Here is a 115,343-nt window from a genome sequence, read left to right on the forward strand (position 1 = left end):
CGCTGGCCGCGTCCTCGGCGGTCCTGCGGTTGACCTTCTTCAGCAGGTCGGTCTGCTCGTCGGTCGTGGCGGCCTCCTCGGCCTGCTCGACCCACTGGGTGACCTGCTTGTCGTCGTAGCCCCAGTAGAAGTCGGGGTTGCCGTACCAGACCAGGTCGCGGTCGTTGACGTGCTCCTGGAGGGTGGCCGTGAAGTCGCGGTTCTTGTAGACCTTCGTGTACCACTCGTCCGGCGTGATCGTGTTGATCTTGACGGTGATGCCGACCTTGGCGAGCTGGGACTTGATGAAGGTCGCGGCCGTGGGGTGCGGGTCGTAGTTCGGGGTGTCGAGGGTGAAGCTGAAGCCCTTGGCGTAACCGGCCTCGGCGAGCAGCTTCTTCGCCTTGGTGACGTCGTACGCGTTGACGTCGGTGAGGTCCTCGTACCAGGGGTCGGTGGGCGGCACCATCGAGCCGATGAGCTTGCCGTAGCCGCCCCAGACGGATTCGAGGAGCTTCTTGTCGTCGATGGCGGCGGAGACGGCCTGGCGGACCTTGACGTCCGTGAACGGCTTGGCCTTGTCGTTGAAGGCGAGCAGCAGCTTGGTGGTGGAGTCGCCGTCGTTGACCTTGTAGTTCTTGTTGCTCTTGAACTGCTCCAGGGCGTCGGGCGACTGCTCGCTGGTGACCACGTCGACGGCGTTGGTCAGCAGCGCGTTGTTCAGCGCGCTGGCGTCCTTGTAGTAGTGGTAGACGGCCTTCTTGTTGGCGGCGGCGTCGCCCCAGTAGCCGGGGAAGCGGTCGAGGCTCAGGGCGGAGCCGCGGGTCCACTTGGCGAGCTTGTAGGGGCCGGTGCCGTCCTCGGTCGTCTTCAGGTTCTTCGCGTCGGAGTTGATGATCCAGACGTAGGAGAGGTTGTAGACGAAGGAGATCGACTTCTTCGACAGGGTGACCTTGACGGTCTTCGCGTCGGGGGTGGCGATGTCCTTGACGACTTCGAGGTTGCTCTTGCGGGCGGACTGCGAGTCCTTCGCGAGGACCTTCTCCAGGCTGTACTTGACGTCGGCGCTGGTCAGTTCCTTGCCGCTGTGGAACTTCACGCCGTCGCGCAGGGTGAAGGTGTAGGTGAGGCCGTCCTTGCTCACCTCGTGGTCCGCGGCGAGGAGTTTCTCGACCTTGCCGTCGTCGGTGAGCTTGAAGAGACCCTCGTAGACGTTGCCGTTGAGGGCCTCGGTGACGCCCTGGCCGCCGCCCGCGGTGTTGTCGAGGTTCTGCGGCTCGTAGAGGGAGCCGATGTTCACCGTGGCGTTCTTGTCCCAGCTGCCGCCCGAGGCGCTGCTTCCGCCGGAGCCGCCGCAGGCGGTGAGACCGAGGGCGAGGGTGGCCACGGTGGCGGTGCCGTAGAGGGACGCTCTGTTCTTGCTGTTCTTGCTCATGGGTTTCAGGTGCCTTCGCTACGAGGAGCCGCGGGGTGCTGCCCGGTGCTGCGGGATTCGGTGAGGAGGGGGCGATCAGTGCCGGTCCGGGAAGCCGTCGCGGAAGAGGGGAAGCTTCTCGCCGGCCTCGACGGCCAGGTGGAAGCGGTTCTGCCGCGGCGGCATAGGACAGTTGTACTGATCGGAGAATCCGCAGGGCGGCACGAAGGCCCGGTTGAAGTCGAGGACCACCCGGTTGTCGTCCTCGGTACGCCGCACGAACAGGAAACGGCCCGCGGCGTAGGTGCTGTCCCCGTTGGTCGGGTCGCCGAAGACGAGGAGCAGGGTGCCGTCGTCGTCGAAGGCGCTGAGGGCGTACTCGCGGCCGTCGACGGTGAGCGTGATGTCACCCGGAACGACCAGCTCGCGGGTGCCGCCGTTGTCCCTCAGGTGCTCGAAGGGCACACTCCGGGCGCCGGGCACGGGGGTGTAGGTGGCTTCCAGGACCCACGCCGGGTCGTACGGGAAGGTGCCGACCCCCTCGAAGTGACGCACGGCGGGCGCGTCCGCGTCCCAGAGACGCAGGCCGTGCTCGGGTTCACCGGTGACGAGGTCGGAACGCCGGAGAGTGGTGGCCGTCACACTGCCCGGTTGCCCGGCGAGGGCCGCTTCGGCATCGGGCTCCTCACCGGCCGGCAGCCAGCGGGTCTCGACGAGGGCGAGGTTCCCGGTCGGCGAGGTGAGCGAGCGGTGCCGCTCGGCACGCCAGGCGTTCCACTCCTCCCCGGGGTCGACGGAGGCCGGGGCGGCGGTGGACTCGGACACGGCGGACTCATTCGACTAGAGGGGCGAGGCGAACGCGGGTCGCCGAGTACGGGCGAGCACGGATCGTTGATCGTCAGTAGATGGTCAAAGCATGTCCTTTATCGTTCATAAGGTCACCTAATGTCAAACATGCGTCCCGAGGAGTGAGACACCTGGTCTCAAATCCGTACGGCTCCCGGCATGCCGTAGCTGTGCCGTAACTACGCCGTAGCTGTCACTTGAACCTTTCCTTCGCCCTGTCAGTCCCTGGCCTTAGCTTGTCCACGTGACCCAACTCACCCAGTACCACGCCTACTTACCGCCCCCGGCCGTATGCCGGTCGAAGCACCGGACGCCGAAGTACCGGACGGGGACGCACCGGAGGTGGACGCGCGAGGCATGGACGTACCGGATACGGAGCGCGAGAACGATGAGGGCGGCACGATGAAGCTGGTCGAACTGGTGGAGGCCGGCGACATCGGCGGAGTCGTACGGGCACTGGGTGCGCTGGCGCCGGAGCAGCGCGAGGCGTGCGCCGCCGCCTTGACTGCCCACCGCGCGGCGGTCTCCCTGCGTGAGCACACCGCGGAAGCGAGGGCCGCCCTGTTCGCCGCCGAACTGGGCTGCCGGATCACCCCCGAGGCCGCGGCGTCCTGGCTCCTGACGTACCGGTACTTCAAACCGGGCACCTGGACGGTGGACGTCCTGAACCTGCACCCCGTCGCCTGGCGGGCCGAACTGGCCGCACGGCTCGGCGAACGGGTACCGGCCTCGGACACCGTGTACGCGATCACCGAACACCTCGTCCACGACACCGGCTGCCCGCTGCCGACCTCCCACAAGTTCGTCCTGGCCTGGCTGTGCAACCGGGCCGGCGTCCGGGAGCGGCCGGAGCGGCTGCTGGGCGGGACACCGGGGGCAGACCTCCTGGAGCGGCTGCGCGCGGATCCCTTCACCCCGAAGCTCCTCCCTCTGGCCGTGGCCAGACCGGGGCGCCTCGTCCTCGGCCGTGCCCCGTGGCTGCTGGAAGCGCTCATCGGCCTCGCCGCCGAGGGATTCGCCGACCGGGACGAGCTGATCGACAACCTCTTCGCGGACATGGTGAGCGATCCCCCGCGGGGATCCCAGGCGGCCATCATGCTGGAGGCACTGGCGCTCACCCCGGCCGAACACGCCCGGGTGGCCCCCCAGCGTGCCGCGCTGAACGGGCAGCTGCTCGGGCGCCTGCTGGAGGACGGCACGCGTACGGAGACCGAGCCCTTCCTGGTGTTCCTGCGGGCCCTGGCGTCCACACCGGCCGAGAACGCGCTCCTGGCGAGGGACTTCCTGGCCCTGCTCGACCGGTCGCTGCCGGTGGCAGGCCACGCCCAGGAGGTCCTGACCTCGCTGGACGAGGCGGGACTGCTGGAGCCCGGCCTGCTCACCGAGGCGTGCGAGCGGATCCTGCTCCGCCCCGAGAAGAAGCTGGTCCGCGCCCAGCTGACCTGGCTCGACCGTACGATCCGGCGGGACCCGGCGCGCGCGGACCGGTTGCTCGTCGACATGGCCGTCGCCTTCGGGAACCGGGAGCTGGCGTTGCAGGAGCGTGCGCTCGACCTGATCGCCGGCCATCTCACCCGTCACCGCGCCCGTCGTCTCAATGCCGCCGGGGACTCCGTGGTGCCGCTGCCGCTGCCGGAGCTGCGGACGGCCGCCGAACGGCTCAGCCCGGGGCTGGCCGCGCGGGCGGCCGGGCTGTTCGGTACGGGCGATTCGTCGGGCCCAGCCGCTTCAGCGGGCCCGGTCGCTTCGGCGGGCCCGGTCGCTTCGGCGGGCCCGGTCGATGTGTCGGGCCCGGTCGATGTGTCGGGCACTCCTTACGCGGACACGCTGCCGCCTGTTCCGGACCCCAGCCCGGTGCCGGGTCCCGTCACGACGGCCGCCGAGGTCGCGCAGGAGGTCGCGGCGGTCGTCGCGAACGACCAGGACGTGGTGGCGTTCGAGCGCGCCCTGGACGGGCTGGTCCGCCACGCCCACCTGGACCGAACCGCACTGGCAGAGGCGCTGAAGCCGGTCATGCGCAGACGGCCGAAGGACGGCTACGACTGGGTGCAGGCGGACCTCTACGACGTGGCGGCCACGGTGCGGGGCGACGAACCGAGGTCCCGGGTCGCCCTGATGGCCCGGGCGGTCCACCTCGGCCGAACCCGTCCGAGCAGCAGCTTCTCCCTGGCCGGCTCGATGCTCGCCGCGCGGCTCGCCGAGGCGATGGAGGTCATCGAGTCCGGCACCCAGCCGTTCCTGCTGGCCGTGCCGACCCTCTCCACCGGCGCGCTGGACGCCGCCGTACTGCTGGAACGGATCTCCGCGCTCGACGGACTCGGCGTCACCCCGGCGCCGGTCGACCTGGCCCAGGCACTGCTGCGCGTCACCCCGACCGCCGACGAGGAGGTGCTCCGCGCCGCCGACGCGCTGGCCTCCGACGCCGGACGGCGACTGGCGCACTGGCTGCGCGAGGGCGGGCTTCCGCACCAGGACTCGGAGCCGAAGGGCTGGCCCCACTGCAAGCCGCCCAAGCCCGCCTCGCAGGGTTGGTGGACCCCCGCGCGCCCCGGGGCGGCCATCGACCCCGAATTCCCTCTGGCCGCGGCGGCGCTGGTCGGGCCGTACGTCGGCAACAACGGCCTGGCCGACCCGATCCGGCCCTTCTGGGTGGCGCAGTTGCCGCACCACCGCGAGGAGTTGATGGCGCGCGACTACTTCGAGCCGCGCATGTCCCAGAAGGGGTGGCCCCGCGTTCTGCCCCTGGTCGCGGAGTCCGGCGGTCCTGCGGGTTACTCGGTGCACCTGGCGGTGGCCTTCGGACTGTTCTGGCAGCTGGACACCGACGCGGTGGTGGACGCCCTGCTGGTCCTGGCCGCGCGTGGGCAGTTGGACAGCGGGCTGCTAGGGCGGCAGCTGGAGGCGCTGCTGAACGACGAGTGGCCGAGCCCGAGCCGGGCGAGCGAGTCGTTGCGGGCCGCCGCGGAGACGGGTGCGTACGCCACGGTGTGGTCCGTCCTGGCCGCAGCCCTGCCCGGTCTGCTGTCAGTACGGACCACACCGCTCCGGGGCGTGGGCGAACTGCTGGCGCTGGCCGTGGAGTGCGTGGCGCGCTGCGGGGCCAAGGGGGAGATCGCCGAGGTGACGGCGCTGGCCGAGCGGAAGGGTTCGAGCCGGCTGACGAAGAACGCGAGGCTGCTGCGGGACGCGCTGCGCTGAGCCCCGCCCGGCGAGTTGTGGTCCCGCCCGTGCGTGGGCGGGACCACCGTTCGGGGCCGCCTCCGGGGGCGGGGCCCGTTGGCCCCGCCCCCGGACCCCGCCCCGGGCCGTCCGGGCTACCGGGGCGCCGGTGTCCCCTCGCCCGGCCCCGGCGCCGGGGCGTACCCCATGGGCCGGGTGGTGAAAACCCCCCGGCCCTGCGTGCGGCTCCGCAACCGCGTGGCGTACCCGAACAGTTCGGCCAGCGGCACGGTGGCGGTGACGACCGCCGCGCCCGCCCGCGTGGTGGATCCGCTGACCCGGCCGCGCCGTGCCGCCAGGTCACCCAGGACCCCGCCCACGAACTCGTCCGGTGCGGTGACGGTGACCTCGACCACCGGCTCCAGCACCGCCATCGCGCTCGCCCGCAACGCCTCGCGGAGGGCGAGCCGTCCGGCCGTCCGGAACGCCATCTCCGAGGAGTCCTTCGTATGAGTCGCCCCATCCCTCAGGACCACCCGCAGCCCGGTCACGGGATGACCGCCGAGCGGACCTTCGGCCAGCGCGTCCCGGCAACCGGCCTCCACGGCCCGGACGTACTCCTGCGGCACCCGGCCACCGACGACGGCCGACCGGAACTCGAACCCGGTCGCGCTGCCTCCGAGGCCGCTACCGGCACCCTCGGACACGGCGTCCAACGGCTCCACATCCACCACGACATGGGCGAACTGCCCTGCCCCGCCGTCCTGTTTGACATGCCGGTGGACCAGCCCGGCGACCCCGCGTACGACGGTCTCCCGGTACGCCACCCTCGGCCGGCCGACCCGGACGTCCAGCCCCTGGGCGCGGCGGATCTTCTCCACGGCCACCTCCAGATGCAGTTCGCCCATACCGGACAGCACGGTCTGCCCGGTCTCGTCGTCGGTCCGCACGACCAGCGAGGGATCCTCCTCCACGAGCCGTGCCAGCGCCGTCACCAGCCGGTCCGTGTCCGTGCTCGTCCGGGCCTCGACCGCGACCGAGACGACGGGTTCGGCGGTGGCCGGCGCTTCGAGGACGAGCGGAGCGCCAGGTGCGCACAGGGTCGATCCCGCGCGGGCGGACTTCAGTCCGACCACCGCGACGATGTCCCCGGCCACGGCCCGGTCCAACTGGGCGTGCCGGTCGGCCTGGACCCGCAGGATCCGGCCGATCCGCTCGGTACGCGTCGCACTCGCGTCCCACACGGCCACCACTTCTCCCTTCCGGATCGTCCCCGAGTACACCCGCAGACAGGTCAGCCGCCCGGTGGCGGTGGAGTGCACCTTGAACGCCAGTGCCGCGAACGGCGCGTCCGGATCTGCGGCCCGTTCCTGTTCGGCGCCGTCCAGCGTGCCGCGCACGGCGGGCACGTCCGACGGCGAGGGCAGGTACGCGACCACGGCGTCCAGCAGCGGTTCGATCCCCCGGTTGCGGTAGGCGGAGCCGCACAGCACGACGACGCCGTCACCGGTACGTGTCAGGTCGCGCAGCGCGCCCGCGAGCGTCGGCGAGGAGAGGCCGTCCGGCGTGCAAAACTCCTCCAGGGCACCGGGATGAAGCTCCGCGACGGCCTCCTCCAGCACACGCCGCCGCCCCGCCGCCTCTTCCCTCAACTCTTCGGGTACGGGCCCTTCTTCGACCCCGCCGATGCCCTCGGCACCCTCAGCCCACACCAGCGCCCGCATACGCAGCAGGTCGACGACTCCGCGGAACCCGTCCTCCGAGCCGATGGGCAACTGCACGACCAGCGGCGCCGGATGCAGCCGCTCCCGGATGGACGCGACCGCCGAGTCGAGGTCGGCCCCGGCCCGGTCCAGCTTGTTGACGAAGGCGATCCGCGGCACGCCGAACCGGTCGGCCTGCCGCCACACCGACTCGCTCTGCGGTTCGACCCCCGCGACGGCGTCGAACACCGCGACCGCCCCGTCCAGCACGCGCAGCGAACGTACGACCTCGTCGGAGAAGTCGACGTGCCCCGGGGTGTCGATCAGGTTGATCCGATGCCCGTCCCAGTCACAACTGACCGCGGCGGCGAAGATGGTGATCCCGCGATCGCGTTCCTGGGAGTCGAAGTCGGTGACTGTCGTGCCGTCATGGACCTCGCCACGCTTGTGAGTGGTCCCGGTGACATACAGGATCCGCTCGGTGACGGTGGTCTTGCCGGCGTCGACGTGAGCGAGGATGCCTAGATTACGGACGGCGCTCAGTGGGTCGCGGGCGAGGGACGCGGAGCGGTTGTCATGACGGTCGTGAAGGTGCTGGAGGTGGAGTTCGGTACGCACGGCCCAAGGCCTTTCAGAGCTGATCAGAAGCTGATCAGGGATCCGGAGGGGGTCGGCGCGATTCCCGTACGAAGCGACAGGTGACCTGGCGATCTGTACACCTGCGAGCCTGCAGTCGTGCAGTCCCCAAAGGAGGCGTGCGCAGGTCAGACGTTCGAAACGGGCATCCGGTGCGGGCCGCGCAGCCTGCACCGGCTCCACGAAGACACGAGGATCACCTCGAACCGCGACAGAGGAACAACGACAGCGGTGCGGTACCGCATGGCCGAGCTCCCCTCAATGGTCACGGGGCGCGCCGGGGTGGTGTTCGGCGCGCGTTGTGCATGAGTGTAGGGAAGCCGAGGCGGGTGAGCATTGTGTTTTTCCGCGAGCGCTCCTTTGCGCGCGGCCCTTCCCGCACAGGGCAGCCTCCAACCCATGTAGGCGGCATGGACAAGTGGGTGATAAGGCGCCACCATCCATAAGCAGTACGGCATTTGACAGTTCGACTTGCGTGCGGCATGCCCCGACGCAGGATGCGCGGGGCAATTCTCATTCCAGGAGAAACATGCCAGAAGACGAGTACGACTGGTTGCGAACCACCGTGTCGGTCTTCGGCCGTCAGTGCCGCCAGAAACTGTCGGGGGGAGGCGGCCAAGAATCGAACATCCGCAGCCCACTGGAGCAGCTCCTCCAGACTGTCGGGGAGCACCATCAACAGCCCGAGGTCACGTGGCACGATGAATTCCGCATACCCGGCCTCGGCGTTCGCCCCGACTATGCCGTACGCGCAAGTGGCCACCTCACCGGCTATATCGAGTTGAAGAAACCGGGGCTGCCGGTGGACCCCGAAACCTTCGGCAAGGCGAACCGCGAACAATGGGAGAAGCTCCGGGATCTGCCCAACCTGCTCTATTCGAACGGAACTGAGTGGCGGCTGTTCCGCGACGGCGAGCAACTCGGCGCGACGGTGTTCTTCAAAGGGTCCCTCACGGACGCCGGCAACAGGCTCGCACCCACCGACCCGGCCGCCTTCGACGCCCTGCTCAAACAGTTCCTGCTGTGGAAACCTCCACGGCTCTCGCAGGTCTCGCGTCTCGTCCAGCACATCGCTCCGCTGTGCCGTCTGCTGCGTGGTGCCGTCTTGGAGCAGCTGGCTTTCGAGGCCAGATCCACCGCATCCGACGACGACATGCGAGCGAGGCCGTTCACCGGTCTCAAGAACGACTGGCGGCGACTGCTGTTCCCCTCCGCCGATGACGCCACGTTCGCGGACGGCTACGCCCAGACCGTCACCTTCGCCCTGCTGCTGGCCCGTACCGAGGACATCGATCTGGCGCCCGGCTCCTTCCACGCGATCGGCCGTCGTCTCGACACCGACCATGCCCTGATGGGCAAAGCACTCCAGTTGCTCACCGACAACGTCAACGAGCGCTTCACGGTCACCCTGGATCTATTGACCCGCACCATCGGGGAGGTGGACTGGCCGGCCATCCGCTATGGCAACCGCGACGCCTACCTCCACCTGTACGAGCACTTCCTCACGGTCTACGACCCGGCTCTACGCCAGCAGAGCGGCTCGTACTACACGCCCCATGAAATCGTCGAGGAGATGGTCCGCCTCACCGAGGATGTCCTGCGAACCCGTCTCGGCCAAGAGGCCGGCTTCGGGGCGGACGAGGTGCAGATCATCGATCCCGCCATGGGCACCGGCACCTTCCTGCACACCGTCATCGAACGGGTTGCCGAGCAGGCCATCGACCGGCACGGCCCCGCCATGGCCCGCGACGCCATCTCGCGGCTCGCCTCCCGACTCTTCGGCTTCGAGCTGCAGATGGGCTCTTTCGCGGTCGCCGAGCTGCGCGCCTCCGACCTGCTCAAGCGCTACAAGGCGCAACCGCCCCGAGAGGGCTTGAACCTGCTCGTGGTGGACACCCTCGAAAACCCCTACGTGGAGGAGGAGTACCTGGCGTCCACCTACGGAGTCCTTTCCACCTTCCGCAAGCGCGCCAACCGCATCAAGGCGAATGTGCCGGTCACCGCCGTCGTCACCAATCCTCCGTACGACGACAAGGCGGAAGGCCGCGGAGGCTGGGTGGAGAAACGCGTGCCCGGCCACGAACCACCTCCCCTCGACGCGTTCCGACACGAGGGCAACGGCCGCTACGAACACGTCCTCAAGAACATGTACGTGTATTTCTGGCGTTGGGCCACGTGGAAGGTGTTCGACGCCCATCCGGAGGACCGGCACGGAGTGGTCTGCCTGATCACTCCGTCGGGGTGGGCCACAGGGCCCGGCGGGCGTGGCATGCGCAAGTACCTGCGCCGCACCTGCGACGAGGGCTGGATCATCAATCTCTCGCCCGAGGGACAGCGTGCGCCCGTCTCGACGCGCGTCTTTCCGGGAGTCGCCCAACCCCTGGCCATCCACATCTTCGTGCGCAAAGCCGACACCGTCCGTGGGCCGCAGCACCGGGCCCATGTTCACTATCGGTCCGTTACGGGGCGACGGGTGGACAAGTTCCGTCAGATCAAGGAAATCGGTCTGGACGACGAGGGTTGGCAAGACACACATGAGGACGACGTGCTGCCCTTCACACCGGCGAGCCGTTCTGGGTGGTTGGACTACCCCGAACTCATCGATCTCTTTCCATGGGGCAGCCCCGGAACGAAAACGAACCGCTCGTGGGTGACCGCCCCCTCTGCCGAAATCCTTCGCCGCAGGTGGGCCCGGCTGGTCCGGGAGACCGACCTGGCAGAGAAGGCCAAGCTCTTCAAGGAAACCCGGGACCGTGGTCTGACCAACCGGAGCGACCCCTTACCCGGGTGGCCGGGTCACCCACTTCCTCTCTCCCAGGAAACGACCACCACTCCGCCCCTCACACTCATCTCCCTACGCAGCTTCGATCGCCAGTACGCGATAGCAGACAACCGAGTGCTCGACTACGCGCGCCCCGACCTGTGGGCATCCCTCCAGCCCAAGCAGATCTTTCTCAACCAGCAGTCGTCCCACGCGATCGACTCCGGCCCCGCCGTCGTTGCCACGCACCTGCTGCCGGACACCCACCACTTCAACGGCCGCGGCGGCCGGATCATGCCCCTGCTCCATCCCGACGGTTCCCCGAACACTCCGCCGGGCCTCCTTGCCCACCTTGCCCGCCTACTCGGTTTGGAGCGGGTCACGGTGCAGGACCTGGCCGCGTACACACTCGCCGTCACCGGGCACGGGGCGTTCACCGAACAGTTCGCCGACGAGCTCCTGACGCCAGGTGTGCGCCTTCCGCTCACCCGGGACCGTGAACTCTGGCAGACGGGCATCGCGCTGGGCCGCGACGTGTTGTGGGCCTCGACCTATGGCAAGCAAGGCGCGGACCCTTCGGCCGGGCGACCCGCCGACGACGTCCTCTTTTCCCGTGGCGACCCGCGGCAGGTCCAATACCTGACGCACGTCGGCCACACCGTTCCAGAGGCCATGCGCTACGACGCCGAGTCGCAAACGCTACACATCGGCGAGGGCTCATTCGCTCCGGTGCCCGAGCCCGTATGGGCGTACGACGTCGGTGGAATGAACGTCATCGGTAAATGGTTCGGTTACCGCAAGGCCTCCCCCACGAGCAAGAGGACCAGTCCGCTGGACGATATCCATGTCGAGAGCTGGCCCGCGGAGTGGACGAGTGAACTGATCGAGTTGCTTTCGGTGTTGAGACGCCTGGTCGACCTGTCGTCAGCCCAGCAGGAATTGTTGAGCAGCGTGCTGGCAGCCGGAACAGTGACTCAGGCGGATCTGACCGAAGCCCGGATCCTGCCTGTCTCAGCCGGCGCCCGAAAGGCCAAGTACCACCCGCCTGACACTTTGTTCGCGAGCGATCCAGGGGAGGCCTGAGAAGACCAGGAGTCGTACGGCCGGGTCAGTCGGTCTGCTCCAGTTCCTCGGCCGCTTCGTCATACTGCACGCTGCCCTGCGCCAGCCCACGCACGGCACGAATCAAGCGGGGTGGGAGCCCTTCAACCGACTCCGCCAGCCGCACCACCGCAGCCAGTCGTTCCTCGGCGGTTTCGAACGCAGTGCGGTAATGCACCGCCGCTCCGAGATCCGTCACCGACAGCCGCCCGTCCTCTGGGACGAGAAGCTTCAGAAAGACCAGCTCCGGCGCCTCCGCTCGAACCTCATCCGGGTCCAGCCCTCGCGCGAGAAGTCCCTCTTCAGCGACTTCCCCGTCCACAGGGTCCGGTAGAGGACGCAGCAGCGCCTCGGCCAGCAGTTGCTGCTGGTATCTACTGAGAACGAAGTGCGGCAGTGGCATGGGCCATGCCTAGCACACGGCATATCGGCACCTCACACGCACGCGCCCGGCCGTGCCTGGTAGCCGCCCATAGCGATGGTGAGGGTACGCGGGCTGGTACAGGGCACAAGTTCGTCGCTGCCCTCCTTCGAAGCCTTCAGGAGCCTCTGCACGGCCGCGCGCAGCTCGGCATGACCGCGCACGAGTCGGATGACAGCCTTCGGTTTCCTGCCGTCCTCCTCGGTGGAGGCGGGAATCCGTCCCGGCCGATGTCGACCCCGTCCAGCACGAAGCCGATCTCATGGCAGAGCGCTGCCTTCCTGGGCCCCGCTGACCATGCCGACCAGTTCCGCCAGTGCGGCCGTCGCCCGGTCGAGGCCCGGGCCCGCGGGCCCGCCCGGCTCGGTCATGTAGATGTCTCGGCGGAGCTCGATCATCAGGGCGCTGACCCGTCGGTCGGTGCCGTAGTACTTCAGTGGGACGTACGTTCCGGCGAAGGGGCTGTTGATGCCCGTGCCGCCGAAGCCCGCGAACGCCTTCTCGGCGTGGGCGAGCAGGGTGGGCGGGGTGTGGAAGGTGTCGGCCCCGAGGCAGACGGGTGGCCTGGGGCCGTCGCCGTGCAGTTCGTACGGCAGGCGCTGCGTGGGGTAGGAGTGCACGTCGATGATCACGGCTCGCCCGACAGCCTCCAGACGCTGGGTCACAGCCTCGGTCATGGCGGCGGCGTACGGGTGGAAGTAGCTTTCCAGGAGCGGCTGTTCGGCTGCCGCGTCCAGGTGGCCCAGGTGGTCGCCCCGTCGGAGTGGCTCGCCGTGCGTGGTGCGTGTGTAGACGGCTCCCATGCCGACGGCCCGCATCTCCTCCCGTTCGTCCGGGAAGCGTTCGGGGTCGACGACCAGCCGGGACAGTTGGTTGACGAACTGCCAGGGCTTCGGGGCGAGCCGGGCGGCGGCCTCCTCGGCGATGCGGGCGGTGTGCGAGTCGGTGATGTGGTCCAACTCCCGTTCCAGCGCGGTGTGGTCGAGGATGATCCCACCACGGACGCCCTCGGGAACGGTCCGCGAGGAGTGCGGCACGTGGAGGATGACCGGCGACGCGGGGGCACCCGGTACGAGTCGGTAGGGAGCCGAAGGGGCGTTCACTCAGGCGCCTTTCCATCAGGTCGATCGGAGGATCGGATCGATCGGATCGATCAGGGCTCGTTCAGGCGCCCTTGGCGACGGTCACCGTCACGGAGAGGTCGCCCGAGTTGTCGCTGATGCAGCCCTCGTCGCCGTCGTTGATGCGCAGTTCCAGTGTGCCCCCGGCCGCCGCCTCGAAGGTCCACTGCTTCCCCACGATGTGGCTCTCCTCGCCCTCCCCGGCCTCGGTGAAACGTCCGAGCAGCGCGCCGAAGGGGGCCGACCCGTTGACCTTGCAGTCCGCCGCCGCGAAGTCCAGCGACTTGTCGGTCTCGGCGTCGTAGCCTTCCGGCCCTGTCAGCGGCATCTCGGGGTCGTCCACGGTCCACTGCCCCGACGTGAAACGGACGGTGACCGTGTCGCCGGACTGGATGAGCGTGTCGGTGACCCGCTGCCAGCCCTCGGTGCCATGGACCACCGACTCGTTGACGACGGGCGTCGCGGGCAGGGGCGTACCGGCCGGCTGGGAGGTTCCGGCGCCGCTTCCCCGGCCCTTGCTGTCCGACGCCTCGGCTTGCGCGGCCCGGTCGAAGGGCGGGACTCCGGCGAGGAAGAGACCTATACCGGTGCCGGCGAAGACGAGGGCGACCGAGGAGGCCACCAGGCCCAGGACCCGTCTGTCACGCCGTTCCTCGTCCCTTCTCATCAGCGCGGACGCGGTCTCGGCGTCGTACCGCGACGTGGGCGACGCCGGCTCCGTCCAAGGGATGTGCTGACGGGTGCGGGTCTCCGCGTCCGCGAGGGAGACGCCTGCCGGGATCGCGACCCGGACGGTGGCCGACGGCAACGACCTCGGGTCCGCCGCGAGCCCCTCGGCGGCGTGCCGCAAGGCGGTCGTCGCGTCGGGGATGGAGGGCCGTTCCTCGGGCGCCTTGCGCAGCAGTGCCTCGACGGCCGGGAGCAGTGGACCCAACTGCGCCGTCAGATTGGGTTGTTCGTACGCCACGGCGTGCAGAGTGGCCGCGTGCGCGGGGCGGCGGAAGGGCGACGCGCCGGTGGCGGCGGTGACGAGCGTCGCGGCCAGCGACCACAGGTCCGAAGCGGGGCCGACCTCACCGCCGTTGATGCGTTCGGGCGCCATGTACTCGACGGAGCCCGCGAACTCGCCGGAGTTGGTGAACGCCTCACCGTCGTCCAGGACAGCGATGCCGAAGTCGGTCAGGACCGCGCTGCCGTCGCGGCGCAGCAGGACGTTGGCCGGTTTGACGTCCCGGTGCAGGGCTCCGGCGGCGTGCACGGCATCCAGCGCGCCGAGCAGTTGCGCGCCCAGCGCGGCGACCCGCGTGGGCGCCAACGGGCCTTCCTGTGCGATGAGTTGGGCGAGCGAGGGGCCGTCGATGAGCTCCATGACGATCCACAGCCGGTCCTCGTACTCGACGAGGTCGTGGACTCCGACGACGTGCGGGTGCGGCACCCGGGCCACCACCCGCGCCTCCCGCACGGCACGGCGCAGCCACACACGGTGGTCCTCGTCGCCCTGGGTGAAGACGTGCAGCTCCTTGGCCGCGACGTCCCGTGCGAGCAGCTGGTCGTGGGCCCGCCAGACGGTGCCCATGCCGCCTCTGCCGAGCTGGTCGGTCAGCCGGTAACGACCGGCGATCAGACGCCCGGCGCCCCGTGCCGCGTACGCCGCACCCTGCTGATCATCACTGCCGGACAACACGCCCGCCTCACGCCCCTCCCGATGGCTTCCTTGCCACCGGCCCCATGTACCACTCGAACACCGGCGAGCATAGCGGTGGGAACTGACGTCGCGACGACGGCTGAGCGAAGAAGACCGGCCCGGAGCCGGCCCGGAGCCGACCCGGGGCCGGACGGTGGCCGCACCAGGGCCGGACCGGGCGGCGGGGGTCGACAACAGGCCCGGGCGCGGTCCGACCACGGTCCCGGCGCGGTCCGGGTGTACGAAGTCTGCGGGCGGGCCGCCGCAAATCTCTGTCTTCACCCTCGCGACCTGCGGTTTTAAGCCTGCACTGAAACGGTTGCCCGTCCGCCGCACCGCCCGTCAAGCTGGGGGCACGGACCTGGGGCCGACGAGCCGGTCCGGCTGCCGGTGGTCCGCATCAGCGGTGGTGTCGGCGACGAGCGGATTCCGGGGCTTCCGGACTGCCGGGAGCGGCCACTGTTCCACCCGCACGGCGAAGATTCTGCCCGGGCAGCACTGGGGAGTGTCCGGACAGAACTGGACGGTGCACGGCGGCATGTGCCGCGCGCGGGGCCCGGTACGCCGGGCCCCCGCTTCCGTGTGTCCGGCTGCCGCGTGTCCCGCTTCCGTGTGCCCCGCTCAGGTGTGTCGCGTGAATTTCGGATCCCCCTGTAAGAAGTGGGCCTCTGCGCGCATTGCTTGGTGAGAGAGCCGACAAGAGGGGACGGCGCGTGACCCATGCCCAACGCTTCCGGGACATCTACGAGGAGTGCTATCCGCGCGTCCTCGCCTACACCACCAGCTTGGTGGGACGGCAGGTAGGAGAGGACATCACCAGCGAGACGTTCACCGTGGCCTGGCGGCGGGTGCGGGACATACCGCAGCCCGCGCTGCCCTGGCTGCTGGGAGTGGCCCGCAATCTGGTGCGCGAGATGCGTCGCCGGGACAGCCACCAGTACACGCTCGCCGCCGAGGAGGCAGGGCGTATCGGCAGCGGTGCCCGGGCCGATGTCGGCGACGTCGCGGCGGACGTGACCGACCGGGCAGCCGCGTTGCACGCCCTGGCGGGTCTGTCCGACGCCGACCGGGAACTGCTGACGCTGATCGCCTGGCACGGGCTGAGCACCAAACAGGCCGCACGGGTCCTGGGCTGTACCACCGCGACGCTGACCGTCCGGCTGCACCGGGCCCGCCGCCGTCTGGAGAGAGCCCTGGAACCGGCGTACCTGGCAGATGCGGATACGGATACGGCACCTGCACCGGAGGCGGCGCCCGCACCGGCACCCGTGTCCCCGCAGGGCCCGGAGTCCCCGCAAGGCACGGGCACCGCACCCCTCGTACAGGCCCCGCGCCGCACAGATCGCAAAGGAGCACTCACATGAAGAACACCCAGGAACGGTCCGGGCGGCCTGACGTCATGAAGGTGCTCGCGGGCGCCCGGCCCGACGAGCTGGACCCGTCCAGGCTGGCGGGCTCTCCGCGACAGCGCGAGGACCTGGCACTCATCCTGGCCGGAGCGACGGACAGCCGCGCGGGACGCTCGCGGGTACCTGGGCTGTTCCGGCTCCGGGGCGGGATCAGGCCGCTCGGGGCCGTGGTCGCCCTCACCGCGGTGGCGGCGTCCGCGGTGGTCGTGAGCACGCTCGACCGGGACTCTTCGGGCGTGCGCGCGGGCGCGGCCCCGCAGTCCTCGTCCGCTTCCGCCGGGCCGGGTTCGTCGACGTCGGACGGCCAGGGTGATGTCCGCGTCGACGGCCGCCTCGAACTGCTCAGCGTGGCGAAGAAGGCGGAGACGTCGGCCGCCGAGGGTACGTACTGGCAGACCACCACGCGCTCGGAGAACGTGAACGTCGTCAGCGCGGCGGGAGACGCGAAGGACGCGGGAGACGACGGGCAGTTCCTCGCCGTGCGCACCACGTCGACCGACGAGTGGTCGGTGGGTGTGCGTCCGGGCACCCGGAGTCTGATGGTCTCCGGCCTGGAAGGCGTGACCGAGCCCCGGAGCAAGGCGGACGAGGCACGCTGGCGGGCCGCCGGCTCACCCAGGACGATGCAGGCCGAGGTCCCGGGCAACGAGGAGGGCGGCACGCTGGGTTACACGATGGGAACCCGGCAGCCGATGGTCATGCGGACGGACGCCGACGACAAGATCTACGCCATCGGCCCGCGGAACGTCACGTACCAGGACCTGCGTGAACTGCCCTCCGACAGTGGGGAGTTGCGTCGGGAGCTGGAGCGGCTGTACGCGCAGGACAGCGGCGCCGACACCGGCGTCGGCCGCACGGCGTACGTACTGCGGCAGGCGGCCGGCCTGATCACGATGCCGGTCGAACCCGCCGTCCGGGCGGCCGCGTACCGGGTGATGGCGGAACTGCCCGGCGTCCGGGGTCTGGGGCGTGTCACCGATCCGCTGGGTCGCGAGGGCGTCGGTTTCACCTTCCCCGGCACGGCACGGACAGCGCTGGGCGGCGTCGAGGAACGGCTGGTCGTCGACGAGTCCACCGGCGAGATGCTCTGCGAGCAACTCCTGCTGGTCGAACCGTCTGCCAGGGCTGAGGAAGCGGGTCTCGACGCGGGCACGACGGTGAACTACTCGGCGACGACCCGGATGGGCTGGGGCGAGCACCAGATCACGGTGCCGGAGAACGCTCAGCGCTGAGCACGTGCGATGCGGTGACGCGGTGCCGTGGAAGGCCCTCCGGCTGCCGCGGAACAGCCTCCACCCAGGACACAGGATCCAGTAGGAGCACAGGAGAAGATGACAACACCAGTACCCCGTGGCGTGCGGCGGTTCGCGTTACCCGCCGCCAGCGTGGCCACCGCCCGCGTGGCCACCGCCCTCACGGCCTGCGCCATCGCGCTCGCGCCGTACGCCGCACAAGCACAGCCTCAGACACCGGCACCGGCACCGGCACCGGCAGCCGCACCCGCACCCGCACCTTCCGGGCAGCAGGCCTCCCTCTCGAAGACCCCCTGGAAACTGGCACTGCCGCTGTCCGGGGCCGAGTCGACCGACTTCTACGACGTCACCGCGACGGGTCGGACCGACGCGTGGGCGGTCGGACGGAAGACGGACGAGTCCTGGGTCACGGATCCGGTGGCCAAGCACTGGGACGGCACCCGGTGGAGCGATGTCCGACCGGCGGGGACCGGGGGCAGACCCGCGCAGTTGGAGGCAGTGGCCGCCTCGGGTCCGGACGACGTCTGGGCTGCCGGAACGTACACCGACGTCGAAGTCGGCGCGGTCGCCTCAGCCATCGCCCGGGTGCCGGAGGCCCGCAGAACGGGCCGTCTGCCGGGCTCGCTCCTGGCCCGGCTGCCGGACAGTCTGGCCGACCGGCTCCGCGAGGGCTCCGCGCTGCCCGAGGCCGCCGACCCGATCGTGCTCCAGCACTGGGACGGCACCCGCTGGAAGCCGGTGCCGCGTCCGGCACCCGCCGACGGCGCGATCCGTTTCGTCCTGGAACTGAAGTCGGTGAGCGCGGACTCCGTGTGGCTGACCACCCTGGACTGGAATCCGGCGGCGGACCCCGACGACCCGGACAAGGCGTACGCCGGGCACCTGGAGCACTGGGACGGCCGCAGGTGGAGCCGTACGGCACTGCCGCAGGCGCCGGACGGCGGGGCGGTGCAGCCCTTCAGCATCACCGGCACCGGCCCCGACGACATCTGGGTCAGCGCCCTGACCGAGGCGGACGGCGTCGCCACGCCCCTGCTGTACCACTTCGACGGCCGACACTGGACGGTGGACGCCGTCCCCGTCCCCTACGAGTACGGCCCCGGCTGGGTGGCCAACCACATCGTGTCGACCGGGCGCGGGACGGTTCACGTGCTCGGCAAGACCAACGATCCGCAGGTCCCGAGCGGACTGCTCTCCACGCGCTGGGACGGCCGTACCTGGCGGCAGATTCCCGCCCCCGGCATCGACGAGGTGAACGCCGCGGGTTCGGACGGCTCGGGGGGTGTGTGGGTCGCGGGCTGGCGCCCGCAGGGCAGTGCTCACACGGTGTTCTCCCGCTGGGACGGCGCCACCTGGACCGACGAGGAGCTTCCGGCGGAACTCACCTCGACGAGCGAGGGCAGCACGGTCTTCGACATCGAGGGCGTTCCCGGCTCCCGCGCGGTACTGGCCGCGGGCAACGCCGCGTGCGACAGCCCGGCGGGCGCGTGCGGCCTGCTGGCCTGGCGCGGCATCCGCTGACGCACGAGTCCTGACGCACGAGACGCACGAGTCCTGACGCACGTGTCAGGACTGGCAAGTCCGGACACCCCTGTCCGGACACGCGTGTCCGGACAGGGGTGTCGGTGGGAGTGCCGTGCGACCCCGAAAACAGCTTGTGCGGGCCGAGACCAGGCTCGACCCGCACAATTTGCGGTGCTTTTTCCACTCTGTGTCCGAGGGGGGACTTGAACCCCCACGCCCGATAAAGGGCACTAGCACCTCAAGCTAGCGCGTCTGCCATTCCGCCACCCGGACTAGGTGTCTGCCGCCTGGACGGGGGTGTTCCCCGCGGCGACATGGACAACAATACCAAGCTTTCGGAGTGGCTTTCACCTGCGTTTCCGCGCCCCGGCGGGGTACCGCACGGGGCGCGGACGACGCTCCACGGCGTCACGCGAGGTGACCGGAAAACTACGCGGCGGTGGACCCGGTCACGGCATCAGGTGGTACTCCGGGAAGTTCCCCGGCAGCCGCTCCCCCGCCGGCCCGTGCGTGACCGCGCGCACCAGCAGTTCGCCGCCCACGAACGCGCCGCGCCAGGACGCGCCGAAGCCGCCGAACAGTTCGTCGCGGTCGCCCCGGGAGCGGGGTTTTCCGTGGCCGACCTTGAAGGCGCGGATCTGCGGGGCCAGGCGGTTGTACGTGGCCTCGTCGTCCGTGGACAGGGTCGCGACCAGCGCGCCGTTCGACGCGTTCATCGCGGCCAGCAGTTCCGCCTCCGTGTCGACCAGGACGATGGTGTCGACCGGGCCGAAGGGTTCCGCGTGGTGCAGCGGGGAGGACGGGGGCGGGTTCAGGATCGTGACCGGCTGGACGTACGCCGAGGTGTCCTGGCCCGGCAGGAAGCGGGCGTCGGCGAGCTTGCCGCGGTGCAGCGGGACGGCGCCGCGGTCGATCGCCTCGGCGACCTGGTCGTGCAGTTCCTTCGCCTTGGCCGCGTTGATCACCGGCCCGAAGTCCAGCTTCGGAAACAGGTCGTCGGGGTGCTCGACGGCCAGCGGGTGGCCGACGCGGAGGGTGTCGACCGCCGGGAGGTACGCGGCGAGGAACTCGTCGAACAGCTCACGCTGGACGACGAAGCGCGGGTAGGCCGTGCAGCGCTGCTTGCCGTAGTCGAAGAGTTTCGGGATGACGGCCGTCAGCGCGTCCCAGTCGGTGTGGTTCCAGATGCCCCAGGTGTTCAGTCCCTCCTGTTCCAGTACGTGTCGCTTGCCGAGGTCGGCGACGGCCGTGGCCACCGCGGCGCCCGTGTCGCGGCCGCCGACGAAGGAGACGCAGCCGATCTCGGGCGCGCGCACGAGCGCCTCGGACAGTTCGCCGCCGCTGCCGCTGACGAGGGTGACGGGTATCCCCTCGCGGGCGGCGAGTGCGCAGGCCAGGGTGAGGCATGCGACGCCGCCGTCGGTCGGGGTCTTGGCGATGACCGCGTTGCCTACCAGTGCCTGTACCAGCATTGCGTGAACGAGCACGCTCATCGGGTAGTTCCAGCTCGCGATGTTGGACACGGGTCCGTCCAGCGGGGTCCGGTCCGCGAGCATGGGTTCGATTCCGTCGACGTACCAGCGCACGCCGTCGATGGCGCGGTCGACGTCGGCCTGCGCGAGCCGCCAGGGCTTGCCGATCTCCCAGACGAGGAGTAGCGCGAGCAGTTCCCGGTGTTGGGTGAGGGCGTCGAGGGTGGCCGCGACGCGGGCCCGGCGTTCTTCGAGGGGTACGTGCCGCCAGGCGCGGTGGTGGTCGAGGGCGGCGCGGACGGCCTGGTGGGCCGTGGCGCCGTCCAGTCGCGGCGGGCCCGCGATGGGGCTGCCGTCGACGGGGCTGGTGGCGGGCAGCGCCCGGCCGTCGGCCCGCCAGGCGGCGCCCCAGAGGTTGAGGACGCGGTCCTCCCGGAAGGCCTCGGGGGCCACGGCGAGACAGCGCTGCCAGGCGTCGGTCCACGAGGTGTGGGCCTTGAGGGTGAGGGTGGATGTGAGGGTGGGTGCCATTCGGTTGCTCCGCTCTCGGTGCACAGTCGGGGGCGGTCGTTCATGGCTGGTCCCGCGTACGCGGGCGCTGAAGGTGCGCGCCCGGCACCGGGACCTCGTACCGGTGCCGGGCACCGGGACGTCGTACCGGCGACGCTAGCGACGCGCCGCGGCATCCGTAAGTGACGTCATGTCAACTATGAGTGACATCACGTTCCGTTTCGAGCCGGGCCAGCACCAGCCGGGCCGTCTCGGTCGGGGTGCCGCCCACCTGAACGCCGGCCGCCTCCAGGGCTTCCTTCTTGGCCTGGGCGGTGCCGGACGAGCCGGAGACGATGGCACCGGCGTGGCCCATCGTCTTGCCCTCGGGGGCGGTGAATCCTGCGATGTATCCGATGACGGGTTTGGTGACGTGGTCGCGGACGTACGCGGCCGCGCGTTCCTCGGCGTCGCCGCCGATCTCCCCTATGAGGACGATGAGTTCGGTGTCGGGGTCGTCCTGGAAGGCGGCCAGGCAGTCGATGTGGGTGGTGCCGACGACGGGGTCACCGCCGATGCCGACGCAGGTCGAGAAGCCTATGTCCCGCAGCTCGTACATGAGTTGGTAGGTGAGCGTGCCCGACTTGGAGACCAGGCCGATACGGCCGGGCTTGGTGATGTCGGCGGGGATGATGCCCGCGTTGGACTGGCCGGGGGTGATCAGGCCCGGGCAGTTGGGGCCGACGATCCGGGTGCCCTTGGCCTTCGCGTACGTGGTGAAGGCGACCGAGTCGTGGACCGGGATGCCCTCCGTGATGACCACCGCGAGGCCGATACCGGCGTCGGCGGCTTCGACAACCGCCGCCTTGGCGAAGGCCGGTGGGACGAACACGACACTGACGTCGGCGCCGGTCGCCTCGATGCCTTCGCGTACGGAGCCGAAGACGGGGACGGCGCGGTCGTCGAAGTCGACGCTCCGGCCCGCCTTGCGCGGGTTGACGCCGCCGACGACGTCGGTGCCCGCGGCGAGCATGCGCCGGGTGTGCTTCATGCCCTCGCCGCCGGTCATGCCCTGGACGAGGACCTTGCTCTCCTTGGTGAGGTAGATGGCCATGTCCTTCTCCTTCAGCCGGCGTTGGCGAACTGGGCGGCACGACGCGCCGCACCGTCCATGGTGGTGGACTGCTGGACCATGGGGTGCGCGCGGTCGTCGAGAATCGCGCGGCCGCGTACGGCGCTGTTGCCGTCGAGGCGTACGACCAGTGGTTTGGTCAACTGGACCGCGTCCAGGGCCTGCACGATGCCGTCGGCGACCGCGTCGCAGGCGGTGATGCCGCCGAAGACGTTGACGAAGACCGACTTGACGGCCGGGTCGGAGAGGATGACGGAGAGGCCGTCGGCCATGATCTGGGCGGAGGCGCCGCCGCCGATGTCGAGGAAGTTGGCGGGGCGCGCGCCGCAGCCGGCGACCACGTCGAGGGTCGACATGACGAGGCCGGCGCCGTTGCCGATGATGCCGACCTCGCCTTCCAGCTTCACGTAGTTGAGGCCCTTGGCCGCGGCGGCCGCCTCCAGCGGTTCGTCGTGCGCCGTCTCCTGCCTGCCCCAACGCGCCTGCCGGAAGCGGGCGTTGTCGTCGAGGGTGACCTTGCCGTCGAGTGCGAGGATCTGCCCCTGCGCCGTACGGACGAGGGGGTTGACCTCGACGAGTACGGCGTCCTCGCGGACGAGTACGTCCCAGAGCCTGACGAGGACGTCGACGGTCTGCGGGGGCAGCCCCGCGGCTTCGGCGATCTCGGCGGCCTTCGCCGAGGTGACACCTTCCGCCGGGTCGATGTGGATCCGGGCCACCGCGTCCGGGCGGGTGGCGGCGACCTCCTCGATGTCCATGCCACCCTCGGCCGAGGCGATCGCGAGGAAGCGGCCGGCCGCGCGGTCGAGTACGTAACTGACGTAGAACTCGCTCTCGATGTCCACCGGCTGGGCCAGCATCACCTTTCCGACGGTGTGGCCCTTGATGTCCATGCCGAGGATCTGGCGTGCCGTCAGTTCGGCGGCGGCCGGGTCGGCGGCCAGTTTCACGCCGCCCGCTTTGCCCCGTCCACCGGTCTTCACCTGCGCCTTGACGACGACGCGGCCACCCAGCCCGCGGGCGATCTCACGTGCCTCTTTGGGTGAGTCGGTGACCTCCGCCCTCGGCACCAAGATGCCGTGTTCTTCGAAGAGTTCCCTTGCCTGGTGCTCGAACAGGTCCATCTCGGCTCCCTCTTAAAAGTGCCGCACGCCCCCTGGACACCACTCACTGGATGCGGGATAACAAGCTTCATACAGTATTCGTCGACTGTATGCAATGTACCGCGACGGCATCCACGAACAGTGCGCGCACCACGTATGAGCTGCGCTTCCGCGCGCCCAATCCCCTACGAAGGGACAGGACTTCGCCATGCCCGACGACAACAGCCAGAACCTCATATCCGGTGGGCACCTGGTCGCCAAGGCACTCAAAGCGGAGGGCGTGGAGGTCATCTACACGCTCTGCGGCGGCCACATCATCGACATCTACGACGGCTGCGTCGACGAAGGCATCGAGGTCGTCGACGTACGCCACGAGCAGGTCGCCGCCCACGCCGCCGACGGTTACGCACGCATCACCGGCAAGCCCGGCTGCGCCGTCGTCACCGCCGGTCCCGGCACGACCGACGCGGTGACGGGCGTCGCCAACGCCTTCCGCGCGGAGTCCCCGATGCTGCTGATCGGCGGCCAGGGCGCCCATACGCAGCACAAGATGGGGTCGCTGCAGGACCTGCCGCACGTCGACATGATGACGCCGATCACCAAGTTCGCGGCGACCGTGCCGGACACCGCGCGGGCCGCCGACATGGTGTCCATGGCGTTCCGCGAGTGCTACCACGGGGCGCCGGGGCCGTCCTTCCTGGAGATCCCGCGCGATGTCCTGGACGCCAAGGTGCCGGTGGAGAAGGCCCGTGTCCCCGCCGCAGGCCAGTACCGGGCCTCGACCCGCTCGGCCGGTGACCCCGAGGCCATCGAGAAGCTCGCCGACCTCCTCGTGCACGCCGAGAAACCGGCGATCCTGCTGGGCAGCCAGGTGTGGACGACCCGAGGCACCGAGTCCGCCATCGACCTCGTACGCACCCTCAACATCCCCGCCTACATGAACGGCGCCGGACGCGGCACCCTGCCGCCCGGCGACCCGCACCACTTCCAGCTCTCGCGCCGGTACGCCTTCTCCAACGCCGACGTCATCGTCATCGTCGGCACCCCCTTCGACTTCCGCATGGGCTACGGCAAGCGGCTGTCGCAGAGCGCGACCGTCGTACAGATCGACCTCGACTACCGGACCGTCGGCAAGAACCGGGACATCGACCTCGGCATCGTCGGGGACCCGGGGCTCGTCCTGAAATCGGTCGCCGAGGCCGCCTCCGGGCGCCTGAACGGGGGCGCGTCGAAGCGCAAGGAGTGGCTCGACGAACTGCGCGCCGCCGAGCAGACCGCCATCGAGAAGCGGCTGCCGAGCCTGAAGTCCGACGCCTCGCCGATCCACCCGTACCGGCTGGTCAGCGAGATCAACGACTTCCTGACCGAGGACTCCATCTACATCGGGGACGGCGGCGACATCGTCACCTTCTCCGGGCAGGTCGTGCAGCCCAAGTCACCCGGGCACTGGATGGACCCGGGCCCGCTCGGCACGCTCGGGGTCGGCATCCCCTTCGTGCTGGCCGCCAAGAAGGCACGGCCCGACAAGGAGGTCGTGGCCCTCTTCGGGGACGGCGCCTTCTCCCTGACCGGCTGGGACTTCGAGACCCTCGTCCGCTACGACCTCCCCTTCGTCGGCATCGTCGGCAACAACTCCTCCATGAACCAGATCCGCTACGGCCAGGCCGCCAAGTACGGCCTGGAGCGCGAGCGGGTCGGCAACACCCTCGGCGACGTCCACTACGACAAGTTCGCCCAGATGCTGGGCGGTTACGGCGAGGAGGTCCGCGACCCCGCCGACATCGGCCCGGCCCTCCAGCGCGCCCGTGAGTCGGGCAAGCCGTCGCTCATCAACGTCTGGGTCGACCCGGACGCGTACGCCCCCGGAACCATGAACCAGACGATGTACAAGTGAGGTGGAACCGTTGACCACAACGACAGCGACGATCCCCACGGCGGCGACGCCGGCCTCGGCCAAGGCGCTCGAAGGCGTCCGTGTCCTCGACATGACGCACGTCCAGTCCGGTCCCTCCGCCACCCAGCTGCTCGCCTGGCTCGGCGCGGACGTCGTCAAACTGGAGGCGCCGACCGGGGACATCACGCGCAAGCAGCTGCGCGACCTCCCGGACGTCGACTCCCTCTACTTCACGATGCTCAACTGCAACAAGCGGAGCATCACCCTCAACACCAAGACCGAGCGCGGCAAGGAGATCCTCACCGAGCTGATCCGGCGCTCCGACGTCATGGTCGAGAACTTCGGACCGGGCGCGGTCGACCGCATGGGCTTCACCTGGGACCGCATCCAGGAGATCAATCCGCGGATCGTCTATGCCTCCATCAAGGGGTTCGGGGACGGCCCGTACACCAAGTTCAAGGCGTACGAGGTCGTCGCTCAGGCCATGGGCGGGTCGATGTCGACCACCGGCTTCGAGGACGGGCCGCCGCTGGCGACGGGAGCCCAGATCGGTGACTCGGGCACGGGCATCCACGCGGTGGCGGCGATCCTCGCCGCTCTGTTCCAGCGGGAGAACACGGGGCGCGGGCAGCGCGTGAACGTGGCGATGCAGCACGCGGTGCTGAATCTGTGCCGGGTGAAACTGCGGGACCAGCAGCGCCTCGGGCATGGGCCGCTGGCTGAATATCCCAACGACGACTTCGGCGACGAAGTTCCCAGGTCCGGAAACGCGTCCGGCGGAGGCCAGCCCGGCTGGGCCGTCAAGTGCGCGCCGGGCGGCCCCAACGACTACGTGTACGTCATCGTGCAGCCCGTCGGCTGGAAGCCGCTCTCCGAGCTGATCGGCCGGCCGGAGCTGGCGGACGACCCCGAGTGGGCGACCCCGGAGGCACGCCTGCCCCAGCTCACCAAGATGTTCCAGCTGATCGAGGAGTGGTCGGCCACGCTCCCCAAGTGGCAGGTGCTGGAGCAGCTCAACGCCCACAACATCCCGTGCGGCCCGATCCTCTCCACCAAGGAGATCATCGAGGACGAGTCGCTGGTCGCCAACGAGATGGTCGTGACGGTGCCGCACCCCGAGCGGGGCGACTTCGTGACCGTGGGCAGCCCGCTGAAGCTCTCCGACTCCCCCGTGGACGTGACCAGTTCGCCGCTGCTCGGCGAGCACAACGAAGAGGTGTACGTCGGCGAGCTCGGGCTCGGTGACGAGGAGCTGCGCCTGCTCAAGTCGAACGGAGTGATCTGATTGATGGCCGAAGACCGGGTGCTGAGGGTGCGTGCGCTCCTCGACGCCGTGCGGGCGTCAGGACGGACGGCGCTGACCGCACCCGAGGGCAAGGTGGTCGCCGACGCGTACGCGATCGCCGTCCCCGGTGAGGAACTGGCGACCGACGTCGACGAGGCGGTCGCGTACGCGGCACGCTTCGGCAGCCCCGTCGTGATGAAGATCGTCTCCCCGGACATCCTGCACAAGACCGACGCGGGCGGTGTGATCGTCGGAGTGGAGGGTGCGGCGGACGTACGCGCCGCCTTCCACAAGATCATCGAGAATGCCCGGGCCTACGACTCCCAGGCCCGCATCGAGGGCGTACAGGTGCAGGAACTGCTCCCTCAGGGGCAGGAGGTGATCGTCGGCGCGGTGACCGATCCGACGTTCGGGAAGGTCGTGGCGTTCGGTCTCGGCGGTGTGCTGGTCGAGGTTTTGAAGGACGTCACCTTCCGGCTGGCGCCCGTCGATCCGGACGAGGCGCTGTCGATGCTGGACTCGATCCGGGCCGCGGAGATCCTGCGCGGGGTCCGGGGCGCGCCCGCGGTGGACCGGTGGGCGATCGCCGAGCAGATCCGCCGGGTCTCCGAACTGGTCTCGGACTTCCCCGAGATCGCCGAGGTGGACCTGAACCCGGTGATCGCCACCCCGGAGGGCGCGGTGGCCGCGGACATCCGGGTCATCCTCGCCGAGTCGGTGCCGAAGCCCCGCCGCAAGTACGGCCGCGAGGAGATCCTCACCTCGATGCGCCGGCTGATGCAGCCGTCGTCGGTGGCCGTGATCGGCGCCTCCAACGAGCAGGGCAAGATCGGCAATTCGGTCATGCGCAACCTCATCGACGGCGGTTTCTCCGGGGAGATCCATCCGGTGAACCCCAAGGCCGATGACATTCTCGGCCGCAAGGCGTACAAGAGTGTCACCGACGTTCCCGGTGAGGTGGATGTGGCGGTCTTCGCTATCCCCGCCAAGTTCGTGGCCTCGGCCCTGGAGGAGGTGGGACGCAAGGGGATCGCCAACGCCGTGCTGATCCCCTCCGGGTTCGCGGAGACCGGTGAGCACGAGCTGCAGGACGAGATCGTGGCCATCGGCGAGCGGTACGGCGTCCGGCTGCTCGGGCCGAACATCTACGGTTACTACTCGACGTGGCAGGACCTGTGCGCCACGTTCTGCACGCCGTACGACGTGAAGGGCGGCGTCGCGCTCACGTCCCAGTCCGGTGGCATAGGGATGGCCATCCTGGGCTTCGCGCGCACTACGAAGACGGGTGTTTCCGCGATCGTGGGGCTCGGCAACAAGTCGGACCTCGACGAGGACGACCTGCTGACCTGGTTCGGCGAGGATCCCAACACCAAGTGCATCGCCATGCACCTGGAGGACCTCAAGGACGGTCGCGCCTTCGTGGAGGCCGCGCGGGCGACCGTCCCCAAGAAGCCGGTGGTCGTCCTGAAGGCGGGCCGTACGGCGGCCGGGGCCAGGGCCGCGGGCTCGCACACGGGCGCCCTCGCGGGCGACGACGCCGTGTACGAGGACATCCTGAAGCAGGCCGGCGTCATCAGGGCGCCCGGCCTGAACGAAATGCTGGAGTACGCGCGCGCGTTGCCGGTGCTGCCGACTCCGCAGGGCGACAACATCGTGATCATCACGGGCGCCGGCGGCAGTGGCGTACTGCTGTCCGACGCGGTGACCGACAACGGCCTCTCCCTGATGGAGATCCCACCGGATCTGGACGCGTCCTTCCGGAAGTTCATCCCGCCCTTCGGGGCCGCCGGCAACCCGGTGGACATCACGGGCGGCGAGCCCCCGTCGACGTACGAGGCGACGATCAGGCTCGGTCTCGAGGACCCGCGGATCCACTCGCTGGTCCTCGGCTACTGGCACACCATCGTGACCCCTCCCATGGTCTTCGCCGAGCTCACCGCGCGCGTGGTGGCCGAATTCAGGGAGCGCGGGATCGAGAAGCCCGTCGTGGCGTCGCTCGCGGGCGACGTCGAGGTCGAGGAGGCCTGCCAGTACCTCTTCGAGCACGGGGTCGTGGCCTACCCGTACACGACCGAGAAGCCGGTGGCGGTGCTCGGTGCGAAGTACCGCTGGGCGCGGGCGGCGGGGCTGCTGTGACGCGGAGTCGAGCGGCGGACCGGCCGGGGGACCGGGGGTTGTCCCCCGGGCGGGCCGCAGCCCGCTGGGCCCGGGCGGCGGGGCTGTTGGGGGGCGGTTCATGACCTGACCCGGCGAAGGGGCGGGCCGACGGTGCGCGTCGGCCCGCCCCGGGACCCGTGCGCACACGAAAGGCATTGGACAGGGGGCGCTGGCCAGATCTTTCGACGCAAGGGGTGCTACGAGACATGACAACCACCGACTTCACCACACCCGTCCCCTACAGGGAGGTGACGGACCGCAACGGCCGCCTGTACCGGATCGGTGAGACCGACCGGGACATCATGGGCCGACCACGCTGGACCATGGTGCTCTTCCCCTGGATGGGCATGCTCGGCATCAGCTCTTCGGAGTACGCGTTCACCTCCGCCGAGGACACCCTGCACGAGGCCCACCTCTGGAACAGTGGGCACATCTTCTGGCTGATGGGCGTCTGGATCTTCTTCCAGGCGGCCGTGGCCTTCCCGGCGGGCCAGCTGCGCGAGAGCGGAAGGCTGCCCGCGCGGTACGCCATGATGCTCGGCGCGTGCGGCACACTCCTGGGCTATCTCTCGCTGGCGTACGCACCACATGTGATCGTCGCCTACATAGGCTTCGGCATGTTCAGCGGCATCGGCGCCGGCCTCGTCTACGCGACCTGCGTGAACATGGTCGGCAAGTGGTATCCGGAGCGCAAGGGCGGCAAGACCGGCATGGTCAACGGCGGTTTCGCCTACGGCTCCGTGCCCTTCGTGTTCCTGTTCACCTCGTACATGGACCTGTCCAACTACGAGACCGTCCTGGTCTTCGTCGGCGTGATCTGCTGCACGGTCGTCGCGTTCGCCGGCTGGTTCTTCAAGGACCCGCCGAAGAACTGGTGGCCGGCGAACGTCGACCCGCTGAAGACGTCGACCGACCCGCGGGTCGTACGGGCACTGGCGAAGAACCCGCCTGCGGTCAAGCAGTACACACCGCGGGAGGCCGCCAGGACACCCGTGCTGTGGATGATGTGGTTCTGTCTGCTGTGCACGGCCGGCATCAACATCTTCGGCATCGCCATGCAGGTCCCGTTCGGAAAGGAGATGGGGTTCGCCGGCGGCATCGTGGCCACCGCCATGTCGCTCAAGGCCATCGTGAACGGCACCGGACGAGGTGTCATCGGCTGGATCTCGGACCGCTACGGCCGCCGGAACACCCTCGTCATCGTCTGTGTCGTGCTCGGCTGCTCGCAGTTCGGCGTGTTCTTCTCCGGGAACGTCGGCTCGATGCCGTTCTTCCTGGTCTGCTCGATGATCTCAGGCTTCGGCGGCGGCGCGATCTTCCCGCTGTTCGCGGCGATGACCGCGGACTACTTCGGTGAGAACAACAACGCCTCCAACTACGGCATGGTCTACAGCTCCAAGCTCATCTCGGGTCTCGTCGGCTCCGGCGTGGGAGCCGTCGTCGTCAGCGCCTGGGGATACGGGGGCGCCTTCGCACTGGCCGGCAGCATCGGCCTCGGCTCCGCGGTCCTTGCGCTCTTCCTCCGCGCTCCCGGCCGGCCCAACGCCAAGCACGTCGTACCCAACCCGCACCCGATCGGCGAGGAGATGGCCTGACCGGGTGCCCGCGACGCCGCATCCGTCCCCGACCTTCTAGAACCCCCACCATCCGCTTCAGGTCTTTGAGAACGACGAGAACGAACAGAACGAACAGAACGAACAGAACAACGAGAACAACGAGAACGACGGCGGTCCTCCCCACAGCGTGTGGGGAGGACCGCCCGCGGTGCGTCCGGGCTCAGTGGCGCTTCGAGCGCAGGGCTGCCAGGTTGTCGTAACTGATCTTGGCCTCGCGCAGCGACTGCGCGGGGTCGGTGGCGCTGGGCGAGTTGTCGTCCTCGACCATCGGGTTGTGGTAGTTCCGCTCCCCGACCCGCGAGAAGAACGTGGTGTAGTCGATGACCCCTGTTCCGAAGGGCACCATGTCGTAGCCCATGCCGTTGGTGGTGCTCACGACACCGTCCTTGGCGTGGAACAGCGGGTAGCGCTTGTTGTGGCGGGCGACGAGCCCCGCCGGGTCGAAGACCTTCTCGCGGGTGGAGCCGTCGTGGGCGGTGTAGGTGTGGAACTTGTACTGGGCCACGTGCGCCCAGAAGATGTCCATCTCCAGCCAGACCAGCTTCGGGTCGGTGACCTTCAGGAAGTACTCCAGCTTGCGAATGCCGGAGCTGCGGGTGGGCCGGCCCTGGGCGTCCAGCGGACCCCCGTCCAGCAGGAAGCCGTAGGCGGAGTCGTGGTTGTGCGTGTAGAGCTTGATGCCCTCGCGGCGGGCGATCCTGCCCAGCGCGTTCCACTTGTCGGCCGCCACGTCCCAGTCGGCCGGGTAGGAGCTGCCGGTGGGGTCGCCGCCGGTGCCCATGTGGTCCATGCCCAGGATGTTGGCGATCTCCAGGTGCTTCTTGAAGGTGTCCACGTCGGCGCTGGTCAGCGGCCAGGAGGACGGTATGAAGCCGTGGTTGCCCTGGGCGCGCAGCCCGTAGTCGTCGAGCCACGAGCGCAGCAGCTTGGCGCCTGCGACGGACTCCAGGCTGGCGCCGCCGGGCGCGTTGGCGTGCTGGTTGTAGCCGGCGAACTCCACCTGGCGGTATCCGTGGCGGGCCAGTTGCTTGAACACCTCGCGGAAGCCGGAGGGCAGGTCCGAGGCGAGCGGGTCGCGGGCCGTGGCGTCGCGGACGGTGTAGAGGATGATGCCGCGCTTGCCCGGCGGAACGAGGACGTGGCCGCGGCCGTGACCGTGGTCGTGGTCGTGGCCTCTGCCCCGGTCCTGGGCCAGGGCGGGTGCGGCACCCAGCACCGGGGCGGCGACCGCCCCGGCGGCGACGGCGGTGCAGGTGCTGAGGAAACGGCGGCGGTTGACGCCGAGCGCGCGACGCAGGGCGTCGCCGGATCCGGATTCGTCGTTGAACGCGGTCACGGTGTCTCTCTTTCGGTTAGGTGTCCAGCCGTGTGCGGGGTGGTGTCCCGCTGTGCGCGGGGTGGTGTGTCCAGCTGTGTGCGGGGTGGTGTCCAGCTGTGGTGGCAGGCCTCTGACCACGGCGGACATGGAGGCGTATGCCGGTTTTCCACAGGCCGAACACACTGTCGGTGCCTTGTGTTTCACTTTTCGTGTTCGCCCGTCCGGTCCTTCCCGGGTGTTGTCACCCGAGGCCGGCCAGGTCGAGCAACAGGGATTTCACATCGGTGGCCGCGACGCGGTCGCCGACAGCGCGGGGGGTGGAGCAGATGATGAGCGGACCTTCGTCGTCGCTCAGCGGGAGGCGGCCGTGGCTGCCTCGGATAGGTGAGGGATCGAGGGGCACGACCGCCATGCGGTAGCGCATGCCGAGCTTCTTGCGGGCCAGCGCGCCCGCAGCCTTGACCTTGACGTACGGGTCGAGCGGATCCATGAAGAGCTCGACCGGGTCGTAGCCGGGTTTGCGATGGATCTCGACGAGCTGCGCGAAGTCGGGCGCGCGGGCGTCGTCGAGCCAGTAGTAGTACGTGAACCAGGCGTCCGGCTCCGCGACGGCGACGAGTTCGCCGGAGCGGGGATGGTCGAGGTGATGGGTCTTCTTGCCCTCGTCGTCGAGGAGTTGCTCGATGCCGGGCAGGTCGGCGAGCGCGGCCCTGGTTGCCTCCATGTCCTCGGGTCGGCGGACGTAGACATGGGCGATCTGGTGGTCGGCGACGGCGAAGGCCCGTGAGGTCATCGGGTCGAGGTACTCCATGCCGTCCTGGGTGTGCACCTCAAGGAGTCCGGCGCGGCGCAGTGCGCGGTTGATGTCGACGGGGCGGTCCGCGCGGGTGATGCCGTACTCGGACAGGGCGACGACCGTACGGCCCTCCGCGCGGGCGTCGTCGAGCAGTGGGGCCATGGCGGCGTCCAGGTCGGCGGCCGCCTTCAGGGAGCGCGGGTCGTCGGGGCCGAAGCGCTGCAGGTCGTAGTCGAGATGAGGGAGGTAGCAGAGGGTCAGCTCAGGGTGCCGGGTGGCGATGACGTGCCGGGTGGCGTCGATGATCCACTGGCTGGAGACGAGGTCGGCGCCGGGACCCCAGAAGTGGAAGAGCGGGAACGTGCCGAATTTTTCGGTGAGTTCGTCGTGCAGGGCCGGGGGCCGGGTGTAGCAGTCGGGTTCCTTGCGGCCGTCGGCGTAGTAGACCGGACGGGGGGTGATGGTGATGTCGGTGTCGGCGCCCATGGCGTACCACCAGCAGATGTTGGCGACCGTGTAGCCGGGGTGGACGCGCCGGGCGGCGTCCCAGATCTTGTCGCCGGACACCAGGCCGTTGTGCTGGCGCCACAGGAGGACGTCGCCGAGGTCGCGGAAGTACCAACCGTTGCCGACGATGCCGTGCTCGGAGGGGTGGGCGCCGGTCAGGAACGTGGACTGGGCGGCGCAGGTGACGGCGGGCAGAACGGTCCCGAGGTGGGCCCGTGAGCCGGACTGGGCGAGGGACTTGAGGTGTGGCATGTGGTCGAGGAGACGGGGGGTGAGGCCGACGACGTCCAGGACGAGGAGCGGGGTGGGGGACGACGGGCGCGCGGCGGTGGCCGGCTCCGTCAGGGTCTCGGCTGAGGGCTCGGCCGAGGGCTCGGCCGGAATCTCATGGGTGTTCACGGCAGCTCCTTCAGGCCGAGGTCCGCCAACAGGTCGCGGGCGAGGGTGAGTTCGGCGGCGATGCCGTCGGCGAGCTGGGACCGGGCGCGGGGGCGCAGCTCCGGCGGGAGTGCCTGCCAGGTGTAGGTCTCGACCTCCAGGTGGCGGGTGAGCGGGTGCGGGCCGCCCACCAGCCGGGCCAGGGTGTCCTTGAGTACGGGCAGTGTGGAGGTGAGGGGTGCGGCGGGGGCCGCGTGCAGCGGTACGTGGAAGTGGGCGCGCCACGGGGAGGCGTCGGGCAGCGCGTCCTCCTTGAGGGCTTCGCCGAGGTCGTCGGTGCCTCGGAGCCCTGCGGCGGTGAGGGTGCGGGTCTGGTGCAGGAAGCGGGGTTCGTCGAAAGCGGCGAGTGCCTCGCGGACTTCGGGGAGGTGGGGGTGTTCGGCGTGCAGGGCGGCCGACAGCTGGGACTTGACGACGGGGACGCCGGCGGCGGCCAGCCGGTCCAGGGCGGTGTGCGGATCTTCGAAGGAGGTGGCGAGGTGGCAGGTGTCGACGCAGATGCCGATGCGGTCACGGCCGATGGCGGCGAGCGGGGCGATGGCGTCGGCCGTGGTCTCGACGGTGCAGCCGGGTTCCGGCTCCAGGCCGACGCGGATGGAGCGTCCGGTCAGCTCCTCCAGCGCGTCGAGGCGTTCGGCGAGCGTGCGCAGGGCCTTGTGTGCCACGGCGGCGCGGTCGTCGTCGTACACGGTGCGCCAGGCCAGTGGGAGCGTGGAGATGGTGCCCTCGGTGACGTCGTCGGGCAGGAGTCCGGCGAGCACACGGGCGAGGGCCGTCGTGTGGTCGAGCCGCTCGGGGTCGGCCCAGTCCGGCTTGTAGACGCGGTACTTGACCTCCTCGGCGCCGAATCCCTCGTACGGGAAGCCGTTGAGGGTGACGACTTCGAGGCCTCGGCCGTCGAGTTCCGTGCGCAGGCCGCGCAGGGCGGACGGGTCGGTGACGAGGGCGTGGGCGGCGTCCTTGGCGAGCCACAGGCCGATGCCCAGCCGGTCGCGGCCGAGCCGCTTGCGCACGGGTTCGCAGTGGTCGCGGAGCTGGGCGCGGACCCCGGCGAGGGTCTCGGCCGGGTGGACGTTGGTGCAGTAGGCGAGGTGGACGGTGGAGCCGTCGGGGTGCCGGAAGCGCATGGGTCACGCCTCCGTGGTCGCGCGGAGGGGCTGGTGGTCGGTCTGCGGGTCCGCCTGGATCCCGGCCCCGGTCGCGGTCGTGCTGTCGGGGGCCGCCTTGGGGACGCCGCGGAGGATGGAGTTGCCCTCGTGGGTGGCGTCCGTGTCGGCTATGTCGAGGTCGAGGCGCCCGCTGAGGCCGTAGAAGGCGACAGGGTTGCGCCACAGCACCTGGTCGACGTCGTCCTCGGTGAACCCGGCCTTCAGCAGGGCGTCGGCGACCTTGCGGGTCTTCAGCGGGTCGCTCTTGCCCCAGTCTGCGGCGGAGTTGACCAGTACCTTCTCCGGTCCGTACTTCTGGAGGACGGCGACCATCCGTTCCTCGTCCATCTTGGTGTCCGGATAGACGGAGAAGCCGAGCCAGCAGCCGCCGTCCTTGGCCTCCTTGACCGTGGTCTCGTTGAGGTGGTCGATCAGGACGTGGTCCGGGGGCAGTGCGGACTCCCGGACCACGTCGAGGGTGCGGCGCAGGCCCGCCAGCTTGTCGCGGTGCGGTGTGTGGACCATCGCGGGCAGGGCGTACTCGGCGGCGAGCTGGAGCTGCAGGGCCAGCGCGGTGTCCTCGGCGGGCGTCATCGAGTCGTAGCCGATCTCACCGACGGCCACCACGTGATCCTTGACGAGATACCGGGGCAGTTCGTCGAGGACGGGCACACAGCGGGGGTCGTTCGCCTCTTTGGGGTTCAGGGCGATGGTGCAGTGGTGGGCGATGCCGTACTGGGCCGCCCGGAAGGGCTCCCAGCCGAGGAGGGCGTCGAAGTAGTCGAAGAAGGAGGCGGGTGAGGTGCGCGGCTGGCCCAGCCAGAAGGCGGGTTCGACGACGGCGCGGACGCCGGCGGCGTACATGGCCTCGTAGTCGTCGGTGGTCCGTGACGTCATGTGGATGTGGGGGTCGAAGATGCGCATCAGGACTCCTTGCCGTCGGTTCCGGACGAGCCGTCGGGGGCGGTCGGGCCCTTCGGCTCGTCGGTTCCGGTGGGGGTGGCCGGGTGCCCGGTGAGGGCCAGGACGAGGTGCAGGTCATGGGGGACGGGTCGGTCCGCGGCGCTGCGCTCGTCGGCGTAGTCGCTGAGCATGCGGGCGAGTTCGGCGTCGGCGTGGGCCCGGCGCGGAAGGTCGTCCACGGCGTCCACGGGGACACCGGTGAACAGGCACTTCAGGACGGCGTGCCGCCAGTTGTGGGCGTCCAGGTGCCGGGCGGCGTACGGGCCGACGGCCGCGGCCACCAGCCGGGTGTCGTTGGTGCGCAGGGCGTCCTCGACGATCGGCAGGGCCTCGGGTCCGGTCACGAGGTGGGGCAGGGCTTCCAGGACGGCGCGGCGTTCGTCGGCGGTGCCCTGGCGGTAGACGCGGGCGAGGGTCGGGGCGTCGGCCCGGGCCGCGTACAGGAGCAGTACGCGGGCTGCCTCCGCGTACTCGGGTCCGCAGCGCCGGCCCGCCTCGGCGATCCGCAGTTCCCACACGGAGATGGGGCCGTGGGTGCCGGGGTGGGCGGCCGCCTCGTCGAGGGCCTGGTCGAGCCAGGCCCGGGCGGCGCCGCCGAGGAGGGAGTTCAGGCGGGCGTGCAGGGTGGTGAGGGCGGACGGGGTCTCCGTCGGGAGGGTGGTGCCGGCTGCGCCGGGGGCGTCGTGGAGGTCGTTCACGGGGTGCTCCCTTCGGAGACGCCTTCAAGGACGGCCTCGGAGGCGGTGGGGCCCTCACCGGGGGCGGTCGGCCGGGCGATGTCCCGGGGGACGGCGGACGAGGCGGCGTGCTGGAGGAACGGGAGGGACTGCTCAGCAAAATGAGGGCCGGCGTGGGAGTGCCGGGGCAGTTCGACGGAGACCAGGCCCTGATAGCCGGTTGCGGCGAGGGCTTCGAGTACGGGCGGGAAGCCGATCTCCCCGTCGCCGAAGGGGAGGTGTTCATGGACGCCGCGGCGCATGTCCTCGATCTGGACGTGCCTCAGCCAGGGGGCGGCGGCGCGTACGCAGTCGGCGGGTGACCGTGGTTCGAGGCACTGGCAGTGGCCTATGTCGAGGGTGAGGCCGAGGGCGTCCGGGCTGCCGAGTGCGGTGCGCAGGCGGTGGAAGTCGTCGAGGGTGGCGAGAAGGTGACCGGGTTCGGGTTCGACGGCGAGGGGGATTCCGGCGTCGGTGGCGGCGTCGAGGACGGGGGTGAGTGCCTCGGCGAGACGCTTCCAGGTGGCGTCCTCGGTGCTCTCGGTGTCCTCGGTGGCCTCGGCGGCCGTGCCGGTCGTCTCCTTCGGGGGGATGCCGCTGAAGCAGTGCACCGCGTGGGCGCCCAGGTCGCTCGCGATCCGGACGGCTCGGACGAGGAGGTCGACGCGCCGGGCTCGTTGTTCCGGGTCCGGATCGAGCAGGGACGGCCCGTGCTTGCGCCTCGGGTCGAGTACGTAGCGGGCACCGGTCTCAAGGGTGACGCCCAGGCCGAGTTCGTCCAGTCTGCGGGCGACCTTGCGGGTGCGGGCCGAGAGGTCGGGGGCGAGCGGGTCGAGGTGCATGTGGTCGAGGGTCAGCCCCACGCCGTCGTAGCCGAGGTCGGCGAGAAGGGAGAGGGCGTCGTCCAGGCGCAGGTCGGTCAGGCCGTTGGTGCCGTAGGAGAAGCGGAGGGGGTGGGGGGTCGGCCGGGCGGCGGGGTGGGGGCTCGGCTGAGGGGTCATGTCACGCTCACCTTTCGGCTGAACCTGCGGGCGGCCGGGGCGAGGGCTGCCGTCAGCAGGGCCGTGACGGGGGCTCCGGAGCGGGCGGCGAGGGCTGCCTGGAGCGGGATCATGGCTCGGATTCCACCGCCGACGGCTCTTTGTGTCAGTGGGGGTGACGGGTTGAGGGCGGCGTGGATGAGGGGGCGGGCGGAGGTGACGGCGTAGAGGGTGGTGAGTGCTCCGCTCAAGGAGGCGATGTTCAGGGTGACTCCCCTGGGCCTGGGAGGGGGGTCCCTGAAGTTGAGAGCGGTCGGCGCGTTCTCCGGTGCCCGGCCACTCGCACCGGTGGCACTCGCACCGCCGGCGGTCGAACCGGTGGGTGTCGTCCGGTCGTCGCGGGTCAGGTCGCCGCCCGTCCGGCTGTCGCGTGTCAGGGACCAGGTCAGGGCAGTCGTCGTGGCCAGGGCGGTCAGTGGGGCCCACGGGGAGCCGCCCTGGGTCTCGTGACGGGAGACCGTGGTGACGGCCAGCGTGTGGGTGGCCAGGGTCAGGGCGGACGGCACCACCTTGCGGGTGTCACCACCCGAGGCCACCCCGCCGAGGAGCAGGTCCAGGCCTCGGGCCGCGGCCATCGCCAAGGGGCCCGCGGGTGTGCGTTTGAGGACCAGGTCGTACGACCAGACCGTGGCCGCCAGAGCGCCCGCGAGCGCGAGCGGCCGACGGCCCGCGCGGGACGCCAGGGCCAGACCCGCCACGGTCAGACCCCCGGCCGCCGCGAGGGCGGCGGCCGGCTTCACGCGGCCGGAGGGCAGGGGGCGGTGCGGGCGGTCGATGGCGTCCTCGGCGCGGTCGGCCCAGTCGTTGAGGGCCATACCGGCCTCGTACAGACAGAGGGAGGAGCCGATGGCCAGCAGGGTTCGGGGGTTCGGGCGGACCCCGGCAGCGGCGGCGCCCGCGAGTGCGTCGCCGGGGACGGTGAACAGGGCGGGCAGGCGGAGGAGTTCCACCCAGGCGCGCAGCCCCGCACCCGCAGCGCGCGGCCTCGGCCTCGACCGCGGCCCCGGTTTCCGCTCCGACCTCGGCTCGGGCTCCGGCCCAACCCCCGGCTCCCGCTCCGGGATCAGCTCCGATCTCGGAATCGGGATCGGATTCGCCCCCGAGCCGTCCGGCCGCCCCGGCCCGGCAGGCCACCCGAGCCGCTCCCGCCACCCGGACACTCCGCGCGCCCCGGGCACACCGATCCTCCCGGGTACAGCACTCGCCCCGGGCTCACCCCTCCGACCGACCGCCGCACTCCGGCCGGACGCCGCACTCCGACCGGGTCGTATCAGCCCGCGCAGGCCGCTCATCGGCGCTCCCCCGTTATGCCTTCCGGGTCTGGGCCTTCCGAGGCTGTGTCTTCGGGGGTTGTGTCTTCGGGGGTTGTGCCTTGCGGGTCCCCGTGTGCCGTCCGGGGTGTCGCGGGGCCCGGGGGCTGTGCGAGTTCCCGGAGTCGTGCCGCGAAGCCGACCAGGTCCGCGAACTGCTCGCCCAGGGCCGCGGGCCCCTCCCCCACCGGGTCCTTGAAGTAGAAGCCGAGTTCGGCCACCGGGCCCGTGAGGCCGGCCTCGTGGGCGCGGGCCATCAGGCGGGCCAGGTCCAGGATCAGCGGGGCGGCGAGGGAGGAGTCGCAGCCCTGCCAGGTCGTCTGGAGGACCATGCGGGTGCCGAGGAAGCCGTCGAAGGCGATGTGGTCCCAGGCGGTCTTCCAGTCGCCGAGGGACGGTACGTCGTCGATGTGGGTCTCGCCCTGGGGGACCGTGCCCAGGGTGTCGGCGAGGACGCGTTCCTTGCCCGCGTTCTTCGCGGCCGCGGCGGCCGGGTCGGCGAGGGCCGCACCGTCACCGCCGCCCAGCAGGTTCGTACCGGACCAGGCCCGGACGGCCAGGGCGCGCTGCGCGAACATCGGGCCGAGGACCGACCGCAGCAGGGTCTGGCCGGTCTTGCCGTCCCGGCCGGCGTACGGCAGTCCTGACGCGGCAGCCGCGGGGGCGAGCAGCGGGTGGTGCAGGCCCATGGAGGGTGTGAAGTTGACGTACGGGCAGCCGGCCCGCAGCGCGGCCGCCGCGTACAGCGAGCTGGCGGGGAGGGCGGCGCCCTCGGGGACGGGTTCCGTGGAGGCCACGTTGACCACGACGGCCCGGTCCAGGCCGCTCCGGCGGACGAAGTCGCGTATGTCGTGGGCGAGGCTCTCGATCAGTTCGTCCTCGGTCCGCGTGTCGCCGGGGAGCGGGCCGCCGATCCTGATCTCCCGGTCCGCGGCGGCCAGTTCGGCGGAGACGGCCGAGGGCAGGTCGTGGGGCAGGACGCCACCGGCGGCGAGCGACTCGGCCCGTTTCGGGAGCGGGCAGTCCACCACGTCGTGGCCGCCGAAGACGAGCGACGACAGGGGAGGCAGGCCCGCCTCGCGGAAGGCGCCGGTCTCGGTCACCATGCCGGTCGGTGGATGGAGCCCGGCCGTGACGGCCGCGCAGCCCGCGACGGCGGTCGTGGCGACGGAGCCCCGCGCTCCGATCAGCCACACTCCCACCCGAGAAGGGGAAACAGACGGTTCGGCGGACATGGGCAGCCTCCCTCTCAAACGCGAACCGGGGCCGCGGTGGTGCGCGGTCCGGGAAAACCGGTGCCGGAGGGGTGAGGAGGGGTAAGACGGCGGGCGGGGGTCCGGCGTCCCCCGCCCGCCGCCGCTCAATCGCCCTGCTCGGTGGACCGCGTCGGTCGCACCGGCAGTTGCTTGATCCGGACGTCGCGGAAGGACACCTGGTCGTCGGCTCCGTGGTTCTGGATGCCGACATGGCCGTCCCGCAGGCTGCGCGCCGGATCGGTGTTGGTGTAGTCGTTGATCTGCACGCCGTTGAGCCGGACGCGGAGGCGCTCGCCCTCCACGCGGATCTCGTACGTGTTCCACTCCCCCGGCGGGTTCAGCGCACGGTCGCGCTTCTTGATGTCGGCGGACTGGAAGCTGTACACGGCCCCGGTGGTGCGGTCGGGGGCGTCGGTCGCGTCGATCTGGATCTCGTACCCGTTGTCGACGGCCGACCAGGGGTCGTCGGAGGCCGGGAAGCCCACGAACACACCGGAGTTGTCGTCCCCGGAGGCGCTCGCCATCTTCCAGTCGAGCTTCAGCGAGTACGAGCCGAACTCGGAGGCGCCGTACCAGAGCATGCCCAGGCCGCCGGACGACGTGAGTGTTCCGTCGTCCGAGAGCGAGAAGGAGCCCGGTCCCGCCTGCTTCCAGTCCGCCAGCGACTCGGCGGTCCCGTCGAAGAGGGGGGTGTACCCCTTCTCCGGGCGGCAGTCGGCCTGTGTGGCGCCGACGGCCCAGCGGATGCCGCCCAGCAGGTGCTGCCGGAAGGCGGGATCGGCGTACGACTCCTTGGTGTGGCCGCTGCCCGTGTAGAAGGAACGGCCGCCCCGGTACTCCTGGCACCAGGCGATCGGGTGGTCGCCGCTCATCGTGCCGCCGGTGTACGACGACTCGTCGAGCGAGGCCAGTACATGGGCCCGGTCACGCGGGTTGGAGCGGTAGTTGTACCACTCGTCCGTGCGGTTCCAGGACTCCCCGAGGTGCGCGGTGGCCGGGTGGGACCGGTCCTCGACCTCGACGCGGGCGGGCTGGATCGCCGGGTGCGACTGGAAGTAGGCGCCGGCGAGGCCGCCGTAGAACTCCCAGTCGTACTCGGTGTCGGCGGCGGCGTGGATGCCCACGTAACCGCCGCCGCGCCCGATGTACCCCTCGAACGCCTTCTGCTGGCCCTTGTCGAGGACGTCCCCGGTCGTGGAGAGGAACACCACGGCGTCGTACCGGGCGAGGTTTCGCACGGAGAAGGCGCGCGAGTCCTCGGTGGCGTCCACCGCGAAGCCGTTCTCGGCGCCGAGGGCCTTCACCGCCGCGATCCCCTCGGGGATCGAGTCGTGCCGGAACCCGGCGGTCTCGGAGAACACCAGGACCCGCTCGTCACCCGGGGATCCCTTCGGCTCTTTCGACCCCTTCGACGCGGCCGGTCCCGACACACACCCGATGAGCAGGGTGGCGCCGACAACCGCGGTCACGGTACGGCCGGTTGCACGCATGACAGACCTCCCTCTGCGGATCTCGACGGGTCTCAGCGGGTCGTGAAGGTGAAGTCGTCCACGTCGTACAGGGCTCCGGTGCCGCTGCCCTTGGCGACGAGGTAGAGCGTGGTCGTGCCGCGCGGCGCCTTGGACAGGGAGGCGGTGACGTCCTGGAAGGTCTCCCAGCCGCCGGTCACCGGGACGGTCGCGCTGCCCAGCAGACGGCCGGTGGGCGAACCGGCGCGGACTTCGAGCTTGCCGCCCGTGCCCGCTGACGAGACGCGTGCCGTGAGCTTGGTGGCGTTGCTCAGGACGTACGGCTCGAAGGAGATCCAGTCCTTGTTGCCGATGTCACCGACGGTCTTCGCGCCGTGCGCGCCGGTCCGCTCCGTGATGGTCACGCCCTGGGACTTGCCGAAGTGCTCGGCCTGGCGGTGCTTGGGCTGGACGACGGACTGGTCGTGCGTGGTGAGCGCCTGCTGGCCGCCGCCTCCGCCGTCGGTGTACTCCGCGTCGAAGACACCGAAGATGTTGGCGTCCTCGTCGTGGCCGCCGTCGGCGCTGGTCTGGATGGTGCCGGAGCAGCCGTTCGCCGAGGTCACCGGGTGGCCGTGGCTGTCGTGGCCGAGGACGAAGGTGACCTTCACCTTGGCGCAGTCGATGGTGCGGTCCTCCGGGTCGGTGACCTTCACCTTGAAGGGCACGGCCTCACCGAACGCGAACAGCTGGCCGTCCTGCGGGAGTTGGAGGGTCACCTTGGGCGCGGTGTTGCCGACGACGATCTGCACGCTGGAGCTGCCGGTGCGGCCGTCGGGGTCCTTCGCCGTCAGGGTCGCGGTGTACGTGCCGTTCGTCTTGTACTTGTACGTCGGGTTGGCGGAGGTGGACTTGCCGCCGTCGCCGAAGTCCCAGCTGTACGTGAGGGTGTCGCCGTCGGCGTCCGTGGAGCCGGCGGAGGAGAACTTCACCTTCAGCGGCGCCTGTCCGGACGTCTTGTCGGCGGCGGCCTGTGCGACGGGCGAGTGACCGTCGGTGGCGTTCTCGATGCGGTACAGGGCGGAGTTCTCGTCGCCGCCGAACCAGGCGAGGCCGTAGTCGAGGACGTAGAGCGCGCCGTCCGGGCCGAAGGCCATGTCCATGACCTGGGTGCCGGTCCACGGCACGTCGTTGATGGACTCGACGGTGCCGGTGCCGTCCGACGAGATCCGCTTGATCCACTGGCGGCCGAACTCTCCGGCGAAGAAGTCGCCGTCGTACGCCTCGGGGAACTTGACCGGCGAGTCGAGGGAGGCGTCGTAGTCGTAGACCGGGCCGCCCATCGGGGACTCGGAGCCGGTGCCGAACTCGGGCACGGATCCGCCGTCGTAGGGGATCCAGGCGGCCTGGGCCGGGGGCAGGTCGGTGAGACCGGTGTTGTTCGGCGAGGTGTTCTTGGGCGCGGCGCAGTCGAAGGAGGCGCCCGAGGTCTTCGTCGCGAAGTCGTAGTCCACGTAGGCGTCGTTGTCACCCGTGCAGTACGGCCAGCCGAAGTTGCCGGGCTCGGTCACGCGGGCGAACTCGACCTGTCCGGCGGGGCCGCGCGCGGGGTCGGCCGCTCCGGCGTCCGGGCCGTAGTCGCCGACGTAGAGGATGCCGGTCTTCTTGTCGACGCTGAAGCGGAACGGGTTGCGGAAGCCCATCGCGTAGATCTCGGGGCGCGTCTTGTCCGTGCCGGGTGCGAAGAGGTTGCCGTCGGGGACCGTGTACGAGCCGTCGGCGTTCACCTTGACGCGTAGGATCTTGCCGCGCAGGTCGTTGGTGTTGCCGGAGGTGCGCTGGGCGTCGAAGACGGGGTTGCGGTCGGCGCGCTCGTCGATGGGCGCGTAACCGTCCGACTGGAACGGGTTGGAGTCGTCACCGGTCGACAGGTAGAGGTTGCCGGCCGCGTCGAAGTCGATGTCACCGCCGACATGGCAGCAGATGCCGCGGGTGGCGGGGACGTCGAGGATCTTCTTCTCGCTGGCGTTGTCGAGGGTGCCGTCGGCGTTCAGGACGAAGCGGGAGAGCCGGTTGACGCCGTCGAAGGGCGCGAAGTCGGCCGCGGTGCCCGTCTCGGGGGCGTCGCCCGCCGGGGTGTCGAGCGGCGGGGCGTAGTAGAGGTAGATGAAGCGGTTGTCGGCGAAGCCGGGGTCGACGCCGACGCCCTGCAGTCCTTCCTCGTCGTGCGAGTAGACGTCGAGCTTGCCCGCCAGTTTGGTGTTGCCCGCGCTGTCGGTGAGCCGCAGTTCGCCGTCGCGCGAGGTGTGCAGCACCGAGCGGTTCGGGAGGACGGCCAGCGACATGGGCTCGCCGACCTCGGGCTCGCCCTTGGCGAGGGTGACCTGCTGGAAGTCCTCCGCGGCGACCGGTGCGGCGGGAGCCGCACCCGGGTCCGCGGTGGCCGCGCCCGCCGGGGGCGTGGCGAGGGTGAGCGAGGCACCGGCGAGGAGTGCGCCGGTGAGCAGGGCCAGCGCCTTGCGGACCCGTATTTTCGGGCGGCCTCTGCGACTTTCGGTTCGGTTGCTCTCAGCTCTGTGGCTCTCGGCTCTGTGGCTCTCGGTTCTGGTGCTGCTGGTGGGGTCGTTCGCGTGCACGGGTGCCTCCAGAATGGGGCTGGTGGTTCATGCGGGTGCGATACGCCGGGGTGCGCCGTCACCCCGGAGCGAACTCTGTGCGGGGGGTGGCTAGTCGTTGCCGCCGAAGGCCGCGTCGAAGGAGGCGGTGGGCGGTTCGAAGTCGAAGGCCTTCAGGCGGGTGAGTGCCTCGGGTGCGCCCTGGAGGCGGTCCATGCCCGCGTCCTCCCACTCGACCGAGATCGGTCCCTTGTAGTCGATGGAGCGCAGCATCCGGAACACGTCCTCCCAGGGGACGTCGCCGTGGCCGGCGGACACGAAGTCCCAGCCGCGGCGCGGGTCGCCCCAGGGGAGATGCGAGCCGAGGCGTCCGTTGCGGCCGTCGAGGCGCTTGCGCGCTTCCTTGCAGTCGACGTGGTAGATCCGGTCGCGGAAGTCCCACAGGAAGCCGACCGGGTCGAGGTCCTGCCACACGAAGTGCGACGGGTCGAAGTTCAGCCCGAAGGCCGGCCGGTGGCCGACCGCCTCCAGCGCGCGCTGGGTCGTCCAGTAGTCGTACGCGATCTCGCTGGGGTGGACCTCGTGCGCGAACCGCACGCCCTCGTTGTCGAAGACGTCGAGGATGGGGTTCCAGCGGTTGGCGAAGTCCTCGTAGCCGCGCTCGATCATCGACTCCGGGGCGGGCGGGAACATCGCGACCAGGTGCCAGATCGAGGAGCCGGTGAAGCCGATGACGGTGTCGACGCCGAAGGCCGCCGCGGCGCGCGCGGTGTCGGCTATCTCGGCCGCCGCCCGCTGCCGTACGCCCTCGGCCTCGCCGTCGCCCCAGATGCGGGCGGGGAGGATCGCCTGGTGGCGTTCGTCGATGATGGCGTCGCAGACGGCCTGGCCCACCAGGTGGTTGGAGATGGCCCAGCACTTGAGGCCGTACTTGTCGAGGAGTTCCCGCCGGGAGTCCAGGTACCCGGGGTCCGCGAGGGCCTTGTCGACCTCGAAGTGGTCTCCCCAGCAGGCGAGTTCGAGGCCTTCGTAGCCGAAGTCACGGGCGAGGCGGCAGACCTCTTCGAGGGGCAGGTCGGCCCACTGGCCGGTGAAGAGCGTGAAGGTGCGCGGCATGGGACTGGCCCTCCTCAGCTGGCTATGGGGGTGAAGACGGAGTTCTTCTCGGCGCTCTCCTCGACCGCCGCCAGGACGCGCTGCACCTGCAGCCCGTCGGCGAAGGACGGCAGTGGCTGCCCGCCGTCGGCGATCGCGTGGACCAGGTCGCGGGCCTGGTGCACGAAGGTGTGCTCGTAGCCGAGGCCGTGGCCCGGCGGCCACCAGGCCTCCAGGTACGGGTGGTCGGGTTCGGTGACGAGGATGCGGCGGAAGCCCGCGTGGGCGGTGGGCTCCGTGCCGTCGTGGTACGAGAGTTCGTTGAGGCGCTCCAGGTCGAAGGCCAACGAGCCCTTCTCGCCGTTGAGTTCGATGCGCAGGGAGTTCTTGCGGCCGGTCGCGAACCGGGTGGCCTCGAAGGACGCGAGGGCTCCCGAGGCGAACCGTCCGGTGAACAGGGCGGCGTCGTCGACCGTGACGGCCCCGAGTTCGCCGCCGCCGGCCGCCGACAGGCCGCTGGACGCCCCGGAGAGCAGCGGCCTCTCCCGTACGAAGGTCTCGGTGAGGGCGGACACTCCGACGACCGGCTCTCCCGCCAGGTACTGCGCGAGGTCGACGATGTGGGCGCCCAGGTCGCCGAGTGCGCCCGAGCCCGCCGTCTCCTTGCGCAGCCGCCAGGTGAGCGGGAACTCCCGGTCCACCAGCCAGTCCTGAAGGTACGTCACCCGTACGTGCCGCAGTGCGCCGATGCGGCCCTCGGCGACCATCTTCCTGGCCAGCGCCGTCGCGGGCACCCGGCGGTAGTTGAAACCGACCATCGCCACCTGGCCGCGCGCCGCGGCTGCCGCGGCGGCCTCGGTCATCGCCTCGGCCTCCTCGACGGTGTTGGCGAGGGGCTTCTCGCACAGCACGTGCTTGCCGGCGGCGAGGGCGGCGATGGCGATCTCGGCGTGGCTGTCGCCCGGGGTGCAGACGTCCACGAGGTCGACGTCGTCGCGGGCGATCAGGGCCCGCCAGTCGGTCTCGGCCGCCGCCCAGCCGAGCCGGTCGGCCGCCGCTCCCACGGCCTGCGCGTCACGGCCGCAGACGGCGGCGAGGACGGGTCGGAGCGGCAGCTCGAAGACGCGGTCCGCGGTGCGCCAGCCCTGGGAGTGGGCGGCGCCCATGAACGCGTATCCGACCATGCCCACGCCCAGCGGGGGTCTGCCGGCCTGTGCCCCGGCCGGTGCCCCTGCCTGTGCCCCGGCTTGTGCCTCGTCGGGCTGCTGCGGCTGTGCCATGCGGAGGTCCTCCTCTTCGTCGTGGCGCGATGGGGGGTGCGGGGGCGCTCCGCCGGGGTGCGGTGGTGCGGAGACTGCGGGTTCGTCGTGGCTGGTCGCGCGCAGTTCCCCGCGCCCCTGGCGGGCGCCCGTAGCGGGGCACTGCCTACTTGAAGCCGGTGGGCAGGTACGTCTTGACGTTCTCCTTGTCGACGACCGCCGAGTAGAGCGTCAGGGACGAGGGGATCTCGAACTCCGCGAGGCCGCTGACGCCCTTGCCCTGGCCTAGTGCGCGGGCGAGGTCGATCGCGGACGCGGCCATGGTGGGCGGGTACAGGACGGTGGCCTTGAGAACGCTGTTGTCCGACTCGATGGCCTGCATGGCGGACAGCGCGCCCGCTCCGCCGACCATGATGAAGTCGTCCCGGCCGGCCTGCTCGATGGCGCGCAGGGCGCCGACCCCCTGGTCGTCGTCGTGGTTCCACAGCGCGTCGAAGTTCGACTGGGCCTGCAGGAGTTGGGACATCTTGGCCTGTCCCGACTCGACGGTGAACTCGGCGGCCTGGCGTGCCACCTTCTTGATGTTCGGGTAGTTCTTGAGGGCCGCGTCGAAGCCGGCCGTGCGCTGCTTGGTGAGTTCCAGGTTGTCGAGTCCGGCCAGCTCGATGACCTTGGCGTTCTTCTTGTCCTTCAGCTGCTCGCCGATGTAGTGCCCGGCGTTGAGGCCCATGCCGAAGTTGTCGCCGCCGATGTAGGAGCGGTACGCCTGCGGGGAGTTGAAGATGCGGTCGAGGTTGACCACCGGGATGCCGGCCCGCATGGCCTTGAGGCCGACCTGGGTGAGGGCCTTGCCGTCGGCGGGCAGGATGACCAGGACGTCGACCTTCTTGTTGATCAGCGTCTCTATCTGGCCGATCTGGGCCGCGGTGTCGTTGGAGCCCTCGGTGATCTCCAGCGTGACGTCCTCGTACTTCTTGGCGCGGCTCTTGGCGTTGTCGTTGATCGCGTTGAGCCAGCCGTGGTCGGCCTGCGGGCCGGCGAAGCCGATGGTGACCTGCTTGCCCTTCTTGTCGTCGGCCGCGGGCTGGTCGTTGGAGGCCGGCTCGTCGTCGGAATCGTTGCTGGTGCAACCGGCGAGGAGGACACCGGCCGAGACGGCGGCGGTGCCGAAGAGCAGTCCTCTGCGGCTCGTGAGCTCTGGCATGGCGGTGGTCCCTTTCCTCAAGGCGTGTCCCTCGGGTCGTGCAGGGCGGTGCTGTGCGGGGTGCTTCGTGTGCTGCTTCACGTACTTCTTCGTGTGCGGCTCTGCGTGGTGTTCCACGTGCGGCGCTACGTGGTGTTGGCGGTGCGGCGCTGGACGAGCACGGCGGCGACGATGATCGCCCCCTTGGCGATCTGCTGGACGTCGCTCTGCAGGTTGTTCAGGGCGAAGATGTTGGTGATCGTGGTGAAGATCAGCACCCCGAGCACCGAGCCGACGATGGTGCCGCGCCCCCCGCTGAGCAGGGTGCCGCCGATGATGGCCGCGGCGATCGCGTCCAGCTCGTACAGGTTGCCGTTGGTGTTCTGGCCCGAGCCGGACAGGATGACCAGCATGAAGGCCGCGATGCCGCAGCACAGTCCGGAGAGCAGGTAGAGGTAGAGGCGCTGGCGGCGTACGTCGATACCGGCGAGCCGGGTCGCCTCCGCGTTGCCGCCGACGGCGACCGTGCGCCGCCCGAAGGTGGTGCGGTTGAGCACGAGCCAGCCGATGATCGTCACGACCGCGAACATCAGGACCAGCGGCGGGACACCGAGGATGTAGGAGTCCCGCTCGCCGAGGTCGAGGATGCCGTCGATGGTGACGACCTGGGTGTTGCCGTCGGTGATCTGCAGGGCGAGGCCGCGTGCCGAGGCGAGCATGGCGAGGGTCGCGATGAACGGGACCATGGCGCCGTACGCGATCAGCACCCCGTTCACCAGGCCGCAGCCGACCCCGACGAGCACCGCCGTGAAGAGGACCCCCACGAAGCCGTACTCCTGGGTGGCGACGGTGGTCGCCCAGACCGAGGCGAGGGCCACGATCGCGCCGACGGACAGGTCGATGCCGCCGGAGATGATGACGAAGGTCATCCCGACCGTGACGACACCGATCACCGAGGCCTGGGTGAGGACGAGTTGGAGGTTGCGGGTGTCGAGGAACTCGTCGGGCTTGGTGATGCCTCCGATGAGGATCAGTGCGGCGAGCACCCCGAGCAGTGACAGGGTGCGGACGTCGGCGCGGGCCACGACCGCCCGCCACGGAGCGGGGTCCGCCTTCGATGACAGCTTCGGGGTGTCGTCCCTGGGCGGGGACACGGGCTGCGTCATGACGCCGGGCTTCCTTCCATGACGAGGTCGAGTACGCGGTGTTCGTCGAGCTCCTGGGCGGGCGCCGTGTGGACGACGCGGCCCTCCCGGAGCACCAGGACGCGGTCGGCGAGGCCGAGGACCTCGGGTACTTCGCTGGAGACCATGAGCACGGCCAGGCCTTCGTCGGCGAGGCGGCGGATGACGGCGTACAGCTCGGCGCGGGCGCCGACGTCGACGCCGCGGGTCGGTTCGTCGAGCAGCAGCACGCGGCAGCCGCGCAGCAGCCAGCGGGCGAGGACCGCCTTCTGCTGGTTGCCGCCGGAGAGGGTCCGGATGAGGGCGGAGGGGTTGTCGGGGCGCAGCGACAGTTCGCGTGTCGCCTTGCGCGCCGCGTTCCGCTCGGCGGTCCGGTCCAGCCAACCGCCGTACGAGAAGCGGGACATGGAGGACACGGAAACGTTTCTGGTGACGGACTCCAGCAGCAGCAGGGCCTGCGCCTTGCGTTCCTCGGGGGCGAGGCCGAGTCCGGCGGCGACGGCGGCGCGGACACTGCCCGGCCTCAACTGCTTCCCGTCGACCCGCACTTGACCGGTGCTCGGCTTGCGGGCGCCGTAGATGGTCTCCAGGATCTCGGAGCGTCCGGAGCCGACGAGGCCCGCGAGGCCGACGATCTCGCCGGGGCGCAGGGTGAGGTCCAGCGTCTCGAACTCGCCTTCGCGGGAGAGGCCTTGGACTTCGAGGACCGGGTCGGGCAGATCCTGGTGCGTGGGCCGCTCCGGGAAGACGTATTCGACGTTCCGTCCGGTCATCAGCGCGACGACCTCACGGGTGGGCGTCGACTTGGCGGGCAGCCCGCCGGCCACCGCGCGGCCGTCCTTGAGGACGGTGACCCGGTCGCCGATGCGGCGGATCTCCTCCAGGCGGTGCGAGATGTAGACGACGGCGACGCCCTCGGCGGTGAGGTCCCCGACGATACGGAAGAGGTTGTCGACCTCGTCCGGGTCCAGGGCGGCCGACGGTTCGTCCATGACGATGAGACGTACGTCGTGGGAGAGCGCCCGGGCCATGGAGACGATCTGCTGGTGGGCGGCGGACAGTTCGCCGACCAGCCGCGCCGGATCGATCTCCGGATGGCCAAGTCGCTTCAGGAGCGCGGCGGTTGACGCCCGTGCGTCCTTGCCGCGTACGACGAATCCGGCCGAGGTCGGTTCATGGCCGAGGTAGACGTTCTCGGCCACCGACAGGCCCTCCACCAGGTCGAGTTCCTGGTAGATGGTGGCGATGCCCAGGCGCATGGCGGCGATGGGCGAGCGGAGCGTGACCTCCTTGCCGCGCCAGCCGATCGTGCCGTCGTCCGGCTGGTGGGCGCCGGCCAGGACTTTGATGAGCGTGGACTTCCCGGCGCCGTTCTGGCCGAGCAGACAGTGCACTTCGCCGCTCTGGACGTCGAGGTCGACGCCGTCGAGGGCCCGGACACCGGGGAACGACTTGGTGATGCCGGACATCGTGAGAAGGGGTGGTTCTGGTGCCATGACGGTTCCCCTCGGCATGTGGGCCGGTTTCAGGGCAGGGCGGAGTGAGGCAGGGCGAAGCCAGGTGTTTGGCGGCTCTGGAAGGGGCCGGTTCTGGACGGGACCGGCTCCGGAAGAGGTGCCTACCGGGTCGGTTCAGGGAGAAGTGGCGTCGGTGCGGCTCTGGAAGCGGGTGTCACGCGGGTGAGAACAGGTGGTCGCTGATGAGGCGGGCCGCGCCGATGACTCCGGCGGTGGGGCCCAACTCCCCCAGGACGATGGGCAGGTTGCCGGTCGCGAGTGGGAGCGACTGGCGGTAGACCTGGGTGCGGATCGCGGCGAGCAGGGTGTGGCCGAGGCCGGTCACTCCGCCGCCGATCACCACCAGGCCCGGGTTGAAGAAGCTGACGAGGCCGGCGATGACCTGGCCGGTGCGGGTGCCGCCCTCGCGGATCAGATCGAGTGCGGTGGCGTCGCCCGCGGCAGCCGCGGCGGCGACGTCGACGGCGCTCAGTGCGCCCGCCGCCTCCAACCGTGCCGCGAGTTCCTGGGAAAGCCCCTGATGGGCGGCGTCCGTGGCATCGCGGGCCAGCGCGGCCCCGCTGAAGTGGGCCTCCAGGCAGCCCCGGTTGCCGCACGCGCACGGGCGGCCGTCCGGCACGGCCTGGATATGGCCGATGTCGCCCGCGCTGCCCGTCGTACCGCGGTAGACCTCACCGCCGACGACGATCCCGCAGCCGATACCGGTGCCGATCTTGACACAGAGGAAGTCGCCCACGGAGCGGGCCACACCCGCGTGCTGCTCCCCCATCGCCATCAGGTTCACGTCGTTGTCGACCATGACGGGGCAGCCGAGGTCCTGACTCAGCGCCTCGCGCACCGGGAACCCGTCCCAGCCCGGCATGATCGGCGGGGCGACCGGGACACCCTCGGGGAAACGAACCGGTCCGGGTACCCCGATGCCGGCGCCGTCGAACCCCTCCGCGAGTCCCGATGCCTTCAACTTCGCTGCCATGGACAGGACTTGCTCGAAGACCGCGACCGGGCCCTCGCGTACGTCCATGGGCTGGTTGATGTGTCCCAGCACCTCCAGCTCCGCGTTGGTGACGGCGACGTCTATCGAGGTGGCCCCGATGTCGACGCCCAGGAAGCGCAGCGCCGGAGCGAGCCGGATGTTGTGGGACCTGCGGCCACCGCGCGAGGCGGCGAGTCCGTCGGCCACCACGAGACCGGTCTCCAGCAGCCGTTCGACCTCCACGGCCAGCTTGGACCGGGAGAGATCGACCTGATCCCCCAGCTGCGCCCGTGAGTTGGGGCCGCCGTCACGCAGCAATCTGAGCAGGCGCGCCTGGTGGGCGTTCCCGGGTCGCGCTGTCATACGTCTCACGAGCCCCTCCCCGCCTCATCGGCACCGCCGTCGTTGTCTTTCGAGTGGAACGTAGCAGTGGCTGCCGAACCTGGGAAGAAGTTGCGCACGAATTACCTACGACTTCTTCCACTCAGAGGACAAAGGGAGTTGGGGCGGTGGCCCGGAGCGGCTCCGCGCAGCAGGATGGAGACCGTGGCCCGGGCCGCTGTGGCCCGGAGCGGGAGAGGGGGAACCACGTGATCTTGGTGACGGGTGCCACGGGGAACGTGGGGGCCGAGGTGGTGCACACCCTGGCCGCCGAGGGCGAGCCGGTGCGCGCGCTGAGCCGCTCGGGCGAGACCGTCGGCCTGCCGCCGGGCGTCGAGGCCGTGGCGGGCGACCTGAACCGTCCGGAGACGGTGCGGGAATCGCTCGACGGGGTGCGCGCCGTGTTCCTCATGCCGGGGTACGAGGGTCAGCGTGCGGTGCTCGCCGACGCGCGGGCCGCGGGTGTGGAGCGGGTGGTGATGCTGTCGGGCAAGTCGGCGAAGGTCGTGGACGACAACGCGGTCACCCGCTATCTGCGGGCGTCGGAGAACGAGGTGCGGGAGTCCGGGCTCTCCTGGACGTTCCTGCGGCCGGTGAGCTTCATGTCCAACGCGCTGTCGCTCGCGGACCAGATCACCAAGGGTGACGAGGTGCGGGTGCCGTTCCCCGGTGTCCGTACGGCGGACATCGACCCGTCCGACATCGCGCGGGTGGCCGCGCGGGCCCTGCTGTCACCCGAACACGGGGGTCGCGCCTACACCCTGACGGGCCCTCAGTCCCTGCTGCCGTCCGACCGGGTCGCCGTCCTCGCCGAGGTGCTGGGCCGCGACCTGCGTACCGTCGGGCTCACCGACGAGGAGACCCGTGAGGCACTGCGGGCCGCCTTTCCGGCTCCGTACGCCGAAGCCTTCCTTCGCTTCTTCGGCGACGGGATCCTCGACGAGTCGCAGGTCCTGCCGACGGTCGAGGAGGTCACGGGCCGCCCGCCGCGTACGTTCCTGGAGTGGGCCCGGCAACACGCGAACGCGTTCTGAACCCGCGGGCGCGGGCGGCACGTCGCACAGTTCCCCGCGGCCCGGCGAGGGCTGGTCGCGCGGTTCCCCGCGCCCCTGCCTTTCAGGGGCGCGGGGAACCGCGCGACCGGCCACGACGCACCCGCAGACGACTCACCGCCCGGCCGCGCAGCGCAGCGCTAGTCGCGAGGACGCGCGTGATACGTCCGACGCGTGTGCTCGGTATGGGCCCGCATGACCTCGGTAGCCCGCTGCTCGTCACGGGCGGAGATCGCGGCGATCAGCTCACGATGCTCGATCCAGGACTGCTGCCCCCGCTGCCGCGCGACCGGTGTGTAGTACCACCGCACACGCCGGTCCACCTGCGCGGCCAGCTCGGCGAGCACCGTGTTGCCCGCGAGATCCATGACCTTGGCGTGGAAGCGCGCGTTCGTCGCGACCGCCGCGTCCACGTCGTCGGCGGCCACGGCCTCCTCGCCCCGGGTGCACAGCTCCTCCAGGTCGGCGATGCCGGAGGTGCCCGTGTTGGCCGCCGCGAGCCGGGCCGCCTCGGCCTCCAACAGCGTACGAACGGTGAGGAGTTGGTCGGCCTCGGCCTCGGTCGGCTCGTGCACGAAAGCGCCCTGGGCGGGTCGCAGATCGACCCAGCCCTCGGTGTTCAGCCGCTGCAGCGCCTCGCGCACGGGCTGCCGGGAGACCCCGAGGTGCCCGGCCAGCTCGCTCTCGACCAGGTGCTGGCCGGGCTGGAGGGCGCGTGTCGTGATCAGTTCGAGCAGGGCCTCGTAGACGCGGTCCCTGAGCGGACCCGGCCGTTCGAGCTTCGGCACGGACCCCTGCGGCAGTCCGGTCGACAACATCGCGGTCCCCCTCCTGGGCAGTGGCGGCATACGCGCCGGCAGCACGGCAGCCTGAAAGCCAGTATCAATTGTCTTTCGTCTACAGTCTACGGCGCACAATGGCCAGCCCGAGGGGAAGTCGGCCTCGTCACACCGTGAAGGACACGCAGGTCACGGGCAGTGGATGACCTGGCCCGCGTACGAGAGATTGCCGCCGAAGCCGAAGAGGAGGACCGGGTCGCCGCTGGAGATCTCGCCGCGTTCGACGAGCTTGGACAGGGCGATCGGGATACTGGCGGCGGAGGTGTTGCCGGATTCGACGACATCGCGCGCGACGACGGCGTTCACAGCGCCGATCTTGTTGGCGAGGGGCTCGATGATCCGCAGGTTCGCCTGGTGCAGCACGACCGCGGCGAGGTCCTCGGGGGTGAGCCCGGCGCGCTCGCAGGCCTTGCGGGCGATGGCGGGGAGCTTGGTGGTCGCCCACCGGTAGACGCTCTGGCCCTCCTGGGCGAACCGTGAGGGGGTGCCCTCGATGCGTACCGCGTGTCCCATCTCGGGCACCGAGCCCCAGAGCACGGGTCCGATGGCGGACTCCTCCGCGGCCTCGACGACGGCGGCTCCCGCCCCGTCCCCGACGAGCACGCAGGTCGTCCGGTCCGTCCAGTCGGTCACGTCGGACATCTTGTCGGCGCCGATCACCAGCACCCGGGTGGCGCCCCCGGCCCGCACGGCGTGGTCGGCGGTGGCCAGCGCGTGCGTGAAGCCCGCGCAGACCACGTTGAGGTCCATGACGGCCGGCGAGGGGATGCCGAGGCGGGCGGCCACCCGGGCGGCCATGTTCGGCGACTTGTCGATGGCGGTGGAGGTGGCCACCAGGACGAGGTCGATGTCCTCGGGGGCGAGGCCGGCGGCGGCCAGGGCCTTGGCGGCGGCGTGCGCGGCCAGCTCGTCGACCGGTTCGTCCGGTCCGGCGATGTGGCGCGTACGGATGCCCACCCGGCTCGTGATCCACTCGTCGCTGGTGTCGACCAGCTCCGCCAGGTCCTCGTTGGTGAGGAGCCTGGCGGGCTGGTAATGGCCGACGGCAGCGATGCGTGAGCCGATCATGGGCGGTCCCCTTTTGTGGCCTGGGTAGCGGGACTCACCAGTCTGATCAGGTACTCACGGGTACGTGGGCACGTAAAGTCACAGGATTGGCGGGCCACCCTTGTCGGCTTCCGTCAGACCTTCGGACGCCCGAACACCTACCCTGCGGACGTTCGGGTACCTGTCCCATGATCACGCCCGGGGTGCCCGCCCCGTCACCCGCTCGGATGCTTATCCCGTGAACAACTGGGTGGCTTTCTGTACGAGCTCGTACAGACCATAGGCCAGCGGCGCTCCCACCCAGACCCAGGCGAAGACGATCAGCGGGCGGCGGTCGGGCACGGGGCCGTCCGCCGCGGCGCCGTCGGGCGGGCTGCTGTCACTCGTGGACATCGGCGGCCTCCTTCTGGGCGGGGACGTGGTGGCGGGCGTCGACGGGCCGGACGAGTTCGTTGGCGACGAACCCGACCGCGAGCAGTCCGATCATGATGACCAGTGACAGTCCGTAGAGGGACGCTCCGGATTTGCCGGCCTCCTCCTGCCGGTCCGCGATCCAGTTGACGATCAGGGGTCCGAGGACTCCGGCCGTGGACCAGGCGGTGAGCAGCCGTCCGTGGATCGCGCCGACCTGGTAGGTCCCGAAGAGGTCCTTCAGGTAGGCGGGGACGGTCGCGAAGCCGCCTCCGTAGAAGGAGAGGATCACCAGCGCGGCGATGATGAATACGGGCTTCGAGGAGTCCCCGACCCAGGCGATGAGCGCGTACATCAGTGCGCCGACGCCCAGGTAGACGCGGTAGATGTTCTTGCGCCCGATCAGGTCGGACGTGGACGACCAGCCGATGCGGCCCGCCATGTTCGCCGCCGAGAGCAGCGCGACGAAACCGGCCGCGGCCGACACCGAGACGGGGGTCGAGGTGTCCGCGAAGAAATCGGTGATCATCGGCGCGGCCTTCTCCAGGATGCCGATGCCCGCGGTCACGTTCATGCAGAGCACGATCCACAGGAGCCAGAACTGCGGCGTGCGCACGGCGCTGTTCGCGGAGACCTGTACGCCCTCCAGCGGGGCCGGTGTGCCGTCGGCCGCGGTCTTCGCGGGGCGCGGCACGCGCACCAGCAGCACACCGAGCGACATGAAGACGGCGTACGTCAGTCCGTGCACGAGGAAGGCGAGGGCGATGCCCGAGCTGTCGGAGCCGAAGGACTCCAGCATCTGCGCGGACCAGGGCGAGGCGATCAGCGCGCCGCCGCCGAAGCCCATGATGGCGATGCCGGTGGCCATGCCGGGCCGGTCCGGGAACCACTTGATGAGCGTCGAGACGGGCGAGATGTATCCGATGCCGAGGCCGATGCCGCCGACGAAGCCGTAGCCGAACACGATCAGCCAGTACTGCTCGGTGGCGGCGCCGAGAGCGGCGAGCAGGAAGCCCGAGGAGAAGCAGATCAGGGCGACCGTCATCGCCCAGCGCGGACCGTTGCGCTCCACGAGGGTGCCGCCGAACGCGGCGGACAGGCCGAGCATCACGATGCCGAGCTGGAAGGGCAGCGCGCTCTGGGTGCCGCTGAGGTCGAGCGCGGACTCCAGGGAGGGCTTGAACACGGACCAGGCGTAGGCCTGTCCGATGGAGAGGTGGACCGACAGGGCCGCGGGCGGGACCAGCCAGCGGCTCCAGCCCGGTGGGGCTACAGGGGGACTCATGATCCCGGACGATAGGAAGCGGTTGTTCGGTTGGGAAGGCGGTCCACCCGAACTGGTCGACCGTATGCGGTGAACGGTATGTGGGATGCGGTGAACGGTCGGTTCCGGCCGACGAACGGCATTTCCGGCCGAACTCCGTGTGTCTACCAAGGGTGTTCGCGAGGCGACCCTCAGCGAGCCCTGGAGTCGACTCCAACTCACGCCGGTGGCGGCGGGCGCCGCGTTCCAGGTGCTGCGCGAACCCTTGCTGCTCCAACTCCCATACTGTAGACAATATTCAGTCGACATGATTCAGCGCTGTTCAGCACTGCTCAGTACCGCTGAGCACCTCCTCGGTACCCTCGACCGAACGGAGCCCCTCAAGTGAAAGTGGCAGTTCTCGGCGCCGGTGCGATCGGCGCCTACGTCGGAGCCTCGCTGCACCGCGCGGGTGCCGATGTGCACCTCATCGCCCGTGGACCGCACCTCGCGGCCATGAGGCAGCACGGAGTGCGAGTGCTCAGCCCGCGCGGTGACTTCACCGCCAGGGCCCACGCCACCGACGACCCGGCCGAGGTCGGCCCGGTCGACTTCGTCTTTCTCGGCCTGAAGGCCAACTCGTACGCGGCGTGCGGGCCGCTCATCGAGCCCCTTCTCCACGACACGACCGCGGTGATCGCCGCGCAGAACGGCATTCCCTGGTGGTACTTCCACCGGCACGGCGGCCCGCACGACGGCCACCGCGTCGAGAGCGTGGACCCGGACGGTGCGGTCAGTGCGGTGATCGCGCCCTCCCGGGCCATCGGCTGTGTCGTCTACGCGGCCACCGAACTGGCGGGCCCCGGAGTGGTCCGCCATCTCGAAGGCACCCGGTTCTCCATCGGCGAGCCCGACCGTACGGTCTCGGCGCGCTGCACCGGGTTCGGCGAGGCCATGGTGGCCGGCGGGCTCAAGTGCCCGGTGGAGCCGGACCTGCGCAACGACATCTGGCTCAAGCTGCTCGGCAACATCTCCTTCAACCCCATCAGCGCCCTGGCCCGGGCCACCATGCGGCAGATGTGCCTGCACGGCGGCACCCGCCGGGTCATCGAGATCATGATGACCGAGACGCTCGCGGTCGCCGAGGCACTGGGCTGCCGGGTGGGCGTCTCCATCGAGCGGCGCCTCGCCGGCGCGGAGCGCGTCGGCGACCACCGCACCTCGACGCTCCAGGACCTGGAGCGCGGCAAACCGCTCGAACTCGACGTGCTGCTCGCCGCCGTCGTCGAACTCGCGGAGATCACCGACGTCCCGGTGCCCACGCTCCGCACCGTCCACGCCATCTCGGACCTGCTCGCGCTGAGGACCGCCGCATGAGGCCGGCCACGAGCACCCGCACGAGGAACCCGAGGAACCTGAAGAACCTGAGGACCGCCGTATGAGGAAGCGAGACCGAACTCCCAAGGTGTACAACCGACTTGAGTACCCCATGGTCCGTGACTCCCGCGACGAGCCCTTCCGCAGGGCGAGCTGGGACGAGGCCCTGGACCGGGCGGCCCGGGGCCTGGGCGCGGCACGCGGCGCGTTCGGCCTGTTCTCCTGCGCCCGCGCGACCAACGAGATGAACTACGTGGCGCAGAAGTTCGCCCGCGTGGTCATGGGCACCAACAACGTCGACTCCTGCAACCGCACCTGTCACGCGCCCAGCGTGGCGGGCCTGTCGGCGGCCTTCGGCTCGGGCGGGGGCACCTCCTCGTACGCCGAGGTCGAGCACACCGACCTCGTCGTGATGTGGGGCTCCAACGCCCGCTTCGCGCACCCGATCTTCTTCCAGCACGTCCTGAAGGGGATCAGGAACGGCGCCCGGATGTACGCCGTCGACCCGCGCCGCACCTCCACGGCGGAGTGGGCCGAGAGCTGGCTCGGGCTGAACGTCGGCACCGACATCCCGATGGCGCACGCGATCGGCCGCGAGATCATCCGAGCCGGGCTCGCGAACGACGCTTTCATCGAGCGGGCCACCACCGGCTTCGAGGAGTACAAGCAGCTCGTCGAGCCCTGGACGCTCTCGCTCGCCGAGAAGGTGACGGGCGTACCGGCCGCCGCGATAAGGGAGTTGGCGCACGCCTACGCCCGCGCCGAGCGCGCCCAGCTGTGCTGGACGCTCGGCATCACCGAGCACCACAACGGTACGGACAACGTCCGCGCGCTCATCAACCTGTCGCTCCTGACGGGCCATGTGGGCCGCTTCGGTTCCGGGTTGCAGCCCCTGCGCGGACAGAACAACGTACAGGGCGGCGGCGACATGGGCGCCATCCCCAACCGGCTGCCCGGCTTCCAGGACATCCTCGACCCGGACACCCGGCTGAAGTTCGAGTCCGCGTGGGACACCGTCATCCAGCCCCACTACGGGCTGAACCTGACGGAGATGTTCGAGGCCATGGAGGAGGGCTCGCTCAAGGCCGTCTACTGCATAGGGGAGAACCCGGCGCAGTCGGAGGCCGACAGCGAGCAGGCGGTACGGCGTATGAAGGCCCTGGACTTCCTCGTCGTGCAGGACATCTTCCTGACGAGGACGGCCGAGCTGGCGGACGTGATCCTGCCCGCGACGGCCGGCTGGGCCGAGACCGAGGGCACCACCACCAACAGCGAGCGGCGGGTCCAGCGGGTGCGGCGGGCGGTCACCCCGCCCGGCGAGGCCCGCGAGGACATCGACATCCTCTGCGACCTCGCCTCCCGCATGGGGCACGAGTGGAAGTACGAGGACTCCGAGGCGGTGTGGGACGAGCTGCGGTCGGTGTCCCCGGACCACTACGGGATGACCTACGAGCGGCTGGCGGAGCACCAGGGCATCCAGTGGCCCTGCCCGCAGACCGACCGGCTCGAACCGACCTATCTGCACGGCCGGTTGTGGGAGTCCGACCCGGCCGCGCGGGGCCGCCTCGCGCCCTTCGGGATCGTCCAGCACGATCCGCCCGTCGACCTGACGGACGAACAGTTCCCGATCCGGCTGACCACCGGGCGGCGGCTCGACTCCTACAACACCGGGGTGCAGAGCGGCGGTTTCGCCTCTCCGATGCGGCGCGGTGAGTACGTCGAGCTGTGCCCGGAGGACGCGGAGCGCTACGGCGTGGTGGTCGGCGAGCAGGTCCAGGTGTCCTCGCGGCGCGGTTCGGTGGTGGCCCCGGTGTGGGTCGACACCGCGCTGCGGCCCGGCCTCGCCTTCATGACCATGCACTTTCCCGACGAGGTGGACACCAACCAGCTGACGATCGAGGCCAATTGCCCGATCGCGGGGACGGCGGAGTTCAAGGCGTCGGCGATCCGGATCGAAAAGCTGCCGGTTGCGATTCAAGTGAGGTGATGTGAGTGGACCTGCACTTCGGTGACAGCAAACCGACGGACGAGGAACGGGCGGCCGTCGACACGCTGCTCGGCCCTCCGGAGTCTTCGTGGGAGGGCGCCGACCGCAGCGATGCCGACCTCAGGTGGGCACGCGGCGGGCGAGAGGCCCGGGAACGTCGTGACCTGCTGTTGCCGGGGCTGCACGCCGTCAACGACCGGATCGGCTGGATCAGCGAGGGCGCCCTCGACTACCTGTGCCGACGGCTGACGGTCCCGCCGGCGGAGGCGTACGGGGTCGCCACCTTCTACGCCATGTTCTCGGTGAAACCGCGCCCCGCCACGGTCCTGCACGTGTGCACGGACCTGGCGTGCGCGGCGGCCGGTTCGGCGGAACTGTGCGCGGGCGTCGAGGCCCGCCTCGGCCTCGGCAGCGGGGTGAGCGTCGAGCGCAGCCCCTGCCTCGGCCTGTGCGAACGGGCCCCGGCCGCGCTCGCGGTCAAGGCCGGGGACCCGGTGCGTACGGCCGTCTCGGCGCCCGCGACCGTCGAGCGGGCCGTGCTCGCGGCGAGCTCGCCCGGCTCGGCGCCCGAGGAACCGGCCGCCGCGCTGGCGGTCCCGCAGGCCGGGGACCCCTCCCTCATGCTGCTGAACCGGGTCGGCGTGGTCGATCCGGCCTCGCTCGACGACTACCGGGCGCACGGCGGCTACACGGCCCTGCGGCAGGCCTTCGCGATCGGCCCCGCCGGGGTCATCCGCGAGGTCACCGACGCGGGTCTGGTCGGGCGCGGCGGCGCCGCCTTCCCCACCGGCCGCAAATGGCAGGCCACGGCGTCCCAGCCCGACCACCCGCACTACCTGGTCTGCAACGCCGACGAATCCGAGCCGGGCACCTTCAAGGACCGGGTCGTCATGGAGGGCGACCCGTACTCCCTCGTGGAGGCGATGACGATCGCGGCCTACGCGGTCGGCGCGCACAAGGGCTACCTCTACCTGCGCGGCGAGTACCCACGAGCCCTGCGCCGCATGGAGCACGCCATCGGGCAGGCACGCGCGCGCGGCCTGCTCGGGGACGACATCCTCGGCCAGGGGTACGCCTTCGACATCGAGATCCGGCGCGGCGCGGGCGCGTACATCTGCGGCGAGGAGACCGCCCTCTTCAACTCCATCGAGGGATACAGAGGGGAGCCGCGGTCGAAGCCGCCCTTCCCCGTGGAGAAGGGCCTGTTCGGCAAACCCACCGCCGAGAACAACGTCGAGACGCTGGTCAACGTCCTGCCGATCCTCACCATGGGGGCCCCGGCGTACGCGGCGATCGGCACCGGCACCTCCACCGGACCGAAGCTGTTCTGTGTGTCGGGCAGTGTGGACCGGCCCGGCATCTACGAGCTGCCGTTCGGCGCCACGCTCGGCGAGCTGCTGGACCTGGCGGGGGTACGCGACGGTCTCCGCGCGGTCCTGCTGGGCGGCGCGGCCGGTGGCTTCGTACGGCCCGACGAACTGGACATCCCGCTCACCTTCGAGGGCACGCGGGAGGCGGGCACGACGCTCGGCTCCGGGGTCGTGCTGGCCTTCGACGACACCGTGCCGCTGCCGCGTCTGCTGCTGCGGATCGCCGAGTTCTTCCGGGACGAGTCGTGCGGGCAGTGCGTGCCGTGCCGGGTCGGGACCGTCCGCCAGGAGGAGGCCCTGCACCGGATCGTCGAGCGGACCGGCGCGGACGCCGCCGCCGACATCACGCTGCTGCGGGAGGTGGGACGGGCCATGAAGGACGCCTCGATCTGCGGTCTGGGACAGACCGCGTGGAACGCCGTGGAATCCGCCATCGACCGCCTGGGGGCGTACGAATGACCGTGACATCGCTGGGGATCCCCCGCCGCCTGCTGGAGTTCACGATCGACGGCGCGCCCGTGCGGGCCCCGGAGGGCTCGACGATCCTCGACGCCTGCCGGTCGGCGGGCAAGGACGTGCCGACCCTGTGCCAGGGCGACACCCTCACCCCGAAGAACGCCTGCCGGGTGTGCGTCGTGGAGGTCGAGGGCGCGCGCACCCTAGTACCGGCCTGTTCCCGCAAGGCGGAGGCGGGCATGGAGGTCCGCACGGACACCGAGCGGGCCCGGCACAGCCGCAAGGTCGTCCTGGAACTGCTCGCGTCCTCCGTCGACCTGTCCACCACGCCCGAGGTCGCGGGCTGGCTCAAGGAGTACGAGGCCAAGCCCGACCGGTTCGGCCCCGACGCGGCCCGCCTCGACGAGGAACCGCGCATCGACAACGACCTCTACGTGCGCGACTACGACAAGTGCATCCTCTGCTACAAGTGCGTGGACGCCTGCGGCGACCAGTGGCAGAACACCTTCGCGATCTCGGTCGTCGGGCGCGGCTTCGACGCCCGCATCGCCGTCGAGCACGACGGTCCCCTCACGGACTCGGCCTGCGTGTACTGCGGCAACTGCATCGAGGTGTGCCCGACCGGGGCACTTTCGTTCAAGTCGGAGTTCGACATGCGTGCGGCGGGTACGTGGGACGAGTCGGCGCAGACCGAGACGACCACGGTGTGCGCCTATTGCGGAGTGGGCTGCAATCTCACCCTGCACGTACAGGACAATGAGATCGTCAAGGTCACCTCGCCGCACGACAACCCGGTGACCCACGGCAACCTCTGCATCAAGGGCCGCTTCGGCTACCAGCACGTACAGAACCGGGACTGATCAGGACATGGGACGAGTCACGGAACGACGCAAGGTGATCCGCATCCGCGACGGGGCGGTCACCACCCGCCCGGACACGCTCGTCGCCGAGGAACCACTGGAGATCCGGCTCAACGGAAAACCCCTCGCGATCACGATGCGCACCCCGGGCGACGACTTCGCGCTCGCGGCGGGCTTCCTGGTCAGCGAGGGGGTTCTGGGCCGGGCCGACGAGCTGCTGAACATCGTCTACTGCGCGGGCGCCACGGTGGACGGCTCGAACACGTACAACATCGTGGACGTGCGGACGGCGCCCGGGCTCGTCATCCCCGACATCACGCTCGAACGCAACGTGTACACGACGTCGTCCTGCGGGCTGTGCGGCAAGGCCAGCCTGGACGCGGTCCGTACGACGGCCCGCTGGACGATCGACGACACGCACGGCGACACGACTCCCCCGGTACGGCTCGGGCCCGAACTGCTCGCGAGCCTCCCCGACCGGCTGCGCGCGGCGCAGCGCGTGTTCGACCGGACCGGGGGTCTGCACGCGGCGGCGCTGTTCACCGAGGAGGGCGAGCTGGTCGACATCCGGGAGGACGTGGGCCGGCACAACGCGGTCGACAAGCTGGTCGGCCGCGCTCTCCAGAACGGCTCCCTGCCGCTGTCCCGCACGGTCCTGCTGGTCTCGGGGCGAGCCTCCTTCGAGCTGGCCCAGAAGGCGGTCATGGCGGGCATCCCGGTGCTCGCCGCGGTCTCGGCGCCGTCCTCGCTGGCGGTGGACCTGGCCGCCGAGTCGAATCTGACCCTCGTAGGTTTCCTGCGGGGCACCTCCATGAACGTGTACGCGGGCGAGCACCGCATCGCTCTGCAGGCCGCGGCCGCCCAGAGCTGACCGGTCTCCCCGCTGCACGGCGGCGGGGCCCCGATCCGGCGGGGAGCGCCCCCTGCGCCGGAGGGGCCCCGCCTCAATCCTCACCGCTGTACGGCGGATGTACGGCTCAGCCCTTGGTGAAGTGCACCTCCGAGGCCGTGACCACCGTGCCCAGGCGCGGGAAGTCCAGCTTCACCGAGGCCTCGTGCTCGGGGCCGGTGAGGGCGGCCATGGCGTCCTCGACGAAGACGAGGTCGTAGCCGAGGTCACCGGCGGCGCGGGCGGTGGACTCGACTCCGAGGTTCGTGGCGATCCCGCCGAACACCACCGTGGTGATCCCGCGGTCCCGCAGCCGCTCGTCCAGACCTGTGCCCTGGAAGCCGCCGATCGTCCGCTTCACCACCTCGATGTCGCCGTCGGCCGCGAGCCCCGCGACGAGCCCGCTGCCGGGCGGCTGCTCGGGCACACCGGGCCGCTCGACGCGGACGAGGACGACCGGCGCGCCCACCGCGCGGAAGGCGGCGGTCAACTCCATTGCGACGGACAGCACTTCGGTGCCCTTGCGGGGCTCCAGGGGCAGTCCGACGATGCGGTCCATCAGGTCCACGAGGACGAGGGCGGTGCGGGCGGGGTCGAGGGCGAGACGGGGCTCGATGTCCGGTGCGTTCATGACGGAACGTTAGCCCGCGTCAGCCGTCCGTAGGGGAAATCCGGGCCAACGGGGCGCTGAATCAACCGCGCCCCTCCGCACATACGCCCGGCCGACCGTCCCGTGTACCACACAGGGCGGTGGTACAGGCGGAACTGACGCCCCCTCAGCACCCATCCGGACGTATCGCTGTGACGGGCGCGTGCCCCGGCGGGCCCCGCATCGTTCTCCTGACTGACTCGACGGGCCCGAGCGTGGCCCGTCGTCCAGGTAGGAGGCGGATACTTGGATGCAGGCACCACCCTGCTCGGCTCGTTACTCGCTTGTGCGGGCGTGCTGGGCGCGGCCCTCGTGGCATACCTGGGGAAGCGGGGCGAGAACGCCCTGAACGGCTATTCGAGCCTGACCGAAAAACTCCAGTCCGAGCGCGACCGCCTTGAGCGTCAGGTCGTCGAACGCGACACCCGTATCGACGAGTTGGCGACGATGCACACCGCCGACCAGTCGGAGATCGCCCGCCTGCGGCTCGACATCCACCGACTCGGAGGAGCACCGTGACCCGGATCCAGCGGGTGCTCGCCGTGCGCTGGCGCGGCATTTTCCTCGTGTGCGTGCTGATCGCCCTCAGCGGCGTCGCCGTGATCCTGTGGGCGCGGATCGACGCCGGTGACCGCAGGGCCGACGAGCTGCGCGCCGAGACGGCCCGGCGGGGCGACGCCGTGTCGACACTGGCACAGGACGTGCGCGCGCTGCGCGCCCAGGTCGAGGCCGGCGGCGGCACCCCGGCGGCCCCCGACCCCTCCGACGCGGTGGACGACCTGCTCGACCGGGTGCGGGTGCCGACCGCGGCCCACGGCCGGCCGGGCGCCAGGGGCGAGCGGGGCGCGACCGGGGCCGGCGGCGCGGCCGGGAACGACGGAGCAGCCGGGCCGGGCGGGGACCGCGGGTCGCGCGGTGAGGCCGGGCCGCCGGGACCGACGGGTTCGCCGGGACCCTCCGGGCAGCCCGGGCAGCCTGGGGAGCGGGGTTCGCCGGGCACCGACGGCGCGGACGGGAGCGACGGCGCGAACGGGTCCGACGGACCCGCGGGGCCTCCTGGGCCCGACGGCGCTCAGGGGTATCAGGGCTACCAGGGCACCCGAGGTGACACCGGCCCCAGGGGAGAGAAGGGCGACAAGGGGGAGAAGGGGGAGCCCGGCACCGCCTGCCCGGACGGCTACACCCTCCAGGTGCCCGCGAACGACCCCGACGCCCTCATCTGCCGCAAGGGCGCGGCCGAGGCCCCGGCCCCCTGAACCCTGCTCCTGCCACTGCCACTGCTGCGACGGAGGGAACTCCGTCGGCCACGGCCCGCGCACGCTTCTTGTGAGGTGCCGGAGAGCCAAAGTAGCCTCTGGGGCGCGCACGTTGGACGTGGGATGTCCAGATGTCCAGACGCATGAAGGGCAGGTCGCACCATGCCGTCAAGTCTTCGCGCACTCCCCCGAACTCTCCGCTCCGCCGAACGCACCGTCCGCTCCGCAGGCCGTACCGGACGAAGAGGAACCTGCCTGAGAAGCCCTCTGAGAAGCCCCTTGAGGACCGCCCTGACAGCGGTGCTCGCCGTCACCGCGCTGCTCGCGCTGCCGGGCACCGGACACGCCCTGCCGGCCGCCGAACCCGGCGAGACCGCCTCGTTCGAGCAGCAGGTGCTGTTCAAGGCCTCCCAGGATCCCGGATACGCCTGCTTCCGGATCCCGGCCGTCGTGAAGACCACCAAGGGCACCCTGCTGGCGTTCGCCGAGGGCCGGACGAACGACTGCAGCGACGCGGGCGACATAGACATCGTGCTCAAGCGCTCCACCGACGGCGGCCGTACCTGGGGCCCGCTCCAGGTCATCGACGAGGGCGCGGGCGACACCCACGGCAACCCCGCCCCGATCGTGGACCGCGGGACCGGCCGGATCGTGCTGGCCGAGACGTACAACACGGGCCGTACGGACGGCGGCAACTGCGCGGTGCCGTGCGACCGCACCCCGCACATGCAGCACAGCGACGACGACGGCCTCACCTGGTCCGAGCCCCGCGACCTCAGCGACCAGATCCTGCCCGCGCACTGGAACTCCTGGTACGCGACCGGTCCGGTGCACGGCATCCAGCTGACCCGTGGCAAGCACCCGGGGCGCCTCGTCTTCGCCGTCAACACCGAGACGTGGGACGGCAGCCGCGTCAGCGCCAACCACGCGGCGCTCATCGTCAGCGACGACGGCAGCGACCACTGGCGGATCGGGGCGACGGACTCCTGGCCGATCGCGGACGACGGCACGTTCCGGCAGAAGCCGTCCGAGATGACCGTCACCGAGCGCGCCGACGGCACGGTCCTCGTCAGCGGACGCGAGCAGGACGGCACCGATCTCGGCCACCGCACCCAGGCGTTCAGCACCGACGGCGGCGACAGCTTCACCTCGCGCTTCAAGGCTCTGCCCGACCTCTACACACCGCAGGTCCAGGGCTCCACGCTCCGGCTGGGCGACCGGATCCTGCTCGCCTGCCCCGGCGATCCGGACCGCCGCCGCACGATGATGATCCGCTCCTCCTACGACAACGGGCGCACCTGGGACAGCGTCGACCGCGGCACGGTGGTCACGACGGACTGGTCCGGCTACTCCGACCTGGTCGGCATCGGCGCCGGTACGGCGGGCCTGCTGTACGAGGGCGGCGCCGTGGACGCCCGCGACGAGATCCGTTTCGCACGGTTCACCGAGGACTGGCTGGCCCCGCGCCGCGGCCCCGACCCGACCACCCCCGACCTCGCCCCGCGCGCACCCGGCGCGGCGGTCCTCGGCGGCGCGCGGGAGACGGACGGCAAGTTCGGCGGCGCCCTCGCCTTCGACGGCGCCGACGACGCCGTACGCCTGCCCTACCGGGCCGGACTGCCGCTCGGGAGCAAGGACTTCACCGCGTCGCTGTGGTTCCGCTACACGGCCACGACGGGTGAGCAGCCGTTCCTGTGGATGGGCGGGGTCGGCTCCACCCAGCCGCAGGTGTGGCTGCGCGGCGAGCCCGCGAACAACCGGGTCCAGGGTCTGATCACCACCAGGGACGGCGCGAGCGCCCCCCGGTCCGCGTCCGTGCGCACGACCGGCGCGTACAACGACGGGCAGTGGCACCATCTGGCGCTGCGCCGGGGCGCGGGTCGGCTGACGCTGTTCATCGACGGGACGGCGGCCGGAACGGTGGCGGACGTACCCGGATCGGTGAGCCGCAACTCGCCCTTCGGGGTGCACGTCGGCCAGAAGCTCGACAGCCGCGCGCACCTCACCGGCGCCCTCGACGACGTCCGGGTCTGGGACCGGGCGCTGAGCGACGCCGAACTGGCCGCTGTGCGCACCGCGGACGAGGCGGTGACCGGAGACGCCGTCCTGTGGCTGCCCATGGACCGGGTGAGCGCCGGCCACTAACGTCCCAGGCGTGCCCGACGACGCACGAGCACGACAGCGCACGGGGACCGGGCTGGGTCTGCTCCTGGCTCTGGTCCTCGGGGCCGTGCTGCTCACGGCCGTCCCCGAGGACGACAGCGGGGACGCCGGATGCCGGGCCCGTACGGTCGCTTCGTGGGACGCGAACACCGACGTCACGGACGCGTTCGCGCGGTACGGGGACGACGCCTCGCGGGCCGACGACTGGACCGGCGGCGACGGCACGCACTCGGTGCGGCTGCCGGACGGGCGGGTGCTCTGGCTGTTCTCGGACACCTATCTGGGTCAGGTGCACCGGCCGCCGAACCCGGCGGGCGAGTCCTACGCCTGGCGGGACACGACCGCGCCGCTGGTGCGCAACTCGGCCGTGGTCATGGAGGACGGGCGGCTGCGACGCACGCTCCCCGCTCCCCTGTTCGCCGACCCGGCGCCCGGGCAGTGGCGCTGGCCGGTGGCGGCACGCGTCGAGCCCCGCTCCCCCGGCTCGTCCGAGCAGGTCGTACGGGTCGTGCTGTGGACCCGTACGACCGGCGCGTACCCGTGGATCTACGGGGTGCCCACCGCCACCGAGGTCGCCACGCTGTCGCTGCCCGATCTGCGGCTCGAAGGCATCACGCGGATCCTCGACCAGCAGAAGGTCCGGGATCCGGCGCGGCGGGTGCTGTTCGGCACGACCGCGCTGACCCACGACGACGACTGGACGTACGTGTTCGGCGGTGACGACGCGCGGGCCGCGTCCCGGCCCGCGTCGAACGCGTACGTCGCGCGCGTGCCCCGGGGCCGGCTCGCGGACCCGGACGCGTGGCAGTACTGGGACGGTGAGCGCTGGACCATCCCCTCGCACATGAAGCCCGTGCTCGGCGACGGCGGGCGCGAGGGAGTGGGCAGCGCCTTCACGGTGGCCCGCGACAAGGGGACGTACGTCCTGTTCACGATGGCGGCGGGCGCCGAGGGGCTGACGACCGTCACCTCGTACTGGGCGTGCTCCCCCACCGGGCCCTGGCACGGGCCCGGCAAGGGCTTCAGCCCGCCGCTGCCGGAGCGGGGGGCGGGCGTGGCCGCGTACAACCCGCAGGTCCATCCCGCGATCAGCCGGGGCAGGCTCGTGCTGAGCTACGACGTCAACTGGCTGGACACGAACGGCGGGGTGACGGCGCAGGCCAACCTCAGCCGGAACGTGTCCCTGTACCGACCGCGATTCGTGACGCTCCGGCTGGGTCCGGGCTGAGGGACGGCTGCGGCTCGGGGTCGCGGGAGCGGCGCTTGGCGATGACCGCGCAGACCATGAGCTGCATCTGGTGGAAGAGCATCAGCGGCAGCACGGCCAGTGAGGCGTGGGCGCCGAACAGCACGCTCGCCATGGGCAGTCCGGACGCCAGGGACTTCTTCGAGCCGGCGAACTGGATGGCGATGCGGTCCTCCCGGCCGAAGCCGAGGGCCTTGGAGCCGTACCAGGTCACCGCCAGCATCACCGCGAGCAGCACGACCTCGACGGCGAGCAGTCCGCCCAGGCGCAGCGGGCTGACCTGGTGCCAGATGCCCTGCACCATGCCCTCGCTGAAGGCGGTGTAGACGACGAGCAGGATCGAGCCGCGGTCCACGTGACCGAGGACCTTCTTGTGGCGTGCGACGAAGCCGCCGATCCAGCGGCGCAGCAGTTGTCCGGCGAGGAACGGCACCAGCAGCTGGAGCACGATCTTCAGGAGCGAGTCCGCGGAGAAGCCGCCGCCGGTGGAGCCGAGGAGCGCCGCGGCGAGCAGCGGGGTGAGCACGATGCCCACCAGGGAGGAGAAGGAGCCCGCGCAGATCGCGGCGGGCACGTTGCCGCGCGCCATGGAGGTGAAGGCGATGGACGACTGGACCGTCGAGGGGACGAGGGTCAGGAAGAGCAGTCCGGTGTGGAGGGAGTGGTCCAGGAGCACCGGTTCGAGGCCGCGGGTCGCCAGCCCCAGCAGCGGGAAGAGCACGAACGTGCAGGCCAGGACCGTGAGGTGCAACCGCCAGTGCCGTACGCCGTCCATCGCCTCGCGGGTGGACAGACGCGCCCCGTAGAGGAAGAAGAGGAAGGCGATCGCCGCGGTGGAGGCGCCGGAGGCGACCTCCGCACCGGTGCCCCGGGCGGGCAGCAGGGCGGCGAGACCGACCGTGCCGAGCAGCAGCAGGATGTACGGGTCTATCGGCAGCCAGGACGGCCACTTCAGGCGTTTCACGGTGCTCCGATGGTGCTGGGGGCGCTGACGGTGCTGGGTCGTGTCGGCGGTTTCCCGACGGTGCGTGCCCTCTCCATCGTCCTCCTCCGGCCCTTGATCGGGAATCCGGTACACCGCTCTGACTGTCATCACGAAACACGATGACCCGGTAGCCTCGGGCCGGTGTACGACCCCTCGCAACTGCGTACCTTCCTCGCCGTGGCCCAAACGCTGAGCTTCACGCAGGCGGCCCGGCGGCTCGGGCTGCGGCAGTCCACGGTCAGCCAGCATGTGCGGCGCCTGGAGGCCACCGCGGGGCGGCAGCTGTTCACCCGGGACACCCACTCCGTGGAACTGACGGAGGACGGCGAGGCGATGCTCGGGTTCGCGCGCCGGATCCTGGAGGCGCACGAGCAGGCGGCGGCGTTCTTCAGCGGCACACGGCTGCGCGGCCGGCTGCGCTTCGGCGCCTCGGAGGACTTCGTCCTCACCCGGCTGACCGAGATCCTGGAGGGGTTCCGGCACGACCATCCCGAGGTCGACCTGGAGCTGACGGTCGAGCTCTCGGGCACCCTCCACGAGCAGCTCGCCGAGGGGAAACTCGACCTGGTACTGGCCAAGCGCCGCCCGGAGGACCCGCGCGGCGAACTGGTCTGGCACGACCGCATGGTCTGGATCGGCGGGGAGCGCCTGCGGCTGGATCCCGACCGTCCGGTCCCGCTGATCGTGTACCCGCCGCCGGGCATCAGCCGGGCCCTGGCCCTGGAGGCCCTGGAGCGCCAGGGCCGGTCCTGGCGCATCGCGTGCACCAGCGGCAGCCTCAACGGGCTCATCGCGGCGGCCCGCGCGGGGCTCGGTGTGATGGCGCACTCGCGGGGCCTGATCCCGCCGGGGCTCGTCCGCGTCCCCGACCGCGCGGGCCTGCCGGAACTCGGCGAGGTGGAGTTCGTCCTGCTCCACGGCAGACGCCACACGGCGGCCCGGGGCGCGGCGGACGCCCTGGCCGCCTCGATCCTCACGGCAGGCGACCGCCTGCACCGGGCCCCGTAACGGGGCGCGGGCTGTGACATGTGCGGCTCCGCCGCGGGGCGCGGCCGGCCCTCACCGGCCCGCAGATCCATCCGGCCGTCGGCTGCACCCCGCGAAGGCGCCGAGCGCGCCCGGACCCCGGTAAGCGCCCCGTACAGATTCCGTGGAGATTACGGAACCGAAACTTACGGAAGAGTAAGGATTCTGTCCCGCCCTCCCCCCTTGTGGCCGGATTTCAGGGGTTGACCAGTGCGTACATCCCGCCCGGGCCCGATTCACGGCCCCTCCCGCGGCAGCGTCACGTGGGGTAGCTTTCACCGCCTGCGGAGCACACAAGGAGTGGGGATTGAGCGAGTTCACCAACCCTCCCCTGGCGTCGGCACCGCCGGTGGGCGGCCTGGCCGATGCCGTCTTCGAGTATGCCCAGGAGGACCCCCTCTACATCGCGCTGGGCCGCAAGGACGAGCACGGCAGGTGGCGGGACGTGACGTCCGCCGAGTTCCGTGACGAGGTCCTCGCGCTGGCGAAGGGACTGCTGGCCCACGGTGTCCGCTTCGGCGACCGGGTCGCGATCATGTCCCGTACGCGCTACGAGTGGACCCTCTTCGACTACGCGCTGTGGTCGATCGGCGCGCAGGTCGTGCCGATCTATCCCACCTCGTCGGCCGAGCAGGTCTTCTGGATGCTGCACGACGCGCAGGTGTCGGCGGCGATGGTGGAGCACGAGGACCACGCGATGACGATCGCCACGGTCATCGACCGGCTGCCGACGCTGCACAAGCTGTGGCAGCTCGACGTGGGCGCCGTGCAGGAGCTGTACGAGGCGGGCGGCCACATCGACGACGAGGTGGTGCACCGGCACCGTCGCGCGGTCACCCCGGAGTCGACGGCGACGATCATCTACACGTCCGGCACCACCGGCCGCCCCAAGGGCTGTGTCCTCTCGCACGCCAACTTCATGTTCGAGACGGACACGGCGATCGAGCGCTGGGAGCCGCTCTTCCACTCCAAGCGCGGCGACGAGGCGGCCACCCTGCTGTTCCTCCCCCTCGCGCACGTCTTCGGGCGCATGGTGCAGGTCGCCGCCGTCCGGGGGAAGGTCAAGTTCGGCCATCAGCCGCAGCTCAACGCGGCGGCCCTGCTGCCCGACCTGGCCGCGTTCCAGCCGACGTTCTTCCTGGCCGTGCCGTACATCTTCGAGAAGGTCTTCAACGCGGCCCGCCGGAAGGCCGAGAAGGAGGGCAAGGGCGGCCCGTTCGAGAAGGCCGTCGAGGTCGCGGTGCGCTACGCGGACGCGGTGGAGGCGAAGGCGTGGGGCATCGGCCCGGGGCCCTCGGCTGCGCTGCGGATGCAGCACCAGCTCTTCGAGAAGCTCGTCTACTCCAAGATCCGTAGCGCGATGGGCGGCCGGGTACGGCACGCGATGTCGGGCGGTTCCGCGATGGACCGGCGCCTCGGCCTGTTCTTCGCGGGCGCCGGCGTGCAGATCTACGAGGGGTACGGGCTCACCGAGTCCACGGCCGCGGCGACCGCCAACCCGCCCGAGCGCACCCGGTACGGGACCGTCGGCCAGCCCATCCCGGGCACGACCGTGCACATCGCGGACGACGGCGAGATCTGGCTGCACGGCGACAACGTCTTCCAGGGCTACCTCAACGACCCGAAGGCCACCGACGCGTCCCTGCACGACGGCTGGCTGGCCACCGGCGACATCGGCGCGCTCGACGAGGACGGCTACCTCACCATCACCGGGCGCAAGAAGGAGATCCTGGTGACCTCCGGCGGCAAGAGTGTCTCGCCGGGGGTGCTGGAGGAGCGGGTGCGCGACCATCCGCTCGTCGCGCAGTGCATCGTGGTCGGCAACGACCGGCCGTACATCGCGGCGCTCGTCACGCTCGACGGGGAGGCCGTCGACCACTGGCTGCAGATGCGGGGCAAGGCAAAGCTCACCCCCGCGGAGCTGGTGCGGGACCCCGACCTGGAGACCGAGGTACGGCGGGCCGTGGTCGCCGCGAACACCCTGGTCTCCCAGGCCGAGTCGATCCGCACCTTCCGGATACTGGCCCACCAGTTCACCGAGGAACACGGCCTGCTGACCCCGTCCCTGAAGCTGAAGCGCAAGGCGATCGAGAACGCGTACGCGGCGGAGGTCGAGGCCCTGTACCGCGCGTAGCGGCCCGTAAGGGGCGCGGGGCCGTGTCAATCTGCGGCTCCGCCGCGGGGCGCGCTCAGCCCGCACCTGCCCGCACCCGACACGTGACCTGACGGTACGTCACATATAGGCGCGCCACATATTGACGGCCCGTCAGATCCCACGGATCATTTCGGTCACCCGACGGAGGGGGCCGACCGTGTCGCGACCGACCCGCACCATCGCCGCAGCGGTGGCCGCAACCGCGCTGCTGCTGACCGGCGCCTGCAACTCGGCATCGTCCGGCGGCACTTCGAAAGCCGGGGACTCCGTACGCGGGGTCACCGACACCGACATCAGGGTCGGCGGCATCGTCTCGATGACAACGGCGAGCGGCTACTCGAAGAAGGACACCGACCTGGGCGCGAAGGCCCGTTTCGACCGCGCCAACGCGGAAGGCGGCGTGCACGGACGGGAGATCGACTACCTGGGCGCGGAGGACGACGGCCAGGACCCGTCACGGAACCTGGCGGCGGCCCGCGAACTCGTCCAGCGGGACAAGGTGTTCGCGATCGCGCCGATGAGTTCGACGACGTTCTCCGGCGCGGACTTCCTGCAGGAACAGCGGGTGCCCACCTTCGGCTGGGGCACGCTGCCCTCCTTCTGCGGGCCGTCGTACATCTACGGTTTCGGCGGCTGCATGGTGCCGATGCCGGGTGGCACCATCTCGCAGACCTGGCCCGAGGGCCTCGAACAGGTGATGGGCGGCGCCGGGGGCCGCAGCGTGGCGATCATCGCGAACGACAGCGACGCGGGGAAGTTCGGCATCCGCACCTACCGGCAGAGCTTCGAGTCGGCCGGGTTCGAGGTCACCTACGCCGAACCGTCGGTGCCCGCGGCGGCCGTCCCGAGCGACTGGTCGGCGTACACCAAGGAGATCCTGCGCAGCGACGGCGGCAAGGCTCCCGACGCGATCGTCTCCGTGATGCAGACCCCGTACAACATCGGGCTGTTCACGGCGGTCAAGCGGACGGGGTACCGCGGTGTGCTCACCGATCCGACCGACTACGACCCGGGGCTGCTCGCCGAGAGCGCGACGAGGAAGGCGCTCGAAGGGGTGCACGTCCTGACGTCGTTCCAGCCGTTCGAGCAGCGGAGTGCGGCGATGGCGCGGTTCGGGAAGGACATCAGGAAGGCCGCGGGCAAGGATGTGCCTCTCAACATGCACATGATGACCGGCTACATGTCGGCCGATCTCTTCCTCGCCATCGCCGAGAAGGCCGGCAAGGACCTGACCGTGTCGTCCTTCCAGAAGGCGGCGGACGGGTTCGCGGACACCGGAACGCTGGTCGGCGACCGGGCCGAACGGCAGGGCCAGAAGGAGTCGTTCGGCTGCGGGGCGCTCGTCCAGCTCAAGGGCGGCGAGTACGTGGTGTCGGCGCCGTTCAAGTGCTATCCGCCGATTCCCTTCAAGTAGGGGACCCGGCATGGCCGACCTTCTCGGGTTCGTACTGAGCGGACTGGTGTCGGGCGCGCTGTACGCGCTGCTCGCCACCGGCCTGGTGCTCTCCTACTCGGCGTCGGGCCTGTTCAACTTCGCGCACGGCGCCACCGCCTATCTGTGCGCCCTCGCCTTCTACGAACTGCACTCGGGGTTCGGCCGGCCGGCCGTCCCCACGGCGGTGCTGCTGGTGTGCGTACTGGCCCCCGCGCTCGGCTGGGGCCTCGACCGGCTGATGTTCCGCAAGCTGGCGCGGGTCGGTGAGACGGCCCAGATCGTCGCCACCATCGGCCTGTTGGTGGCGCTGCCCGCGCTGGGGCTGTGGATCGTCGAGCTGCTCCAGGACGCGGGCACGTCCGTGAAACCGGCCGAGAACCAGTTCGGGCTGCCGGGGGTCGGGCCCAGCCCCGCCAAGTCCTGGCAGCCGGTCGACGGCGTCGGCGTCGACTCCGACCAGCTGATCATCTGGGCCGCGACGGCCGTGGTGGCCCTCGGCCTGTGGGTCCTGATGCGGCACACCCCGCTGGGACTGCAGCTCAGGGCGGCCGTCGACAACCGCTCGCTGGTGGAGCTGCGGGGGCTGAGCGCGGACCGGCTGTCGTCGATCGCGTGGATGCTGTCGTCGGGGCTCGCGGGGCTGGCGGGCGTACTGGCCACGCCTCTTCTCGGGCTGTCCGCCCACGACTTCACCCTTTTCCTCTTCGTCTCGGCGACGGCCGCGGTGCTCGGCCGCTTCGTATCCGTACCGCTGGCGTTCGTGGGCGGGCTCGGGCTCGGGGTGCTGCAGAACCTGGTCGCCGGGTACGCGGACTTCGCCGAGCGGATCACCGGGTTCCGCACCGCCGTGCCCTTCCTGATCCTCTTCGCCGGACTGCTGCTGTTGACGCGGCGCAGGCGGACGGCGGGCACGGCGGCGGTGGACCCGCCGCCGGTCGACTATCTGGCGGGTCGCTCCCGGCTGCGGCGGTGGGGCCCGTGGACGGTGGCCGCCGTGCTGCTCGCGGTGTCCTTCTACACGGTCACGACCCCTTTCTGGAGCGGTCTCCTCGCCCAAGGGCTCGCCCTGTCCCTGGTGTTCGTGTCCTTCACGGTGGTGACGGGGCTCGGCGCGATGGTGTCGCTCGCGCAGGCCACGTTCGTGACCGGGGCTGCGCTGGTGGCGGGGCTGCTGATGAGCCATGGCTGGCCGTTCGTGGCGGCGGCTGCCGTGGGGACCTGCGCGGCGGCCGTGCTCGGCGCGCTGGTGGCCCTGCCCGCGCTGCGGCTCGGTGGCCGCTCGCTCGCGCTGGCGACCCTCGCGCTCGCCTTTCTCGCCGATCAAGTCCTTTTCCAGATCGGGTGGTTGCGCAACGGCGACACCGGGTGGGCGATCCCCCGGCCGGTCCTCGGTCCGGTGGACCTGGGCGACGACCGGGCGCTCGGGGTCGCGCTGACCGTGCTGGTCACCGCCGCCGTCACCGCACTGAGCGCGCTGCGGAACTCGGCGTCGGGCCGGGCGATGCTCGCGGTGCGCTCGGCGCCCGCGGCGGCGATGGCCTCCGGGGTGTCGGTCGTCCGCACCAAGCTCACGCTGTTCACGCTGTCCGCCGGTCTCGCGGGCTTCGGCGGCGTCATGTACGCCTCCTACAACACCCGTGTCACCGCCACCGACTTCACCGCGATGACGGGACTGGTCTGGCTGGCGGTGGTCGTCGCGGCCGGCCTGCGGCGCCCGCAGTTCGCGGTGGTCGCCGGGCTGGTGTACGCCCTCGTACCGCACCTCCTCTCGGACTACGTCACCGAGTCCGTACACCTCCCGGTGGTCCTGTTCGGCCTGGCGGGCCTGGCCCTGGCGAACGACCCGGACGGATACTGCGCGGCGATCCCGGCCCGGCTGCACCGGCGACGGCTGGCGGGGGTGGCGAGAGGGGCGCAGGCCGGTGCGGCGCAGGCCGACGCGAAGTCGGCCTACGCGGCATCGGCGGACGCGCCATCGGCGGAACCGGCGTCCGGCGCGACCGTCGCCGGACAGGCGGGCCCGCCGCCCGACTCCCCCGGCGAACCGCCCGAACCCGCACACGCGCCCACACCCGCACCGGCCCTGCGCCTGTGCGGCATCCGTGCCGGATACGACGGCGCGCCCGTGCTGCACGGGGTGGACCTCGCCGTACGCCCCGGCGAGATCCTCGCGCTGCTCGGCCCGAACGGGGCCGGCAAGTCGACGACGTGCCGGGTCGCCGCGGGTCTCGTGGCTCCGCTCGGCGGCCGGGTGTACGTGGCGGGACGCGACGCCACGAGGGACGGAGCCGTACGCCGATCACGCGCCGGAGTCGTCCTGGCGCCGGAGGGACGGGGCATCTTCCCGGCCCTCACCATCGAGGAGAACCTCGCCCTGTATCTGAGCGGCCGGGACGGACGGGACGCACGCGAGGCCGTGTACGAGCGTTTCCCCGGCCTCGCCGGGCGGCGCGGGGTGCCCGCCGGAGCCCTCTCGGGCGGGGAACAGCAGATGCTCGCGCTCGCCCCGCTCCTCCAGCGCCCCCCGAAGGTCCTGATCGCGGACGAACCGTCCCTCGGCCTCGCGCCCCGCGTCGTAGAGGAGGTCTTCCGCCTCCTCACCGAGCTCCGCGCCCACGGGACGGCCCTGCTCCTCGTGGAGGAGAAGGCGACCGAGGTGCTGGAGGTCGCGGACACGGTCGCGTACGTGGCGCAGGGGCGTGTGACGTGGTGCGGCCCGCGTTCGGCCGTGGAGGCGGACCGGCTGACGGAGGCCTATCTGGGGCTGGCGGCCAGGCCCGGGACGGCCTCCGGGCCGGTCCCGCGGACGGCGCCCGGACCACCGGTGGGGCCGGCGGCTCCGCCCACGAGCGAGGGAGCGGGCCGCCCATGACGAGCACGGGGGACCCCGTCCTGCGCGCCGACCGCGTCGGCGTCCGATTCGGCGGCGTCCGGGCGCTCGACGACGTGAGCCTGTCCCTTCGCCCCGGCGAGATCTGCGGGCTCATCGGCCCCAACGGCGCCGGCAAGACCACCCTCTTCGACGTGCTGTCCGGCATCCGCCGCCCCGACGAGGGCCGCGTCCACCTCGACGGGACGGACGTCACCCGTCGTTCCCCCGTCTGGCGCGCCCGCCACGGAATGCGCCGTACGTTCCAGCGCCAGCAGCTGTTCGGGCAGCTCACCGTGGCCGACAACCTGGTGGTGGCCCAGGAGTGGCGCGGCGGCGGAGGCGGACTCGCGGCCGACCTGCTGGGCGCACCGGCCCGGCGTACGTACGAGAGGGAGCGCCGGGCCAGGGCCGCAGAGGTCCTGCGCACCTGTGGGCTCGACGGCCTCGGCGACACCTACGCCGCCGCCCTCCCGGTGGGCCGGGCCCGCACGGTGGAGCTGGCCCGTGCCGTCGCGGACCCGCCCCGGGTGCTGCTGCTGGACGAACCCGCCGCCGGGACGACGGCCGACGAGAGCCGTAAACTGGCTTCCGTCGTACGGCGGTTGTCCGAACAGGAGGGTTGCGCGGTCCTCCTCGTCGAGCACGACGTCGCCTTCGTCATGGAACTGTCCACCCGGGTCGTCGTACTCGACCTGGGCCGGGTGCTGGCCGAGGGCACCCCCACCGAGGTGCGTGCCGACCGTCAGGTGCGGGAGGCGTATCTGGGCGCGGCGACGGCCGCCCGGGCCGACGCCCCCTCGCCGTGACGGGTCCCCTCGTAGCGCGAGGGGACCCGATCAATGGTTCGGACCTGCCGTAGTGGGTACTTTCCCGGCCGAACTCCCTTCCGGTCCCCCTTTCGACCGGCGAACGCACGGGACAGGAATGCACGACGGCCCGTGATCGTTGACGATGGAGTACCACCCGACGACGTAAGGAATCGAAAGCTCGTGAGCAAGGTCCCCCCGATCATCCTGAACAACGGCGTCGAGATGCCCCAGCTGGGCTTCGGTGTCTGGCAGGTGCCGGACGACGAGGCCGAGCGAGCCGTCTCCACCGCGCTGGAGGCCGGGTACCGCAGCATCGACACCGCCGCGATCTACGGCAACGAAGTGGGCACCGGCAAGGGCCTCGCCTCCTCCGGCATCGCCCGCGAGGACCTCTTCGTCACCACCAAGCTCTGGAACGCCGACCAGGGGTACGACTCGACGCTGCGCGCCTTCGACGAGTCCCTGGAGAAGCTCGGCCTCGACCATGTCGACCTGTACCTCATCCACTGGCCGATGCCGGACCGGGGCAAGTACGTCGACACGTACAAGGCCTTCGAGAAGCTGCACGCGGACGGCCGTGCCAAGTCCATCGGTGTCTCCAACTTCCACCCGGAGTACCTGGAGAAGCTGATCGACGCGACGTCCGTCGTCCCGGTCGTCAACCAGATCGAGCTGCACCCGCACCTTCAGCAGTCCGCGTCCCGTGAGTTCCACGCGGCGCACGGCATCGCCACCGAGGCCTGGTCCCCGCTCGGCCAGGGCAAGGGCCTCCTGGAGGTCCCGGCCATCGTGGCCATCGCCCGCAAGCACGACCGTACGCCCGCCCAGGTCGTCCTGCGCTGGCACCTCCAGCTGGGCAACGTGGTGATCCCCAAGTCCGTGACCCCGTCCCGGATCAAGGAGAACATCGACGTCTTCGGCTTCACCCTCGACGCCGAGGACATCGCCGCGATCACCGCCCTCAACGAGGACCGCCGACTGGGGTCCGACCCGGCGACGGTCAACGACTGACGACACCTGACCGGCCGGCCCAGGTGCCGCACCGGCGTACGACATGACGAAGCCGCCGCCCGTATCACTCGGGCGGCGGCTTCGTCGCGTTCTGCCCGGCCAGAAGGCCCGGTCGGGCGGGCTGGCCAGAAGGCCTGGTCAGACGGGCTGGCCGGTCGGCCGTACGACCACGGTGTTGACGTCCACCCCGGCCGGCTGCCGGATCGCCCAGACGACCGACTCCGCGAGCTGGTCCGAGGTGAGCAGATGCCCGGGCGGCAGGCTGCCGTAGCTGTCCCAGAACGGGGTCTCCACCCGGCCCGGGGAGATCAGCGTCACTCCCACGCCGTACTCGGTGACCTGGCGGCGGGTGTTCTCGGCGAGCCCGGTCACGGCCCACTTCGTCGCCCCGTAGATGTTGCCGGGGGTGTGGATGTGCCCGGCCACGCTGCCGATGAGCACGATCCGCCCGCGGGTCTCCTTCAACCGGTCGATCGACGCCCGGATCAGCAGCGCGGGTCCGAGCACGTTGGTCAGCACCATGTCCCGCCACCCGGCCGGATCGCCCTCGGCGACGGTGTCGTGCGTGGCGTATCCCGCGTTGGCGACGACGGTGTCGAGCCGCCCGAACTTCCGCACCGTCGCCTCGACCGCGGCCTGGACGTGGCCGTAGTCGGCCGCGTCGCCCGGGAAGGTCAACAGCCCGTCGGGTTTGCCGAGTTGCCCGGCGAACCCGCGCAGCCGCTCCTCCCCGCGCCCCGTCACGGTCACCCGGTGTCCCGCGTCGAGCAGTTGCCGGGCCACCGCGGCCCCGATACCGCTGCCGCCGCCGGTGATGAGCGCAACCGGTGAGTCGATCATGTCTTCCCCCAAGTCATGTTCGGCCAGGCCGAGTTCGACCAACCGCCCGGAGTCCATCACTTGGAGCGCACTCGATGTCAACAGCCTTCAGAACGGCGGCACTTGGGCTGGCGCCACTACGGCTTCACCCCGACGTACAGCGTCAGCGCCGTCAGTACGAACACGTCCGGCCGGTGGAAGACGCTCGCCTTGTCCTCCGGGTCGAGGAGCCGGTCGAGGGTGGCGCGGTCGTCGGCGTCCAGTCCTTCGGCGAGTCCCTCACGGCGGTGGCCGAGGGAGGTGGCGACGAAGGCACGGGCCTCGTCGGAGGCGGGGGCGGGGACGTCGAGCAGGAAGGTGCGGGTTCCGGTGTGGCGCAGGCCGACCGCGGACAGCAGGGCCGGCCAGTCCTCGACGTCCTCGACGACGGCGCCGGGCAGCTCGGCCCGCATCCGGGCGAACCACTCCTGCTCGATCGCGTCCATCCGGGCGTGCAGTCCGGGACGGCCGATGCCGAAGTCGCGCGGGAGGTAGCGCGAGGGCAGGCCGCCCTCCAGCAGTGCGAGGGTCCCGCCCGGCGCGAGCCGGTCGACGAAGCCGGCGAGGGCGCCGCGCTGGTCGCCGACGTGGTGCAGGGACCGGCTGGCCCACAGGAGGTCGGCCGGGTACTCCAGGTCGCCGAGCCCGTCGCCCAGCTCGGCCCGCAGCGTGCCGAAGCGGTCGGCGATCCCCCGCTCGGCGGCGCGTTCGCGGGCCCGCTCCAGGAGGGGCTCCTCGCCGTCGACGGCGATGACCCGGGCCGCCGGAAAGGTGTCGGCGAGCAGACAGGAGATGACACCGGGGCCGCTGCCCGCGTCCACGATCAGCTCGGGATCGGGCCGCATCTCCCGCAGCCAGCTCGCCGCCTGCGTGTAGAGCGGAGAGAACAGCTCTGCCTCCTGCTCCAGCATGGGGAGCATCTCGGCGAAGTCGATGTGGGTGTGACCGTGGCCGTGACCGTTGCCGTCGTGCTGTTCGTGACCGTGCGCCATGGCTGCGAGCCTCTCGTTCGGGTACGCCCCAGCCTGCGCCACCCCTCCCCAGAACAGCCACTCACCTTGCCGAAACAGCAACAGTTCCCCGCGCCCCATAAGGGGCGCGGGGAACGGCGCATTCTTTGGATCTTTCAGGTGACCGAGCGAAAAGCGCAGGTCACAGAGCGGGATACGCGTTCTTCATGAGCTCCTGGAACTGCGCGGAGAACCAGTGCCCGGACAGCGGCGCGTTCGCCAGCGCCCCGGACATGTTGTTGTTGTTCCGCGGGTTGCCGGTGTACGTGGGGTCGCACATCCGGTCGAAGCCCTTGCCCTCGTCGTTGGGGATCGCGGTGCTCGACCCGTCCGACTCGCCCGGCGGCTTCATCCACACGTAGGCGTCGATCCCGGTCGCCGGCGCCGCCTGCGGCCGCTCGCCGAGGCCCGCACCGGACTGGTTGCACCAGTTGCCGAGGTGGATGCGCCGGTCGTAGCGGCCCCCGTCGACATAGGTGTCCACGGTGGTCGTCGCCCCGGGTCCGGTGGGCCGTGCCGTGCCGCCCCAGCCGTTGCGGGAGGTGTCGATCAGCATGCCGATGCCGGAGGGGAAGCCGATCGAGACCAGCTGGGTACGCATGGCCTGCGCGTACGACTGCTCGTCGACGTACCGGTTCCAGTCGATCCACTTCGACAGGCGCACCGACGTCCCGTTGACCGAGTCGTTGATCGTGAAGTTGGCCTCCTTCGTGGCGCTGTAGTTGGCCGTGTTCACGATGAAGCCGTGCACGTCGGCGACGGTCGCGCCCTCGGCGGAGGCGGCCTCCTTGAAGAGCGCGGCGGAGGGTGCGAAGTTGTCGTCCCAGCCGAGCCAGCCGTGGTGTCCGGCGTCCACGTAGTTGTAGACGTTGGGCACGTCGCCGAGCTTGTTCAGCGCGTAGCCGACGCCCTTCACGTAGTTGCCGTTCGCCTTCATGGTGTCGCAGTTGGCGGTGGCGGTGGCGCGGGGCGAGACGTTGGTGACGAGGTTCGGCAGGGAGTCGATCTCGACGGTGGTCACGATGCGCAGACCGGCGTACTTGGTGTCGGCGAGGATCGCCGCGATCGGGTCGATGTACTGGGTCTTGTACTTGTCGATCTCCGTCGGGCCCAGCTCACCGTTCGAGGCCAGTGCGGCGCAGTCACGGCCGGGCAGGTTGTAGATGACGAGCTGGACGACCAGTTCGTCCGAGCCCTTCTGCGCCAGTGCCGCGTCCAGGTGGGCGCGCAGGCCCATGCCGCCGTTCACGCCGTTGATCGCGGCGATCCGGTCGAGCCACACGCCGGTCGGCTGGTTGGCGATGCGGCTGCCGCCGGTCTCGGCGGTGGCCTTCGCCTTCCACTCCGGGTTCACGTACACCTTGGCGCCCGCGTACGGGTTGTCGACCCTGCTGCCCGTTCCCGGATCGGTCGGGTCGGTGGGGTCCGTGCCTCCGTCGTCGACGTTGCAGGTCACACCGTCGAGGGTGAAGGTGGTGGGCAGCGCGTTGGTGCCGCTGTAGGTGCCGTTGAAGCCGAAGCTGACCGAACTCCCGGTCCCGAGCGCGCCGTTGTAGCTCTCGTTGGCCGCGGTGACTGCGGTGCCGCTCTGGCTGAGCTTGGCGTTCCAGCCGCTGGTGACCTTCTGGTTGCCGGCGTACGACCACTTCACGGCCCAACTGGTCTTCGCCGCGCTGTTGTTGGTGACCGTCACCGAGGTGGTGAAGCCCGTGTCCCACTGGTTCTGCACCTTGTACTCCACGGTGCAGGGGACGGCGGCCACGCCGGCGTCCGGGGGTGCTGCCGCGACGGCGGCGCCCGCGGTGCCGGCGACCAGCGCCAGCGCCGCGAGAAGTGCAGTTCTGGTACGGCTCATGTGCGGGGTGTCCTATTCGTCGAGGGCGCGCGCAGGCTCGCGCGGCCCGATGCCGAACGACGTGGAAGTGCCGTCGTGAGGGGAGAGCAGAGCCCGCCCGATGGCACGGCCCCAGGTGTTCCGGGTCCGGACCGGGCAGGAAAGTGCTCACGTCGAAGCACGTCTCGAAGCACGTCACGACGCGGCCGATGAAGGAGTGCGTTGGCGCCGACCACTGAAAAAGGTGAACGCGGGGGGTGTCGCATGAGCGACTCCTTGCAGTTCGGTCGCGCCGTCACCGACGCGTCGACTGATGGAACCGCTCCCACTGGTGCGGACGAAGGTAGCGCCAAGTGTTGGTAAACGACAGAGGAGTTGCACTCTTGATCTATCGAATCATTTCGACTCTTCAAGCACCTTGACCCCTTGCACCCCTCTCTCCAATATGGGAGCGCTCCCACTGGTTCAAGGCTTGTTGCTCCTCCCCCCGTCTCCGAGCCGCAAGGAGAGGAACCAGAACATGGCACTCAGACGCAGACGCCGTGCGCGGCGGATGTGGACCGCCGTGGTGGCGGCCCTCGCACTTCCGCTGACCATGCTGACGACCGGTACAACTCCTGCACAGGCGGCGGCTGTTCAGTGCAGCGTCGACTACAGGACCAACGATTGGGGCTCCGGTTTCACCGCCGAGCTCACGCTCACCAACCGCGGCACGGAGGCCATCAACGGCTGGACCCTCACGTACGGCTACACGGGCAACCAACAGCTCAGCAGCGGCTGGAGCGGCACCTGGTCGCAGTCCGGGAAGACGGTCACCGCGCAGAACGCCTCCTGGAACGGGACGATCGCGGTCGGGGCGGCCGTCACGACCGGCGCCCAGTTCACGTACAGCGGCACCAATGCCGCACCGACCTCCTTCGCGATCAACGGCACGACCTGCGCCGGCGCCCACCAGCCGCCGATCACCGTGCTGACCAGCCCCGCGGCGGGTGCCGTCTACTCCCAGGGCACGGCGGTCCCGCTCGCCGCGACCGCCGCGGCGGCGGACGGCGCCACGATCAGCAAGGTCGAGTTCTACGACGACACGACACTGCTGGGCACCGACACCAGCTCGCCGTACTCGCTCTCGGCCACTGGCTTGACCGTGGGCAGTCATTCGTTGCTCGCGAAGGCCTACGACAGCCTGGGCGCTTCGGCGGAGTCGACGCCGGTCGGCATCACGGTCGCCTCGGGTCCCGCCGTGGTGGTCTCGCCGACCCAACTCGGCGTCCAGCAGGGCAAGACGGGCACGTACGACGTGAAGCTCTCGACCCAGCCGTCGGCGAACGTGAGCGTGACGACCACTCGCGCGAGCGGCAACACGGGACTGTCCGTCACCGGCGGGGCGTCACTGACCTTCACCCCGTCGAACTGGGCCACGGCGCAGAAGGTGACCGTCACGGCCAACGCGACCGGCACCGGTTCGGCCGTCTTCGACTCGACGGCCACCGGGCACGCGAAGGCCTCGGTGACCGTCACCCAGCTCGCCGCGTCGAAGGAGTACGACGCCCGCTTCCTGGATCTCTACGGGAAGATCACCAACCCGGCGAACGGCTACTTCTCGCCGGAGGGCATCCCGTACCACTCGGTGGAGACGCTGATCGTCGAGGCGCCCGACCACGGCCATGAGACGACCTCGGAGGCGTACAGCTATCTGCTGTGGCTGCAGGCCATGTACGGCAAGGTCACGGGCGACTGGACGAAGTTCAACGGGGCCTGGGACATCATGGAGAAGTTCATGATCCCCACGCACGCCGACCAGCCGACCAACTCGTTCTACAACGCCTCGAAGCCGGCGACGTACGCACCCGAGCTGGACACGCCGAACGAGTACCCGGCGCAGCTCGACTCGGGGGTCTCCGTCGGTCCTGACCCGATCGCGGCCGAGCTGAAGAGCGCGTACGGCACGGACGACGTGTACGGCATGCACTGGCTGCAGGACGTGGACAACGTCTACGGGTACGGCAACTCCCCGGGCAAGTGCGAGGCGGGCCCGGCCGACACCGGCCCGTCCTACATCAACACCTTCCAGCGCGGTGCGCAGGAGTCGGTGTGGGAGACGGTGCCGCAGCCGACCTGTGACGCCTTCAAGTACGGCGGCACGAACGGGTACCTGGACCTGTTCACCAAGGACGCTTCCTACGCCAGGCAGTGGAAGTTCACCAACGCTCCTGACGCCGACGCGCGTGCCGTCCAGGCCGCGTACTGGGCTGACATCTGGGCCGAGGCGCAGGGCAAGGGCGCCGAGGTGTCGACGACCGTCGGCAAGGCCGCGAAGATGGGCGACTATCTCCGCTACTCGATGTACGACAAGTACTTCAAGAAGATCGGCAACTGCGTAGGGCCGTCGACCTGCCCGGCAGGCACCGGCAAGGACGCCTCGCACTACCTGCTGAACTGGTACTACGCGTGGGGTGGCGCGACCGACGCCTCGGCCGGGTGGGCCTGGCGCATCGGCTCGAGCCACACCCACGGCGGCTACCAGAACCCGCTGGCCGCGTACGCGCTCAGCAGTTACTCCGATCTGAAGCCCAAGTCGGCCACAGGACAGGCGGACTGGGCCAAGTCCCTGGGCCGGCAGCTGGAGTTCTACCGCTGGCTGCAGTCCAGTGAGGGTGCCATCGCGGGCGGCGCGACCAACAGCTGGCAGGGCCGCTACGCGACACCGCCCTCCGGGACGCCGACCTTCTACGGCATGTACTACGACGAGAAGCCCGTCTACCACGACCCGCCGTCCAACCAGTGGTTCGGCTTCCAGGCGTGGTCGATGGAGCGGGTCGCCGAGTACTACCAGCAGACAGGGAACGCGGACGCCAAGCTCGTCCTCGACAAGTGGGTCGACTGGGCGCTGGCCCACACCACGGTCAACCCGGACGGCACCTTCCGGATCCCGAGCACCCTCCAGTGGTCGGGCAAGCCGGACACCTGGAACGCGTCGAGTCCCGGTGCCAACACGGGACTTCACGTCACCGTCGCCGACTACACGAACGACGTGGGCGTGGCGGCCGCGTACGCCAAGACGCTGACGTACTACGCCGACCGGTCCGGTGACACCGAGGCGAGGACCACGGCGAAGGCGCTGCTCGACGGTATGTGGGCGAACAACCAGGACGCGCTGGGCGTGGCCGTCCCGGAGACGCGCGCCGACTACAACCGGTTCGACGACGCCGTGTACGTGCCGAGCGCGTGGACCGGCAAGATGCCCAACGGCGACGCGATCAACTCGTCGTCGACGTTCGACTCGATCCGGTCGTTCTACGAGGACGACCCGGCCTGGTCGAAGATCGAGGCGTACCTGGCCGGTGGGGCCGCGCCGTCCTTCACATATCACCGGTTCTGGGCCCAGGCGGACATCGCCCTTGCCATGGGCTCATACGCGGAGCTTCTCGAATAGCCCCCGCTGAAACGCTCCGCGGGAAGGTCGGTACGTCGGCTGCGGCTTCGTCGTGGCTGGTCGCGCAGTTCCCCGCGCCCCTAAAAGAGACGGGGCTCGGGTCGTGACAGAACGTGCCGTGGGCGGTCCCCACCCGCACTGGGGGCCGCCCGACCTTTCGCGTCTCCCCCCACCCCGATACCAACCTCCCCCCACGCAAGGAGAGGGTCGTTGTGCGAAGAACCTTCGTCCTGACCGCTGTGCTCGGGCTCGCCGCCGGGCTGCTCGCCGGTACGCCCGGCGCGCTGGCCGCGCAGCCCGTCGAGAAGGGCCCGGCGGTGTCCATCGCCGCCGACACGTACACCTGGAAGAACGCGCGCGTCGACGGGGGCGGCTTCGTCCCCGGGATCGTCTTCAACCGGTCCGAGAAGAACCTCGCGTACGCCCGCACCGACATCGGCGGCGCCTACCGCTGGCAGGAGGCGTCGAAGACCTGGACGCCGCTGCTCGACTCGGTCGGCTGGGACCGCTGGGGGCACACCGGTGTCGTGAGCCTCGCCTCCGACGCCGTCGCGCCCAGCAAGGTGTACGCCGCCGTCGGCACGTACACGAACAGCTGGGACCCGGGTAACGGGGCCGTGCTCAGATCCTCGGACCGGGGCGCGACCTGGCTGAAGGCCGACCTCCCGTTCAAACTGGGCGGCAACATGCCCGGGCGCGGCATGGGCGAACGGCTCGCTGTCGACCCCCACCGGAACAGCGTGCTGTATCTGGGCGCGCCGAGCGGCAAGGGCCTGTGGCGGTCCACGGACTCGGGCGCCTCCTGGTCGCAGGTGACGAGCTTCCCGAACGTCGGGAACTACGTGCAGGATCCGACCGACACGAGCGGGTACGCCTCCGACAACCAGGGCATCGCCTGGGTCACCTTCGACGAGTCGAGCAGCACGGGCACCGATGCCACCAGGACCATCTATGTCGGGGTCGCCGACAAGGACAACGCGGTCTACCGCTCGACCGACGCGGGCGCGACCTGGTCCCGGATCGCCGGGCAGCCCACCGGATACCTGGCCCACAAGGGCGTGCTGGACGCGACGAACGGCTACCTGTATCTCGCGTACAGCGACAAGGGCGGGCCGTACGACGGCGGCAAGGGCCGGCTGTGGCGGTACACGACGGCGACCGGTACCTGGACGGACATCAGTCCGGTCGCGGAGGCCGACACCTACTACGGCTTCAGCGGGCTGACCGTCGACCGGCAGAAGCCGGGCACCGTGATGGCGACCGCGTACAGCTCCTGGTGGCCGGACACCCAAATCTTCCGCTCCACGGACAGCGGCGGCACCTGGACGAAGGCCTGGGACTACACGTCGTACCCGAACCGCTCGAACCGCTTCACCATGGATGTGTCGTCCTCGCCCTGGCTGACCTGGGGAGCCAATCCGTCGCCGCCCGAGCAGACGCCCAAACTCGGCTGGATGACCGAGGCGTTGGAGATCGACCCGTTCAACTCGGCCCGCATGATGTACGGGACGGGCGCGACGATCTACGGCACCGAGAACCTGGGCCAGTGGGACAGCGGCGGCCAGTTCACCATCAAGCCGATGGTGCAGGGCCTGGAGGAGACGGCCGTGAACGACCTGGCCGCTCCCCCGTCCGGCGGCGCCCGACTTCTCAGCGCACTGGGCGACATCGGCGGCTTCCGGCACACGGACCTCACCAAGGTCCCGTCGATGATGTTCACCTCGCCGAACTTCACCAGCACGACGAGCCTCGACTTCGCGGAGTCCAACCCTGGCATCGTGGTGCGGGCCGGCAATCTCGACTCTGGTCCGCACGTGGCGTTCTCGACGGACAACGGCGCCAACTGGTTCGCGGGCACGGACCCTTCGGGTGTGAGCGGCGGCGGCACGGTCGCGGCGGCCTCCGACGGGAGCCGCTTCGTGTGGAGTCCGGCGGGTGCGGGCGTGCACTACGCGACCGGGTTCGGTACGTCGTGGTCGGCGTCGAGCGGCATCCCGGCGGGCGCGATCGTGGAGTCGGACCGGGTCGACCCGAAGACCTTCTACGGCTTCAAGTCCGGGAAGTTCTACGTCAGTTCGGACGGCGGCGCGACCTTCACCGCCTCTGCGGCGACCGGACTGCCGAGCGGCGACAGCGTACGGTTCAAGGCGCTGCCCGGGACGAAGGGTGACGTCTGGCTGGCGGGCGGCGCGAGCGACGGGGCGTACGGGCTGTGGCACTCCACGGACTCCGGCGCGACCTTCACCAAGCTGTCGGGTGTCGAGCAGGCGGACACCATCGGCTTCGGCAAGGCGGCGGCCGGCGCCTCGTACCAGACGCTCTACACGAGCGCGAAGATCGGCGGTGTGCGCGGCATCTTCCGCTCCACGGACAAGGGCGCGACCTGGACCCGTATCAACGACGACGCCCACCAATGGGGCTGGACGGGCGCGGCGATCACCGGCGATCCGCGTGTCTACGGGCGGGTGTACGTGTCGACGAACGGGCGCGGGGTCGTCTACGGCGACTCGTCCGACGCGGGCGGCGGTGACGGCGGCGGCGGTACGGATCCGACGCCGACCGGCGCCTGCGCCGTCACATACAAGATCACCAACCAGTGGTCGGGCGGCTTCCAGGCGGACGTCCAGCTCGCCAACACGGGCACGAGTGCCTGGGCCGGCTGGACCCTCGGCTGGTCCTTCGCCGACGGGCAGAACGTCACCCAGGCGTGGAATGCCGAGCAGACCCAATCCGGAGCGGCCGTCACAACGAAGAACGTGAGCTGGAACGCGAACGTCGCGGCCGGTTCGTCCGTGAGCTTCGGCTTCACGGGCAGCTGGTCGGGCACGAACAGCAAGCCGACGGCGTTCGAGCTCGGCGACCAGTCCTGCTCGGTGACCTGACCCCCGGGCCGGACGAACGGGAGGGCGCGGACCCGATGGGGCCCGCGCCCTCCTTGTGCCCGGGTCGGGGCTTACGCCACGGGCGCGAAGTCGGGCAGGGTGAGGGCCGAGTGGGCCGGTCGTTCCTCCGCGGAGGGCATGGCACTGAGCTTGCGCAGCATGGCGTTGCGCTGGTCCAGGGCCCGGGCGGTGGTCGGGAAGAGTGCGGCGTCGCCCTCGCCGACCTGGTCCTGGTTCGCGGTCACGAACGCACGGGTGTCCTGCTCGTAGGCGGCGAAGCCCTCCGTGTGGTCCCGCCCGGCCAGGGAACCGGCGAGCATGTACGCGCCGACGAGCGCGAGGCTGGAGCCCTGTCCGGTGAGGAACGAGGGCGCGTACGCGGCGTCGCCCACCAGCGCGACCCGGCCGCTGGACCAGCGGGGCATGCGGATCTGGCTGACCGCGTCGAAGAACAGGTCGTCCGCGTCGCGCATCGCGGCGAGCATCCCCGGGACCTCCCATCCCGCGTCGGCGAAGACCGCGGCGACCAGGTCCCGTTGGGCCGACGGGTCGCGGAACGCGTCGAACGGCGGTACCGGGTGGGCGAAGTTCAGGAAGGCGTGCACCTCGTCGTCGCCGCCCACGGCGTAGAGCGCCGCGGCCCTGCCCGGGGTGTTCCACATCGTGAGCTCGTGGGAGAGCCCGAAGGTGTTGCGCATGGTGAATCCGGCGAAGCAGTAGCCGAGGTACCGGTGGAACTGCTCCTCGGGGCCGAACAGGAACTCGCGGGTGCGTGAGTGCAGACCGTCCGCGCCGAACACCATGTCGAACGTACGTCTGCCGCCCCCTCGGAAGGTGACGTCGACCCCGTGGCCGGACGACTGGTCGAGGGTGTCCATGGAGTCGTCGAACAGGAACTCCACGTCGTCACGGACGGCCGTGTGGAGAGCGTCGGTCAGGTCCCCGCGCCGGATCTCCAGATCCCGTCCCGCGACACCGCCGGTGACGGTGTGCGGGGCGACCGAGGCCACCTCGCCGCCGTCCCCGTCGAGGAAGGTCAGCCGGCGCAGGTCGATGTGCGCGTCCCGCAGCCGCGGCAGGATTCCCATCCTCCGGACGACCTCGCACGCGGTGCCGCGTACGTCGACGGGGTAACCACCGCCGCGCAGCGCGCCCGCCTTCTCGACCACCGTGACCTCGAATCCGTAGCGGTTCAGCCAGAACGCGAGGGCGGGCCCCGCGATGCTGGCCCCGGATATCAGGACCGTGCGCCTAGGCGTGGTGCGGATGCCCCTCGGCGGATCGATGTCGGTCATTCCTTGGCTCCTTTGCTCATGGTGCGGGCGACGAGGAGGGCCAGCGCCGTGACGACACCGGCCATGACGAAGCCGGTGACGAAGGCCGATTCGGCCGGGACGTCCGACCCGGAGGGGGTGGCGGCGGTGAGGATCGCACCGCTGACCTGCACGCCCACGGCGAAGCCGAGCACGCGAGTCACCAGGACCAGACTGGTGGCGATGCCGGTGTCGCCCTGGTCGACGGAGGTGGCGGTGTTGGTCACCATCGCGGTGACGCACAGGCCGTTGGCGAACGCGATCAGCAGCTTGCCTATGACGAGGTGCCAGATCTCGGTGTGCACGGCCGCCAGGGCGATCAGGGCGACGACCATGAGGGCGATCCCGGTGGTGACCACGGCACGCGAGCCGAAACGCCGGGCCCCGATCCCGCCGAGCGGCCCGGCCAGCGACGCGGCCACGGCGCCGGGCAGCAGGAAGAAGCCGATCTCGGTGGCACTGGCCCCGAAGCCGTACTCACCGGAGGGGACCGCGAACAGTTGCGGGACGAGGTAGACCGGCACCGCGGTACCGACGCAGATCACGAAGGTCAGCACGCACGACTTCCACACCGCGGGCCGTGCCAGCATGCGCAGATCGACCATCGGCGAGGCCGCTTGGCGCTCCACGGCCGTCCATCCGGTCACGAAGGCGGCCAGGGCCACGACGAGGCCGCCGAGCACGAGTGGCTGCGAGGCGATGTCGGGCGCGAGGGCGAGCACGAGCATGAGCGTGACCAGCGTGCCGCTCAGGAGAGTCAGGCCGGGCCAGTCGACCCGGGTGTCGCCCGACCGGCTCGGCGGATCGTGCGGCATCAGCCTGTTCACCAGGACGGTGGCCCCGATGACCGCGAAGGTCGGCAGGGCGAACATCCAGTGCCGGGACAGCCCTTCGGCCACGGGCCCGGCCGACAGCGTTCCCGCCATTCCGCCGCCCACGAACAGCCCGCTGACCACCCCGATCGCCACCTTCGCCTCTCCCACGGGGAGGTGTTCGCGCACCAGGATGAACGACAGGGGCAGCGCGCCCACCATCGCGCCCTGCAGTACCTGACCGAGCAGCAGCACCGGCAGGTTCGGCGCCAGGGCGGACACCAGGCCGCCGGTCGAGACGATCGCCATCAGCCATATCAGCACCCGTTTTCCGCCGTAGCGGTCGCCGAACTTGCCGGCGACCGGTGTGACGAGCGCGCCGGTGATGAGGAGCACGATGCTGAGTAACGCCCCTTCGGCGGGGCTCATGCGCAGTTCGCGTTGGAGGAGCGGGAGCGTCGGCGTCACCACCGACTCCAGGGCACCGGTGGCGACTGCCAGCATGCCGAGGGCCCAGACAGCGGCCTTTCCGATGCGGACCGGGGAATCGAGCGTTGCGGTCATGGACGTCCTTTCCGTCATTGCCGGGCCCCGCTCGGACGGAGCGGCCCGCCATGAACCCGAAACTACACTACACCGTGCAGTGTAGTTCGGTTAGGATGAGCCCATGCCGACCACGAAGACACCCACGAAGACCCTGCGCGAGGGGTCCGCGCGGAAGCGGGCCGCCATCCTCGCGGCGGCCCGGGAACTGTTCCTCGCCGACGGCTTCGACCGGTCCAGCGTCGACGCGGTCGCCGCGCGGGCCGAGGTGTCCAAGCGGACGGTCTATGACTACTTCGGCGACAAGCAGACGCTGCTGCAGGCGGTCGTCGACGCCATCGGCGAGTCGATGATCACCACGATCCGGCGCACCCTCGACGACACCCTCGCCCCCCTCACCGAGGCCGCCGAGCTGGAGGACGCGCTGGTCACGTTCTCGATGCGCATCGCGACCGACATGCTGGGCTCGACGGAGTACGCGACGCTGCAACGGCTGGTCCGGTCGGAATCCGGTCACCTGCCGCACCGGGGCTACAACTCGATGGCCGACACCCCCGACGAGGCGATCGCCGAGCGGTTCGCCGCCTTCGCCGCGGCCGGGCTGCTCGATGTCCCCGACCCCCGGCTCGCGGCCGACCAGTTCATCGCGCTGACCTTCGGCGTCGCGCTGGACAGGCTCGGTTCCGCGAACGCCGCCGAGGACACCCGCGTCCGGCCACTCGTCGTCGAGGGGGTACGGACCTTCCTCCGCGCCTACCGAACCAGGTAGCCGGGGCAAGAGTGGGGCGCAGCCCCGAGCAAGGGTGAGGCGCAGCCCGAGTTCATGAGTGAGGCGCAGCCGGGGGGACATGAGTGGGGCGGCCGTCCCGCGCGCTCGGACGGCCGCCCCTCGTCCCGTCTCCGGGGCCCGTGTCAGCGGGTCACGGGGTGTAGATCGTCGGCCGCGGTGCCGTCGGCATGCCGTTGCCGATGTAGAAGCTGGGGTGCGGCGGCTGGTTGTAGGCGGTGTTCTGCCAGGCGATGCCCGTGCGGTACATCGTGTCGTGGAGCAGGGTCGTGATCTTCGTGGTGGTCTCGGCCGGGGTCGAGTAGATCCGCAGGGCCGTGTTGTCGCTGGTCGCCCAGACGACCTCCTCGCGCCAGTCACCGAAGAGGTCGCCCGAGAGGGCCGGCGTCGCCTTGGTGCCGTTGTTGGAGTGGACCGAGGCGCCCGTCAGCAGGCGGGTGTCCGACGACGTGCCGTACTTGTCGATGTGGGTGCCGTCCAGGAGTTCGCGTGTGGTGTCCCCGTCCCACCAGGACAGGAAGTTGACGGAGGACGGTTCGCGGCCCTTGGTGGCGCCCGCCTCGTCACGGATGTTCGTGTCGGACGCGGACCACACCTCGGCGCCGTCGTTGCCCGCGTAGACGTCCCCGGCCACTCCCCTGCCGTTGTCGCAGCAGGCGGCGAGCTGCCAGCGGATCGCACCGCTCGCCGGGTTGATGTACAACTCGGCGGGCTGGGAGGTGGATTCGGAGACCTTGAAGTACTCCAGGCCCGAGGTGCCCGGGTCCAGGTCGCCCAGGTGCTGGGCATCGCCGTGCCCGGTCTTCGTGGTCCACAGCCCGTTGCCGTTGTCGTCGACGGCCATCGCCCCGTAGACGATCTCGTCCTTGCCGTCGTTGTCGACGTCCCCGACGGACAGACTGTGCGAGCCCTGGCCGTCGAAGCCCTTGCCGGTGTTCGTCGACGAGTTGGTGTCGAAGGTCCAGCGGCGGGTGAACGCGCCGCCCCGCCAGTCCCAGGCCGCGATCACCGAGCGCGTGTAGTAGCCGCGCGCCATGATGAGCGAGGGCCGGGCGCCGTCCAGGTAGGCGGTGCCGGCGAGGAACCGGTCCACGCGGTTGCCGTACGAGTCGCCCCACGAGGAGACCGTGCCGCGCGCCGGGACGTAGTCGACCGTCCCCATCGCCTTGCCCGTCTGGCCGTTGAACATGGTCAGGTACTCGGGGCCGGTCAGGACATAGCCGCTGGAGTTGCGGTGGTCGGCGGAGGAGCTGCCGATGACCGCGCCCGTTCCGTCGACCGTGGCGTCGGCGGTCTTCGCGGCCACCTCGGCCTTGCCGTCGCCGTCGTAGTCGTACACCTGGAACTGCGTGTAGTGCGCGCCCGAGCGGATGTTCCGGCCGAGGTCGATGCGCCACAGGCGGGTGCCGTCGAGCTTGACCCCGTCGATGATGGTGTTGCCGGTGTAGCCGGACTGGGAGTTGTCCTTGGCGTTGGTGGGCTGCCACTTCAGTACGAAGTCGAGGGCGCCGTCGCCGTCGAGGTCGCCCACCGAGGCGTCGTTGGCCTCGTAGGTGTACGCGACACCGTCGGGGGTCGTGCCACCGGCGGGCGGGCTGATGGGGACGTCCTTGTAGCCGGTGCGGAACTGGATCGCGTGCACGGAGTCGGCCTGTTCGACACCGCCCACGACCGCGCGGACCGTGTAGTCGGCCTGGGCGGGCCCCGCGGAGTGGAAGTAGTTCGTCGAGCCGGTGACCGGGGTCGAGTTGACCTTCGTACCCGCCCGGTAGACGTTGAACGACACGTCGTTCGGGTCGGTGCCGAGCCAGCGCCAGCTGACCAGGTTGCCCGCGTCGGTGTGGACGCTGACGACGCCCCGGTCGAGCTTCTCGGCCTGGCGGGCGGTCGCGGCCTGGGCCGGGGTGGCGGTGAGCGTGGTGAGCCCGGCGGCGGCGAGGGCGCCGGCGAGCACGGTGGAGAGGAGGAGACGGGTCCTGCTGCGTCTGCGATGCGGGTGCTGCACGGTGAGGTACCTCCCTGGGAGGGGGCAGACGGGTTCTGCTACCTCAGTCGCCACTGGGGACACGGGAGTTGCCGCCTTTCGGCAAGCGCTCTCTATGCCCCGTACGTGCGGGCCAGCGCGGCGACCGTGTCCGCGATCCGCGCGCGCAACTCGGCCGGTTCCAGCACCTCGATGTCCGTCCCCAGCCGCAGGAACTCGGCGTGGGCGTGCTCGACGGACTCGATGGGGACGGTGGCCTGAATCCAACCCTCCTCGTCCGTACGGCCGTTGGCCCGCACCACGTCAGCCGCCGGGCCGGTGAGGCGGGCGCCGGGGGCGAGCCGGACCACCGCTTCGGCCCGGTGCAAGCGGTCGTGGAAGTCCCGCTGGTACCCGGCCCAGTACGCGCCGAGGTCGAACCCCTCCGGACGGGCGAACTCCTCGTCGGACGTGCCCAGTTCGAGGATCTGATCGACCCGGAACGTACGCGGTCCCGGCCCCGCCACGACGTACCAGCGACCGGCTTTGAGAACCAGCCCGTACGGTTCCAGGCGGCGCCGTACGTCGGTCGGCTCGCGCCAGCGGCGGTACAGGACGTACAGGACCCTGCTGTTCCAGACCGCGTCGGCGACGGCCGGGAGGTACGGGGCGGCCCCTTCGCCGGTGTCCGCGTACCAGCCGGGCGCGTCCAGGTGGAAACGGCCGCTGACGCGGTCGGCGTGCTCGCGCAGCTCCCGCGGCAGCGCGGCACGCACCTTGAGCTGGGCGGCGGCCAGCAGCGGACCGAGTCCCAGCTCGGCGGCCGGTCCCGGCACGCCCGCGAGGAACAGTGCCTCGGCCTCGCCCGCGGTGAGACCGGTCAGGCGGGTGCGGTAGCCGTCGAGGAGCCGGTAGCCGCCCGCGTGACCCGCGTCGCCGTACAGCGGGACACCGGCCTCGCTCAGCGCCTCGACGTCCCGGTAGACCGTGCGCACCGAGACCTCCAGCTCCTCGGCGAGGGCGGCGGCGGTCATCCGGCCCCGGGTCTGGAGCAGCAGGAGGATCGAGACGAGGCGGGCCGACTTCATCGCCTCAGAATGCCAGGCTCCACTGACAGAAGATGTCAGTGAAGCGGACCTAGCTTCCTCCCATGACCTCCGTGGACCTCAAGAACTCCAAGAACTCCCAGCACTCCAGGACCTCCGAGATCTCCAAGACCGCGAAGACCTCCGCGAACTCCGCGAACTTCGGCGAGAAACTGCTGACCGTGCTGCCGCCCATCGAGGTGGCGGGCCGCCGGATCAAGCGCTACCACGTCACCGCCGACCCGGCGGGGATCGCGCCCGACGTGGAAAAGGCGGCGTACGCGATGCTGCCCAAGCTGCTCCCGGAGGCGGACGGCACACCGCCCGCCACGTTCGTGGTGCTGCACCGGGGCGGTGACGACGGCGCGTATCTCAACGCGTACAGCTGGGTGTGGGACAACGTGCTGCACTTCAGGGCCGCCGCCGCGGGTCAGCCCGTGCTGGGCTGCCCGGACCGCGCGCCCACGCACTTCATCACCCTGGACCGGCCGTGGATCGGCTGTGTCTGGGAACTGCCGCCGATCCTGCACGAACGCGACGCCTGGGTACGGCACATGCTCGTGCCCGACGCCCCCGACCTCGACGCCTATCTGGCCGACTGCCTTCCCGAGGGCACGACGGGAGACCGCTGATGAGCACGCCGCACGACTTCGACTTCTTCGTCGGCGAGTGGGACGTCGCCCACCGCCGCCGCACCGACTTCCTGGATCCCGGCAGCGACTGGGAGGAGTTCTCCGCGACGAACCGGTGCTGGAGTGTGTTCGACGGAGCCGGCAACATCGACGAGATGGATGTGCCCGGTCAGGGGTGGAAGGGGCTGACCCTGCGGCTGCGCGACCGGGAGACCGGGCTGTGGTCACTGAACTGGTCCAGCAGTCGCAGCGGGCGGTTGTTCCCGCCCGTGACCGGCGAATTCACCGACGGGCGCGGTGAGTTCCACGGGGACGACACGCACGAAGGCAAGGACGTGCGGGTGCGGTTCGTGTGGTCGGGGATCTCGCAGACCACGGCTCGCTGGGAGCAGGCGTTCTCGGTGGACGGCGAGAAGTCGTGGCTGACCAACTGGGTCATGGACTTCACCCGCCGGTCGGCCCCTGCCCCTCTCCCTACCGCTGTCCCTGCCCTGGCCCCTGTCCCTGTCCCTGTCCCTGGAGAAGGCTCGGCTTCCGGTACGCCCGGAGCTTGAACTCCGGTTCCGGACGCGGGACATGCTGGTCCGGGAGCTGTTCCAGACGGGTCGCGAGCTGCTCGGTGAGCGGTTCGCCGGGCCGCAGCAGCGTGTACCAGCCGCGGCGCACGTCGGCCGCCGCCCGTACCGGGGTCCGGCCCTGACCGCACCCGCGGAAGCTCGCCCCTCCCACGGGCAGCAGCGCGTGCCGTCCGGCGTACGAGGCCACGAGGTCGGAGCGGTCCCGGGCGACGCGGCGGGGGCGCGGGGCCATCACGGCGTCGATGTCGCTGCCCACGTCGTGCGAGGCGGCCTTGTCGACGGTCGTCACGAAGGTGCCGCCGGGGCGCAGCACCCGGGCCGCCTCGGCGACGACCTGTTCCGCGTCGTCCAGGAGGTGCAGCAGCCAGATCGCCGAAACGGCGTCGAACGAGCCGTCCGGAAGAGGGAGTTGACGGGCGTCGGCGAGCACGACACGGCCCGGGACACGCTCGGCGGCCCTGCGCAGCATTCCGTACGCGGCGTCGGCGCCCGTCACGTCGAGACCTGCCGTCGCGAGCCGGCGGGTCACGGTGCCGGTGCCGCAGGCGAGGTCCAGGAGGGTGCCGGTGCCGTCGGGAATCAGCCCGAGGACGGCGTCGGCTGCCGCCGCGGCGCGGGGTTCGCCGCCCCTCAGTACGTCGTACCGCTCGGCTTCCTCGTCGTAGTCGAAGACCAGCGTGCTCACCTCGCGCCGTGCCCCGTGGTCAACTCCTCCACCCGGTTGGCCAGCTCGAAGTCCTTCTCGGTGACGGCGCCGCCCACGCTGTGCGTGTTCACGGCGAGGGACACGGTGTCGTAGCCGAGCGTGAGGTCCGAGTGGTGGTCCAGCTCGTCCTGCACCTGGGCGATGTGCACGACCAGGGCGGCCGCGGCGAAGTGCGATGCCAGCCGGTAGGAGCGGGTGATTCTGTCTCCGTCCAGGGACCAGCCGGGCAGTTCCGAGAGCCGGTCCTCCACGTCCTTCTGCGACAGCGGTTCGAGGGGCATGGCCGCACTCCTTCCATGGTGTCCGGGACTCCTCAGCGTGCCACAGTCCCGCTCTCCCGTCCCTGGTCAGGCGGGTCCCGGGCGGGCCACGAGGTCGGCATTCGGCCGCACGGCCGCGCATCGACCCATGGGCGGGACATCGACTACCGTCGGGGGCATGACCAGCGCCGCGTACACCTCCGGGTCCGTCAGCGTGTCCGCCGCTACGCGGGGCGGTGTCTCCGCCGCCGACCAGGGAGTCGGCCCGCTGCTGCGCGGCTGGCGGGAGCAGCGCCGGGTGAGTCAGCTGGAGCTGGCGTTGCGGGCGGGGTCGTCGGCGCGGCACATCAGCTTCATCGAGACGGGCCGCTCCCGGCCGAGCGAGGAGATGGTGCTGCGGCTCGCCGAGCACCTGGACGTACCGGTGCGCGACCGCAACTCCCTTCTGCTCGCGGCCGGTTACGCGCCGCACTATCCGGAGACCCCGCTGGACGATCCGGCGCTGGACGCGCTGCGGGAGGGGGTGGAGCGGCTGATCCAGGGCTACGAGCCCTATCCGGCGCTGGTGGTGGACGCCACGTACAACGTGGTCGCCGCCAACCGGGGCATCCTGATGCTGCTCGGCAGCGTCCCCGAGCACCTGCTCGCCCCTCCGCTGAACGCGATGCGGCTGACGCTGCATCCCGAGGGTCTGGCGCCCAGGATCCGCAACCTGCGCGAGTGGCGCGGCCATCTGCTGGCCCAGATGGAGAGGGACATCGCCCTGCGGCGCTCGGAGCCGCTGCGCGCGCTGTACGAGGAGGTGGCCGCCTATCCGGCTCCCCCCACTCCCGCGCCTCCGGCTCCGCCCACTCCCGCGCCTTCCGGGCCCTGCTCCCCGGCCGGGGACTCCGTGACGCTCGACGAGGAGCCCGCGGAGCCGGTCCCCTACTTCGCGCTGCCGATGGTGATCGAACACGAGGGGCGGTTGCTGTCGTTCATCTCGTCCATCTCCACGTTCAACACGCCGATGGACGTGACGGTCGCCGAGCTGGCCATCGAGACGCTGCTCCCGGCCGACCCGGCGACGGTCAAGTACCTGCACTCGCTGCTGTCTTGACGGCTCGTCAGTCCTGTTGGCGGGCTCGCAGCGCCGCGTACTGGAGCAGCGCGAACGTCAGTACGGTCAGCGCCTGCACCGGAATCCACACCGCTCCGGCGGTGCTCGGCGACAGCCACAGGGCGAGCGCGGCGAGGCTCAGGGCCGCCCAGGTGAGGTTGACCTCGATCACGGCCCGTACGGGCAGGGCGGGCGCCGCCGGGCGCGCCGCCAGCAGGGCGACGGCTGCCGCGTACACCGTCAGGAGCAGGCCGAGTGCGAGCAGCAGTCCCTGGTCGACGCCGAGCAGGCGGCCCAGCGGGCCGGACGCGACGAGGTAGGCGAGGCCGTTCGCGCCGGTCACCACCGCGTCGAGGGCCAGGAAGCGGCGCAGCATCGTCTGCGGCTCGGTGGTGCGGGCAAGTGCGGCGAGCTGGGCTGCGGACATGGCGGATCACCCTCCGTCGAGGTGGTGGCGGCTGATGGGACCCGGTTCCCGGACCGGAGTGCGCCGGCCCGGGAACCAGTACGCCCACCATGCCGTGCGGCCCCGGCGGCGGTCGATTACCGCGGAGGTAATGGCGACACTCCGGACCGAGTGAGGGGATTCGGTGAGGCTTTCGCGGGAACGTGGCACACTTCTCGCCATGTTCGGGGCTCGGGGAGGCGTGGCGTGAGCGAGAGGCGGCCTGCGCCGACCGTAGGACAGGTTGTGCTGGGCAGAAGGCTTCAGGAGCTGCGTGAGGCGTCCGGGCTGCGGCGGGACGAGGCCGCGCGGATCCTGCGGGTGGCGCCCGCGACCGTCCGCCGGATGGAGATGGCCGAGGTCGCGCTGAAGATCCCGTACGTCCAGGTGCTCCTGTCGACGTACGGAGTGCCCGACGACGAGACGGCCGCTTTCGTCCAGCTGGTCGAGGAGGCGAACGAACCCGGCTGGTGGCAGCGCTTCCACGACGTCCTGCCGGACTGGTTCAGCCTCTATGTGAGCCTGGAGGGCGCGGCCTCGATCATCCGGTCCTACGAGCCGCACTTCGTGCCCGGTCTGCTGCAGACCGAGGACTACGCCCGGGCCGTCCTTGAGGCGGGCACGGTCGGGCAGACGGGGACCGAGGAGATCGAGCGCCATGTGTCCCTGCGGATGGCGCGGCAGAAGCTGCTCACCGGGGAGCGTCCGCCGCACCTGTGGGTGATCATGGAGGAAACGGTCCTGCAGCGGCCTGTCAGTATCCGTTCCCAGGTCATGGCCGACCAGCTGGACCATCTCCTGGCGGTCGTCGAGAACGACCATGTCACCCTGCAGATCGCCGAGTTCTCGTCCGGCCCGCACCCGGGGACGTACGCGCCCTTCGTGCTCTTCCGTTTCGCGGAGCCCGAGCTGCCGGACATGGTCTACACCGAGTACCTGACCGGGGCGCTCTACCTGGACTCCCGCAAGGAGGTGGGCGCGCATCTGGAAGTGCTGGACCACATGGCGACCGGCGCGGCCTCCGCCCAGCGCACCAGGGATTTGATCCTGGAGCGCCGGGCGGACTTCTGAGAGGGGCTCCGCCCAGGGGGAGGGTTCGGCGGCTTGCTGTCGTTTGTCGGCTGACGGTTGTCGGTGGCTGGGCGCGCCGTTGCCCGCGCCCCTGGGGGCGGTGGGTGTCGGAGGTGACGGGACGGGGCCGGGGCGGGTCGCTCAGGCCGGGGTGTCCTTCGCGCCGCTGCCCTCGGGGCCACCGGGCTTGGGTTCGCGGTCCTCGTCGACTATTTCCGCGTCCACCACGCCCTCCTCCTCGCCCGGCCGGGCTTGGTCGGTGCCGGGCCCGGCCTGTTCGGTGCCTGGCTGGTCCTGCGGGGGTGACTGCTGGGCCTGCGCGTACATGGCCTGGCCCATCTTCTGGCTGACGGTGGCGAGCTTCTCGGCGCCGGTGCGCAGGGTGCTCGTGTCGGTGCCGTCCCGGTCGTTCAGCAGCGCCTGCAGCTCGGTGATCGCGGCCTCGACCTCCGTCTTCACGTCGGCCGGGATCCGCTCCTCGTTGTCGTGGATGAACTTCTCGGTCTGGTAGACGAGTTGCTCGGCCTGGTTGCGGGTCTCGGCGGCCTCGCGGCGCTTGCGGTCCTCGTCGGCGTACTGCTCGGCCTCGCGCATCATGCGGTCGATGTCGTCCTTGGCGAGCGCGGAGCCGCCCGTGACCGTCATCTTCTGCTCGCGGCCCGTGGCGAGGTCCTTCGCCGAGACGTGCATGATGCCGTTGGCGTCGATGTCGAAGGCGACCTCGATCTGCGGCAGCCCGCGCGGCGAGGGCGGCAGGCCGGTGAGGTCGAAGACGCCCAGCTTCTTGTTGTAGGCGGCGATGTCGCGCTCGCCCTGGAAGACCTGGATGCCGACGGACGGCTGGTTGTCCGTGGCGGTGGTGAAGATCTCCGAACGCCGGGTGGGAATGGTCGTGTTGCGCTCGATGAGCTTCGTCATGATGCCGCCCTTGGTCTCGATGCCCAGGGACAGCGGGGTGACGTCGAGCAGCAGGACGTCCTTGACGTCACCGCGGATGACGCCCGCCTGGAGGGCCGCGCCGAGGGCCACGACCTCGTCCGGGTTGACGCCCTTGTGCGGGTCCTTGCCCGTGAGTTCCTTGACCACCTCGGTCACCGCGGGCATCCGGGTGGAGCCGCCGACGAGGATCACGTGGTCGACCGCCGAGAGCTTCACCCCCGCGTCCTTGACCGCCTGGTGGAAGGGCGCTTTGCAGCGTTCGAGCAAGTCGGCTGTCAGTTCCTGGAACTGAGCGCGCGTCAGTTTTTCATCCAGGTGCAGCGGTCCGTCGCCGGTGGCGGTGATGTACGGCAGGTTGACGGTCGTCTCGGTGGACGAGGACAGCTCGATCTTGGCCTTCTCCGCGCCCTCGCGCAGCCGTTGCAGCGCCATCTTGTCCTGGGCGAGGTCGATGCCGTACTGACCCTTGAAGCGTTTGACGAGGTGCTCGACGACCCGCTGGTCCCAGTCGTCGCCGCCCAGTCGGGTGTCGCCGTTGGTGGCCTTGACCTCGATGACGCCGTCGCCGATCTCCAGGAGGGAGACGTCGAACGTGCCGCCGCCCAGGTCGAAGACGAGGACGGTCTGCTCCTCACCGCGGTCGAGCCCGTAGGCGAGGGCCGCCGCCGTCGGCTCGTTGATGATCCGCAGGACGCCCAGGCCCGCGATCTCGCCGGCCTCCTTGGTGGCCTGCCGCTGGGTGTCGTCGAAGTAGGCGGGCACGGTGATCACGGCTTCCGTGACGTCCTCGCCGAGATACGCCTCGGCGTCCCGCTTCAGTTTCTGCAGCACCCGCGCGGAGAGTTCCTGCGCGCGGTAGCGGGTGCCGTCGATCGTGCCGCCGTCACTGCCGGGGAAGCGCCAGTCCGGCTCCCCCATATGGCGTTTGACGGAGCGCGCGGTGCGCTCGATGTTCGTCACGGCCTGCCGTTTGGCGACTTCTCCGACGAGCACCTCCCCGTTCTTGGCGAAGGCCACCACCGAGGGGGTCGTGCGCGCGCCCTCGGCATTGGCGACCACCGTGGGCTCACCCCCTTCCAGCACGGCCACCACCGAGTTCGTGGTACCGAGATCGATCCCGACCGCACGTGCCATGTCCGTCCCCTTCCACCCGGGATTTCCCGCGTTCCATCACAAAACTTGAGTGCCTCCCTGTCAATGGGGCGAGTACCCCGGACCTGCCCGGACATGACGATGCCGCGCCCTCTTGCGGGGGCGCGGCATCGTCGGACGGACGGGGTGTCAGGCGAGCTTCGCCGACAGCGTGATCGTCGTGCCCGTCAGCGCCTGGCTGACCGGGCAGTTCTTCTTGGCGTCCTCGGCGGCCGCGACGAAGGCGTCGTTGTCGAGGCCCGGCACCGTGCCCTCCACCGTGAGGTGGATGCCCGTGATGCCCGTACCCGGCTGGAACGTGACGTCAGCCGAGGTGGTGAGCTTGGTGGGCGGGGTGCCCGCACCGGCGAGGCCGTGCGAGAGCGCCATGGAGAAGCAGCTGGAGTGGGCGGCGGCGATCAGCTCCTCGGGGCTGGTCTTGCCGTTCGCCTTCTCGGAGCGCGAGGGCCACGACACCGGCTGCTCGCCGATGCCGGAGGAGTCGAAGGTGACGACGCCGTTGCCCTCAAGCAGGTTGCCTTCCCAGACGGTGTGTGCGGAGCGCGTTGTTGCCACGATGATTCCCTTTCGACGAGGTCCCGGTTCCGGGTCCGTGACACCATCCGATCACACTCGGGTCACCGTCGCGCTCAGCGCACGCGAAAGACCGGCCCCCGTGCGGTGAACGGCAGGGACGAGCCCTGCGGGATCAGGTAGGCGTGCTCGCGGCGGACCCGCAGCACATCGCACCAGCCGTCCGTGATGATCAGGACCGGGGCGCCCGGCGGGAAGTCCTCCGCCCGGTGCAGGAGGTCGACGCCGGGCTGCAGGATCGTGCCGCCGCGGCCGTGGACACGTACACGGCCCGCGATGTCCGTGACCGGGACGAAGCCCGCGTCGTGCGGTGCCGCGTCGCAGAAGACCACCCGCGCCGCCGGTACGTCCCTGGCCTCGGCGTACGAGGCGATCGCGCCCAGCGCCTTGCCGAGCAGGGTGCGGTCCATGGAACCGGAGGTGTCGAGGACCACGCCGAACGTGCAGCGGGCGATCTCCTCGGGCGGGAAGTACCGTCCGGCGCGCGGGATGTCGGGGGTGGCGGCCTGCCGGCGGGACGGGCGCGCGTAGGTCCGCAGCGGCTCGGGGCGCGGCACGAACTCGTCGAACCAGCGGGCCAGTCGCGCATCCCAGGGCAGTGGCGGATGGCTGAGGGCGCGGATGTCCTCGACGAGGCCGCCGGGCAGGTATCCGCGCTCCTGCCGCTGGTGCAGGTCGAGGCCCCGGGCGAGGCCGCGGCGGTAGAACTCGTCGAGGTCCACGTAGTCGCGGGGCGAGCCGAGGGGGCCGCCGAGGATGTCTCCCACGCCCTTGCCGCGCAGGGTGGCGAGGCGTCGGTGGCGGCGCAGGTCGGTGGCGAGCCGGTCGTAGACCTCCTCGGCGGAGAGGTCCTTCAACTCCTGGTCGTACAGCAGCCCTTCGGGCATCGTGCCGACCTGCATCTCGACCAGCCAGGCGTTGATGACGTAGTCGCAGGCCACGTTGAAGAGGTACGGGTCGCGGGCGCCGCAGCGGTCGCCGTGGCGCAGGGCGGCGTGCAGCATCTCGTGGGCGAGGACGAACCGCCACTCCTCGTCGTCGAACCGCCGCAGCGGGTTGATGTAGATCTCGGCGGCCTCCGCGTCGACCGCGGCGACGGAGATGCCGTGCGCGTGGGCGAGTTCGGCGTCCGCGACGACCGTGATGCCGGCCGCGATGCCGCCGAGCAGCGGGTAGGAGGACACGAACCAGCTCAGCGCCCGCTCCCACGGCTGCCGCGGGGTGACACCTCCGCGCATCGAGTCCCGGCGGCCGCCCGCCATGTCCATCGCGGCGGACACCGTGCGGGTCAGCGCGTGGGCGAAGGCGAGCTGCCAGTCCGGCGCGGCACCACCCAGCCAGGTGTCCCACGGCACCAGCACCTGATCCGGCTCGCCGCCCGCCGTGCCGCAGCGCTCGTACACCGCGGGGATGCCGGCGCCGTCGCGGCGCCAGCGGGCGGCGAGCTGCTCCTCGTCGCTGTCGGGGTACGACATCGGCAGGTCCGCGGGCGTCAGGCCGATGGGGAAGCCGAGCAGGAAGCGGTTGACGACGACGCAGCGGGCGGCGAGGGCGAAGCGGTCGGGCTGCTCCCGCACGGTCTTGTGCGCCGGCACATGTCCGAAGCCGAGGTGGAGGGCGGCGTGCGCGAGGGCCCAGGCCCATTCGGCGGGGTCGGCCCGGCGCTCGGGGTGGACGTGCAGCACGCCGTCGGAGTCGACCCGGACGAGCCCGTCACGCGGCGCCTGCTCGCAGTCCTCCTGGCGGCAGACGCTGAAGCCGATGGCGGCCAGCGCGCGGTTGGCCCGCACCAGCCGCATCCCCTCGGCGAACGCCTCGGCGGCGAGGTCCTTCTTCCTGGGCTTCCTGGCCTGCTCCTCCTTACGGGAACGGCTCATCGCGCGGCGCCCTCCCGGTCGGCGAGCGGCGAGGTGGGCACCCGCTCGTGCGCCGTGCTCACCGGCGGGCCTCCACCAGCCGGGGCATGTCGCGGGCCGCCTCGACCAGGAACCAGGCGGGCAGGACGGGGTTGCCGTCCTCGTCGGAGGCGATGACGCTCTGCGCGACCTCCACGGAGATCTCGGCGAGCTGCACGAGCAGCGACTTGGCTCGGTACGCGGTCTGCCGGCCGTTCGCGGAGGCGTGCTCCTTGCTGGCGGGCAGGTCCTTCACGAGGCGGCCCCGGAAGGACTCGGCGAGGTAGTACAGCAGGTCGCGGTCCTCGACGCGGTTCGGCCAGCGGGCCTCGCCCTTGATGATCGCCTCGATGCCGAACCGACTGCGGACGATCTTCACATAGCCGCAGAAGGCGACCGCGTGCGCGGGCGTCAGCGTGCCGTGCGCGATCACTTTGAGCGTCGGCTCGTCGAGGGTGGGGCCGAAGGAGCGCAGCGCGTCGGAGAGCATGTGCCAGGAGCGCGGGGTGGAGAACGGCTCCTCGGTCTTCGGCGGCCTGGACCACAGGTGGTCGGGCCGGTCGGTGAGATGGTCGAGCACCCACGGGTGGATGTCGTTGTTCGCCGCCCACACCAGCCAGTCCTTCGCCGAGGCCTCCAGGTGTACGTGCGTGAGACGGTTGACCAGCGCCGACGCGATCGGTCGCGCGAGCGCGTTGTCCGTCGAGCGGTTGCCCGCGCCGATCACGATCGAGCCCGCCGGCAGCTCGTAGTTGCCGATGCGGCGGTCGAGGATCAGCGAGTAGAAGGCCTTCTGGACGTCCGGGGTCGCCGCGTTGAGCTCGTCGAGGAACAGGCAGTACGGCTCGTCGCGGGCGATCGCCTCCGGCGGGCAGAACACCGAGCGGCCGTCCCGGATCTGCGGGACGCCGATCAGGTCCTCCGGCGCCAGCTGCGTACCCAGCAGGCTCACGCACTCCAGACCCAGCGACTCGGCGAACTCCCTCACCAGGGAGGACTTTCCGATGCCCGGGGCGCCCCAGATGAAGACCGGCCGCACGGTCGCGAGACCGAGCAGCAGCTCCGGTATGCGGGCGGGAGTGACGGTGACGGCTGCCTGCACGCAGCGGCTCCTGGAGGGTGTTCGAGGGGGACGCGCCGGTGCGCGATGTCCGATACGAACAGTGTGGGCGGTTCCGACCCCGGCCCGCAGCTCATTTTCCGGCGCCCTCCCGTACTCCCTCGTACCACCGGAGCCGCCTGTCCCACAGCGACCCGTGAGACGGTGCGACATGTCCGTGACCGGCCCTCATGGCCTGAATACGAGCTGGGCACATCCCTCAGCCGGTGACACCTTGGGCCTCTCGCCCGCCGGTGGACGAGGAGCGCGGCGGGGAGTCCGACAGGGGGTACCGGCCATGCGCATGATCTACACGGACCACGGTCCTTCACCGCTCGACTCGGGCAAGCCCGGCGCGGCCGACCGCGACTCCGCCCTCGGCTGGTGGGGCGCCTTCAGTATCGAGAAGTTCGCGAACGCGTCGTCGCTCAGCCGGACGCACGAGGACGCCGGCGGCTGGCTCGCCTATCTCGAACAGTTCCAGCCCAGGAACTTCTGGTTCCAGGACTCCGCCGTCCAGGTGTGGGCGTACGAGGAGGCGTTCGACAACTGGCAGGACCGCTTCGGCCTCGACGCCGTGACGGCGGTCTACCACTCGGGGCACGGCACGATGCGCGACAACGGGCAGTTCGTGGCGCCGCTCGGGGCCGCGTGGGACGGGCGCACCGACGCCGAGTCGCAGCGCATGGCGTTCGGCAACGAGCGGGTCAACTACGTCTTCTGGTCGACCTGTCTGTCGCTGCGCGTGCTCGACGGGCACTCGCCGGTCCGCACCTGGGCGTCGCCCAACCTGGGCTCCCGGATGATCTTCGGGTTCGAGACGACGAGCATCGACAACCCGGACTACGGCCGGTTCTTCTGGGAGAAGTGGCGGGCCGGGCAGACCTTCTGCGAGGCCTGGCTGAACGCCTCCTGGGACATCTACCACGGGCAGGCTCCGTCGGTGGCGACGACCGGGGCGACCCAGGCCGAGGCGGTCGCCCGGCTCGACTCGGAGCGCACCCTCTACCGCGACCACGTACCGGACTCCTGGTACGCCTGGCGCTGGTACAACGCCCGCGAGAGCCTGCGCGAGCAGCTCACCGTGTTCCCGCAGGAGCCGCGGACCGTCCAGCTCGTGCCGCGCGACCCGGGCGCCGAGCTGACCCGACTGGCCGAGCACATCGGGGACTTCCCCGCGGCGGCGCTCCAGGAGGTCCCGGTCGAGCAGCAGGGCGTGCTGAGTGTCAGCTCCGGGGACCGGTGTCTGTCGACGGCTCCCCGCGCGGCCCGCTGGGTGCGGCTCGGCGAGTCGAACCACCGCAACACCCGGCAGCTGGCCACCGCCGAAGCCGTCGAGCGGGCGCAGGAGTTCGCGCGGCGGCACGCGGACGGGGCCGAGCTGGTCGTGGACGGCGTGCACGACCTGTGGCAGAACTCCGGCGCGGGGGACGGCTCGCAGCTCGGCGAACCGGTCTCCGTGCAAACACATGTGACGTTCCGTCAACTGCTGGACGGGGTACCGGTGATCACGCCTGGCCGTGGTGAGATCCGGGTGGCGCTGGACAACGACGGCACGGTGGTGCAGGCACATCTGTCGACCCGGGAGTCCACGGGGTCCACCCGCACGCCGAGCTCCGTGGTCGCCCCGCCGTCCGGACAGGGCCGGCAGGCCGCCCGCGCGCCGCGCGCGCAGGATCCCGCGGACGGGCTGGCCGCGGCTCAGCGCCGGCTCGCCGCCGAACTCGCCGTGGCGGGCTCGGACGAGGAGCGCCCGGTGGCCGACGTCCAGCGGGAGCTGGAGATCCGGGACGTGCCGGGCACCCTGCGGGTCGGTTACGAGATCAAGGGCAACGAGGCGTTCCCGGCGGCCCGCAAACTGGTCGAGATCGGCCGCGCGGACAGCGAGTTCGTCACCCGCCGCTGGGTGGTCGCCCCGCTGGCCCGGTGAGCCGGGGCTCCTCCCGGGCCCCGACGGGACGGCGCGCCGTTCCTCCGTACAAGGGGGGACGGAGGAGCGGCCCGCCGTTCACAGGTGGTGGGCGGGAGCGGTCCGCCGTTCGTGGGGGTGCGCGGGGGCGGTCCGCCGTGTCCCGGCCGCGCGGTCAGGCGCTCTGCCGGTCGGGGTCGGCCCCGACGGGGACCTGGGGGCCGTCGTCCTCACGCAGCCACCGGCGCAGTACGCGGTGCACCTGCTCGGCCCCGACCAGCTCCTCCCCGGCATCCACGGGCGGCGAGAGACTGAGCGGCGACATCAGGAACGGGCGCCCCTGGGCTCCGCCGAGACCGCCGTGCGAACCGATCTGCTCCTCGAACGCGAGGACCTCGCCCTCCTCCGGGTCGTACCAGGAGTTGACCATGATGTCCGCGACGTGCGGGAACGAGTGCGTGCGGCGTACGGCGTCGGCGGCGCCCGGGCCGAAGTCCGCGAGCGGGCCCGGGTTCTCGTCCAGTTCGTCCAGGGGGATCTCGACGCCGTGCGCGCCGAGCACGAGGCCGCCGTGCTCCTCGCTGCGCACGAGCACGAATCCGATGCCGGGATGGTTGGCGAGTGTGGTCAGCAGGGCCGGGTGCCGGGCGTCGATCTCCTCGCGGCTCATCCGGTGCGGCACGTCCGGGAAGGACACCAGGCCCAAGTTGCCGGAGGCCAGCACGATGGGCTCCGAGTCGGCGGCGGCCGGCCGGTGCTGCCCGCCGCGCTCCTCGACGGGCCTGCGCAGCGCCGCCCGTACGGCGGTCCTGGCCTCGGCACCGCTGTGCGTGCGCCGGGCCTTGCGGGGTACGGGCAGCCCGCAGCCGGCCCGGACCAGCTCGCCGAGGCCGAGACCGTAGCGGGCGTGGAAGGTCTCGCCGGGGCTCTGGCCGTGGTCGGAGAGCAGCACGACACGGTACGCGCGCGGGGCATGCTCGGTGACCTGCGCGATCAGGGCCAGCGAGCGGTCCAGGCGCTGCAGGACCTTCTCCGCGTCCCGGCTGCGCGGACCGGAGTGGTGCGCCACCTCGTCGTACGCGACCAGGTCCGCGTAGACCGAGGCGCGTCCGGCGAACATGTCCCCGATCACCGCCGCGACGACGACGTCCCTCTCGATGACGGTCGCGAAGGCCCGGATGAACGGGTACAGGCCGCCGCGGCCGACGCGGGGGCGCTGCTTCCTGATCCGGGCCCGGGTGGACTCGCCGATCTCACGGCCGACGTCGGCGACGAAGGACAGCGCGGTGCGGACCGCGTTGGCCGGGTCGGAGAAGTACGCGAAGTAGCCCGCCCTGGAGCGGTTCTCCTTGCCCCGCCTGGCGGCCACGGAGAGCACCAGGGCGAGTTGTTCGGCTCCGCCGCTGAAGAGGTTGCCGCGGCTCGCGCCGTCCACGGTGAGCAGGCCGCCGTCACCGGTGTGCTCGATGGCCCGGCGCTGGAGTTCCGCGGCGCTGGTGGGCCGGTTGCAGACCACGATCTCCTGGGTGTCCTTCTCGTACCAGCGGAAGGCGGGGATGTCGTGGTTGGAGCCGTGCAGGATGCCGAGCTGGCTGGCGCCGGTCTGGCTGGACCAGTCGGTGCGCCAGGGGGCGAGCCGGTGGGTGGTGCGGGCTCCGGGACCGTCGCCGAGCCAGGCGGCCACGGTGGGCATCAGCCCGCGCCCGATCGCGTCCACGAGCACGTCGTGGCCGACTCCGTCGAGCTGGAGGAAGACCGTGCCGGGGGTCGTCAGGGCTCCGGGCGGCGGTCCCTGCCCGCGGCGGCGGTCGGACAGCCGGTACAGCCTGCGCCGGTACGCGTCGTCGTCCCGCACGGCCAGGGCGCCGCCGGTGGCCGAGGCGACCGCCGACATCACCGCGGCGACCACGACGGCGGTCTCCGGGGCGGCCTCGCTCTGTCCCGAGGGGTCCAGGCGCAGGGCCAGCAGCAGGAGCGAGCCGTTCAGGAAGAAGACCAGCACCCCGAGGACGAGGGCGGGGACGAGGAGCAGGGCCCGTACGAGGAGGGGCCACACGACGGAGGAGAGCACGCCGAACGCTCCGGCGCCCAGTGCGGCGGTGACGGCGATGCTGGTGGCGCTGTCACCGTCGGTCGACTGGAGTCTGAAGTCCGGCAGGATCCCGGCGAGCGCCAGCATGGTGACCGTGGACACCGCCCATACGGCGACGCTCCGCCAGAGCGCGCTCCCCACCCTCCGCCATCGTTCTTTACCCACGTCACGCCCGCCTCACATCCGCGCCCGCCCCCTTGCCGACGGACTCGGGCATACCTTCCCACACGCCCACGACGATCCCCGCCGACGTCCTCCGACAACGGCACGGGGCACTTCCAGGTCCACGGGGGAACGGCGCATTCCTCTAAGGGCGCGGGGAACGGCGCAATCTTTTTTGGGGGCGCGGGGAACGGCGCAATCTTTAGGGGCGCGGGGAACGGCGCGGCAAGCCCACCGACCGGCACCCACCCCAGACGGCACGCGGCCCGATCCCGCCTGCGGCCCACGCATCGCGCGGAGCGCTCACCGACCGTCGTACCCCGCCGTCGGCATCGACAGCCGACGATGGACACGCGCCTTCATCTGCGCGTCGTACGCGGGCTCCGCATGCCCGACCGTCTCCACGCGCACACCCCGCCGATCGCACTCGGCGGTGAACTCCTCGACCGAGGCGAGCGCCCGCTCCAGAACCCGGCGGCTGGGTGCGACGAACAGATCCACCAGGCCCGCCTCGGCGTCCTCCCAGAGCGCGCAGTGGTCGGGCCGCAGCCCCCGCAGGAGCAGTTCCCGGGTGACCACGTAGCCCCGCTCGGCCGCCCAGTGGGCACACATGGCGTGCTGGCTGCGCGAGTCCACCAGGAAGGGGTCCGCGTCCAGCTCCTCCAACGGCGTCAGACTGGCGATCGTCGTCACGCGCAGCATGCCGGAGGTACGGCGTGTGTCTCCCATGGTGTCCCCCTCACCTCCGGGTTTCGTCGCCGACCCTACTCCTGCACGTACGCTCGGGGGGAGTCGCGCGAAGGAGGCAAAGGAGTGCCGGTGGAGATCACTTGGTGGGGTCACGCCACCTGCACGGTCGAGGACTCGGGAGTGCGCGTGCTCACGGACCCGCTCTTCGCACGCCGGCTCGCGCATCTGCGCAGGCGCCGGGGGGCGCCACCCCCGGCCGAGGCGGCGGTGGCCGATGTGACGCTCGTCTCCCATCTGCACGCCGACCATCTGCACATCCCCTCGCTGGCCCGGCTCGATCCGGGCACCCGGCTGCTGGTGCCGCGCGGTGCCCGGCGCTCGGTGCCCGGACTGCGCAGGCTGGGCGGCCTGGAGATCACCGAGGTGGCACCCGGCGACCGGGTCCAGGTCGGTGACCTGGTCGTACGGGTCGTCTCCGCCCGGCACGACGGGCGGCGGCTGCCGGTCGGGCCACATCGCGCGCCCGCCCTCGGCTATGTCGTGGAGGGCGAGTCCCGGACGTACTTCGCCGGGGACACTGGGCTGTTCGAGTCGATGGCCGAGGAGGTCGGACCGGTCGACGTGGCGCTGCTGCCGGTCGGCGGCTGGGGGCCGTATCTGGGCGAGGAGCACCTGGACGCGGGCCGGGCGGCCGACGCGCTGGCCCTGTTGCGGCCCGCCAGTGCGGTGCCGGTGCACTACGGCACGTTCTGGCCGATCGGGATGGATGGCGTGCGCCCCCATGAGTTCCATGCACCGGGAGCCGAGTTCGTGCGCCTGGCCGCGGAGCGTGCGCCGGGCGTGACGGTGCACCATCTCGACCACGGCGAGAGTGTGCGACCCAAGATCTCTGGGTACCGGTCCTCCCCTGGGGACGCGCCGGCCGGTCGGGGCGACGACGAGCGGGAGGGCGGGGCCCGGTGAGACATGTGCTCGCCGTCGCGGTCACGAGCGTGCCGACGGAAGCCACCCAGCAGGCACTCGGCTATCCGTCGCTGTTCCTGCTGGTGCTGATCGGTGCGCTGGTGCCGGTGATTCCGACGGGTGCGCTGGTGAGTTCGGCGGCTGTGGTGGCCCTCCACCGGACGGCTCCCTTCTCGATGCTGATGGTCTTCGTGGTGGCGTCGCTGGCCGCGTTCCTCGGGGACATGGCGCTGTACTGGCTCGGGCGACGCGGTATGAAGTCGAAGAACGGCTCGCGCTGGCTCGCGGCGATCCGCAACCGGGCGCCCGAGGACCGGCTCGCCCAGGCCCAGACGAAGCTCGCCGACCACAACGTCGCAGTGCTGGTGCTGTCCCGGCTGGTCCCCGCGGGGCGTATCCCGGTGATGCTCGCCTGCCTGATGGCGAAGTGGCCGATGCGACGGTTCGCCCACGGGAACGCGCCGGCCTGTCTCGCGTGGGCCGCCACGTACCAGCTCATCGGGGTGCTCGGCGGCTCGTTGTTCGCGGAGCCCTGGGAGGGCGTGGTCGCGGCGGTACTCCTGACGATCGTCGTCAGCCTGACCCCCGCCCTGTGGCGCCGAGTCCGAACCGCCGCGACCCGCTAAGGGCGCGACGAACCGCACGCCCGGCCACGACGGACCCATCCCTCAGGGGCACGAGGAACCGCACGCCCAGCCACAACGCCCCCACCCCTCAGGGGCACGAGGAACCGCACGCCCAGCCACGACGGACCCGCACCAATCCCCCCCCACGGCAAGCCCCACCACCTCAGGGGCGCGGGGAACTGCGCAACCAACCACGACGCACCCGCAGCCCCGCTACGGCCCCGACACCCCCGCCCAGGGGCTTGGCTGTCGGCGCGCCGCACGCCGCCGGGGGGCCGACCGCGCAGCGGGCCCCCGGCGGGCCGGTCACGGCAGGACCCGGGACGCCCCCACCGCGAGGTCCCACAGGTCCTCCCGGGGCAGACCCGCCGCCTCCCAGGCCGCACGCACCCGCGAGAGCGGCTCCATCACGGGCTCGGCCGACAGGACGAACGTCGCCCAGTGCATGGGAGCCATCCGCCGCGCCCCCAGATCCCGCACCGCCCGCACCGCGTCATCCGGATCGCAGTGCACATCACTGAGCCACCACCGCGGCTCGTACGCGCCGATCGGCAGGAGCGCCAGGTCGATACCGGGATAACGGGCACCGATCCGGGAGAACCAGTGCCCGTACCCCGTGTCGCCCGCGAAGTACACGCGCCTGCCGTCGGGCGCGGTCAGCATCCAGCCGCCCCACAGCGTCCGGCAGGTGTCGTGGAGGCCGCGCCTGGACCAGTGGTGGGCCGGCACGAAGTCCAGGCGGACACCGCGGAGTTCGGCCGCCTCCCACCAGTCCAGCTCGGTCACCTGCGTGAAGCGGCGGCGCCGGAACCAGCGGCCGAGACCCGCCGGGACGAACACCGGGGTGTCGCGCGGGAGCCGGCGCAGGGTCGGTGCGTCCAGGTGGTCGTAGTGGTTGTGGCTGATGACGACCGCGTCCACGCGCGGCAGGGCGCTCCAGGGCACACCGACAGGGGTGATCCGGGCGGGAGTTCCGAGGATCTTGCGGGACCAGACCGGGTCGGTGAGCACCGTGAGGCCACCGATGCGGACCACCCAACTGGCGTGCCCCGCCCAGGAGACGGCGACCGTGCCGGCGTCCACGCGGGGCAACGGGCCCGGCTCGTACGGCAGTCGCGGAATGTCGGCCAGCCCCTCGGGCCCCGGCCGCAGCGCTCCCTCGCGGGCGAACCGCGCGAAGCCGCTGAGGCCCGGCAGCGGTGCGGTGAGCCGGTCGGCGAACGAGCCGGGCCAGACCCGCCGTTCACCGAGCGGACGCGGCCCGGCGAGCGGCGTTCCGGCATCGGGCACGGCACTCGCCGTGGTGGCCGGCGTCGCAGCCGTGGTCGTGGGGGTCGTCGTGGTGTTCGTGGCCGACTCGGACTGCTGCGTCATCGAGGGGACTCCCGTCGCCGAGCGTCGTCGTCATCGCGGAGACCGTCGAAGGTCGATCCCAGCAGACTCAACGTGCTTTCCACATGCGGCAATTCCAGAGGTTCCGGTGACATGAGAGACGCCATGCGCTCGTCGTCGGTTGTGCCGAGGAACGGCCCGGTGGCCAGCCGTACCCGCAGGGCGCCGAGGTCGTCGCCGAAGCGGTGGCCGCCGGGCGTCGGCATGCCCAGCCGGACGCTGAGGAAGTCCTCAAGTTCCTGTGCGTCGCCGACACCGAGCGCGCCGAGCGCGGACCGCAGCGGACCGAGGTCGGCGTACAGGTGGCGCCCCGCGCGAGGGGGCCGGACGAAGGCCCCCGCCTCGGTGAGGGCCCGGTGCGCGGCGGCGGCCACGCGCGCGTGCAGCCGTACGGACGCGTCGAGTCGGTGCGTGATCTCGTCGGGTTCGCCGAGTGCGTACGCGGCGGCCGAGGCGACCGGTGCGGCGATCCGGGCGTCGAGGGCGGTGAGGACGTCGAGGACACGGTCGCGCAGCAGGGTGCCGGTGTCGTTGCCGGGGAATCGGGCGATCGCGGCGGGCCAGCCGGCCGGGAGGAACGGGCCGGACAGGTCGGTCAGGACCGTGACCCGGTCCGGCAGCATCTCGGCGGGACCGATCAGCACGGTGTCGTGCGGCTCGTGCAGCGTGTCGCGCCAGGTCTCGTCGCTGACCACGTGCAGGCCCTCACCGGCGGCGGCCTCCATGGTCTCGTGGACCAGCTCGGGCGGCGCGACGGTCGCGGCGGGGTCGTCGGCGACGGACAGGACGAGCAGCCGCGGATCGCCGCCCTCGGCGCGCACCCGGCGCACGGTCTCCAGGAGGGCGTACGGATCAGGGACGCCGCCGCACTCGGCGGGTGTGCCCACGGGGAAGACGGACGCGCCCAGCAGACGGGCCTGCGGTGTCCACCAGGCCGCGCAGGGGCGGGGCACCAGCACGTCACCGCCGAGGGCCGCGGTCAGCGCGAGGAGCAAGGTGGGAGCGCCGGGTGCCGCGACGGTCCGGTCGCGGTCGGCGGACAGGCCGCGCCGGGTCCAGTAGCCGCGGGCGGCGTCCAGAAGCGCGGGGCCCCCGCCGGCCGGTTCGGTGCGGGTGCCCGTGGCGGCGGCGACGAGGCCGGGTGGCGGCGGCAGGCCGTGGCCCGGGAGGGGTGGGCCGTAACGGACGGGTCCGTGCCCTGCCGGATCGGTGCGCCGCATCTGTGTACCTCCGCGCAGTGCTCCCTGGACCCGTCGGTCCGATTCCCACGGTGCCGGTCGTGCTCCTGGGGTGCCGGTACCCGGTGATCCGCTTCGCCGACTCAGGCGTTCCGGGACGGTTCCCGGTGGCGCAGCTTGTGGACGGCGGCGCCGAGCGCGCCCGCGATGAGGACACCGCCGGACACCAGGGCGAGTGTGGAGTCGTTGAAGGTGCCGCCCTGACCTGCGTGGACCCCGTGCCGGCCGTCCACCCCGCGGGAGCCGTCGCGTGAGCCGTTGTGGGAGCCGTCGAGGGACACGGTGAAGGAGGCGCTCCACTTCTTTCCCTCGGCGCCGGGCGCCGCCGGGCAGACACCGTCGACCCGCCACTCGGAGGGATCACGGGCGCCGTCCGGGCCGCCCTCCTCGAAGTCCGCGGCGGGCGAGATACGGGCGGTGCCGCTGTAGGTGACACCGCCGCGCGATTCGTCCTTGCCCGCCCGGTCGTCCCGGCCCCCCAGCTCGTCGACGCCCGCCGGGTCGTCCATCCCCGCCGGACCCTCGACGCCTGCCGGATCGTCGACGTCTGCCGGATCCTCCGTGCCTGCCGCGTCCTCGTCCTCCGTGCCCAGCGGGTCGTCCATGCCCGCCGGATCCTCGACACCCACGGGGTCGTCCGTGCCCGCCGGGTCGTCCATGCCCGCGGGGTCGTCGGCACCCGCGGGGTCCTCCTGCCGGCCGGTCCTGTGGCCGGTCCTGTGCAGTCGCACGGTGCCGTGCTCGAAGGCCTCGGAGGTGGCGTCCATGGACTCGGGCGGGTGCCCGCCGGTGGATCCGCAGGTGACGGAGACGGTGACGGTGCCGCCGGGGGCCACCGTGCGCGGGCTGACCTCGGCC

83 protein-coding genes, 1 tRNA gene and 2 pseudogenes (2 of these 86 running past the window's edge) are annotated in these 115,343 nt (G+C 70.9%); 35 read left to right on the forward strand and 51 right to left on the reverse strand.

Annotation, left to right across the window (positions count from 1 at the left end):
* A protein-coding gene (locus OHS59_RS09400; RefSeq protein ID WP_328492923.1) for an ABC transporter substrate-binding protein crosses the window boundary here: on the reverse strand, positions 1 to 1,414 show its 5' portion. The gene continues 113 nt to the left of window position 1, outside the view; 1,414 of the gene's 1,527 nt are visible here — the first part of the coding sequence; it begins with the start codon at positions 1,412 to 1,414; its stop codon lies off the left edge, out of view.
* Between the two features lie 75 nt (positions 1,415 to 1,489).
* Positions 1,490 to 2,218 carry a DUF1684 domain-containing protein gene (locus OHS59_RS09405; protein WP_328492924.1) on the reverse strand — a complete coding sequence of 243 codons (729 nt, stop codon included), beginning with the start codon at positions 2,216 to 2,218 and terminating at the stop codon, positions 1,490 to 1,492.
* 312 nt (positions 2,219 to 2,530) lie between these two features.
* Between OHS59_RS09405 and OHS59_RS09410 the strand changes: the two genes are divergently transcribed.
* Positions 2,531 to 5,437 (forward strand): hypothetical protein, encoded by a 2,907-nt coding sequence (locus OHS59_RS09410; RefSeq protein ID WP_328492925.1) that lies wholly within the window; start codon positions 2,531 to 2,533, stop codon positions 5,435 to 5,437.
* Positions 5,438 to 5,553: 116 nt separating this feature from the next.
* Here the strand turns inward: OHS59_RS09410 and fusA are convergent, their stop codons facing one another.
* A complete protein-coding gene (gene fusA / locus OHS59_RS09415; protein WP_328499140.1) occupies positions 5,554 to 7,644 on the reverse strand; it encodes an elongation factor G in 2,091 nt (696 codons plus the stop codon).
* 622 nt (positions 7,645 to 8,266) lie between these two features.
* Between fusA and OHS59_RS09420 the strand changes: the two genes are divergently transcribed.
* On the forward strand, positions 8,267 to 11,581 hold the full coding sequence (locus OHS59_RS09420; protein WP_328492926.1) for a type ISP restriction/modification enzyme: 3,315 nt from the start codon (positions 8,267 to 8,269) through the stop codon (positions 11,579 to 11,581).
* A 25-nt stretch (positions 11,582 to 11,606) separates the two neighbouring features.
* Here OHS59_RS09420 and OHS59_RS09425 read toward each other — a convergent pair whose 3' ends face one another.
* The 3 genes from OHS59_RS09425 to OHS59_RS09435 form a co-directional block, all read right to left on the reverse strand.
* Positions 11,607 to 12,002: a hypothetical protein gene (locus OHS59_RS09425; protein ID WP_328492927.1), complete on the reverse strand. Its 396-nt coding sequence runs from the start codon at positions 12,000 to 12,002 to the stop codon at positions 11,607 to 11,609.
* A 278-nt stretch (positions 12,003 to 12,280) separates the two neighbouring features.
* Positions 12,281 to 13,123 carry an N-formylglutamate amidohydrolase gene (locus OHS59_RS09430; protein WP_328492928.1) on the reverse strand — a complete coding sequence of 281 codons (843 nt, stop codon included), beginning with the start codon at positions 13,121 to 13,123 and terminating at the stop codon, positions 12,281 to 12,283.
* Positions 13,124 to 13,184: 61 nt separating this feature from the next.
* On the reverse strand, positions 13,185 to 14,822 hold the full coding sequence (locus OHS59_RS09435) for a serine/threonine-protein kinase (RefSeq protein WP_328492929.1): 1,638 nt from the start codon (positions 14,820 to 14,822) through the stop codon (positions 13,185 to 13,187).
* A 716-nt stretch (positions 14,823 to 15,538) separates the two neighbouring features.
* Between OHS59_RS09435 and OHS59_RS09440 the strand changes: the two genes are divergently transcribed.
* From OHS59_RS09440 to OHS59_RS09450, 3 genes are all read left to right on the forward strand, one after another.
* On the forward strand, positions 15,539 to 16,189 hold the full coding sequence (locus OHS59_RS09440) for an RNA polymerase sigma factor (protein ID WP_328492930.1): 651 nt from the start codon (positions 15,539 to 15,541) through the stop codon (positions 16,187 to 16,189).
* Positions 16,186 to 17,466, forward strand: a complete 1,281-nt coding sequence (locus tag OHS59_RS09445; protein ID WP_328492931.1) for a CU044_5270 family protein — start codon at positions 16,186 to 16,188, stop codon at positions 17,464 to 17,466. The genes OHS59_RS09440 and OHS59_RS09445 overlap by 4 nt, the downstream gene beginning before the upstream one ends.
* A gap of 99 nt (positions 17,467 to 17,565) precedes the next feature.
* Positions 17,566 to 19,008, forward strand: a complete 1,443-nt coding sequence (locus OHS59_RS09450; protein WP_328492932.1) for a hypothetical protein — start codon at positions 17,566 to 17,568, stop codon at positions 19,006 to 19,008.
* Between the two features lie 191 nt (positions 19,009 to 19,199).
* Here OHS59_RS09450 and OHS59_RS09455 read toward each other — a convergent pair.
* From OHS59_RS09455 to sucC, 4 genes are all read right to left on the reverse strand, one after another.
* Positions 19,200 to 19,284, reverse strand: a tRNA-Leu gene (locus OHS59_RS09455).
* 176 nt (positions 19,285 to 19,460) lie between these two features.
* Complete coding sequence (locus OHS59_RS09460) at positions 19,461 to 21,014, reverse strand: aldehyde dehydrogenase family protein (protein ID WP_328492933.1); 1,554 nt, start codon at positions 21,012 to 21,014, stop codon at positions 19,461 to 19,463.
* A gap of 172 nt (positions 21,015 to 21,186) precedes the next feature.
* Positions 21,187 to 22,086: a succinate--CoA ligase subunit alpha gene (gene sucD, locus OHS59_RS09465; protein ID WP_328492934.1), complete on the reverse strand. Its 900-nt coding sequence runs from the start codon at positions 22,084 to 22,086 to the stop codon at positions 21,187 to 21,189.
* Positions 22,087 to 22,097: 11 nt separating this feature from the next.
* Complete coding sequence (sucC, locus tag OHS59_RS09470) at positions 22,098 to 23,228, reverse strand: ADP-forming succinate--CoA ligase subunit beta (protein ID WP_328492935.1); 1,131 nt, start codon at positions 23,226 to 23,228, stop codon at positions 22,098 to 22,100.
* 187 nt (positions 23,229 to 23,415) lie between these two features.
* Between sucC and OHS59_RS09475 the strand changes: the two genes are divergently transcribed.
* The 4 genes from OHS59_RS09475 (at position 23,416) to OHS59_RS09490 (ending at position 30,138) form a co-directional block, all read left to right on the forward strand.
* Complete coding sequence (locus tag OHS59_RS09475) at positions 23,416 to 25,101, forward strand: thiamine pyrophosphate-binding protein (protein WP_328492936.1); 1,686 nt, start codon at positions 23,416 to 23,418, stop codon at positions 25,099 to 25,101.
* A 1-nt stretch (position 25,102) separates the two neighbouring features.
* Entirely contained in the window at positions 25,103 to 26,386 is a 1,284-nt protein-coding gene (gene frc, locus OHS59_RS09480) for a formyl-CoA transferase (RefSeq protein WP_443061409.1), read from the forward strand.
* Between the two features lie 3 nt (positions 26,387 to 26,389).
* The gene (locus OHS59_RS09485) at positions 26,390 to 28,522 is read left to right on the forward strand and encodes an acetate--CoA ligase family protein (protein ID WP_328492938.1); all 2,133 of its coding nucleotides are present in this window, start codon (positions 26,390 to 26,392) and stop codon (positions 28,520 to 28,522) included.
* 227 nt (positions 28,523 to 28,749) lie between these two features.
* Positions 28,750 to 30,138, forward strand: coding sequence for an OFA family MFS transporter (locus tag OHS59_RS09490; RefSeq protein ID WP_328492939.1), 1,389 nt, complete (start codon positions 28,750 to 28,752; stop codon positions 30,136 to 30,138).
* A gap of 181 nt (positions 30,139 to 30,319) precedes the next feature.
* Here OHS59_RS09490 and OHS59_RS09495 read toward each other — a convergent pair whose 3' ends face one another.
* The 16 genes from OHS59_RS09495 to OHS59_RS09570 form a co-directional block, all read right to left on the reverse strand.
* Complete coding sequence (locus tag OHS59_RS09495; RefSeq protein ID WP_328492940.1) at positions 30,320 to 31,495, reverse strand: sugar phosphate isomerase/epimerase family protein; 1,176 nt, start codon at positions 31,493 to 31,495, stop codon at positions 30,320 to 30,322.
* A gap of 223 nt (positions 31,496 to 31,718) precedes the next feature.
* Positions 31,719 to 33,125: a nucleotide pyrophosphatase/phosphodiesterase family protein gene (locus OHS59_RS09500; RefSeq protein ID WP_328499141.1), complete on the reverse strand. Its 1,407-nt coding sequence runs from the start codon at positions 33,123 to 33,125 to the stop codon at positions 31,719 to 31,721.
* Positions 33,126 to 33,175: 50 nt separating this feature from the next.
* Positions 33,176 to 34,345, reverse strand: a complete 1,170-nt coding sequence (gene eboE / locus OHS59_RS09505) for a metabolite traffic protein EboE (protein ID WP_328492941.1) — start codon at positions 34,343 to 34,345, stop codon at positions 33,176 to 33,178.
* A 3-nt stretch (positions 34,346 to 34,348) separates the two neighbouring features.
* Positions 34,349 to 35,290 carry a TatD family hydrolase gene (locus OHS59_RS09510; protein ID WP_328492942.1) on the reverse strand — a complete coding sequence of 314 codons (942 nt, stop codon included), beginning with the start codon at positions 35,288 to 35,290 and terminating at the stop codon, positions 34,349 to 34,351.
* Positions 35,290 to 36,027, reverse strand: coding sequence for an EboA domain-containing protein (locus OHS59_RS09515; protein WP_328492943.1), 738 nt, complete (start codon positions 36,025 to 36,027; stop codon positions 35,290 to 35,292). The genes OHS59_RS09510 and OHS59_RS09515 overlap by 1 nt, the downstream gene beginning before the upstream one ends.
* A complete protein-coding gene (locus OHS59_RS09520) occupies positions 36,024 to 37,046 on the reverse strand; it encodes a sugar phosphate isomerase/epimerase family protein (protein WP_328492944.1) in 1,023 nt (340 codons plus the stop codon). The genes OHS59_RS09515 and OHS59_RS09520 overlap by 4 nt, the downstream gene beginning before the upstream one ends.
* A complete protein-coding gene (locus OHS59_RS09525; protein ID WP_443061410.1) occupies positions 37,043 to 38,035 on the reverse strand; it encodes an SCO3242 family prenyltransferase in 993 nt (330 codons plus the stop codon). Before OHS59_RS09525 ends, OHS59_RS09520 begins: the two co-directional genes overlap by 4 nt.
* A gap of 338 nt (positions 38,036 to 38,373) precedes the next feature.
* The gene (locus tag OHS59_RS09530; protein WP_328492945.1) at positions 38,374 to 39,630 is read right to left on the reverse strand and encodes an inositol-3-phosphate synthase; all 1,257 of its coding nucleotides are present in this window, start codon (positions 39,628 to 39,630) and stop codon (positions 38,374 to 38,376) included.
* 125 nt (positions 39,631 to 39,755) lie between these two features.
* Positions 39,756 to 41,141 carry a ThuA domain-containing protein gene (locus tag OHS59_RS09535; RefSeq protein ID WP_328492946.1) on the reverse strand — a complete coding sequence of 462 codons (1,386 nt, stop codon included), beginning with the start codon at positions 41,139 to 41,141 and terminating at the stop codon, positions 39,756 to 39,758.
* Positions 41,142 to 41,173: 32 nt separating this feature from the next.
* Entirely contained in the window at positions 41,174 to 43,735 is a 2,562-nt protein-coding gene (locus tag OHS59_RS09540) for a PQQ-dependent sugar dehydrogenase (RefSeq protein ID WP_443061411.1), read from the reverse strand.
* A gap of 90 nt (positions 43,736 to 43,825) precedes the next feature.
* Positions 43,826 to 44,830, reverse strand: a complete 1,005-nt coding sequence (locus tag OHS59_RS09545; protein ID WP_328492947.1) for a sugar phosphate isomerase/epimerase family protein — start codon at positions 44,828 to 44,830, stop codon at positions 43,826 to 43,828.
* Positions 44,831 to 44,844: 14 nt separating this feature from the next.
* Positions 44,845 to 46,089, reverse strand: a complete 1,245-nt coding sequence (locus OHS59_RS09550; protein ID WP_328492948.1) for a Gfo/Idh/MocA family protein — start codon at positions 46,087 to 46,089, stop codon at positions 44,845 to 44,847.
* Between the two features lie 145 nt (positions 46,090 to 46,234).
* Positions 46,235 to 47,272, reverse strand: a complete 1,038-nt coding sequence (locus OHS59_RS09555) for a substrate-binding domain-containing protein (RefSeq protein ID WP_328492949.1) — start codon at positions 47,270 to 47,272, stop codon at positions 46,235 to 46,237.
* 125 nt (positions 47,273 to 47,397) lie between these two features.
* Positions 47,398 to 48,417, reverse strand: coding sequence for an ABC transporter permease (locus OHS59_RS09560; protein WP_328492950.1), 1,020 nt, complete (start codon positions 48,415 to 48,417; stop codon positions 47,398 to 47,400).
* Complete coding sequence (locus OHS59_RS09565) at positions 48,414 to 49,931, reverse strand: sugar ABC transporter ATP-binding protein (RefSeq protein WP_328492951.1); 1,518 nt, start codon at positions 49,929 to 49,931, stop codon at positions 48,414 to 48,416. The genes OHS59_RS09560 and OHS59_RS09565 overlap by 4 nt, the downstream gene beginning before the upstream one ends.
* Before the next feature lie 175 nt (positions 49,932 to 50,106).
* Positions 50,107 to 51,288 (reverse strand): ROK family transcriptional regulator, encoded by a 1,182-nt coding sequence (locus OHS59_RS09570; RefSeq protein ID WP_328499144.1) that lies wholly within the window; start codon positions 51,286 to 51,288, stop codon positions 50,107 to 50,109.
* Positions 51,289 to 51,515: 227 nt separating this feature from the next.
* On the opposite strand from OHS59_RS09570, the gene OHS59_RS09575 reads away from it, so the two are divergent.
* Positions 51,516 to 52,340, forward strand: coding sequence for an NAD(P)H-binding protein (locus OHS59_RS09575; RefSeq protein ID WP_328492952.1), 825 nt, complete (start codon positions 51,516 to 51,518; stop codon positions 52,338 to 52,340).
* Between the two features lie 158 nt (positions 52,341 to 52,498).
* Here OHS59_RS09575 and OHS59_RS09580 read toward each other — a convergent pair whose 3' ends face one another.
* From OHS59_RS09580 to OHS59_RS09595, 4 genes are all read right to left on the reverse strand, one after another.
* On the reverse strand, positions 52,499 to 53,176 hold the full coding sequence (locus tag OHS59_RS09580) for a GntR family transcriptional regulator (protein ID WP_328492953.1): 678 nt from the start codon (positions 53,174 to 53,176) through the stop codon (positions 52,499 to 52,501).
* Positions 53,177 to 53,326: 150 nt separating this feature from the next.
* Positions 53,327 to 54,265, reverse strand: coding sequence for a beta-ketoacyl-ACP synthase III (locus tag OHS59_RS09585; RefSeq protein ID WP_328492954.1), 939 nt, complete (start codon positions 54,263 to 54,265; stop codon positions 53,327 to 53,329).
* Between the two features lie 210 nt (positions 54,266 to 54,475).
* Positions 54,476 to 54,637 carry an MFS transporter small subunit gene (locus tag OHS59_RS09590; protein WP_210888248.1) on the reverse strand — a complete coding sequence of 54 codons (162 nt, stop codon included), beginning with the start codon at positions 54,635 to 54,637 and terminating at the stop codon, positions 54,476 to 54,478.
* Positions 54,624 to 55,940, reverse strand: coding sequence for an OFA family MFS transporter (locus OHS59_RS09595; protein ID WP_328492955.1), 1,317 nt, complete (start codon positions 55,938 to 55,940; stop codon positions 54,624 to 54,626). The genes OHS59_RS09590 and OHS59_RS09595 overlap by 14 nt, the downstream gene beginning before the upstream one ends.
* Positions 55,941 to 56,303: 363 nt before the next feature.
* On the opposite strand from OHS59_RS09595, the gene OHS59_RS09600 reads away from it, so the two are divergent.
* From OHS59_RS09600 to fdhD, 5 genes are all read left to right on the forward strand, one after another.
* On the forward strand, positions 56,304 to 57,275 hold the full coding sequence (locus OHS59_RS09600; RefSeq protein ID WP_328492956.1) for a 2-dehydropantoate 2-reductase: 972 nt from the start codon (positions 56,304 to 56,306) through the stop codon (positions 57,273 to 57,275).
* Positions 57,276 to 57,336: 61 nt separating this feature from the next.
* Positions 57,337 to 59,262, forward strand: a complete 1,926-nt coding sequence (locus OHS59_RS09605) for a molybdopterin oxidoreductase family protein (RefSeq protein ID WP_328492957.1) — start codon at positions 57,337 to 57,339, stop codon at positions 59,260 to 59,262.
* A gap of 5 nt (positions 59,263 to 59,267) precedes the next feature.
* A complete protein-coding gene (locus OHS59_RS09610; protein WP_328492958.1) occupies positions 59,268 to 61,091 on the forward strand; it encodes an NAD(P)H-dependent oxidoreductase subunit E in 1,824 nt (607 codons plus the stop codon).
* Complete coding sequence (locus tag OHS59_RS09615; RefSeq protein ID WP_328492959.1) at positions 61,088 to 61,948, forward strand: 2Fe-2S iron-sulfur cluster-binding protein; 861 nt, start codon at positions 61,088 to 61,090, stop codon at positions 61,946 to 61,948. The genes OHS59_RS09610 and OHS59_RS09615 overlap by 4 nt, the downstream gene beginning before the upstream one ends.
* Positions 61,949 to 61,955: 7 nt before the next feature.
* Entirely contained in the window at positions 61,956 to 62,819 is an 864-nt protein-coding gene (fdhD, locus tag OHS59_RS09620) for a formate dehydrogenase accessory sulfurtransferase FdhD (protein ID WP_328492960.1), read from the forward strand.
* 106 nt (positions 62,820 to 62,925) lie between these two features.
* On the opposite strand, the gene OHS59_RS09625 is transcribed toward fdhD, so the two are convergent.
* Positions 62,926 to 63,468 (reverse strand): isochorismatase family protein, encoded by a 543-nt coding sequence (locus OHS59_RS09625; protein ID WP_328492961.1) that lies wholly within the window; start codon positions 63,466 to 63,468, stop codon positions 62,926 to 62,928.
* 264 nt (positions 63,469 to 63,732) lie between these two features.
* On the opposite strand from OHS59_RS09625, the gene OHS59_RS09630 reads away from it, so the two are divergent.
* The 4 genes from OHS59_RS09630 to OHS59_RS09645 all read left to right on the forward strand — a co-directional run bounded on the left by OHS59_RS09630 (position 63,733) and on the right by OHS59_RS09645 (position 68,133).
* Positions 63,733 to 64,005 carry a hypothetical protein gene (locus OHS59_RS09630; RefSeq protein ID WP_328492963.1) on the forward strand — a complete coding sequence of 91 codons (273 nt, stop codon included), beginning with the start codon at positions 63,733 to 63,735 and terminating at the stop codon, positions 64,003 to 64,005.
* Positions 64,002 to 64,742 (forward strand): collagen-like protein, encoded by a 741-nt coding sequence (locus OHS59_RS09635; protein WP_328492964.1) that lies wholly within the window; start codon positions 64,002 to 64,004, stop codon positions 64,740 to 64,742. The genes OHS59_RS09630 and OHS59_RS09635 overlap by 4 nt, the downstream gene beginning before the upstream one ends.
* 255 nt (positions 64,743 to 64,997) lie before the next feature.
* A complete protein-coding gene (locus tag OHS59_RS09640) occupies positions 64,998 to 66,887 on the forward strand; it encodes an exo-alpha-sialidase (protein ID WP_328499145.1) in 1,890 nt (629 codons plus the stop codon).
* Between the two features lie 10 nt (positions 66,888 to 66,897).
* The gene (locus tag OHS59_RS09645) at positions 66,898 to 68,133 is read left to right on the forward strand and encodes a DUF4185 domain-containing protein (protein ID WP_328492965.1); all 1,236 of its coding nucleotides are present in this window, start codon (positions 66,898 to 66,900) and stop codon (positions 68,131 to 68,133) included.
* Here OHS59_RS09645 and OHS59_RS09650 read toward each other — a convergent pair.
* The gene (locus OHS59_RS09650; protein ID WP_328492966.1) at positions 68,072 to 69,115 is read right to left on the reverse strand and encodes a bile acid:sodium symporter family protein; all 1,044 of its coding nucleotides are present in this window, start codon (positions 69,113 to 69,115) and stop codon (positions 68,072 to 68,074) included. The genes OHS59_RS09645 and OHS59_RS09650 overlap by 62 nt on opposite strands.
* Before the next feature lie 162 nt (positions 69,116 to 69,277).
* Between OHS59_RS09650 and OHS59_RS09655 the strand changes: the two genes are divergently transcribed.
* The 6 genes from OHS59_RS09655 to OHS59_RS09680 all read left to right on the forward strand — a co-directional run bounded on the left by OHS59_RS09655 (position 69,278) and on the right by OHS59_RS09680 (position 78,444).
* Positions 69,278 to 70,144: a LysR substrate-binding domain-containing protein gene (locus OHS59_RS09655; RefSeq protein WP_328492967.1), complete on the forward strand. Its 867-nt coding sequence runs from the start codon at positions 69,278 to 69,280 to the stop codon at positions 70,142 to 70,144.
* A gap of 325 nt (positions 70,145 to 70,469) precedes the next feature.
* Positions 70,470 to 72,296 carry an AMP-dependent synthetase/ligase gene (locus tag OHS59_RS09660; protein ID WP_328492968.1) on the forward strand — a complete coding sequence of 609 codons (1,827 nt, stop codon included), beginning with the start codon at positions 70,470 to 70,472 and terminating at the stop codon, positions 72,294 to 72,296.
* A 178-nt stretch (positions 72,297 to 72,474) separates the two neighbouring features.
* Positions 72,475 to 73,731, forward strand: a complete 1,257-nt coding sequence (locus OHS59_RS09665) for an ABC transporter substrate-binding protein (protein ID WP_328492969.1) — start codon at positions 72,475 to 72,477, stop codon at positions 73,729 to 73,731.
* A 10-nt stretch (positions 73,732 to 73,741) separates the two neighbouring features.
* Entirely contained in the window at positions 73,742 to 76,624 is a 2,883-nt protein-coding gene (locus OHS59_RS09670; protein ID WP_328492970.1) for an ABC transporter permease subunit, read from the forward strand.
* On the forward strand, positions 76,621 to 77,430 hold the full coding sequence (locus OHS59_RS09675; protein WP_328492971.1) for an ABC transporter ATP-binding protein: 810 nt from the start codon (positions 76,621 to 76,623) through the stop codon (positions 77,428 to 77,430). Before OHS59_RS09670 ends, OHS59_RS09675 begins: the two co-directional genes overlap by 4 nt.
* Positions 77,431 to 77,655: 225 nt before the next feature.
* Positions 77,656 to 78,444, forward strand: coding sequence for an aldo/keto reductase (locus OHS59_RS09680; RefSeq protein ID WP_328499146.1), 789 nt, complete (start codon positions 77,656 to 77,658; stop codon positions 78,442 to 78,444).
* A 138-nt stretch (positions 78,445 to 78,582) separates the two neighbouring features.
* Here OHS59_RS09680 and OHS59_RS09685 read toward each other — a convergent pair whose 3' ends face one another.
* The 3 genes from OHS59_RS09685 to OHS59_RS09695 form a co-directional block, all read right to left on the reverse strand.
* Positions 78,583 to 79,284 carry an SDR family oxidoreductase gene (locus OHS59_RS09685; RefSeq protein WP_328492972.1) on the reverse strand — a complete coding sequence of 234 codons (702 nt, stop codon included), beginning with the start codon at positions 79,282 to 79,284 and terminating at the stop codon, positions 78,583 to 78,585.
* A 116-nt stretch (positions 79,285 to 79,400) separates the two neighbouring features.
* Positions 79,401 to 80,294, reverse strand: coding sequence for a methyltransferase domain-containing protein (locus tag OHS59_RS09690; protein WP_328492973.1), 894 nt, complete (start codon positions 80,292 to 80,294; stop codon positions 79,401 to 79,403).
* 160 nt (positions 80,295 to 80,454) lie between these two features.
* Positions 80,455 to 82,167, reverse strand: a complete 1,713-nt coding sequence (locus OHS59_RS09695; RefSeq protein ID WP_328492974.1) for a glycoside hydrolase family 6 protein — start codon at positions 82,165 to 82,167, stop codon at positions 80,455 to 80,457.
* Positions 82,168 to 82,666: 499 nt separating this feature from the next.
* On the opposite strand from OHS59_RS09695, the gene OHS59_RS09700 reads away from it, so the two are divergent.
* The gene (locus tag OHS59_RS09700; protein ID WP_328492975.1) at positions 82,667 to 85,579 is read left to right on the forward strand and encodes a glycoside hydrolase family 48 protein; all 2,913 of its coding nucleotides are present in this window, start codon (positions 82,667 to 82,669) and stop codon (positions 85,577 to 85,579) included.
* A 212-nt stretch (positions 85,580 to 85,791) separates the two neighbouring features.
* Entirely contained in the window at positions 85,792 to 88,461 is a 2,670-nt protein-coding gene (locus tag OHS59_RS09705; protein ID WP_328492976.1) for a cellulose binding domain-containing protein, read from the forward strand.
* 71 nt (positions 88,462 to 88,532) lie between these two features.
* Here OHS59_RS09705 and OHS59_RS09710 read toward each other — a convergent pair whose 3' ends face one another.
* Together OHS59_RS09710 and OHS59_RS09715 are read right to left on the reverse strand one after the other, a co-directional pair.
* Complete coding sequence (locus OHS59_RS09710; protein ID WP_328492977.1) at positions 88,533 to 89,756, reverse strand: FAD-dependent monooxygenase; 1,224 nt, start codon at positions 89,754 to 89,756, stop codon at positions 88,533 to 88,535.
* Positions 89,753 to 91,150: an MFS transporter gene (locus OHS59_RS09715; RefSeq protein ID WP_328492978.1), complete on the reverse strand. Its 1,398-nt coding sequence runs from the start codon at positions 91,148 to 91,150 to the stop codon at positions 89,753 to 89,755. The genes OHS59_RS09710 and OHS59_RS09715 overlap by 4 nt, the downstream gene beginning before the upstream one ends.
* Before the next feature lie 103 nt (positions 91,151 to 91,253).
* On the opposite strand from OHS59_RS09715, the gene OHS59_RS09720 reads away from it, so the two are divergent.
* Entirely contained in the window at positions 91,254 to 91,898 is a 645-nt protein-coding gene (locus OHS59_RS09720) for a TetR/AcrR family transcriptional regulator (RefSeq protein ID WP_328492979.1), read from the forward strand.
* A gap of 151 nt (positions 91,899 to 92,049) precedes the next feature.
* On the opposite strand, the gene OHS59_RS09725 is transcribed toward OHS59_RS09720, so the two are convergent.
* Together OHS59_RS09725 and OHS59_RS09730 are read right to left on the reverse strand one after the other, a co-directional pair.
* Complete coding sequence (locus OHS59_RS09725; protein WP_328492980.1) at positions 92,050 to 93,921, reverse strand: rhamnogalacturonan lyase; 1,872 nt, start codon at positions 93,919 to 93,921, stop codon at positions 92,050 to 92,052.
* Positions 93,922 to 94,013: 92 nt separating this feature from the next.
* Positions 94,014 to 94,967 carry a helix-turn-helix transcriptional regulator gene (locus tag OHS59_RS09730; protein WP_328492981.1) on the reverse strand — a complete coding sequence of 318 codons (954 nt, stop codon included), beginning with the start codon at positions 94,965 to 94,967 and terminating at the stop codon, positions 94,014 to 94,016.
* A 62-nt stretch (positions 94,968 to 95,029) separates the two neighbouring features.
* Here OHS59_RS09730 and OHS59_RS09735 point away from each other — a divergent pair, with 62 nt between their 5' ends.
* Positions 95,030 to 95,596 carry a hypothetical protein gene (locus tag OHS59_RS09735; RefSeq protein ID WP_328492982.1) on the forward strand — a complete coding sequence of 189 codons (567 nt, stop codon included), beginning with the start codon at positions 95,030 to 95,032 and terminating at the stop codon, positions 95,594 to 95,596.
* Positions 95,596 to 96,057, forward strand: a pseudogene (locus tag OHS59_RS09740) (hypothetical protein); the annotation flags it as partial. The gene OHS59_RS09735 and the pseudogene OHS59_RS09740, both read left to right, overlap by 1 nt.
* A 13-nt stretch (positions 96,058 to 96,070) precedes the next feature.
* On the opposite strand, the gene OHS59_RS09745 reads toward OHS59_RS09740, so the two are convergent.
* Together OHS59_RS09745 and OHS59_RS09750 are read right to left on the reverse strand one after the other, a co-directional pair.
* Positions 96,071 to 96,859 carry a class I SAM-dependent methyltransferase gene (locus OHS59_RS09745; RefSeq protein WP_328492983.1) on the reverse strand — a complete coding sequence of 263 codons (789 nt, stop codon included), beginning with the start codon at positions 96,857 to 96,859 and terminating at the stop codon, positions 96,071 to 96,073.
* Positions 96,856 to 97,161 carry a 4a-hydroxytetrahydrobiopterin dehydratase gene (locus OHS59_RS09750; RefSeq protein WP_328492984.1) on the reverse strand — a complete coding sequence of 102 codons (306 nt, stop codon included), beginning with the start codon at positions 97,159 to 97,161 and terminating at the stop codon, positions 96,856 to 96,858. The genes OHS59_RS09745 and OHS59_RS09750 overlap by 4 nt, the downstream gene beginning before the upstream one ends.
* A 157-nt stretch (positions 97,162 to 97,318) precedes the next feature.
* Between OHS59_RS09750 and OHS59_RS09755 the strand changes: the two genes are divergently transcribed.
* Positions 97,319 to 98,239, forward strand: a complete 921-nt coding sequence (locus OHS59_RS09755; RefSeq protein WP_328492985.1) for a helix-turn-helix domain-containing protein — start codon at positions 97,319 to 97,321, stop codon at positions 98,237 to 98,239.
* Between the two features lie 7 nt (positions 98,240 to 98,246).
* Here the strand turns inward: OHS59_RS09755 and OHS59_RS09760 are convergent, their stop codons facing one another.
* On the reverse strand, positions 98,247 to 98,666 hold the full coding sequence (locus OHS59_RS09760) for a hypothetical protein (protein ID WP_328492986.1): 420 nt from the start codon (positions 98,664 to 98,666) through the stop codon (positions 98,247 to 98,249).
* Between the two features lie 225 nt (positions 98,667 to 98,891).
* On the opposite strand from OHS59_RS09760, the gene OHS59_RS09765 reads away from it, so the two are divergent.
* Positions 98,892 to 99,755 carry a helix-turn-helix domain-containing protein gene (locus OHS59_RS09765; RefSeq protein WP_328492987.1) on the forward strand — a complete coding sequence of 288 codons (864 nt, stop codon included), beginning with the start codon at positions 98,892 to 98,894 and terminating at the stop codon, positions 99,753 to 99,755.
* Positions 99,756 to 99,896: 141 nt separating this feature from the next.
* Here OHS59_RS09765 and dnaK read toward each other — a convergent pair whose 3' ends face one another.
* The 4 genes from dnaK to OHS59_RS09785 form a co-directional block, all read right to left on the reverse strand.
* Positions 99,897 to 101,828 carry a molecular chaperone DnaK gene (gene dnaK, locus OHS59_RS09770; protein WP_328492988.1) on the reverse strand — a complete coding sequence of 644 codons (1,932 nt, stop codon included), beginning with the start codon at positions 101,826 to 101,828 and terminating at the stop codon, positions 99,897 to 99,899.
* Positions 101,829 to 101,975: 147 nt separating this feature from the next.
* Entirely contained in the window at positions 101,976 to 102,401 is a 426-nt protein-coding gene (locus tag OHS59_RS09775) for an OsmC family protein (protein WP_328492989.1), read from the reverse strand.
* Positions 102,402 to 102,475: 74 nt separating this feature from the next.
* The gene (locus OHS59_RS09780; RefSeq protein ID WP_328492990.1) at positions 102,476 to 104,296 is read right to left on the reverse strand and encodes a vWA domain-containing protein; all 1,821 of its coding nucleotides are present in this window, start codon (positions 104,294 to 104,296) and stop codon (positions 102,476 to 102,478) included.
* A 58-nt stretch (positions 104,297 to 104,354) separates the two neighbouring features.
* Positions 104,355 to 105,416: an ATP-binding protein gene (locus OHS59_RS09785; RefSeq protein ID WP_328492991.1), complete on the reverse strand. Its 1,062-nt coding sequence runs from the start codon at positions 105,414 to 105,416 to the stop codon at positions 104,355 to 104,357.
* 295 nt (positions 105,417 to 105,711) lie between these two features.
* Here OHS59_RS09785 and OHS59_RS09790 point away from each other — a divergent pair, with 295 nt between their 5' ends.
* Positions 105,712 to 107,343 (forward strand): DUF6345 domain-containing protein, encoded by a 1,632-nt coding sequence (locus OHS59_RS09790; protein ID WP_328492992.1) that lies wholly within the window; start codon positions 105,712 to 105,714, stop codon positions 107,341 to 107,343.
* A 154-nt stretch (positions 107,344 to 107,497) separates the two neighbouring features.
* Here OHS59_RS09790 and OHS59_RS09795 read toward each other — a convergent pair whose 3' ends face one another.
* Positions 107,498 to 109,579 carry an alkaline phosphatase family protein gene (locus tag OHS59_RS09795; protein WP_443061412.1) on the reverse strand — a complete coding sequence of 694 codons (2,082 nt, stop codon included), beginning with the start codon at positions 109,577 to 109,579 and terminating at the stop codon, positions 107,498 to 107,500.
* 300 nt (positions 109,580 to 109,879) lie between these two features.
* Positions 109,880 to 110,305, reverse strand: coding sequence for a hypothetical protein (locus OHS59_RS09800; RefSeq protein WP_328492994.1), 426 nt, complete (start codon positions 110,303 to 110,305; stop codon positions 109,880 to 109,882).
* An 84-nt stretch (positions 110,306 to 110,389) separates the two neighbouring features.
* On the opposite strand from OHS59_RS09800, the pseudogene OHS59_RS09805 reads away from it, so the two are divergent.
* Together OHS59_RS09805 and OHS59_RS09810 are read left to right on the forward strand one after the other, a co-directional pair.
* Positions 110,390 to 111,157: pseudogene (locus tag OHS59_RS09805) on the forward strand (MBL fold metallo-hydrolase); the annotation flags it as partial.
* A gap of 68 nt (positions 111,158 to 111,225) precedes the next feature.
* Positions 111,226 to 111,855 (forward strand): DedA family protein, encoded by a 630-nt coding sequence (locus OHS59_RS09810; RefSeq protein WP_328492996.1) that lies wholly within the window; start codon positions 111,226 to 111,228, stop codon positions 111,853 to 111,855.
* A 306-nt stretch (positions 111,856 to 112,161) separates the two neighbouring features.
* On the opposite strand, the gene OHS59_RS09815 is transcribed toward OHS59_RS09810, so the two are convergent.
* From OHS59_RS09815 to OHS59_RS09825, 3 genes are all read right to left on the reverse strand, one after another.
* On the reverse strand, positions 112,162 to 113,229 hold the full coding sequence (locus tag OHS59_RS09815) for an MBL fold metallo-hydrolase (protein ID WP_328492997.1): 1,068 nt from the start codon (positions 113,227 to 113,229) through the stop codon (positions 112,162 to 112,164).
* On the reverse strand, positions 113,226 to 114,467 hold the full coding sequence (locus OHS59_RS09820) for an aminotransferase class I/II-fold pyridoxal phosphate-dependent enzyme (RefSeq protein WP_328492998.1): 1,242 nt from the start codon (positions 114,465 to 114,467) through the stop codon (positions 113,226 to 113,228). Before OHS59_RS09820 ends, OHS59_RS09815 begins: the two co-directional genes overlap by 4 nt.
* A gap of 101 nt (positions 114,468 to 114,568) precedes the next feature.
* Positions 114,569 to 115,343 carry the 3' portion of a hypothetical protein gene (locus OHS59_RS09825; protein ID WP_328492999.1) on the reverse strand. The gene runs 95 nt beyond the window's last position, so the window shows 775 of its 870 coding nt (coding positions 96-870); its start codon lies beyond the right edge, outside the window; it ends in the stop codon at positions 114,569 to 114,571.

This window comes from Streptomyces sp. NBC_00414 (genome assembly GCF_036038375.1).
GTDB lineage: Bacteria > Actinomycetota > Actinomycetes > Streptomycetales > Streptomycetaceae > Streptomyces.

Excerpts from the sequence above, each read along its gene's own strand:
- OHS59_RS09410 (WP_328492925.1), top strand. The coding sequence starts at position 2,531 with ATGCCGGTCGAAGCACCGGACGCCGAAGTACCGGACGGGGACGCACCG.
- OHS59_RS09420 (WP_328492926.1), top strand. The coding sequence starts at position 8,267 with ATGCCAGAAGACGAGTACGACTGGTTGCGAACCACCGTGTCGGTCTTC.
- OHS59_RS09425 (WP_328492927.1), bottom strand. The coding sequence starts at position 12,002 with ATGCCACTGCCGCACTTCGTTCTCAGTAGATACCAGCAGCAACTGCTG.
- OHS59_RS09445 (WP_328492931.1), top strand. The coding sequence starts at position 16,186 with ATGAAGAACACCCAGGAACGGTCCGGGCGGCCTGACGTCATGAAGGTG.
- OHS59_RS09450 (WP_328492932.1), top strand. The coding sequence starts at position 17,566 with ATGACAACACCAGTACCCCGTGGCGTGCGGCGGTTCGCGTTACCCGCC.
- OHS59_RS09460 (WP_328492933.1), bottom strand. The coding sequence starts at position 21,014 with ATGGCACCCACCCTCACATCCACCCTCACCCTCAAGGCCCACACCTCG.
- sucD (WP_328492934.1), bottom strand. The coding sequence starts at position 22,086 with ATGGCCATCTACCTCACCAAGGAGAGCAAGGTCCTCGTCCAGGGCATG.
- sucC (WP_328492935.1), bottom strand. The coding sequence starts at position 23,228 with ATGGACCTGTTCGAGCACCAGGCAAGGGAACTCTTCGAAGAACACGGC.
- OHS59_RS09475 (WP_328492936.1), top strand. The coding sequence starts at position 23,416 with ATGCCCGACGACAACAGCCAGAACCTCATATCCGGTGGGCACCTGGTC.
- OHS59_RS09485 (WP_328492938.1), top strand. The coding sequence starts at position 26,390 with ATGGCCGAAGACCGGGTGCTGAGGGTGCGTGCGCTCCTCGACGCCGTG.
- OHS59_RS09490 (WP_328492939.1), top strand. The coding sequence starts at position 28,750 with ATGACAACCACCGACTTCACCACACCCGTCCCCTACAGGGAGGTGACG.
- eboE (WP_328492941.1), bottom strand. The coding sequence starts at position 34,345 with ATGCGCTTCCGGCACCCCGACGGCTCCACCGTCCACCTCGCCTACTGC.
- OHS59_RS09510 (WP_328492942.1), bottom strand. The coding sequence starts at position 35,290 with ATGCGCATCTTCGACCCCCACATCCACATGACGTCACGGACCACCGAC.
- OHS59_RS09520 (WP_328492944.1), bottom strand. The coding sequence starts at position 37,046 with ATGACCCCTCAGCCGAGCCCCCACCCCGCCGCCCGGCCGACCCCCCAC.
- OHS59_RS09530 (WP_328492945.1), bottom strand. The coding sequence starts at position 39,630 with ATGTCCGCCGAACCGTCTGTTTCCCCTTCTCGGGTGGGAGTGTGGCTG.
- OHS59_RS09535 (WP_328492946.1), bottom strand. The coding sequence starts at position 41,141 with ATGCGTGCAACCGGCCGTACCGTGACCGCGGTTGTCGGCGCCACCCTG.
- OHS59_RS09545 (WP_328492947.1), bottom strand. The coding sequence starts at position 44,830 with ATGCCGCGCACCTTCACGCTCTTCACCGGCCAGTGGGCCGACCTGCCC.
- OHS59_RS09550 (WP_328492948.1), bottom strand. The coding sequence starts at position 46,089 with ATGGCACAGCCGCAGCAGCCCGACGAGGCACAAGCCGGGGCACAGGCA.
- OHS59_RS09555 (WP_328492949.1), bottom strand. The coding sequence starts at position 47,272 with ATGCCAGAGCTCACGAGCCGCAGAGGACTGCTCTTCGGCACCGCCGCC.
- OHS59_RS09560 (WP_328492950.1), bottom strand. The coding sequence starts at position 48,417 with ATGACGCAGCCCGTGTCCCCGCCCAGGGACGACACCCCGAAGCTGTCA.
- OHS59_RS09565 (WP_328492951.1), bottom strand. The coding sequence starts at position 49,931 with ATGGCACCAGAACCACCCCTTCTCACGATGTCCGGCATCACCAAGTCG.
- OHS59_RS09570 (WP_328499144.1), bottom strand. The coding sequence starts at position 51,288 with ATGACAGCGCGACCCGGGAACGCCCACCAGGCGCGCCTGCTCAGATTG.
- OHS59_RS09580 (WP_328492953.1), bottom strand. The coding sequence starts at position 53,176 with ATGTTGTCGACCGGACTGCCGCAGGGGTCCGTGCCGAAGCTCGAACGG.
- OHS59_RS09585 (WP_328492954.1), bottom strand. The coding sequence starts at position 54,265 with ATGATCGGCTCACGCATCGCTGCCGTCGGCCATTACCAGCCCGCCAGG.
- OHS59_RS09590 (WP_210888248.1), bottom strand. The coding sequence starts at position 54,637 with ATGTCCACGAGTGACAGCAGCCCGCCCGACGGCGCCGCGGCGGACGGC.
- OHS59_RS09595 (WP_328492955.1), bottom strand. The coding sequence starts at position 55,940 with ATGAGTCCCCCTGTAGCCCCACCGGGCTGGAGCCGCTGGCTGGTCCCG.
- OHS59_RS09605 (WP_328492957.1), top strand. The coding sequence starts at position 57,337 with ATGAGGAAGCGAGACCGAACTCCCAAGGTGTACAACCGACTTGAGTAC.
- OHS59_RS09615 (WP_328492959.1), top strand. The coding sequence starts at position 61,088 with ATGACCGTGACATCGCTGGGGATCCCCCGCCGCCTGCTGGAGTTCACG.
- fdhD (WP_328492960.1), top strand. The coding sequence starts at position 61,956 with ATGGGACGAGTCACGGAACGACGCAAGGTGATCCGCATCCGCGACGGG.
- OHS59_RS09625 (WP_328492961.1), bottom strand. The coding sequence starts at position 63,468 with ATGAACGCACCGGACATCGAGCCCCGTCTCGCCCTCGACCCCGCCCGC.
- OHS59_RS09670 (WP_328492970.1), top strand. The coding sequence starts at position 73,742 with ATGGCCGACCTTCTCGGGTTCGTACTGAGCGGACTGGTGTCGGGCGCG.
- OHS59_RS09675 (WP_328492971.1), top strand. The coding sequence starts at position 76,621 with ATGACGAGCACGGGGGACCCCGTCCTGCGCGCCGACCGCGTCGGCGTC.
- OHS59_RS09680 (WP_328499146.1), top strand. The coding sequence starts at position 77,656 with ATGCCCCAGCTGGGCTTCGGTGTCTGGCAGGTGCCGGACGACGAGGCC.
- OHS59_RS09685 (WP_328492972.1), bottom strand. The coding sequence starts at position 79,284 with ATGATCGACTCACCGGTTGCGCTCATCACCGGCGGCGGCAGCGGTATC.
- OHS59_RS09690 (WP_328492973.1), bottom strand. The coding sequence starts at position 80,294 with ATGGCGCACGGTCACGAACAGCACGACGGCAACGGTCACGGCCACGGT.
- OHS59_RS09695 (WP_328492974.1), bottom strand. The coding sequence starts at position 82,167 with ATGAGCCGTACCAGAACTGCACTTCTCGCGGCGCTGGCGCTGGTCGCC.
- OHS59_RS09700 (WP_328492975.1), top strand. The coding sequence starts at position 82,667 with ATGGCACTCAGACGCAGACGCCGTGCGCGGCGGATGTGGACCGCCGTG.
- OHS59_RS09710 (WP_328492977.1), bottom strand. The coding sequence starts at position 89,756 with ATGACCGACATCGATCCGCCGAGGGGCATCCGCACCACGCCTAGGCGC.
- OHS59_RS09715 (WP_328492978.1), bottom strand. The coding sequence starts at position 91,150 with ATGACCGCAACGCTCGATTCCCCGGTCCGCATCGGAAAGGCCGCTGTC.
- OHS59_RS09720 (WP_328492979.1), top strand. The coding sequence starts at position 91,254 with ATGCCGACCACGAAGACACCCACGAAGACCCTGCGCGAGGGGTCCGCG.
- OHS59_RS09730 (WP_328492981.1), bottom strand. The coding sequence starts at position 94,967 with ATGAAGTCGGCCCGCCTCGTCTCGATCCTCCTGCTGCTCCAGACCCGG.
- OHS59_RS09735 (WP_328492982.1), top strand. The coding sequence starts at position 95,030 with ATGACCTCCGTGGACCTCAAGAACTCCAAGAACTCCCAGCACTCCAGG.
- OHS59_RS09750 (WP_328492984.1), bottom strand. The coding sequence starts at position 97,161 with ATGCCCCTCGAACCGCTGTCGCAGAAGGACGTGGAGGACCGGCTCTCG.
- OHS59_RS09755 (WP_328492985.1), top strand. The coding sequence starts at position 97,319 with ATGACCAGCGCCGCGTACACCTCCGGGTCCGTCAGCGTGTCCGCCGCT.
- OHS59_RS09760 (WP_328492986.1), bottom strand. The coding sequence starts at position 98,666 with ATGTCCGCAGCCCAGCTCGCCGCACTTGCCCGCACCACCGAGCCGCAG.
- dnaK (WP_328492988.1), bottom strand. The coding sequence starts at position 101,828 with ATGGCACGTGCGGTCGGGATCGATCTCGGTACCACGAACTCGGTGGTG.
- OHS59_RS09780 (WP_328492990.1), bottom strand. The coding sequence starts at position 104,296 with ATGAGCCGTTCCCGTAAGGAGGAGCAGGCCAGGAAGCCCAGGAAGAAG.
- OHS59_RS09790 (WP_328492992.1), top strand. The coding sequence starts at position 105,712 with ATGCGCATGATCTACACGGACCACGGTCCTTCACCGCTCGACTCGGGC.
- OHS59_RS09800 (WP_328492994.1), bottom strand. The coding sequence starts at position 110,305 with ATGGGAGACACACGCCGTACCTCCGGCATGCTGCGCGTGACGACGATC.
- OHS59_RS09815 (WP_328492997.1), bottom strand. The coding sequence starts at position 113,229 with ATGACGCAGCAGTCCGAGTCGGCCACGAACACCACGACGACCCCCACG.
- OHS59_RS09820 (WP_328492998.1), bottom strand. The coding sequence starts at position 114,467 with ATGCGGCGCACCGATCCGGCAGGGCACGGACCCGTCCGTTACGGCCCA.